General features: G+C 38.4%; 80 protein-coding genes, 1 tRNA gene and 1 pseudogene (1 of these 82 running past the window's edge). 58 read left to right on the top strand and 24 right to left on the bottom strand.

The features are described 5' to 3' along the window. The 3 genes from FIB07_03250 to FIB07_03240 all read left to right on the top strand — a co-directional run. Window positions 1-1,206: the 3' portion of a hypothetical protein gene (locus FIB07_03250; GenBank protein NJD51862.1), read on the top strand. Its footprint begins 465 nt before the window's first position; only the last 1,206 of its 1,671 coding nucleotides appear in the window; its start codon lies beyond the left edge, outside the window; its stop codon occupies window positions 1,204-1,206. A gap of 56 nt (window positions 1,207-1,262) precedes the next feature. After that, a complete protein-coding gene (locus FIB07_03245; GenBank protein NJD51861.1) occupies window positions 1,263-2,081 on the top strand; it encodes a glycoside hydrolase family 16 protein in 819 nt (272 codons plus the stop codon). Between the two features lie 192 nt (window positions 2,082-2,273). Continuing rightward, window positions 2,274-3,074 carry a class I SAM-dependent methyltransferase gene (locus FIB07_03240; GenBank protein NJD51860.1) on the top strand — a complete coding sequence of 267 codons (801 nt, stop codon included), beginning with the start codon at window positions 2,274-2,276 and terminating at the stop codon, window positions 3,072-3,074. 12 nt (window positions 3,075-3,086) lie between these two features. Here the strand turns inward: FIB07_03240 and FIB07_03235 are convergent, their stop codons facing one another. Both FIB07_03235 and FIB07_03230 read right to left on the bottom strand, forming a co-directional pair. Continuing rightward, window positions 3,087-4,391, bottom strand: coding sequence for a glycoside hydrolase family 16 protein (locus tag FIB07_03235; GenBank protein ID NJD51859.1), 1,305 nt, complete (start codon window positions 4,389-4,391; stop codon window positions 3,087-3,089). Window positions 4,392-4,656: 265 nt separating this feature from the next. Beyond that, a complete protein-coding gene (locus FIB07_03230; GenBank protein NJD51858.1) occupies window positions 4,657-5,949 on the bottom strand; it encodes a glycoside hydrolase family 16 protein in 1,293 nt (430 codons plus the stop codon). Between the two features lie 337 nt (window positions 5,950-6,286). Between FIB07_03230 and FIB07_03225 the strand changes: the two genes are divergently transcribed. Further along, window positions 6,287-7,000: a glycosyltransferase family 2 protein gene (locus FIB07_03225; protein ID NJD51857.1), complete on the top strand. Its 714-nt coding sequence runs from the start codon at window positions 6,287-6,289 to the stop codon at window positions 6,998-7,000. 100 nt (window positions 7,001-7,100) lie between these two features. On the opposite strand, the gene FIB07_03220 is transcribed toward FIB07_03225, so the two are convergent. Together FIB07_03220 and FIB07_03215 are read right to left on the bottom strand one after the other, a co-directional pair. Then, window positions 7,101-9,356 carry a hypothetical protein gene (locus FIB07_03220; GenBank protein ID NJD51856.1) on the bottom strand — a complete coding sequence of 752 codons (2,256 nt, stop codon included), beginning with the start codon at window positions 9,354-9,356 and terminating at the stop codon, window positions 7,101-7,103. A gap of 112 nt (window positions 9,357-9,468) precedes the next feature. Next, entirely contained in the window at window positions 9,469-10,329 is an 861-nt protein-coding gene (locus FIB07_03215) for a DUF1616 domain-containing protein (protein NJD51855.1), read from the bottom strand. 139 nt (window positions 10,330-10,468) lie between these two features. Between FIB07_03215 and FIB07_03210 the strand changes: the two genes are divergently transcribed. Further along, a complete protein-coding gene (locus FIB07_03210) occupies window positions 10,469-11,095 on the top strand; it encodes a hypothetical protein (GenBank protein ID NJD51854.1) in 627 nt (208 codons plus the stop codon). Window positions 11,096-11,482: 387 nt separating this feature from the next. Further along, entirely contained in the window at window positions 11,483-11,938 is a 456-nt protein-coding gene (locus FIB07_03205; protein ID NJD51853.1) for a hypothetical protein, read from the top strand. A gap of 324 nt (window positions 11,939-12,262) precedes the next feature. On the opposite strand, the gene FIB07_03200 is transcribed toward FIB07_03205, so the two are convergent. The 7 genes from FIB07_03200 to FIB07_03170 form a co-directional block, all read right to left on the bottom strand. After that, window positions 12,263-13,705, bottom strand: coding sequence for a DUF4352 domain-containing protein (locus FIB07_03200; protein ID NJD51852.1), 1,443 nt, complete (start codon window positions 13,703-13,705; stop codon window positions 12,263-12,265). A 14-nt stretch (window positions 13,706-13,719) separates the two neighbouring features. After that, the gene (locus FIB07_03195; GenBank protein ID NJD51851.1) at window positions 13,720-15,633 is read right to left on the bottom strand and encodes a hypothetical protein; all 1,914 of its coding nucleotides are present in this window, start codon (window positions 15,631-15,633) and stop codon (window positions 13,720-13,722) included. A 47-nt stretch (window positions 15,634-15,680) separates the two neighbouring features. Beyond that, window positions 15,681-16,841, bottom strand: coding sequence for a hypothetical protein (locus FIB07_03190; protein NJD51850.1), 1,161 nt, complete (start codon window positions 16,839-16,841; stop codon window positions 15,681-15,683). A 17-nt stretch (window positions 16,842-16,858) separates the two neighbouring features. Further along, window positions 16,859-18,580, bottom strand: coding sequence for a hypothetical protein (locus FIB07_03185; protein ID NJD51849.1), 1,722 nt, complete (start codon window positions 18,578-18,580; stop codon window positions 16,859-16,861). A gap of 86 nt (window positions 18,581-18,666) precedes the next feature. Then, a complete protein-coding gene (locus FIB07_03180) occupies window positions 18,667-18,975 on the bottom strand; it encodes a hypothetical protein (GenBank protein ID NJD51848.1) in 309 nt (102 codons plus the stop codon). 15 nt (window positions 18,976-18,990) lie between these two features. Next, window positions 18,991-19,554, bottom strand: coding sequence for a hypothetical protein (locus tag FIB07_03175; GenBank protein ID NJD51847.1), 564 nt, complete (start codon window positions 19,552-19,554; stop codon window positions 18,991-18,993). Between the two features lie 323 nt (window positions 19,555-19,877). Further along, window positions 19,878-19,952 (bottom strand) — tRNA-Glu (locus FIB07_03170). Between the two features lie 181 nt (window positions 19,953-20,133). Here FIB07_03170 and FIB07_03165 point away from each other — a divergent pair. The 4 genes from FIB07_03165 (at window position 20,134) to FIB07_03150 (ending at window position 22,144) form a co-directional block, all read left to right on the top strand. Continuing rightward, complete coding sequence (locus FIB07_03165; protein NJD51846.1) at window positions 20,134-20,550, top strand: DUF22 domain-containing protein; 417 nt, start codon at window positions 20,134-20,136, stop codon at window positions 20,548-20,550. Between the two features lie 6 nt (window positions 20,551-20,556). After that, window positions 20,557-21,057, top strand: coding sequence for a hypothetical protein (locus FIB07_03160; GenBank protein ID NJD51845.1), 501 nt, complete (start codon window positions 20,557-20,559; stop codon window positions 21,055-21,057). A gap of 149 nt (window positions 21,058-21,206) precedes the next feature. Then, window positions 21,207-21,635, top strand: coding sequence for a DUF22 domain-containing protein (locus tag FIB07_03155; GenBank protein NJD51844.1), 429 nt, complete (start codon window positions 21,207-21,209; stop codon window positions 21,633-21,635). A gap of 2 nt (window positions 21,636-21,637) precedes the next feature. Continuing rightward, complete coding sequence (locus tag FIB07_03150; GenBank protein ID NJD51843.1) at window positions 21,638-22,144, top strand: hypothetical protein; 507 nt, start codon at window positions 21,638-21,640, stop codon at window positions 22,142-22,144. On the opposite strand, the gene FIB07_03145 is transcribed toward FIB07_03150, so the two are convergent. After that, complete coding sequence (locus FIB07_03145; GenBank protein ID NJD51842.1) at window positions 22,141-23,157, bottom strand: flap endonuclease-1; 1,017 nt, start codon at window positions 23,155-23,157, stop codon at window positions 22,141-22,143. The two genes, FIB07_03150 and FIB07_03145, sit on opposite strands and share 4 nt — an antisense overlap. Window positions 23,158-23,173: 16 nt before the next feature. After that, on the bottom strand, window positions 23,174-23,452 hold the full coding sequence (locus tag FIB07_03140) for a hypothetical protein (protein NJD51841.1): 279 nt from the start codon (window positions 23,450-23,452) through the stop codon (window positions 23,174-23,176). A gap of 206 nt (window positions 23,453-23,658) precedes the next feature. On the opposite strand from FIB07_03140, the gene hyfB reads away from it, so the two are divergent. The 7 genes and pseudogenes from hyfB (at window position 23,659) to FIB07_03105 (ending at window position 31,631) form a co-directional block, all read left to right on the top strand. Then, on the top strand, window positions 23,659-25,722 hold the full coding sequence (hyfB, locus tag FIB07_03135; protein NJD51840.1) for a hydrogenase 4 subunit B: 2,064 nt from the start codon (window positions 23,659-23,661) through the stop codon (window positions 25,720-25,722). Then, window positions 25,723-26,667, top strand: a complete 945-nt coding sequence (locus tag FIB07_03130; GenBank protein NJD51839.1) for a formate hydrogenlyase — start codon at window positions 25,723-25,725, stop codon at window positions 26,665-26,667. 2 nt (window positions 26,668-26,669) lie between these two features. Next, window positions 26,670-27,329, top strand: coding sequence for a hydrogenase (locus FIB07_03125; protein ID NJD51838.1), 660 nt, complete (start codon window positions 26,670-26,672; stop codon window positions 27,327-27,329). A 4-nt stretch (window positions 27,330-27,333) separates the two neighbouring features. Then, window positions 27,334-28,788 carry a hydrogenase 4 subunit F gene (locus FIB07_03120; protein NJD51837.1) on the top strand — a complete coding sequence of 485 codons (1,455 nt, stop codon included), beginning with the start codon at window positions 27,334-27,336 and terminating at the stop codon, window positions 28,786-28,788. 4 nt (window positions 28,789-28,792) lie between these two features. Continuing rightward, entirely contained in the window at window positions 28,793-30,358 is a 1,566-nt protein-coding gene (locus tag FIB07_03115) for a hydrogenase large subunit (GenBank protein NJD51836.1), read from the top strand. 9 nt (window positions 30,359-30,367) lie between these two features. Then, window positions 30,368-31,194: pseudogene (gene nuoB, locus FIB07_03110) on the top strand (NADH-quinone oxidoreductase subunit NuoB). Next, a complete protein-coding gene (locus tag FIB07_03105) occupies window positions 31,194-31,631 on the top strand; it encodes a universal stress protein (protein NJD51835.1) in 438 nt (145 codons plus the stop codon). Before nuoB ends, FIB07_03105 begins: the two are co-directional and overlap by 1 nt. Window positions 31,632-31,861: 230 nt before the next feature. On the opposite strand, the gene purE is transcribed toward FIB07_03105, so the two are convergent. Both purE and FIB07_03095 read right to left on the bottom strand, forming a co-directional pair. Continuing rightward, window positions 31,862-32,248 (bottom strand): 5-(carboxyamino)imidazole ribonucleotide mutase, encoded by a 387-nt coding sequence (purE, locus tag FIB07_03100; protein ID NJD51834.1) that lies wholly within the window; start codon window positions 32,246-32,248, stop codon window positions 31,862-31,864. Window positions 32,249-32,264: 16 nt separating this feature from the next. Next, window positions 32,265-32,537, bottom strand: coding sequence for a hypothetical protein (locus tag FIB07_03095; protein ID NJD51833.1), 273 nt, complete (start codon window positions 32,535-32,537; stop codon window positions 32,265-32,267). 304 nt (window positions 32,538-32,841) lie between these two features. On the opposite strand from FIB07_03095, the gene FIB07_03090 reads away from it, so the two are divergent. From FIB07_03090 to FIB07_03080, 3 genes are all read left to right on the top strand, one after another. Beyond that, a complete protein-coding gene (locus FIB07_03090; GenBank protein NJD51832.1) occupies window positions 32,842-33,594 on the top strand; it encodes a fumarylacetoacetate hydrolase family protein in 753 nt (250 codons plus the stop codon). A 355-nt stretch (window positions 33,595-33,949) separates the two neighbouring features. After that, a complete protein-coding gene (locus FIB07_03085) occupies window positions 33,950-34,657 on the top strand; it encodes a glycosyltransferase family 2 protein (protein NJD51831.1) in 708 nt (235 codons plus the stop codon). Further along, window positions 34,648-36,819, top strand: a complete 2,172-nt coding sequence (locus tag FIB07_03080) for a hypothetical protein (protein ID NJD51830.1) — start codon at window positions 34,648-34,650, stop codon at window positions 36,817-36,819. Before FIB07_03085 ends, FIB07_03080 begins: the two co-directional genes overlap by 10 nt. 137 nt (window positions 36,820-36,956) lie before the next feature. On the opposite strand, the gene FIB07_03075 is transcribed toward FIB07_03080, so the two are convergent. The 4 genes from FIB07_03075 to FIB07_03060 all read right to left on the bottom strand — a co-directional run bounded on the left by FIB07_03075 (window position 36,957) and on the right by FIB07_03060 (window position 41,288). Beyond that, a complete protein-coding gene (locus tag FIB07_03075; protein NJD51829.1) occupies window positions 36,957-37,145 on the bottom strand; it encodes a hypothetical protein in 189 nt (62 codons plus the stop codon). Window positions 37,146-37,386: 241 nt separating this feature from the next. Beyond that, window positions 37,387-37,590: a hypothetical protein gene (locus FIB07_03070; GenBank protein ID NJD51828.1), complete on the bottom strand. Its 204-nt coding sequence runs from the start codon at window positions 37,588-37,590 to the stop codon at window positions 37,387-37,389. A 314-nt stretch (window positions 37,591-37,904) separates the two neighbouring features. Beyond that, window positions 37,905-38,543 carry a hypothetical protein gene (locus FIB07_03065; protein NJD51827.1) on the bottom strand — a complete coding sequence of 213 codons (639 nt, stop codon included), beginning with the start codon at window positions 38,541-38,543 and terminating at the stop codon, window positions 37,905-37,907. A gap of 1,509 nt (window positions 38,544-40,052) precedes the next feature. After that, window positions 40,053-41,288 carry a hypothetical protein gene (locus FIB07_03060; GenBank protein ID NJD51826.1) on the bottom strand — a complete coding sequence of 412 codons (1,236 nt, stop codon included), beginning with the start codon at window positions 41,286-41,288 and terminating at the stop codon, window positions 40,053-40,055. 496 nt (window positions 41,289-41,784) lie between these two features. On the opposite strand from FIB07_03060, the gene FIB07_03055 reads away from it, so the two are divergent. After that, on the top strand, window positions 41,785-42,066 hold the full coding sequence (locus FIB07_03055) for a hypothetical protein (protein ID NJD51825.1): 282 nt from the start codon (window positions 41,785-41,787) through the stop codon (window positions 42,064-42,066). Window positions 42,067-42,312: 246 nt separating this feature from the next. After that, the gene (locus FIB07_03050) at window positions 42,313-42,849 is read left to right on the top strand and encodes a recombinase family protein (protein NJD51824.1); all 537 of its coding nucleotides are present in this window, start codon (window positions 42,313-42,315) and stop codon (window positions 42,847-42,849) included. A gap of 153 nt (window positions 42,850-43,002) precedes the next feature. Here the strand turns inward: FIB07_03050 and FIB07_03045 are convergent, their stop codons facing one another. Continuing rightward, window positions 43,003-44,331, bottom strand: a complete 1,329-nt coding sequence (locus FIB07_03045; protein ID NJD51823.1) for a hypothetical protein — start codon at window positions 44,329-44,331, stop codon at window positions 43,003-43,005. Window positions 44,332-44,421: 90 nt separating this feature from the next. Here FIB07_03045 and leuS point away from each other — a divergent pair, with 90 nt between their 5' ends. Further along, window positions 44,422-47,292, top strand: coding sequence for a leucine--tRNA ligase (gene leuS / locus FIB07_03040; protein NJD51822.1), 2,871 nt, complete (start codon window positions 44,422-44,424; stop codon window positions 47,290-47,292). Between the two features lie 24 nt (window positions 47,293-47,316). Here the strand turns inward: leuS and FIB07_03035 are convergent, their stop codons facing one another. Both FIB07_03035 and FIB07_03030 read right to left on the bottom strand, forming a co-directional pair. Then, window positions 47,317-48,186: a prenyltransferase gene (locus FIB07_03035; protein NJD51821.1), complete on the bottom strand. Its 870-nt coding sequence runs from the start codon at window positions 48,184-48,186 to the stop codon at window positions 47,317-47,319. 103 nt (window positions 48,187-48,289) lie between these two features. Next, the gene (locus tag FIB07_03030) at window positions 48,290-49,084 is read right to left on the bottom strand and encodes a winged helix-turn-helix domain-containing protein (protein ID NJD51820.1); all 795 of its coding nucleotides are present in this window, start codon (window positions 49,082-49,084) and stop codon (window positions 48,290-48,292) included. Between the two features lie 318 nt (window positions 49,085-49,402). Here FIB07_03030 and FIB07_03025 point away from each other — a divergent pair, with 318 nt between their 5' ends. The 11 genes from FIB07_03025 (at window position 49,403) to FIB07_02975 (ending at window position 59,778) form a co-directional block, all read left to right on the top strand. Next, window positions 49,403-49,768, top strand: a complete 366-nt coding sequence (locus FIB07_03025) for a roadblock/LC7 domain-containing protein (GenBank protein ID NJD51819.1) — start codon at window positions 49,403-49,405, stop codon at window positions 49,766-49,768. 74 nt (window positions 49,769-49,842) lie between these two features. After that, window positions 49,843-51,285, top strand: a complete 1,443-nt coding sequence (locus FIB07_03020; GenBank protein ID NJD51818.1) for a hypothetical protein — start codon at window positions 49,843-49,845, stop codon at window positions 51,283-51,285. Window positions 51,286-51,291: 6 nt separating this feature from the next. Continuing rightward, the gene (locus FIB07_03015) at window positions 51,292-51,573 is read left to right on the top strand and encodes a hypothetical protein (GenBank protein ID NJD51817.1); all 282 of its coding nucleotides are present in this window, start codon (window positions 51,292-51,294) and stop codon (window positions 51,571-51,573) included. Next, window positions 51,570-51,872 (top strand): hypothetical protein, encoded by a 303-nt coding sequence (locus FIB07_03010; GenBank protein NJD51816.1) that lies wholly within the window; start codon window positions 51,570-51,572, stop codon window positions 51,870-51,872. Before FIB07_03015 ends, FIB07_03010 begins: the two co-directional genes overlap by 4 nt. Before the next feature lie 5 nt (window positions 51,873-51,877). Then, entirely contained in the window at window positions 51,878-52,789 is a 912-nt protein-coding gene (gene phnD, locus FIB07_03005) for a phosphate/phosphite/phosphonate ABC transporter substrate-binding protein (GenBank protein NJD51815.1), read from the top strand. Continuing rightward, window positions 52,786-55,437: a PAS domain S-box protein gene (locus tag FIB07_03000; GenBank protein NJD51814.1), complete on the top strand. Its 2,652-nt coding sequence runs from the start codon at window positions 52,786-52,788 to the stop codon at window positions 55,435-55,437. Before phnD ends, FIB07_03000 begins: the two co-directional genes overlap by 4 nt. Continuing rightward, window positions 55,437-55,847, top strand: coding sequence for a response regulator (locus FIB07_02995; GenBank protein NJD51813.1), 411 nt, complete (start codon window positions 55,437-55,439; stop codon window positions 55,845-55,847). Before FIB07_03000 ends, FIB07_02995 begins: the two co-directional genes overlap by 1 nt. 30 nt (window positions 55,848-55,877) lie before the next feature. Beyond that, a complete protein-coding gene (locus FIB07_02990) occupies window positions 55,878-56,477 on the top strand; it encodes a DUF2150 family protein (protein NJD51812.1) in 600 nt (199 codons plus the stop codon). 7 nt (window positions 56,478-56,484) lie between these two features. Further along, window positions 56,485-57,417 carry a class I SAM-dependent methyltransferase gene (locus tag FIB07_02985; GenBank protein NJD51811.1) on the top strand — a complete coding sequence of 311 codons (933 nt, stop codon included), beginning with the start codon at window positions 56,485-56,487 and terminating at the stop codon, window positions 57,415-57,417. A gap of 29 nt (window positions 57,418-57,446) precedes the next feature. Continuing rightward, window positions 57,447-58,208 carry a TRAM domain-containing protein gene (locus FIB07_02980; GenBank protein ID NJD51810.1) on the top strand — a complete coding sequence of 254 codons (762 nt, stop codon included), beginning with the start codon at window positions 57,447-57,449 and terminating at the stop codon, window positions 58,206-58,208. 19 nt (window positions 58,209-58,227) lie between these two features. Further along, a complete protein-coding gene (locus FIB07_02975) occupies window positions 58,228-59,778 on the top strand; it encodes a PQQ-like beta-propeller repeat protein (GenBank protein ID NJD51809.1) in 1,551 nt (516 codons plus the stop codon). Here FIB07_02975 and FIB07_02970 read toward each other — a convergent pair. Then, window positions 59,772-61,265 carry a TIGR03663 family protein gene (locus tag FIB07_02970; protein ID NJD51808.1) on the bottom strand — a complete coding sequence of 498 codons (1,494 nt, stop codon included), beginning with the start codon at window positions 61,263-61,265 and terminating at the stop codon, window positions 59,772-59,774. The genes FIB07_02975 and FIB07_02970 overlap by 7 nt on opposite strands. Window positions 61,266-61,331: 66 nt before the next feature. On the opposite strand from FIB07_02970, the gene FIB07_02965 reads away from it, so the two are divergent. The 14 genes from FIB07_02965 to FIB07_02900 all read left to right on the top strand — a co-directional run bounded on the left by FIB07_02965 (window position 61,332) and on the right by FIB07_02900 (window position 78,571). Further along, the gene (locus FIB07_02965; protein ID NJD51807.1) at window positions 61,332-63,593 is read left to right on the top strand and encodes an oligosaccharyl transferase, archaeosortase A system-associated; all 2,262 of its coding nucleotides are present in this window, start codon (window positions 61,332-61,334) and stop codon (window positions 63,591-63,593) included. Then, window positions 63,593-65,206, top strand: a complete 1,614-nt coding sequence (locus FIB07_02960; protein NJD51806.1) for a hypothetical protein — start codon at window positions 63,593-63,595, stop codon at window positions 65,204-65,206. Before FIB07_02965 ends, FIB07_02960 begins: the two co-directional genes overlap by 1 nt. Before the next feature lie 81 nt (window positions 65,207-65,287). Continuing rightward, window positions 65,288-65,920: a hypothetical protein gene (locus tag FIB07_02955; GenBank protein NJD51805.1), complete on the top strand. Its 633-nt coding sequence runs from the start codon at window positions 65,288-65,290 to the stop codon at window positions 65,918-65,920. A 3-nt stretch (window positions 65,921-65,923) separates the two neighbouring features. Continuing rightward, window positions 65,924-66,361, top strand: coding sequence for a hypothetical protein (locus FIB07_02950; protein NJD51804.1), 438 nt, complete (start codon window positions 65,924-65,926; stop codon window positions 66,359-66,361). Window positions 66,362-66,428: 67 nt separating this feature from the next. Then, window positions 66,429-67,082 carry a hypothetical protein gene (locus tag FIB07_02945; protein NJD51803.1) on the top strand — a complete coding sequence of 218 codons (654 nt, stop codon included), beginning with the start codon at window positions 66,429-66,431 and terminating at the stop codon, window positions 67,080-67,082. A gap of 47 nt (window positions 67,083-67,129) precedes the next feature. Then, on the top strand, window positions 67,130-67,855 hold the full coding sequence (locus FIB07_02940) for a signal peptidase I (GenBank protein ID NJD51802.1): 726 nt from the start codon (window positions 67,130-67,132) through the stop codon (window positions 67,853-67,855). A 22-nt stretch (window positions 67,856-67,877) separates the two neighbouring features. After that, window positions 67,878-68,969: a hypothetical protein gene (locus FIB07_02935; protein ID NJD51801.1), complete on the top strand. Its 1,092-nt coding sequence runs from the start codon at window positions 67,878-67,880 to the stop codon at window positions 68,967-68,969. Window positions 68,970-69,348: 379 nt separating this feature from the next. Then, the gene (locus FIB07_02930) at window positions 69,349-69,945 is read left to right on the top strand and encodes a hypothetical protein (protein NJD51800.1); all 597 of its coding nucleotides are present in this window, start codon (window positions 69,349-69,351) and stop codon (window positions 69,943-69,945) included. Between the two features lie 181 nt (window positions 69,946-70,126). Further along, on the top strand, window positions 70,127-71,416 hold the full coding sequence (locus FIB07_02925) for a hypothetical protein (protein ID NJD51799.1): 1,290 nt from the start codon (window positions 70,127-70,129) through the stop codon (window positions 71,414-71,416). 4 nt (window positions 71,417-71,420) lie between these two features. Next, entirely contained in the window at window positions 71,421-72,158 is a 738-nt protein-coding gene (locus FIB07_02920; GenBank protein NJD51798.1) for a septum site-determining protein MinD, read from the top strand. A gap of 2 nt (window positions 72,159-72,160) precedes the next feature. Further along, window positions 72,161-72,766, top strand: coding sequence for a hypothetical protein (locus FIB07_02915; protein ID NJD51797.1), 606 nt, complete (start codon window positions 72,161-72,163; stop codon window positions 72,764-72,766). Window positions 72,767-72,817: 51 nt separating this feature from the next. Then, a complete protein-coding gene (locus tag FIB07_02910) occupies window positions 72,818-74,584 on the top strand; it encodes a hypothetical protein (protein NJD51796.1) in 1,767 nt (588 codons plus the stop codon). 80 nt (window positions 74,585-74,664) lie between these two features. After that, on the top strand, window positions 74,665-76,929 hold the full coding sequence (locus FIB07_02905) for a hypothetical protein (GenBank protein NJD51795.1): 2,265 nt from the start codon (window positions 74,665-74,667) through the stop codon (window positions 76,927-76,929). 154 nt (window positions 76,930-77,083) lie between these two features. Next, entirely contained in the window at window positions 77,084-78,571 is a 1,488-nt protein-coding gene (locus tag FIB07_02900) for a radical SAM protein (GenBank protein ID NJD51794.1), read from the top strand. Here FIB07_02900 and FIB07_02895 read toward each other — a convergent pair. Further along, a complete protein-coding gene (locus tag FIB07_02895) occupies window positions 78,537-79,004 on the bottom strand; it encodes a thioredoxin family protein (protein NJD51793.1) in 468 nt (155 codons plus the stop codon). The genes FIB07_02900 and FIB07_02895 overlap by 35 nt on opposite strands. Window positions 79,005-79,141: 137 nt before the next feature. On the opposite strand from FIB07_02895, the gene FIB07_02890 reads away from it, so the two are divergent. The 10 genes from FIB07_02890 to FIB07_02845 all read left to right on the top strand — a co-directional run. Next, a complete protein-coding gene (locus FIB07_02890) occupies window positions 79,142-80,557 on the top strand; it encodes a cytochrome c biogenesis protein ResB (protein ID NJD51792.1) in 1,416 nt (471 codons plus the stop codon). Further along, window positions 80,544-81,395, top strand: a complete 852-nt coding sequence (gene ccsB / locus FIB07_02885; protein ID NJD51791.1) for a c-type cytochrome biogenesis protein CcsB — start codon at window positions 80,544-80,546, stop codon at window positions 81,393-81,395. The genes FIB07_02890 and ccsB overlap by 14 nt, the downstream gene beginning before the upstream one ends. 123 nt (window positions 81,396-81,518) lie before the next feature. Next, window positions 81,519-90,059 (top strand): CxxxxCH/CxxCH domain-containing protein, encoded by an 8,541-nt coding sequence (locus tag FIB07_02880; protein ID NJD51790.1) that lies wholly within the window; start codon window positions 81,519-81,521, stop codon window positions 90,057-90,059. 76 nt (window positions 90,060-90,135) lie between these two features. Then, window positions 90,136-90,501: a cytochrome c maturation protein CcmE gene (locus tag FIB07_02875; GenBank protein NJD51789.1), complete on the top strand. Its 366-nt coding sequence runs from the start codon at window positions 90,136-90,138 to the stop codon at window positions 90,499-90,501. Between the two features lie 4 nt (window positions 90,502-90,505). Further along, window positions 90,506-90,814 carry a hypothetical protein gene (locus FIB07_02870; GenBank protein NJD51788.1) on the top strand — a complete coding sequence of 103 codons (309 nt, stop codon included), beginning with the start codon at window positions 90,506-90,508 and terminating at the stop codon, window positions 90,812-90,814. A gap of 36 nt (window positions 90,815-90,850) precedes the next feature. Continuing rightward, the gene (locus FIB07_02865; GenBank protein NJD51787.1) at window positions 90,851-92,743 is read left to right on the top strand and encodes a hypothetical protein; all 1,893 of its coding nucleotides are present in this window, start codon (window positions 90,851-90,853) and stop codon (window positions 92,741-92,743) included. Window positions 92,744-92,923: 180 nt separating this feature from the next. Beyond that, window positions 92,924-101,662 carry a hypothetical protein gene (locus FIB07_02860; GenBank protein ID NJD51786.1) on the top strand — a complete coding sequence of 2,913 codons (8,739 nt, stop codon included), beginning with the start codon at window positions 92,924-92,926 and terminating at the stop codon, window positions 101,660-101,662. Window positions 101,663-101,768: 106 nt separating this feature from the next. Further along, window positions 101,769-103,760 (top strand): DNA helicase RecQ, encoded by a 1,992-nt coding sequence (recQ, locus tag FIB07_02855; protein ID NJD51785.1) that lies wholly within the window; start codon window positions 101,769-101,771, stop codon window positions 103,758-103,760. 68 nt (window positions 103,761-103,828) lie between these two features. Next, window positions 103,829-106,342: a hypothetical protein gene (locus tag FIB07_02850; protein ID NJD51784.1), complete on the top strand. Its 2,514-nt coding sequence runs from the start codon at window positions 103,829-103,831 to the stop codon at window positions 106,340-106,342. A 206-nt stretch (window positions 106,343-106,548) separates the two neighbouring features. Further along, window positions 106,549-115,343: hypothetical protein (locus FIB07_02845; protein ID NJD51783.1), on the top strand; the 8,795-nt coding region annotated here is incomplete at its 3' end.

The raw sequence follows: 115,343 nt of genomic DNA, 5'->3' as shown, positions 1-115,343 counted from the left end.
ATAGTTTCAGCATTCCTTATTCTAATTGGGGATATTGGTTTAATGTCTATTATAAAGTATATGCCATTATTCTGGATGATCGCCCTAATTTTTTTTACATTTGTTATGGGAAGAATCTTTCATTTCTCTCCTGATCAATCTTTTTTACTCTCTTTTATGATCCTTACTTCGTTTGTATTGTTTTTATATTACTATGGTCCACCGTCCATAGCCTACCTAATTTTTGTTATGATATTTATATTATTAAATGATTTTAGCATAAATCAGAAATATGATGAATATGTTCCGTTAACCCTATTCATTTCTGCTCTTATCATAACACATTTATTGACCTCGTTAGTCGTGATGGTGATGATATTTATTATGTATTTAAATGAAAGACGATTTAAAACCTTAATGCTTTTTTCGATAATATTTTTCTTTTCATATTATATTTTCATAGCACCATTCATGTTTAAAATTGCAGCAGACAATATTTCTAAAATCTTAATAGTGAATAAATCTATTGAATTCGTGGAGACTAATATGATATTCCAAATACCAAGACTCTTGAAATATACTTATCTTGCAATATACATTATTAGTGTAATTTTTGTTACATTGAATCTGTTATATAACAAAACTTTATTGAATAATAAAAAATCAATTCATTGTCTTATGTGGTTTACAGGCATAGGATTGTTTTTAATGCTCAATTATGGTTCTGAAATGGATGACAGATTATATATATATAGCATAATACCAGCTGCTACTTATATCATAGCTAATATTTCAAATCGCAGTAAAATCTTGATCACAATTATGGTGATTTTTTTATTTCTTCACATACCTGCTCATTATGGTTCGGAAAGTATGGATATGGTTTATACAACGGAATTATATGGTTCAAAATTTTTTGCATTGAGAATGGAACCCGGAAATGAATATCCTATAAGTATAAATTATGTTTTTGGACCTTTGTTGGATTATTACCATCCCTTGCCCTTTTACAAAAGGTGGAGTATAAGCCCGTATCGTTCAGGTATTTACAACCCAAGCAATGCCTCATTGGAGGATTCAACATATATTATACACTCCAAACAAACAAATAATTACCTTCTTAGCTTTTTTGGATATGATTCCATTAAATTGTGGTTAGAATCAAATAAGACACCCAAATTAATATATACAAATGGATATTATAATATATATAAAAATAATATTTAATATTTTGGATTGCTATCAATCTTTTTAAATGATAAATCCATTCTAAAAGACTTATAATGAAAACAGTATCTAACGTTAAAATAAATAGTATAAATTTAATAGTGGATAAATTTATATTGACAACATCTATAGTTATAATATTTTCACTTATATTATTTTTTAGTCCTATGTCAACACCTGATAAAACTCCTTTAGACTATACACTGGTCTGGAGTGATGAGTTTAACAGCAATTTTTTGAGTTCTGATTGGATGGTATATGAAGGTAACCAGAGCGGAGCTGCTTCTGATACATTATTCCACTCAAGTATGGTGAAAGTAAGTAATGGTCAACTGCATCTGGGTATAGCTATGAACCCATCCAGCGGAAGAAAATATATCGGTGGCGGTGTTGATAATATTAATTCCGTAGTCGATAAAATGGAACAGGGAAGATGGGAAATTAGAGCAAAAATGCCACCCGGATTTGGCACAGATGGATATTTCGGTCTTTACGGTTCGGCAGGAGAATGGCCACCAGAAATAGTTATAGCAGAGACTATCGGGAAAAGACCGACAAAATCATATCTGATTCAAGTGTATGAAAATGTATCCAATATTCCAATATATGATGTAACAGAGGTTATCCAATCAAATCCGGATTGGACTCAAGGATTTAATGTATATGCCTTTGAATGGGACGGCGATCAATTGAAATGGTATATCAATGGAAAACTAAAGAAAACATCGCAACAGCGTTATACCACAATAAAAATGAAATTCAGTGCTGGAGCATGGAGTGGAATATGCGGATCTGATTGGCCAGACTGTGCGAGTTCAAATGTACTTCCAGCATATATGGATATAGATTATGTACGCATTTATAGTAAGAATTAATGAAAGGATTTTGACTTTCAATATTATGTACACCATTGAAGGTGAACTCTCGAAGGGTATTTCATTCTTCTTTGGAGAGTGTTGTTTTATATTACTGACTTGACACTGGCATACGTTTATTATTTATAAAACAATTTAAACCATATGTGAAAAAGAAAAATAATAAATATTTATGTAAAATAGACGATTAATATGATATTACCCAAAAGAGAAAATTTATATAAAGAGGCACACAGAAAATTTTATAATTATGATTCTATAGAATATTTGTCTTCAAACAAAAAATCTATAGAATCAGTATATTACATTTCAAGGATAAATGAAATTATTAATATAGTCGAAAAATCAATTCCATTGAAAGGGACGGTTTTGGATATTGGATGTGCACAAGGCAATATACCATTAATTCTTGCTGAAAAAGGTTATAATGTTGTAGGTGTGGATTATATCTCTGATGGTTTAAGCTATGCATTTTTGAAATACGAACATGGAAATTGCAATTTTGTAGCTGGCAATGCTGAAAAATTGCCATTTAAGAATAACTTTAATTGTATAATTATTTCAGAATTCTTAGAACATGTTAACAAACCAGAGCTTTTTTTAAATTTATTTAATAATTTTTTGGAAGAAAATGGTATTTTAATTATCACAACTCCCAATGGCTCCTCTATTCTAAACATTAAAGTTCCAAATTATACTTCCTTTAAACTTAATAATGATTGCAAAAAGATAGGCCCTGAAAAAAAGGATCATGTGTTTAATTTTAACATGTTTGAAATAAAGAATTTATTAGTAGAGTCAAAATTTGAAATCATTGAGAATCGGTATATAAATTCATATATATTAAATCCTGTTACTTATTTTATATATAAAAATTTGCCTATAGGTGTTGTTTATAAATTAAATTCATATTTCTCTAATATTCCAATTTTTAAAAAATATTTATGTTCTACAATTTTATTTGCCGCTAAAAGAAAAATTAATATTGATTAATTAAGATATTTATTAATTTTTCCGATAAATGCGTACATAATCTATATCTAAATATGCTGGAAGTATACTTGAACTCGCACAATCTGGCCAAATAGACCCGCATATTCCACTCCATGCTCCAGCACTGAATTTCATAGGAATAGTAATGAATTTCTGTGTTGATGTCTTTTTAAGCTGACCGTTAATATACCATCTTAATTGATTGCCATCCCATTCAAAGGCATATACATTAAATCCTTGTGTCCAATCCGGATTTGATCGGATAACCTCTGTTGAATCGTATTCTATATCATTATATAAACTATATGTTTGAGCCAGAGATGATCGTGTCGGTGTTCTCCCAAAGGTTTCTGCTATAACTATTTCTGGTGGCCATTCTCCTGCCGAACCATAAAGACCGAAATATCCGTTTGTGCCAAATCCGGGTGGCATTTTTGCTTTAATTTCCCATCTTCCCTGTTTCAATTTACCGGCTATGGAATTAAGATTATCAACACCACCGCCGATATATTTTCTTCCGCTGGACGGGTTCATAGCTATACCCAGATGTAGTTGGCCATTACTTACTTTCACCATACTTGAGTGGAATAATGTATCAGAATTGGCTCCTCCCTGGTTATCTCCAAATACTCTCCAATCGGAACTCAACGAATTGCTGTTAAATTCATCGCTCCATAAAAGAGTGTAAGAACCTGAAGGTGTTGGTACAGGTGTTGGTATGGGGGTTACTGTTTTCAATCTCAAGTCTACATCATCAACCCAGAGTGTACCTGAACCATAAAGCCTGAACTCAATCCTCACAAATGCAGTATTCGAAGGTGCAGTAGCTTGAACTGTAAGCTGGGTCCAACCTGTCGTGCCCCTTACAGATCCAACTGACTCCATGCCACTTAAATAATTCATGGACGCGTCCCAGAAGTTAATAACAAGCCTTCCATACTGGACAACACTTACAGTCTTCATCCATGCAGATACAGAATATACATTACCAGCCCGTCCTGAGATCTTATTTGTTTTGCTCAACCATCGCGAAAATGATCCTGTGGGTTGGATGGATACGATTTTGACTGACCGACTTCCTGTGTGTGGGGTGGTTGCCCAGGTAAAAGCGGCATTTCCATGTGTAAAATACTCGATTGACGGATCGGTTTCAAAACCGGAGTTGGGTGCAAGATTAATATCTGCTGCCGATGATATTGGTATAGAAAGGAAAAATATTATTGAAATTATGTGAATTCTTCTTATATATCTCATTTTTTTTAGTTTAATTGATTTTCTGTTTATTTTGATCATGATGACTACGATCAAATAATTCATGAATGATTATAAATATAATAGAAAGTTTATACTTGTTTTTAAGGTTTATTGTGGGAATTGATAGTTTTTTATTGTATTAAAATCGATTTTTTTTGATATTAGAACAATTTCTATTATTTTTACAGATTATAAGAGATTTTTGACTTAGGATTTATCTTATAATGCAGCATATTCTATGAAATTAAAGATAAATTCTGAGAAATTCTATAGAGTGTGAATGTTGAGATTATTGAAATAAAAAAATTTTAAAATGATTAAGATTTCATTAATTTTTCCGATAAATGCGTACATAATCTATATCTAAATATGCTGGAAGTACATTTGAACTCGCACAATCTGGCCAATCAGATCCGCATATTCCACTCCATGCTCCAGCACTGAATTTCATGGGGATAGTAGTGAACTGCTGTATTGATGTCTTTTTAAGCTGACCGTTAATATACCATCTTAATTGATCGCCGTCCCATTCAAAGGCATATACATTAAATCCTTGAGTCCAATCCGGATTTGATTGGATAACCAGCGTTGAATTGTATTTTATAGCACTTGATAAACCATATAGTTGAACAAGAGTTGATCGTGTTGGTATTCTCCCTATAGTCTCTGCTATAACTATTTCTGGTGGCCATTCTCCTGCCGAACCGTAAAGACCGAAATATCCGTCAGTGCCAAATCCGGGTGGCATTTTTGCTCTAATTTCCCATCTTCCCTGTTTCAATTTACCGGCTATGGAATTAATATTATCAACACCGCCACCGATATATTTTCTTCCGCTGGACGGGTTCATAGCTATACCCAGATGCAGTTGACCATTACTTACGTTCACCATACTTGAGTGGAATAATGTATCAGAAGTAGCTCCTCCCTGGTTAGATCCAAATACTCTCCAATCGGAACTCAAGGAATTGTTGTTAAACTCATCACTCCATAAAAGAGTGTAAGAACCTGAAGGTGTTGGTACAGGTGTTGGTGTAGGGGTTACTGTTTTCAATCTCAAGTCCACATCATCAACCCAGAGTGTACCTGAACCATAAAGCCTGAATTCAATCCTCACAAACGCAGTATTCGAAGGTGCAGTAGCTTGAACTGTAAGCTGGGTCCAATCTGTCGTGCCCCTTACAGATCCAACTGACTCCCTGCTACCCAGATGGTTCATGGATGTATCCCAGAAGTTAATAACAAGCCTTCCATACTGGGCAACACTTACAGTCTTCATCCATGCAGATGCAGAATATATATTGCCAGCCCGCCCTGAGATCTTATTTGTTTTGCTCAACCATCGCGAAAATGATCCTGTGGGTTGGATGGATACGATTTTGACTGATCGATTTCCTGTGTGTGGGGTGGTTGCCCAGGTAAAAGCGGCATTTCCATGTGTAAAATACTCGATTGACGGATCGGTTTCAAAACCGGAGTTGGATGCAAGATTAATATCTGCTGCCGATGATATTGGTATAGAAAGGAAAAATATTATTGAAATTATGTCAATTCTTCCTATATCTCTCAATTTTTTTAGTTTCATTGATTTGTTGTTTTTTCTCATCATCATAATTACCATGATAATATATTTTTCTATCACCCATATATTTACCTTTGATTAAAATGATAATAATAATGATGAAAATTTGAATAGTAGGATACAAGCAATTGCATTTCCGACAATTCATGATCATGATACTCACCACAAGTTAAAACATTTGTTAGAAGAAGATATGCTTATATAAGTTAACGTAATTATAGGCTCAGGTACTATAATCTGCAATTTGGGAATTCCAATAAATAGGGTATAATGTAGGTAGGTGTGTATGAGAACGAGTTATAGTCTTATCAGAGTAACGTGTTGATATTTACCCCTAAAAAAAGATTCCTTTAACAAAATAGGAAGTAAGATCAGTATGTCATTAATTGATAAATATGGTATGGAAAAAAGGATTAGCATTGTTATTCCTACTTTAAATGAAGGTCCGAACGTAAAACATGTCTTTTCTAAAATTCCTGAATTCATTGATGAAATAGTTGTAGTTGACGGGAATTCGACGGATGGAACAAGAGAAGAGATAAAGAAATATAGAAAAGACGCAAAAATCATTCTTGAAAATAGACCCGGAAAAGGCCAAGCACTTAAAACCGGTTTTAAGAATGCATCCGGGGACATAGTTGTGATCATGGACGCGGATGGAAGTCATGACACAAAAGAACTGCCAATGCTACTTGAACCAGTACTGGATGGTTATGATGTCTCACATGGATCACGTTTGATTCAAGGTGGAGGTTCTGATGATTTCACACCTTTCAGAAGACTCGGAAATAAGATGTTTGTAAGCCTTGTTAACTATATGTATGGATCAGAGTATTCAGACCTTTGCTACGGGTACCGGGCATTCAAGAAAGATGCGATCGAAAAAATGACATGCACCTCGAAAGGTTTTGAGATAGAGACTGAACAGTCCATACGTGTTACAAAAACAGGACTTAAAGTCAAGGAAATACCCTCATTTGAAGCGCATAGAATGCATGGAAATTCAAATCTAAACACGTTGAGAGATGGATGGAAAATACTTGATGTAATTGTAAAGGAATTTATCAAAGATTTTGGAAAACGAAAATGAACTTAAAAATCAGAGATAAGAAAAAAAAAGCTATGCGAATACAATATCTTTCATATCAAGCTTCAACTTTTCTTTTACTTGAGAACAGCTTATTTCGTTCCTAATCACCGTAATTTGCACCGGCAAAAGTAAAAGGATATGAGTTAAAAGAATGTGTAAGCGTCACAGGCCCCATAGTTCTGCTTTCGTACATGGGCCGCTTCCACTTATTGATGATATCAAGATACAAAGGTTTCTGCTTGAATGAATATGCCAGTTCATAAAGTGCGGCATTATTTCCTGCATAGGCAGTTATTTGCTGATATGGCCATTTCGACGGGTCTGATGCATAGGGGGCATGGAAATCCAGGGCTTTCTCCAGGCCTCGCCCATCTTCGAGTCTATAATCATAAAGATCCACCCCGTAATGCCTGGCGATTTCTGCTGTCTGGATCATCGCGTTTATAGCATAAAGGGAATAGGTGAGGGAGTTTGTTCGTACTATCTCTTTATTCATCCTGCCATTTAAATCTATTTGACTGGAGATTATAGCCTTCCATTGGTCGAAAGCGTAAGTCATGCTTCCTGAATCTTCTGCTATTACTGAGGCAGAACTGATGAACACGAGTCGCCAGTTCTCAAAGTTATTCTCAGCTGACCAGTTTTTTGCATCCTCAAGTATTCTTGCGGTCCATGATTTGAATGCATCCTTATCTGCAGGAGTCCAGCCCTGATAATTCCATATAAGCTCGGCTCCATAGAACATACCTGGAAGTGTGATTGCAATCTCGATCTTGGATTGCCAATCTGTGAATCTGGGATTCATCCTTGTCGAAGGATCAATTGACCAGACCCTGATGAATTCCAGTGCTTTATCAGCATACTTTTCTTCTCCGGTAAACGCATATGCCAGCCCCAGGCTGCGCACATTTCTCCCCAGCTTTATTGCGGATTGATAGTCTGTCCTGTCGGAATCCGGATTAAAGACGCCATCTGTTGTATATGGCGGATCAGAAAAATAATCATGTTTATTTTCGTTTGGTGGAATTTTACCCCCATACGTGACACTTGGCGGTTGCTCTTTTAATACAGAATTGGCTTCTGAAATCATGACATCGTATGCAGTTTTCCAGGGTTCTTCATTTGCATCTACCCTGGCCTTGATGGCTTTGATCTCATCCGGGCTGAGGTACATATTGGGGTGGGTAAAATTTGAAGTCGCATTCGATTGTTTTCGTACAGGTGTGGGATCTGGAGTGATTACTGGTTCAGAAGCGACTGTTTTTAAAATCATCTCCGTGTCATCCACCCAGAGTGTGCCAGGACCATAGAGCCTGAATTCCACCCTTACAAAGGTAGTATTCGGAGGTGCAATAGCTCGAACTGCAAGCTGGGTCCAATCTGTTGTGCCACCTATATTTCCACCTGACTCATTACCACCTAAATAATTCAAGGATCCATCCCAGAAGTTAATAACAATCTTTCCATACTGGGTGACATCTGCAGTCTTCATCCATGCAGATGCAGAATATCCATTACCAGCCTGCCCGGAGATCGTATCCGTTTTTCCCAACCATCGTGAATATGATCCTGTGGGTTGGCTGGATACTATTTTGACTGATCGACTTCCTGTGTGCATGGCGTCGGTTGCCCAGATAAAATTGCTACCTCCGTATGTGGAGTAGGAGACTGTGGGATCTGTTTCAAATCCAGGATCGAGTGCAAGATTGGATGATGAATTTGGTGCAGGAGTCTGGATAGGGTTTTCTATTTTCAATCTCAAATCTGCATCATCCACCCAGAGTGTGCCAGGACCATAGAGCCTGAATTCCACCCTTACAAATGTGGTATTCGGAGGTGCAATAGCTCGAACTGTAAGCTGGGTCCAATCCGTTGTGCCACCTATATTTTCATCTGACTCGCTGCCACCTAAATAATTCAAGGATTCGTCCCAGAAATTAATAACGAGCTTTCCATACTGTGCGACACCAAGTGATTTCATCCAGACTGATCCGGAATAATCATTGCCGGCCCGGCCAGAGATTGTATCCGTTTTGCTCAGCCATCGGGCATATGATCCTGTGGGTTGGCCGGATACTATTTTGGCTGACTGATTTCCTGTGTGTGCTTCATCTGTAGCCCATGTAAAAGTGCCATCTCCACGGGTGAAATAGCCTAATCCTGGGTCGACTTCAAAACCGGAGTTTAGGATAATATTAATTGATTGATTGCTTACAGTCTGATTTACATCAGAATTAACTGCCGTAGATATTGCTATAGAAAATAAGAGTATAAATATAGTATTTAAAATTATAAATATCGTAGTATATAACTCCATCTTTTTCACTTTTATTGATTTTCTATCCGTTTTATTCATGATTATCACTATAATTTTTTTTATCAATGTAAATCCTAATACAAGAACATAAAGCAGTAGGATAGTTTTTATGGTTTTTAAAGGTTTATTGAGGTTTCTATTTCATTTTATATTATTTTGCATTCACCCACAAGTGCAGTTCACGATAAGGTGAAGTAAAATTGTCTTCCCTGAACAACCAGAACTCAAGCTTGAGGTTGCTTCCTGTTTTGTCCGGAACAAAAGTTACATTTTCTTCCCTTGTTTCATTATGAGCCAGCATGAAAGATGTATTTGTCAACACTTCTTTTTCAAGAGCTACCTGCAAGGTATAATTAATGGGGATATATTCATGATTGGACACACCAACAAGGATTGTTGAGGGGGAATTAATTTTAAGATCTGTCGTATAGTTCTGCGCTTTTCCTGATGGTTCAAGGATATAAAATTCAGTAAATCTTTCTCCTATCTTGGGAGTTGTGATCACAAAATAGATCATGCCTGCTGCAAAGACAACGGAAAATGCAAGAATTATTATTAAATTAACGTCTTTTTGGCTTTTATGGGTATTGATCTCATTGTAGATTATTTCATGTACCCGGTGGAATGGAACCGAGAACTGCTCTTCTAAAGGCAATTTTCCCCTCTTGTATGCTGCTATTATCGCCATAGATATGCTATATAAGGAAAGTGAGAAGAGAATTGGAATAAGACTTATCCCGAAGGTGAAATTGAGAATCAAGCCCATGAGAGGTATTACTGCTATACTGAGACCAAGGCTTAATGCGACTCTCTTAACTCCTTCAAGGTCATGCTTTTTTGGAAATAATGCAGCTGTCAACAAATAACCTGGGAAAAAAAGTACCATGGGAATCCCCAGTAACGCCCTTAAATTTGTGTCGAGAAATGTTGGGACAAGGACGGAAACAATAGTCAGTTGTGTCCATATCAATATTATCAAAAGGTCAAATGGATGTTTTTCGCGCACTTTCATTCAGAACGTGTCCTTTATTATTCGGATTGAGAATTTATACTTCTCAACATAATTACAAAGTAATAAACTCTTTGTTCATACTGATAAAATACAATATCAAAGCCAAACATTAAATATTTGATAATGGATTGAAATAATTATGGTAAAAGGTAAGCAGGGTATTGAACAGAAACAAAACGATGAAGTTGAACAAATAGAGATGAAAATCATCAGGTTATCAAGAATTGGTTCAAGTGGCAATGTCGCGCTCTTCGGGGAAAACAATAAGGAGATCATAGCACCTGTGCAGATCACTAAAAGTTTTGTTGACAGAAGGGAATTCCGTCCATGGGAACTTAATAACTTCCTTGAGGGTAAAATAAATTCAATAATTCCAATTCAACCTTTCATTGCTTATCCTGTAATAGATAAAACTACAGGTTTATGCTATTTAATAACATTTGAAAAAATCATTCCGACAACACCTGAGTTCATTGATGCACAGGTATATGGAAGACCTTATTCGATACCTTCCGTGATCAGGTTTGGCCTGGGAACGTATAAGATAAAGACAAAAAACAACCTGCCTATAGCTGTTAATCTTGGTAATTTCAGTAATAACAGCACAATGAGGCTTGAAGGACTAAATATTAATCGAAAATTCAGTCATACGGCAAAGCCGGTCCATAGTCTTATAAAAATCCTCAGGGATATCGTGGAACTCGATGCTCAAAATGATTTTAAGACACCTGAAGAACTTTTGAAGGCATTGAATAAAAGACTTTGATTATATCCATTTAACTGATAACTATAATGCAGAAAGGTGGCAAGAGGAACTTCGCCACCTTTGCTGATACACAACCTATCATTTACTTACTAATACTCAATATGTATATCCCAGAATATATAGATTTTTTAAAAATTTATGCTTAGCATAATTGTCATCATTATATACATTTATGTGATAACTACTACAAATCTTAAATTTTAAGAAACTGATTATCAGGAAATAAGATCGATTGAAAGCTATATATTCCCGAAGAACTTATTTAATAATAGGACTTGTACCATAGCTCAAAATCAAAAACGATAGACGGACATGTGAAGTGGTGATTGGAAAAATGGTATCTGATAAATTTCATGGATATACAATAATTTATCGAGGTGGATTTCGATGAAGTTATGGATGACTCTGTATGCGATGACATGGGTTGCGTTAATTGAGTTTCTTCTTGTGATGACTTTCAGGGGCTCTTTTGTTCTGGTATATCTGCATATCGTGTTAGGCATCGCCATCATCGGGCTTGCATTTTATAACTTTTCCGGTATTCGCAAATCCAGGGTTATGGGCAGGGTAAAGCGCATAGCTCAGACAAGTCTTAATCTCTCAGTGTGGGCTGGCATATTCGGAGCCGTACTCTTCTTTGACATTGGCAGGACCCTGACAATCCCGGTAATCAATACCTCAATTTATGGTCTCATCCTTTTCTTCCATATCATATGCGCCTTTGCGATCATTACCCAGGCTGCCGCAATAGCGATCGCATATGATATGTGGGAGGACAAAGAGTTTGTAAAGGAAACGGATCCAGGAATTGTGCCGCCTAATCCCATGCAGCAGAATGGTTAAAGAAATAAGGGTTGGCTTTTTTCCTTTTTATCGTTTCATCCTTACGATTTTATTTACTGCCAGAAGTATTGCTACTGACAAAATTATCTCAAATCCGGCTTTTATCTGCTGAACAGAATTAACCCATTCCCCATGACCTCCGAAAGTCCTGTCCCACTCCCGAAAGTTCTGTTCCAGTCTTCAGATGGTGCTGCTCCAGAGCTTCCTGCAAACAATAAGAGTGACATGGCTATTTTTCCAAAAGTAAACATGGCTGCAAATGCCGAATTTATATTCATGATTTCGTGTCTCTTATATCAACTTTCATCTGGAAAACACAACCTTTCAGCTTACCATAATAACAGGGTAATATCTTACCACGATAATGTTTAAATCTTTATCAAGTATGATGTCCTGGTCACTATAACTAAAACGGGTCCCCATAGGCCACCCAAAAATACCTTTGAATGAAATCTGTACTACAGATGCATTGGGAATATCCATCCTTGAAAAATTTAGCATCCAATCGGGTTTGAATGTATAGGTCTGGTCATTGAGAACTGCCATTCCTTTAATTCTGGATGTATTGATAATTATCTCACCAGTATCATCCATAACAAGAAGTTCGGGCATATTGAATCGTCCTGTAACAGGAGACATTGTTATATTCCTTTCAGGTACGACTCTTAATGCATAGATCATCTCTGTCATGGGTATATAATTATCGGGCGGTGTTTTTCGTATTCGCTCCACATCAGACCTTTGATAGGTTTCGAAAACACTTCTGTTCACCCAGTTCGCCCAGGTATCGCAATAGTCATCAAACATGGGTTCATAGGAACCTTTCGTCCCATCGCCAAAGTTACAATTACGGTATGGAGGTTCGCCCAATGCCGCAGAGTAATTAAAATATTCTGCTGCTTTGAGGGCCTCGATGCTTTTCTCAAAAGACGCAGAGGTTACGGGGGTTGTATTGTACTTCAATAAAAATGATTTATTATATAGGGAGTTAACATGAAAAGCCACACTCCCATCTAAACTTTGACCCGGGAAAAGTGTCGTATCCTGTAATTTATTTTCGTGTTGGAGGTCTCTTAAGACCTGTAAATAATATGGGTTGTCATAAGGTTCAAGGGTCGTTGTATTGAATGTCCTGTCCCCTTCATGCAGGTTCAGATCTTTCAGTTTAAAATCAATAGTTTTTGAACCATTATTTTTTATAGATAGATTATATGCTGCATAGTATCTCTCAGAAATATCATATTTATTCCTGTATATTTTGTCATATAAGTTATGCGTGCCATTTTCCTTTCGTACCCACAAATCGTAGTAACCTCTATCCCCGATTTTCAGGAGTGCGCTTTCATTATTGAGCATTATCTCGATCAAGTCATTATGCCTGGAAACATGGATAGTTTTATTCTCGTTGCCGGTTTTGCTGATTTGCGCATTTTCCACCCAGTCAATATGGAATTCGTTCTTGAGAAAACTCAGCAGTCGTTGACTTTCGTTTCCAGGCACATTTTCCCAGCTGAATAAATAAATGTCTTCATTGCCTGAATTATCATGCATGTACACGCTTGAGAAGGAAGTTATTTTAATTTCAGGTGTATTTTCTTCTTTTGATGAGTGAGTTAAGTTCTGGGATGAGACATTCACTGTTTTTGTCTGTATTAAGTCTGGTGCAGGGGTGAGGGCGATATTCTTTTTTCCGGTACATCCGCTGAACAGAACTGATAGTAATAGAAATATTATAACGGTTGTTATAATCCTGTTCCTTAGTACCATATCATTTCTCCTTTTTACATCATCTTCCGTCCTGCTATATATGCTGCCAGGATTATTGCAATTGAAATAATAACTTCAAATCCCGCTGCCCTCTTTGTCTGAGCCGCAACCGGAGATTTCCCAACCTGAGTGGTTACATTATGTGTCTCCAGCACCGAATTTTCAGTAACCTCCCCAGGAATCGCTTGCGAACTCGCCACATTGGTTGGATAAAACCTGAGTTCATCCGAATTCTCCACAAAGAAGCTGAGGTTCCCTAAAAGATTTATACTGCTTCCGGCTTCCAGGTCGATCGGCTCCCTGTTCTTTAATTCTATCCGATCTGGGTCCATGACAGTGACATTGAACACACCCAGCCTGTCACCATCTTTTATTTGAGTAACATTATCCGACACGAACACGGTGTTCCGCAGCTGTATCACATCGACCGTGGCGCCTGCAAATACGGCGTCAAGGTATGTGATAAGTTTGGATGTTCCGGTTTCTCCCGGCTGGAAATATCTATAAGCATTCCCACTTGACAACCATACATCATCAAGATCAACACCATTCCTGCTCAGTACCAGCCGTGCTTTTCTTGGATCAGACCTTGTATCAATGTACTTAACAGTCAGGGCGTATCCTTCGCCCAGTTCCCATGTGTCCATTCCAGGTTCCCATGCTACCGGCCGTCCGGATTTCAACTCATCGTCCCATTCAAACCATGACGGCTTCCCAACAAGTGCTTTTTTTTCATATATACTATCACCATGCGCTATCAATAATTCTGCAAACCCGTTGTTTCTTGCAGTATATTTTTTCCCGCCCAGGCTGAATATAACATATGATATGTTCGCCCTGTAACTTGTATATGTGAGACCATTTTCGGGAATCCTCCTGCCTGTCATGTTCGTTATTTCAAGCGATTCTGAATAATTGCCGGATTCAAAGTCATACCAGAACCCGGCATAATTCAGACCGTCCCATGCGGTAAGGTTGTTTGAGGCTGTACGCAAAGCTCCCCTGTGTTCACTCTTTTCCTGACCCCAATCACGATATAAATATAACCTGAGATCATTCGAATCTGCCACTTTTATTCTAATATTGTCCATTACTTCGATGATACTGCCTGGCTTTAGATCAACAGACACAGCCGTATTTCTCATTGTAATGCCTGTATCAGAAATATCTGTTACTTTCATCACTCCGAAAATATCGACTTTCTTATAATACTGAGTAAAACTTTCTGATGTCTGGAATATCCGTTTTATTGAAACAGAATTTTCTTCCCGGCCAGCTATAACAGAATCAACCTGGACTGCAATGATCTGCCCATCCTTTGTCTCGTAAGTATAATTTTCCTTGGCACCTAATGTCCTGGTATCAACTTCAGCTCCATCCATCTTGAGGGACAATAGTACTGAAGAGTCTGATATATTCACATCCCTGATCTCAATATCATGACCTAAAGATAGCATCATGCGGCTTCCATTTATGAAATTATTACTTGTGTTGTCATCGATCAAAATTTTACGGAGCCGGATCTGGTTTATTTTTATTTCGCCATGGCCTGTGATATTGCTCTTCCCCGCGGGATATTCTGCTAAATATTTTTCCCCTGTGAATTCGATAACAGCATATTTCCCAAACTCCCTGTATTTTGTATTTGTTTGCCCGGCTGCTTTATGATATACTATGCCGCCTATTGGTATAGACCTGTCTTTTATGTTATTAAGCTTTATAGTAAGAGATTCGTTGCCTGATTTGTTTTCAGGATCGTAATAGAATCCGTCGAAGTTATCAGGCGTCCATGTGAATGTCAGGTTTTCTCCGGGCTCCAATACAAATCGGGATTCGGGGGGGCTGACAGGTGCAGCTGCCTGGGCGGCGCATGCCAGAAACACTATTACAAATATCGGTACAAGCGCAAATCCTGATACTTTATTCATATTTCCTCATGTTCACCTATATTTCAGGATTTTTTTCATAATTAATTTTATTCCAATTGAATTATTATATGCTCAAATGCCCCTGATTCTCCAAACTCTGTACGATTCATCCACAGCCATACCACTGCATAATCTTTTGTGCGCAAATGCGAAGGCACATTCTCAAAAGTATAATTGCGATAATATATCCTGTCTGGTTCAATTTTGACATTTCTTACATTTTCAGGTTGTTTCCAGGCAGGATCATTCCAGGACGAATATTTTGTAATAATCCCGCTTCCCCATGGATATTCATCCTGCTTATACACCAGAAAGATATCGGGGCTCCCACTACAGTATTTTATCGTGACTCCTACATTTAAATTTAAACCTTTTCCGGGATCTTGCGGCAAAAATGTATAATTATTTATGGTTATTGTGCACTGCTCGTATGGTTCATGTCGCTCCACTGCTTCGCCAATGGGCGCTATGGTTGCGAAATTTGGTGGATGTCCTCCACTAATGCCCCCCGCAAACAAAATAAAAAGAATATTCAGTGATAGAATCACAATAAAAAACGAAATTACCTTTGTCCGAAAAATTGTTCTTATTTCTTTAAAAGAAGAAAGGTAAAGATATACGCCAGCACCAAATACTGCTCCAGCACCCAGGCCACCAAAATGAACAAAATAAGGAACAAAAGATTCTAAAGACTCAATAAGTGACAGAGGAACCGACAAGACATAAAATAAAATACTCAAAAATAAACGAGCCAGGAGAGGAGCCATGAAAGAGATGACAGTCCCAAAGAAAAAAGCGATCGCACCACAAAGGGGGAATATGATGATCGCTTTCTTATTCCATAATGCAATGCCAAGAAATGTTCCTATTATGGCTCCAGTTAATGAAATAATGAGTAAAGAATCAACTTCTGATCGAGATCCGAAATATGCCCACCATTTCAGGTCAGTCAAATCCCAGAATATGTAATCTTTAATTAAATAGCCCAATCCTCCTGATATACCAAGAATAATTTTCTTTTTAAAATCCAGTAGAGGTATTCCAAGCAAAATACATGCTATTGACACCCTCAAAAACAATGGTATTTCATAAGGTAAAATATCGATCAAACCGAAGCCTGCCATACCATATAAAATGCACATTTTAAATATCTTTGATTCACTTATACCTCCAACTTTATCACTTTTTTCAACATCTAAAAAATTCATTATTTTCTCCTGTTCAGCTAAGGCGGCGGAATCTCGCTTATACCTCCTGAAAATAGTTTGATCTTGGAGATCGTCTCGTAATATTTCAAATGAAGCTCAAATTTTTCGGTTTTATTGCTGATTACATATGGAGCGATCATTCCACAGATCGGTCCGGAGTCCAAGCTGCGCCCGAGCAGATTCTCCTTTGAGTCATAGGCTTCTGCGCTTAGAAATATATAGTAATCTTTATCATATTCATTTTTGAGAGTACCTCGAATAACAATTCCCGTATCCTCCGCTCTCGCCGGGTCCCCGGGACGCCCACAAATATCTTTTTCTTCCAGGGTCGTATAATTCAGGTAATAATCCAGAAGTTTAGTTTTATCATATTCAATAGGATTTATTTTTATTTTTGAAATATCGGGTGCAGTGGAAGGTTGAGAAGAGATCTCATGCCACTTTTCATTTGACACATCCACCACGTATATGTTACGGTCTAACCCATCTTTCCCTAATTCCCATGTCACAAAAGCTACCTTAGATCCATCTGGATTCCACCCCATTTGATCTATGCCTCCGGTGTTAACTTTTGTAAGCAGTTTTCTATCGTTTCCGTCTTCATTCATAATCCAGATCTCAATTTCCTGGGTTTCGTCTGCGTCCAAAAAAGCCTTTTTCCAGGAGCTATAAACAACCTTTGACCCATCGGGGCTCAACCATCCCTCTTCCGAGTTGTTCGAAAGATTTGTCAATTGTTTTTCATTACTTCCATCGAGATCCACCATCCAGATATCAAAACCCTTTTGATTGTCAGCGAGATAAGGCGACCACCAGTATTCAGGTTGCATTCGCAAATACATTATATTCTTACTATCGTCGCTCCATTTAGGCCATGCGTCAGCCCCAACAAATGAGGTCAATCTCCTGCTCTCTCCGTTTTCTGTATTTATAACAAAAATCTGCTGAGCCGCTCCTGCTTCCGAAAGTTCAACAGAAGGCAAGGCCACATACTTGCCATCGGGACTCCATACGACTGCCTCCTGAGCGGAGTATTGTACGATGCCATAACTCAAGTGACCAACGAATCTCAATTCATTATCTTTCAAATCCCATACCCATGCAGTTCTTTCATGCTCTTTTGCGATCAGCTTTTGTCCATTCCAGGTATCTTCCTGCACAACAGGTATAGAGGGTTCAGTCCCGGCTTTGTATCTTATCCATTTTCTTTCTTTTTCATTCCATACCCATGTATAGCCAGTTTCTTCCATTTTGGTGAAGAATAGCTTTGTCCTATCTGGATTCCATGAATGCATATCATACATTAGTCCCTGGGTACTTCCGTCGCCAACATACTTTTTCTCAAGAGTGATCTGGGCAATTTTCTTTTTATTTTTTCCATCTACGCCCATCGTATAGGCTACGAATCTATCTTCTTTTTCCGAAGAGTTGTTGGTTTCTATGTAAAATATATCCTTTCTGTCAGAAGAAAAAACAACATCACAGCAAACACCAGTTAAAAAAGTTGCGCTGTTACCTTCTGTATCTCCTTTCCATATCTCTTTTTTTTCATCCTGTTTTCCAGTCTCTCGTATGTAAAACACAAATTTTCCATCTTGGCTCCATAAAGGTGAATGTTCATCCAGAGAAGTTTTTGCTATCGCTTTAATTGAGGTCTCAGAATTAAGACATCCGCTAGGCAAAACCGACAATAATAGAAATATTAGGACTGTGGTTACAATTGTGTTCCTTGATTGCATCCTGTCCTCCTGATTACTTTCTCTTCCGCCCGGCTGTATACATTGCCAGAAGCATCCTTATTGCTGACGCTTACTTCGATCATAGGTCATCTCAATATCTTAATAACAATTAACCCTGTGAACGCTGTTAACAAACCAAAGAAGATGACCATTACAACAGGAGCGAGAGATGACTGTGGCATTATATTCATACCCATAAGAAGCTGAACAATGCTTTGTCCATCCCAAACAGGAATGGCAAATCCAATCACGAAAGCCCCTATTAAGCCAATTATCGATCCAATGATACTCATCTTTCTATTTCTAAAAATGAAATATAAAATCAAAGATGATATTACAATCGGCAACACTATTATAAATATCGGCACCAGCGCAAATCCTAATCCTTCATCCATATTTATCTCTCTTTTTCACGGCGTCATAAAACCGATCTTATAATACTTTTCGTTGATCTTGAAAAGAGGAGCACCCATTAGCTTTTTTTTATTTACAAAATCCGATGTTCGTTTCAATTCATCAAGACCAACTTTACAATACCAGTTATTTTCATTGATTTTTGTACATCCCTCGTCACTTAATGCTTTTTCAAGAGCAGGGTATTCTTTTAATTCACCTGCGGTCAACTCGGAATATTCTCCCTGAGGCGTGTCAAATTTTGTAATCGATATAGCCCCGGATTCATGCTCGTTTGCGCTCCACATAAACCAGGAAACGTAAATCAGGAAGAGAAATCCAAAAGAAATAGCAAGTGCCTTTAATGCAAAGGCAGCCGACCGCACCTTAAAGGCATACATGGCTATTGCAAATAGAATCGAACAGATAAACAAAGGAAATATCAGTTGCCACGTTCCTTCAATATTATTCGCTAATAGACTGCCAAAAATCAATCCAAGAGGTAAAGATAAGATCCCTATCAGAAAAAATACAATATAAGTCCACTGCCTTTCTTTTTGATTTGTTGAATCGTTAATCATTTTATCTACCTCTTTTAAACAAATCCTCCTTTAAGACATCCCTCCCGTTTTTCAGGTAAGTCCTCCGAGTGAACAAACCTCAATTCTTAATTTAGAACGTCATAGTACATAAATCTTACTATTAATCGTCAAGTTGGTAAATTTAAACATAGGTTTATGAATTTATAGACAAATTTATATGGATTGATACTCGAATACATGATACCCACCCAAAAAATAATTTAACAAACTGGTGTAAATAGATAGAAGTTAATTATGAGTCCGCATGCCCCAACATTATACTTTAATATGTTTTTTGCAGGAGGTATTGAATAAAATATTAATGCTCCGATGGGGATTTGAACCCCAGTCGTCAGAGTGAGAGTCTGACATGATTGGCCGTGCTACACTATCGGAGCAGGATTACCTCAAGGGAATTATGTGTTAATTAAAGTTTCGTTTGTAGTCAGGGAATTTTGAATATAATCGACATAATCGACATTTATCACAACATAATTAAATATCATGATTAATAAGTATAATGATTAAACATGATAAACTATAAGTACTTTGATATTCATACTAAAGAAAGGTGAAAGCATGAGTGAAGTAGTAAATGTGGTTTCCCGCGATAATGGGAAAGTATCAAGAAAAAAAGTAAGGGCATCGCCATATGAATTTACAATAGCTACCAGGGCAAAGTGGGAGATGGTAATAGCAGATGAGGATATCCCGATCGGGGCAGGTAAGCTTGAGCGTGTTAAGGTAAAAGAAATAACGGTGCAAAAGGATATGCTTGCGATACCCTGTGCTTTCAGCCATCATCCGCTTGTTTCGGTCGTTAAGGTGGCAACAAAAGAAGGGCCTACTCCGGTTGAAATGGATCGGACGATAAACGTAGCTTATGTTATAGGGCAGGAATCAGGGGAGATCAGAAAAGGAGACCTGTTGTCAGTCCTGAACCTTTATCCCATAATGTTCACACGGGAAGCAACCAGGCCTGTATGCGTCGGGTGATATTATATGGAGACCTGCAAGATATGCAAGGGAGATCAGGATTCAAAAAATTACAGGGGCTATAATATTTGTACTGAATGTGCAGACCTCATGGAAGACCTGATGGGCGAATATTTCCTGAGAACAATAAGTGAAAGTGGAGAAACAAAAAAAGGATATCTGAAATACCTGGAGAATGGAAAAGAATTCATAAGCAATTACCAGAAAATAAGACAGCACAGTAAAAGGCATATAAAGCATATGGAAGAACACGTGCAGGAGGAGATAAAAGGGGCAAAAGGAGGAAAGCAAAGATATCTTGAACGGCTCCTCCAGACCATCAACTGGCTTGAACGCTGCCCGGAGTTCTACAATTATTATTTCAAGGAATATTATGTATGTCCTGGTTGCGGTGCATCAATATTCGACCATTATGGTAAACAGGAGGTTGGAGACTGGCTCATGATCTCATGCGATAAATGCGATACGGTTATTAAGAAGTATTTTTCGCCAAAATTCGTGGAATAATCAACGCTTCTTTTTTCATTTCTTTTTTTGAGTTAGTTCAGTTCGCAAAGAACGCAAAGCGAAGCAGCAAAAATTTTTGGATTAAGGCTAAAATAAATTTATAATGATTAGTCGTGATAAAATATAAGTACTATTGCAGTAGTTATCTAATGGGGGTTCTAATGAACGAAATTGTAAATGTAGTAACTCATAACAACGGAAGAGTAGATCGAAAAAAAGTAAAGGCATCGCCATATGAATTTACCATAGCAACCAGGGCAAAGTGGGAAATGCTAATCGCAGATGAAGATCTTACAATAGGCGCGGGAAAACTTGAGAACGTAAAAGTAAAAGAAATAGTTGTACAGAAAGATATGCTTGCAATGCCATGCGCATTCAGCCATCATCCTGTTGTATCAGTTATAAAGGTTAAAACCAGGGATGGCCCATCACCCATTGAAACAGACCGCATTATAAATGGTGCTTTTGTCCTCGGGCAGGAATCTGGGGAAATCAAAAAAGGTGATCTTTTGTCGGTACTTAACCTATATCCCATAATGTTTACACGTGAAGCCACAATACCACAACAGGTGGGGTAATTATGGAAACATGCAGGATATGCAGAGGTGAACAGGATACCAGATATTTTAAAGATTTTAATATTTGTACTGAATGTGCTGATCTTATGGAAGACCTCATGAGTGAATATTTCAAGAGAACAATCAAATTTCTTGGATCAGATTCAAAAAGATGGTACAACGATTATGTTGAAACCGTACAACAATCCTTAAGTGATTATTTGAGAATACGAAAGAATAGTAAACATCACATAAGACATATGGAAGAACATGTTTCTGAGGAAATGAAGAAAGGCACCGAAGGAGCAAGAAGGAGATATCTCGAACGGCTGCTCCAGACTACGAAATGGCTAAGCGGCAACCCTGAATTCTATAGTTATTATTTCAAGGATTTTTCTACCTGCAAGGGATGCGGTTCATCCATGTTCGACCACTATGATAAACAGGATGAAGGAAACTGGTTCATGATAAAATGTGATAAGTGCGATACTATTATCAAGAAATATTTCTCGCCACAGTTCACGGCTTAAAACCACTTATCAAGGGTCTTTTGTCCCTCATCCGAGGCATCAAGCAAGCGTTCGACAGCTTTTGAAACACGGGCTTGTGAAAAATCATGGTCATCACATAGGAATTTCATGATGGCCTCAGGATCCGGTTTTTTCCACTTAATCTCATATTCGGATGTTACAGGAGGGTTAAGGAATAAATTTTTTATTTCAGTGAGGTTTTTGATCTCCGTTTTTAATTCAAGAAGCACAGCTTCAATCCCCGTATGTTTTTTTATCAATTTCAAAGCCTTCCTTGGGCCTATTCCTTTTATGCCATCATTATAATCTGTTCCCACGAGAAGCGCAATATCCACAAGTTGTTCCCTTGAAATACCCAGTGCGTCAAGTCCTTTTTCAAGTTCGATAAGCTCAGGTTTTACTTCCAGGAATATGCTCTTTCCAGCAAGCTTTCGTTTCCCCGTTACTGCAAGATTCCTTACGACAACAGGCGCACCGAACAAAAGTGCATCATAATCCTGGGAACCAACGGCATAAGCTTTGCCATCCCTTACAATTGATGAAGCCTGTGCTTCCCCTTCAGACGGCGCCTGGATGACAGGAATACCCATAGCCTTGAGCAGAAGTTTTGCATCTTCTATCATATTTCCCTGGATACGGGATGATGCCTGTGCATGTTTGAATGCTTCTTCATCTTCTCCCCTTGCTTTTGCCTCATCCCATTTTTCCTGTGCATTTGCCCTTATTTTTTTTCGTTCTTCAATTATTTTATTTTTAAATTCAGGGGGTGTACCATCAAAAACAAATACAGGCTTTATCCCCTCTTCGATGAGGTTTGTTGTCCTGTAAAGGAAACCTGAAAGATGGGATGTTATCTCCCCGTGTGAATCAATAAGCGGTGTACCATCGCGCTGGCGTATTATACTAAGGAACTGGTAAAGCGTATTGTAAGCATCTATGGCTATTACTTTTCCTTTCAGGTCGGAAAACTCAATTTCGTTTCGTTCGAAAATATCACCCAGGTCAACCCCTATGATAACACCTCAAAGTTTATCCCATTCTTACATCTATTACTGAATCGTTATCTGCTTCAATCCCTTTTACTGTCAGGAGATTGCCTTTGCGGTTTATTAATTCAGTTGACGTGACCTTGACCTGATGTTCATCCCGGGATTCCGTATTTTTATGGATAATAAGCACTTTTGTTCCTTTTTCGAATCGTTCCAGGAAATTCCCAAGAACATGTTCATAATCAGAATATATTAATATATCTGATAATCCGGGTCCGGTGTTCTTGATAATACCAATTGGTTCGATCTTCAGGTTCAAATGGATGACCTCTTAAAATATACCGTTATTTGCATGGCCTGCATATAGCTTTTTCGACAATATCATTCTTCCTGATTTTTCTTTGATCATGTTAATAGCCATTGATTTAACATTAATAATCGATATACATTATTCAATTTGCATGTCATTACCAGAAAATGTTATATACGAAAACGAAGGTGATAAGGGGTTCTGTTGAAATATAAATTAATGAAAAAAAGCTGGGATATAATATTTTAAAAATATATGATTATCTATTTCTTGGATTGGTTGCTTTTTATTTGATTGGGGCCGTTTCATCAGTTATATTGAATAAAAAGGACCGCATTTGTTCGTATTTTTCATTTTACAGCGCGGTTGCAGGAGCGCTTTTAGGGGTAATTTTTTCCATATCCGTAATTTTTGGCGAAACGTTTTACCTGGCACTTTCGCAGGATTCATACCTCAAATTCGCATTTTTTGTAGACAAACTCTCAGCCTTTTTTATTCTGGTAATATCGATATCAGTATTTGCAGTATCGATATTTTCAACAGGATATGTTAAAGAATATTCTGGAAAGAAGAACATCGGCCATCTTGGTTTCCTGTATAACATTTTTATTCTTTCAATGATATTTGTAGTTTCTGCAAATAATGCAATCATGTTCCTGATTGTGTGGGAATTAATGTCTGTAATATCTTTTTTCCTTGTAGTTTATGAACATGAAAAGCCGGAAACAAGAAAAGCAGGTTTCACCTATATCGTAATGACCCATATCGGAACCGGTTTCATTCTCCTGTCATTCATGATCTTTGCAGGAGCATCAGGCAGTTTCAGTTTTGAGACATTCAACTCCGCGGGCTCGACAATGACGCCGCTTTTTAAAGACCTTGCATTCGTGTTTGCTTTTATCGGTTTTGGAGCAAAAGCAGGCATCGTTCCCCTTCATATATGGCTTCCCTATGCCCATCCTGCCGCGCCAGGTAACGTCTCGGCACTCATGTCAGGTGTAATGATAAAAACCGCCATTTTCATGATGATACGAATATTTTTTGATTTTCTCGGAGCAAGCGGACCCTGGTGGGGATACGTTGTACTGGCAGCAGGCACAATATCTGCAATACTTGGCATATTGTATGCAGTTGTGGAACCGGATATGAAAAGGATGCTGGCATTTAGCAGTATTGAAAATATCGGGATCATCCTTATCGGTCTTGGAGCTTCAATGATATTTTTCGCAAGCGGAAAGCCTATAATATCAGCAATGGCAGCGATTGCGGCGCTGTATCACCTGCTGAACCATTCTGTTTTTAAAGGTTTGTTGTTTATGGGTGCAGGCTCCATATTATATTCAACCCATACAAAAAATATCGAAGAATTAGGGGGCATAATAAAGAAAATGCCGCTGAGTGCCATTCTTACCCTTATCGGTGTTTTATCAATTTCGGCAATGCCGCCATTCAGTGGTTTTGTGAGCGAATGGCTGACATTCCAATCCTTGCTCCTGAGTTTTAATTTAAATAACAATTTTGCTATTATCATGCTATCTATAAGTGCTGCATTCCTTGCTTTGACCGGAGCACTTGCTGCTTATTGTTTCCTCAAGTTTTTCGGTATGGTTTTCCTTGCTTTGCCCAGAAGTGAACATGCCAGGCATGCAAAAGAGGTAAATATTCCAATGCTTGTTGGAATGGGGCTATTTGCATTATTATCGATATTGCTTGGTATATTGCCGGTGTATGTAATTCCAGTGCTTGACAGGATCGCAGCATCTTTTATCGGGACAGGCGCATTCGGCCAATCCATTTCAGTTGATACTTTCTGGATAATATCTATCCCATCATCGCAGGGAATCTCAGTTTCAACGCCTGCTCTTCTTGCAATGTTATTAGTTCTCATGTTAATCCCCGCCATTATTTTATTGATCAATAGAAAGGCCCGGCCAATCTATGAGACCTGGGGATGCGGCCAGCCAGTTTCAACAGCGCGGAACGAATATTCTGCAAATGCTTTCTCAAAACCGGTTCAGATGTGGTTCAAGAGCTTATACCGTCCTGCAATAGAAACAGAAGCAACTTACTCATCCCCGTATCTAAAGGAATCATTCAGGTTCGAATCAAGAATAGAACAGGTATTTGAACAATATCTATATAATCCGGTAGTTGATTTTGTCATGGTCAGATCAAGAAAAGCAAAACTAATCCAGACAGGAAGCATTCATGCATATCTTGGTTATATTTTTGGAATATTAATTATCCTTTTCATGTTCGTAATAATGGGAGGAAGCTAAATGATCGCACAAATCATTATCCAGTTGTTTATCGTCATTGCTCTGGCCCCGCTGCTTAGCGGAATCATGAAAAAAGTAAAAGCATTCTTCCAGATAAGAAAAGGTCCGGGTATATTGCAGCCATATTATGATCTAATAAAACTCCTCCAAAAAGATTCCGTTGTTTCAACGAACGTATCCTGGATATTCCATGCCGCACCTATCATTTCTTTTGTGGCCGTACTTGCAGCAGGTCTTTTAATACCGATATACATTACACAACTTTCCCTTGGTTTTGCAGGAGACCTGATCGCAGTCATATACTTATTTGCACTGGCAAGGTTTTTTACAGCCCTTGCTTCGCTGGATGCAGGGAGTTCTTTCGGGGGGATGGGAGGAAGCCGTGAGATGTTCATAGCTTCTTTGGTAGAACCTGCACTGATGCTTTCTATTTTTGCAGTTGCGCTAAATGTTGGCTCGACGAACCTGGGTTTCATTTCACAGACCGTCTCAGGCCTGGGCTTTGATGCCATGTCACCTTACCAGATACTTGCTTTTGTTGCACTTTTTATAATAGCAATAGCCGAAACAGGGCGCATCCCGGTGGATAATCCGGCTACACATCTTGAACTTACAATGATCCACGAAGCAATGATACTTGAATATTCGGGAAAACAACTGGCAATAGTTGAGCTCGGAGCGATGATAAAGCAGTTGCTCGTTTTTTCATTGCTTGCAAACATATTTTTCCCCTGGGGCATAGTCACACAGAGTGCAGGCGCATTAACAATGGTTCTTGCAATGCTGGTTTTTGTTTTAAAGATAATAATTATCGGAGTAACGATGGCAATTGTTGAAACTTCAACAGCAAAATGGAGATTGTTCAGGTTGCCTGAATTAATGTCAATATCTCTTATGCTCTCATTCCTGGCCATTGTGGCAGTTATTATAGTAAAAGGAGGATAAAAATGGTAGAAGTTGTTTTTGGGTCTAAAATAATGCAATTATTAATAGCATTCATTCTTGTTTCGACTTTTATGATACTTGGTTCCACAAGGCTATATTCATGTGTCAGGGCTTTTGGAATCCAGTCATTCCTGCTTGCATGCGTTGCTGGCATTGTGGCATATTCCACGGGAAAATATGATATTTATGTTGTAGCTCTCCTGACCCTTATAATAAAATCAGCAGTAATACCCTATATTTTTATTTACATAATCAGGGAGATCAAAGTTAAAAGGGAGATAGAACTTTATGTTAATATATCGCCTTCACTTATTATCGGCGGCACCCTTGTTGTAATATCATATTATCTTATAAGATCTATAAGTATCATTTCAGAACTTTCAAGTTTAGCACTTTCAGCATCCATGTCGCTTGTGTCAATAGGGCTTTTCATCATGATAAGCCGGAAAAAAGCCCTGATGCAGATGCTTGGAATACTGATAATGGAAAATGGTCTTTTCCTTGGTGCAATTTCATTGACAAATGGCATGCCTCTTCTGGTTGAATTAGGGATATTCTTTGATGTCCTAATCGGCGTTCTCATTATGGGCATCCTGATATTCAGGATAAACAAAACATTTGAGAGTATAGATACGGATTTGCTCAAAAATTTGATAGGTTGATACCATGATAGAATATCTTCTTCTTGCTCCTGTATTAACAGGCATATTATGCTTTCTTACAAAATCAAAGAAACAGGTTGAGACTGTAAGTCTTACAGGTTCTATCGCTACCCTTATCCTTGGATTGATCCTGGTAAATAATGTATATCAGAACAATGTCATAATTTCGTGGACAAATGCTCTCTTTGCGGATGCATTCAGCGCTTTTATTGTCCTCATCGTTTCAATTGTAGGTTTTGTGGCTTCTGTTTATTCTATTGGTTATATGGGACATGAATTCAAACACGGGGTAATGGATTTAAGAAAATTGAAGATTTATTATATCCTGTTTCACATATTTATGTTCACCATGCTCCTTGTCGGTGTCACAAATAATCTTGGCCTCTGGATCGCCATTGAAATGACAACGCTTGTTTCAGCCCTTCTCATGATACTTCATACCAGGAAATCCTCGGTTGAAGCTGCCTGGAAATATATGATAATATGCACGGTAGGAATTACATTCGCCCTTTTCGGGACCATACTAACTTATTATGGGGCCGTAAAAATACTGGGAGAATCAGGTGATGCTCTTAACTGGACATCTCTTATCGCTGTGGCAGACCGGTTTGATCCGACTATAATGAAGCTTGCATTCATTTTTATTCTCATAGGGTATGGCACAAAAGCAGGTCTTGCTCCCATGCATACCTGGCTTCCGGATGCGCACAGCGAGGCCCCGACGCCTGTGAGCGCACTACTTTCAGGAGTTCTCCTGAATTGCGCCATGTACGGGATTATCAGATTCTATACGATAGCAACAAAGTCAACCGGGCCTGCTTTTACAAGCAATCTCCTCATCATATTCGGGCTTCTTTCCATTGGTATAGCTGTGCCATTCATAATTCTACAGGAAGATTACAAACGGATGCTTGCATATAGCAGCGTCGAGCATATGGGAATAATAGCCCTCGGGATAGGATTCGGAGGGTTCCTAGGGATTTTTGGTGCGATACTTCATATGTTCAATCATGCCATGACAAAATCACTGATGTTCTTCGGCGCAGGAAACGTGCTTCTAAAGCATGAAACAAAAGAGATAGACAGGGTGAGCGGGATAATGAAATCCATGCCTGCAACCGGAACAATGCTGCTAATAGGAGGGCTCGCGATCACAGGGTCGCCGCCTTTTGGTATATTTATCAGTGAATTTACGATACTTTCAGCAGGTTTCTTTCAGGGAAATATCATTTCTTCGGTTTTATTCCTGCTTTTTATAATTATGATATTCGCAGGTTTTTTCTATAACCTGAGTAAAATGATCTTCGGAACTCCACGATCCGGAATCGTGCCCGGGGAAGTGAGCAGGTGGACTATCGGGGCAATGATGATAGTTGCAGTATTCGTAATTGTGCTGGGAGTCTATATCCCCTCATTTTTTTATGATATGATTATGAAAGTCGTGGCTGTTATAAGGTGATTTTATGAATGACAATATAGAATCCATCAAAAAAGAATTTAATACCAGTATTCTTGAAGTTTCCACATCATATAATGAGACATATCTCACTGTAAAAAAAGAATTGATTGTAAAAATATGTGACTATATTTATCACCGTCTGGATCTGCCAATTATTTGTATTTTTGCCACGGACGAACGCAAAATTGATGGCTCTTTTAAAATTCATTATGTTTTCTCAGAAGCCAGAGATGATGCATTTATAATTTTAAGAATAAGTATCGATGAAAAAAATCCGAAATATCTGTCCATCACTAACAAAATCGCATCTGCAAACTGGTACGAACGGGAAATACAGGACATGTTCGGCCTGGTACCACAGGGGCATCCTGATCCGAGGAGGCTTGTAAATTTTGAGGACTGGCCTTCCGGAGTGCATCCTCTCAGGAAGGATTTTGATATCAGGACAAAACCGCCCAAGGTAGATGGTGAATATATCTATCGTCGTGTGGAGGGTGAAGGCGTGTATGAGATACCTGTTGGTCCTGTACATGCGGGTGTGATCGAACCAGGGCATTTCAGGTTCAGCGTGGCAGGTGAGCCCATAATCAATCTTGAAATCAGGCATTTCTATACCCACAAAGGAGTTGAGAAACTTTTTGAGGACATCTCGATCGACAAAGCAGTTTTTCTTGCTGAAAGGATTTCCGGCGATAACTCTATCGCCCATTCAGTGGCATTCTGCCAGGCAATGGAAAAAATAGCCGGGCTAAACATACCGTCCCGCGCAAACCATATCAGGACAATCCTTCTTGAGCTTGAGCGGATATACAATCACATTTCTGATATTGCAGGGATCGCGACAGATGTGGCTTTTTCATTCGGCGCAGCTCATGCCAACAAACTCAAGGAAGACGTATTGCAATTAAACGAACGTGTCACAGGAAGCAGATTGCTCCGTGGCATGAACACAATAGGTGGCGTGCGGCGTGATATTGGTGGCAGTAAGGATGAAATCCTCCTTAGCCTTTCGATTATTCAAAGGGATTTCAGGAAACTGATGGAACACCTGGGTTCAACACCATCCCTGATGGACAGGATCGAAACAACAGGGCGCATCTACAATGATATAGCCAGGGGATTGCATATAGTAGGGCCGGTTGGACGGGCTTCCGGAATTGACAGCGATATACGGCGCGATCATCCATATGCGGCCTACAGGGAATTCAATTTCAAAGTAATTGTTTCAAAAGCAGGTGATGTGCATGCAAGGACAATTGTACGGGCAGATGAAGTGTGCGAATCCGTGGGACTGATAGAACAGGCGCTCTGGTCACTTCCTGAAGGTGACCTGAGAGTAAAGGTTGATGAAATCCCGGATGGTCATGCACTCGGGATTTGCGAAGCACCAAGAGGAGAAACAGTTTACTGGATACGGACATCAGGAAACAAGATCGAAAGATGTAAAGTCCGTGACCCGTCCTTTTGCAACTGGCTTTCCATAGAGTATGCAGTGCTTGATAATATAGTACCCGACTTCCCGATCATAAACAAAAGCTTGAGTTTATCTTATTCAGGCAATGACATGTAGGTGAAAAAAATGCTTGAAATACTCAGGAAAACCATTAAAGCCGGCTGTCAAACGACGAAATATCCTGCTGTACCCGATATTGCGCCCCGGGGATTTCGCGGAAAACCTGAAATCTCAGATAAATGCACGTTTTGCGGGGATTGTGTTAAAGTATGTCCTCCAGGTGTTATATGGTTCACGGAAAAAAACGGTGAAAAGACTCTTTCATTATCATATTGCGGCTGCATATTCTGTGGAAGATGCGAGGAAACATGCAAATATGGCGCAATCAAACTCACGCAGGAATATGAACTCGCTTCAAAGACAAAAGAAGACCTTGTTACCAGTATCAGTTCCAGTACCCGGAGTAAGTTATGACGGTTGAAGATGAAATTGAGATAATGGGACAGCGCCTGAATGATAAAATCAGGAATATATTCGGGCGATCGCTGCATATCCGGGAAGTTGATGCAGGCTCATGCAATGCATGCGAGGTTGAGGTGAATGCGCTTTCAAATCCGATATATGATATCGAGAGATTTGGTCTTCATATTGTGGCTTCACCGCGCCATGCTGATATGCTTCTTGTTACTGGTCCTGTTACGCGGAACATGGAACTTGCGCTTCTTAAAACCTATAATGCAACGCCATCGCCAAAACTTGTCGCTGCAATGGGTTCGTGCGCCTGCAACGGCGGTATTTTTGGCGATACTTACGCAAGCTGTGGCGGAGTTGATAAAGTCATCCCTGTGGATGTTTATATCCCAGGATGTCCTCCAAGACCGCAGGCCGTTATATTCGGACTTATGGTAGCGCTTGATAAGCTTGAGCAGAAAATAAAAAAGAATGAGGTTTGATGATGACGAGATATGAGATACTTCTTGCGACCGACGGCAGTGATTATGGACGAAAAGCAGAGATCGCAGCTATGAAGATCACAAAATCATATAATATCAAAATGGCAGCAATTTATGTGGCTGTTGCAAAAAAGGATTCCGAAAGAGAGGAACTTGTATCACATGGTGAGGAAGTACTGGGCAGGGTCGTAGATATGGGGGCGGATATGGGCATAGATGTACAAAAAATACTTGTTGGGGTCAGCATGCAGCGGATCCCGAAGATGGGAGCCCGTGCAGAGATCATCGCACATGCGATACTTGAAGCTGCTGAAAAATATAAAGTTCATACGATCGTCATGGGCGGTGAGGGCGAGACCGAAATAAACCCGGAGCTTGGAAGCGTGGCGCAGGCAGTGGTGAGGAAAGCTAAATGTACGGTGCTGGTGGCAAGATAAAAAGCAAAATAATAAATGGATTCTAAAAATGGATACAAGCCCGGGCAGGACCTTTTCCATAGTTAGTCCGCACACAGCTTCACCCATGTTTGGATTTCTATATCATTGACGACTTACGGCGCTCCCGTGGTCGGATATGATTACCCGGTTTGCTCTCCAAATTAATTATTGTATTTATCATTACTTATTTCCTTCGGTAATCCGGTTTATTAACTGGTCTGTATCCAATCTCAATTCTTCCCCAGTATCCTCAATGCCAGGTAAGCCGCATTCTCACCATTATCTATTCCCACGCAGGCAACAGGTACCCCTTTTGGCATCTGGGCAATTGATAAAAGCGCATCAAGCCCGCCAAGTTTTGAACTTACCGGAACGCCTATTACAGGTTTCTTTGTACGTGAGGCGACTACTCCGGGAAGAGCCGCAGATAATCCTGCAATTGCAATGAATACTTTCGCATCACTTTTTTGTATGTATTCCTCAAGTTCTGCCGGATTCCTGTGAGCTGAAAGAACCCGGGTATCATAATCTATCCCTGCATTATCCAGTACTTTTATCGTTTTTTCGGCAATCTGCCTGTCTGATTCCGACCCTATCAAAATAGCAATAGTAACCATAGCCTGTAATGGTTGATTAATCCTTAAAATCCTTTTGAAAATCGTCATTACTGGCTTTAACGTGTCTTGTAAACATTGAGAGCCACATTGCATACTTTCCATAAACCATAATTGCGCTGTTCGGGTAAGCAGCGTCATTTAAATAAGAAGAATCTTGTTCCAGTTCGGCAGTATCCTGGATATTCAACATCATCATACCATTTTTCTCAAAACCAAGTGAAATGTTGATATTTTTTATTTCATTTGTCTGTATCTGGATAGATGTGATATATTTTGGAACTTCTTTCATATTATTCTTCCTTAGCACATTTTAAATAAAAATAAACAGCTTTTGAAATCGCTTCTTTTACTGAGGATTCGCCTGTTTTTGCTTTCAGTGCAATCACATCCTCCTGCGGAAGTACTGATTGAACGTGAACATATTTCATTTTTAATTCCTCCAGAATGATATTAAATATATTATGATCATAATTATGATACTGATGATGTATAAAGCTTTCTATGGTAATTCAGATTAGTAATTGGCATCAAAAACTTAATAAGTAAAGCAAGGTATACAGCAGTAAAATTGAGATGGCAGAGGGTATTATTGAATGATTGGACGATTTAGGTATGACAATGAAGTGCTGGAAGGGGTTGTCAGGGGAGAGCGTGTTATAGTTGAAAGAGGGCTTTATTGTGATACTTTTGTTCTATCGGAATTGGAGATATTGCCGCCAACAATCCCGAGCAAAATAATCTGCGTGGGATTAAACTACACGGACCATGCACGGGAACTGAATATGGATATACCGAAAAAACCTTTGATCTTCCTTAAACCTCCGTCTTCAGTAATCGGACATCTTGGGAAAATCGTCTATCCTGGCATAGCAGAACGGGTTGACTACGAAGCTGAACTTGCTGTTGTTGTAGGCAAGCGCTGTAAAAATGTTCCATCCAGGGATGCGAGCAGTGTGATCATGGGATATACATGCTTTAATGATGTAACTGCCAGGGATATCCAGAAGGAAGATGGACAATGGACACGGGCAAAAAGTTTTGACACTTTTGCACCTTATGGCCCTTTTATAATAGATCCAGGATTGGATGCCAGTGACCTCTATATCAGGACAAGGGTTAATGGTAAAGTACGACAGAATTCAAGAACTTCCAATCTCATTTTTGGTGTGCCTGAATTAATAGAGTTCATTTCCGGCATCATGACTCTGGAGGCCGGGGATATCATAGCGACTGGCACGCCGCCTGGTGTTGGTGAATTATCGGCCGGGGATGAGGTTGAAATTGAAATAGAGGGCATCGGGATGTTGAAAAATAGCGTTGTTAGTGAAAGAGATCAAATAAAATAGTAAAATACTGGACATTGGAAAATAAAATTTGTCAATTGTATCCTCTCGTTTTATTAAGAATGAAATCAATAAAGCATTAAATGGCGAAAAGGTGAATAATAATGTCGGATGTATATGATAATGTATGGGAAACCCGAAAGCGTAAGCCTCCTGCAAGAGAAGAGAAAAAACTCCAGGAGGTAAAACCACCGTCCACAGACCGGGACAGGTTAAATGATACAATTGAGAGAAGGAAAAAGAATGTGTACGGGATGAAATAAGGTTAACTCATATTGATCCGGTTTAATTTCGTCATATATAAACTAAATTCATTTTTTAATGTGACCTTTTTCTATTTAAATAGGGAGGTGTTCATATATTAGAGGTTTCAATTGTCCTTCCTGCCTATAATGAAGCGAAACGAATTGAAGGAACTGTTGAGCGAACAGCGCAAGCCCTCCGTGAAATCGCATCATCGTTTGAAATAATAATAGCTGAGGATGGCAGCATTGATGGCACTGATAAAATATGTGAATCCCTTGAAAGAAAATATAATTTCGTGATACATCTGCATTCGGAAAAACGCCAGGGAAGAGGACGAGCCCTGAACCGGGCATTTAAAGCATCAAAAGGAGAAATCCTGGGATACATAGATGTCGACCTTGCAACTGATATGAATCATCTAAAAGAGTTGATCCAATCTATCCGTGATGGATATGATTTTTCCACAGGTTCACGGATGCTTCCGGAAAGCAGTGTCAAGCGGCCTTTCAAAAGAGGATTTGCAAGCAAAGGTTTCAATTACCTGACGCGCCTGATGCTTGGTTCGAAGCTCTATGATCACCAGTGCGGTTTCAAATCCTTCAGGCGCGAAGCACTGTTTGCGTTAATGGATGAAATCAAAGATACACACTGGTTCTGGGATACTGAATTGTTTGTGAAAGCACAGCGCGCCGGATACAGGGTAAAGGAATTTCCGGTGGTCTGGAAGCATGGCGGCACAACCAAGGTCAACCTCGTAAAAGATGTCTTCGGAATGGGATCCCAGATATTCAGGATATGGTATGAATTCTTATGGGATTGAACCCGTTTGATATTGCAATCTGGTGGATTGTTTTAGAGATCATAGGTTTTATAACCCTTCCGATTTCGTATTATTTGTGCAGGAATATAAAAGATTCCGGTTATTGCATTTCGAAGCCCCTGGGATTATTGCTCGTTACATATATTAGCTGGATCATTTCTATTGTTATCGGTTATTCTTATAATTCCATACTGCTTTCATTGGTTGTTATAGCAGTATTTTCGTTTTTGATATATATAAAAAAAGGATTTGTCCATTTTGAAAAAAAATATATTCTTAAATTTGAGATAATATTTTTACTTACTTTTTTGATATTTGCATTGGTACGCGCTTACAGTCCCGACATTTACTGGACCGGTGGTGAGAAATTCATGGACATGACATTCATTAACAGCATGCTTCGAACCACTGGTTTTCCTCCTCCTGACCCGTGGATGTCAGGCACTGTGACATATTATTATTATTTTGGCTATCTTGTAGTTTCTAATTTAATAAATATTACAGGAATATTACCATCAATAGCCTTTAATCTTGCTACGGCTTCTTTTTTTGCTTTATCTTTCACGACAGCTTTCGGTATCGGATTCAATATTACTGAACGAATAAAGTATGGGTTTCTCACTGCATTTTTCGTTACAGTCGCAGGAAATCTTGTAGGTTTTTTCCAGCTGGCGGATATTTCCATGAAAGAAAATGCGCTCAACAACATGATGTCTTTTAATTACTGGACAAGTTCGCGCGTTATCCCCGATACTATTAATGAATTTCCATATTTCAGCTTCCTCCAGGGTGATTTACATCCACACATGATATCAATTACCTTCCAGCTTCTGGTAATTCTTCTTCTGCTGAATATAATGAAATCCGATTCTATTGATTGGCGTTCAATCCTGGTTGTGGGTTTGTCCATAGGTTTTTTGTATCCGCTGAATACATGGGATTATCCTGTGTATCTGTTTTTGGCGGTTATGGTAATCGGTTGCAACCAGATATTTAATTATCAAATTTCAAAAAATCATCAAACAAAAACGAAATTTTACCTAATCTCATTTGCATCAATAGCATCACTGGTCGCTGTAAGTTATCTATTATATCTACCGTACCATCTTTCATATAAAATAGACAAGACTATTTCATTAGTTCCTTCCGGAAGAACATCTTTGATTTTTTATATAGCTATTTATGGATTATTCCTGTTCCTTATTTACATTTTTGTTCTGAGGAACATCCGGAATTATAATAAAAATATATTCAAATTATCACTAATCTTATTGGGAATAGCCGCATCAATAACGTTATTTGAGTTCAGGCAATTTATTTTTAATATTGAGACAAACCCGAAAACCAATGAATTCGAACTTTTGATCCTACTGATACCTCTTCTTGTTCTATCTATATTTTCTATTTTAAAAGAGAGGGATAAAAATAATGTTTTTATTTTGATATTAATCCTTACCGGCGTATTCATATCCCTTTTTTGTGAATTTTTTTATATCCAGGACGCGCTGGGAAGCGGAAATATGATTTTTATTCGCCTGAATACAGTTTTTAAAATGTATCTCCAGAACTGGGTCATCTGGGGCATTTGCGCTGGTTATATCGTATTCTGTCTGCGTGATTATTTTAATTCAAAAAAAGCATGGGGAATTGCAGCCATCGCCCTCATCCTGCTGGTTTCCATATATCCTGTTTTTGCTACTATCGGAAAATCCGGAAGTTTCAACGGTGTTCCTGAGCTTGATGGCATGACGTATGTGAAAAAAGAACATCCGCAGGACTACCAGGCCATATTATGGTTCAGGAATATAACCGGACAGCCCGTTATCCTGCAGGCGCCTGGTGAATTATATGAATGGAATACTGCCATAACAACCTTTACGGGACTTCCAACAGTAATAGGATGGGCAGGGCATGAACTTAACTGGAGATTCCCGAAAAGGAGCGAAATAGATACGCGCTGGTCAGATGTAGATAAAATGTACAGATCAGGCGATATTACGGAAGTATATCAGCTTTTGAGGAAATATAACGTTTCGTATGTTTATTTTGGTGAGGCTGAAGTAAAACGATTCAGGAATCCGGGACTTTTTGAGAGACATCCTGAAGTGTTTGATAAAGTATTTGAATACGGGGATGTGCGGGTTTTCAAGTTAAACCGTTAAAGCTTTTTACTAATAAGGAAATATACAAATTGTTTTATTACTATTTCTTATTTTTCGTCGCTTATATCGCATCGTAGCGACTTATTTTTTATTAAATTCTTAAAATAGGTCTAAAATCCAAAGGATTTGAAAATATATTAATACATTTCTTCTTCTACGTAATTTGGTTTGTAATCTAAATCGATAAGCTCTGATTGAATACCGATAATACGATATAATTCATATCTTATTGCTTGCGCTTGACTATTAGTTATTTTAAATTCTTTATCTTCAATTTTTAAATTTATTTGTCGATTATTATCTAAATATATTTTAAATTTTTCCATTTTTTCTCCCTTTTCAAGTATAAATTTGATGCTGAGGATAGTAGTTTTCCCCAGAATTCCACCACGCAACAAGCTGTTTTTTATATTCTTCTGGGTTTACTTCTACAGTTTCATTGATACCATCATCGATTTCATACATTTTTTTCTCCCTCAAATTTTTTATCCCCGATTTTATAATTAAGTTTTATATTTTTTGTTTCAATAAATCTTACGCTCCTAATAAAATCATTAAATTTAATGTTTACCATACACGATTTCCCCAAGTTATTTTTTGTCTTTGTTTTTTTGCTCTTTCAATAGCTTCTTTTTGAAGTCGTATTTGTTCATTTCTCAGGTGTTCCGCTCTTGCTTCACGAAAGAATTTATTTATTTTTTCTTGCTTTCGTTCCGCTATCTTCCGCTTTCGCAAAAGTTCTAAGATTTGTTCCTTTGTATATGTTTCCATTTTTTCACACCCAAGGATAGTCTTTTTCATCAACTGAAGACATTATTTTTGAGAAATCCCACTTTTTTAATTTTCTTCTTTTCGGTCTTTCAAGTTCTGCTATGCGATATTCCAAAGTTCTAATATATGCTTCATTAGAATTTGGTTGTATTTTTCCGTGATAATTGTAGCCCATTAAAATATCCCCAGAAATTTCTTTCTTTTTGGTTTTTCTTTCATTAATTGCTGTTCCTGTTTCTTTTTTGCTATGTATAACTCTAAAGCGATTTCATCGTTTGATTTTTCGATATCAAGCAAATTAAAACCAAATGTTTTCATAGTCCGAATGGATTAGTATTATTTAAAAAATTCTTCTTTTTACGCTTACCCACAAATGGATTACCCATATCCATATCAAACGGAGAAGCCAAATCAAACGGACTTGCACCCGTGATAAAACCTTTATCAGCATATATCGGATGGTCTAATTGATTTATTACACGTCTTGGTTTTTGAGCCTGATATTTTAATTTTGCTAATGCTAATTCGTGCTTTCTTTGCGCTCTTAATTCTTTTGTGGTTTGATTGATTTTTTTTCCAGCGTGAAATTTTCGAATTTCACGTAATTGTTTTTGTGCTTCAGCTTGTGCTTTTACTCGTTTGTATTCTTCTTTTATTTCTGCTATTGTTGGTTTGCGGAAATCTTCCCGGATATCCTCTTTAATAAATTTTCCAGCCGCTCGTAACCCTTCTTTTGAAAAAGCCGCTTTTACATTCGAAACCCCAGATTGAAGTTTTTGTTTTAGTGTCGATTTTGTTTGTATTTTTATTGGTCTTTCTTGAAATGCTCCTTTTTTTTGCTCATATTCAATAGTATGCAACGCTTCCGAAGGTTTTAAACCTTCAGAAATCAACTTATCGTATCTCATCTTTTTCATTTTTTTTAAATTTTCTTCTGTTAAATTTCTATCCATTTTAGAACTCCCCAGTGATTACTGTATTACATAATTTTTTATGTTTTCTTTCCGTTTCTATTTCCATCTCTCCCCTTGTTGAAGGATGTTCCTTTTCAAGATGTCTTTTCAGTCTTTGCAATTTTTCCTTTTTTCCCTTTTATTTCAAGTTCTGCTGGCATTTTTTTCACTCCTTAATTTCCCCTTTTTTGAATGTCCGGTATAAATTTTCTATCATTGTATCCATTATTTCAGTGCTAAAACTTTCTATATATTTTAGTTTTCTAACGCTGCTTTTTTTTACAAGTATTCGAATTTCTGTTTTTGTTTCCGGTTCAAATTTTTCTGTTAACATATCCATTCTCCCAATAAATCGTTTAAAATCCTTGATTGTGATTTACGACTTTTAAAAGCTCCTAATCTAAGTTTATCGTCGTTATCTTCTTCAATATATATTGTTTTTCTAATTTTTTTAATATTTGATTTCATTTTTTCCCACTGACTTAAAAGACATTATGACGTGGAGTTAATTTATCATGCGCTAAAAAATAACGTCATAACGTCAAGATGTATATATGTAATTAAAACTATATAAGTTTTATTATAAATAGTAAGTAGAAAAATAAGTAATAGAAAGATTTATATATATCCGGTATTTATAATAACTATTATCTTCGTATTCATACGAACAAATTTAAAGCGATTTAAGCGATAATATTGATAGATTGATACATTCTATCCTAACCGGAGAGATAATTAAAGGGATATTCCTAATCTTAACACCGGATGAGAAATTTAGAGGGAAATGATGGGAATGTATCAAAGGATTGAAATTTTTACACCATAAAAGATATATAATTTTACAAATATTTCAATTGAAAGAAGGAGACTTGATTAATTATGACTAAAATAATAATTGATATAGATGATAAAAAACCTATTTGTTCGACTTGTAAAGGAAAGAAAAAAATAGACCAAAATGCTCCTTTCGGTAAAACAATGGGACATATTTGGATAAAATGCCCTGATTGTGTGGGAACAGGTTATCAAAAGAAGAATAGACATTAAAAATTAACATATATGAATATAAAAATATGTTTTATATTATTGTTATCAATAGCAGTTGTATTATCAGGTTGTGTATCACAAGACCCCGAAGAATTTAATAAACATATTCAAGATGAAAAAACCAAATGGTTTCAAAATATGACTGTTTTAGGTGCTATACAAATAATTTTAGATTATATACAATATTATATACAACTGTTTTTAAGTTATATTCCATCTTCGAATTCATAAGATTTACAAAAAAAATCTAACTGTGTAAAGTGTGAACCTCCTTATAAATATATATTAATTATAAAAATATTTATATAATTTAAAAACCTTTATACTTAAATTCACACTTTACACAGTTAGAATTATAAATGACATAGCATAGAATGTTTTGTAAATCTTGCAAATTATTTTTGTAAATGTTACAAATCTTAATTTTTGTAAATGTTGTAAAAAAGATAAAATTTGTAAATCTTACAAATATTCTGGATATTCAGAACCATCATTATGTTGACAAGTTCTACATACTACTTCTTCACAAATTTCTGGATGGAAATTTTGAATAGATTTACCACATCTTGAACATTTTGTTTGTATTGGTTCATTGCTTTGATTAGTATCATATTGTGACATCATAGAATTTGACCACATTAATTTAGTTTGATTTGCAGGATAATCTTTAAATCCATTTTTTAGAACTTCTTTATACCCTTCCAATGCAAAATTTAAAATTCCCGATAGTTCCCCAGAATAGAATTTATTATCTTTTGTTCCGCCAATGATTTTTATGTTCAAATCTTCATCTATAACACGATTAAATGGATTATTAAATTGTAGCATTCCTAATCTTGACCAAAATGCTTCATCTTCCAATACACATCCATCTATCAAAGGACATTTGTTAAGACTAAATGTTAATTTTGCATAATTTTTGAAACTAAACGGCTCCTTAAAAGCGTAACGTGTAGATATATAATCATTCCCCGTAAGAACCTTAAACTTACCAATATCTTTTAACATTTGCATCGACATATCAGAATAAGTATTTCCCAGCTTTCCATATAAATTTGATATAGCGTGTGTTCCCGCCTGGTTAAATTCGCATAATTCAAAGTGTGAGAAATTTGAAATACCAAATAAATTTTCTAATATTGTTATAATTAATGATTTCCCCGAATTCTTCACACCTAATAACATCATAGCGAATTTAAATCTATTATCGTGCACAAAGTGATATCCAAACCATTTTTGTAATAATTTAATATTCCCTTTGGAAATTACCTCACTAATGAATTTATTAAAATATGGACTTTCAGCTTTTGGATTATAGTCTATTGGTATTTGCTCCAAAAAATTATAATCTGAGGATTTGTCTATTAATTCCATTGTATTGATGTTAAGCACACCATTTTTTAAATTTACTAATCCTTCAGGGACAATAAAATCATTACGTGAAATATAAGTTCTACCCTCAACATTAAGCTTTAATTCTACAAATTTATTTTTAGTATTAATTAATTCGTTATTTGCACAAATTGTTTTTAGGGTCTTATTGCCGTCTTTATATGTTCCCGTCTTATCATCATATACTAATAATGTTTCGTCATCATCCAACGTTATAAACTTATAATTTTGTAATAATAAATCTACAAATTCTTTTATTTCTTGATTGTTATATGTAACCATCGTTGTATTTTCCCACTTTAACATAAATAGATTAATATTTTAATGTTTAAAAGCAAATATAGAATATTATTCATCCTATATAAAGTAAATTGTTTATTTTTACAAAAAACCAATAACAGTAAGTACGTTCTTAAAATATCACATTTAAAAACTACTTATGTACGTGAAAATACACATAAAATATAATGGGAAAGTGTAGGACTAACCCACAACATAGAAAAGCGTCCTACGGGTATTTTTATAATATGTGATTAATGCTATATAAATGTATTTGTTTTATTTAATACGAACAAAACATATTAATTTTTTGTAAAAGTTGTAAAAAATCAGAGTAGGAATGAGGGAAAAAATATAACCTCATTCCCTTATGGCAACTTGTGAAAGAGTTTTGAAAGAGTTGATAAAATAGATAACTCTTCCACAACACATATATCATATTTTTAAATATATAAATATATTTGTTTAAACTACTTAGCATAAATTAATTACGATATAAACCAATATAGTATAGGAGAAAAAAATGTCAGATACAACAACTGTAAGAATAGACAAAGGTAATCTTGAACGATTGAGAGAAAACTATCCAGATAAAAGTTTCAACGATATTATAGATATAATTGTGACTGAAGAAAGTTTCATGTCTCGGCAATTAACAAACAATATACAAAATCAAAATGTAGCCTTGTTTATCGGGACTATGAAAAAGAAATTTCCAGGTATTTCACACCAAGAAATTATAAAAAAATGTTTGAATTGTTTGGAAATTTCACCCATTCCCATTAAAGAATATGACTACCTGTGACTACATATTCAAAAAGTAGTCGGTAGTCAAAAATATCGATATGCTGAGACTGAATGACTACATACTACATCAAAAAGTCCTTATCCCTCTTTCAGTATTAAATTTATTTCTGGTAGATTTCGGATTTTTTCTTTTTTTGGGAAAAACATAGGGGAATTTTGCTAAATATTGATTTTAAAAAAATATATTTTAATATGCAGAAATTAAAGGAGAAATAAAAAATATGAATGATATAAAAATAATAATATGGTCTTATATAACGTCTATGGGGTTCGTTTAATGCCTTCAGTTGCTATCTATTGCCGTATCTCAACTGATACGCAAGAACTTAATAATCAATTGAATCAATTAAGACCATTCTGCATAAAGTCGGGCTGGGAGATATACAAAGAATATACAGATATCATAAGCGGAAAGGAAATTTCCCGCCCTGCATATGACCAACTTTTCAAGGATGCGCACCAAAAGAAATTTGATATTATCCTTTTCTGGGACTTATCGAGGTTCTCAAGGTCTGGGACTCTCTACACGCTCCAACGATTGCACGAGTTAGATTTATTGGGGATAGGTTGGAAATCATACCAAGAACCTTATCTTGACTCTGTGGGTCAATTCAAGGACGTTATCATTTCCATATTTGCAACTGTTGCAAAAATAGAAAGGGAAAAAATATCAGAGCGCACAAAAGCGGGATTAGTTGGAAAGAAGAATGTAGGAAAAAGGGGAAAAGACAAAAAACCCAGAAAATGGAGAAAAGATAAAGGGATAAAAAGGGGAGTATGATTTCTTTATATACTATCCTTTTTATAATTGATAATTAATAACGGTCGTTTTTAGCCTTGCAGCATCCCAAGGTAAAAACCGAATTCCTGCATATATCGCAGATTTTCGGTTTTTCCTGATATGCCTTGCCACATCTGGAGCATATGAATTTTTTCATAAGTCTATAAGGGGGTTCTTATTAACTTTTATTGGTTTTTTATTTTCATCATATCCAATTATTTCTTCTCCGGGGTCATAATTTGATATCTCTTCATTGGTCATTTTCTTTTCAGGCTTCGTAAGTTTTTTAATAGGGGGTTTTGGTGTGTTCGGGTCAAAAGGGGATTTATCGGGATTTTGAATATATTTCATAATATTCTGCATTTGTTTTTGCATCTCTGCAATAATATTTTTATTGTTTTCTTCTACTGCTTCTTTTTCCTGTTTAAGTTGTTGAATTTCTGTCATTAATTCTGATTTCAATAGTTCTTTTTCTAATCCATCTTTATTTTTAAGTTCATCATATTTTTTTTGTAATGTCTCTGCATCAGTAAATATTGTCAGCTTATCCTGATTCTTGATGTATTGTTCTATCATCTTTTCTTTATTTCCAAGGAAATAATTACTTTCAACACCAGGTAGTTTGTGCCCTAACAGATATTCTATAAATGTGCTATCCATTGAACCGGATAATTGAGATTTGAAATAATGTCGGCATCTGTGAGGTTGAAAATATGCCCTTTCCCATCCTAACTTTGAGGCTAATCTTTTAAAGATAGTTCCAATGTATGTATCATTTAATGGCTTATCCTTCGTCTTTTGTGTAAATACAAATTCATTATCACCAATTATAGGTTTATATTCACGTATTGCGGTCAATGCTTCCTGACCAATAAAAAACATATATCTCCTATTAGTCTTTCCTCTAGTCATATTGACTACTGCAACACCATTAACAATATTTTTTAAGTGTCTTCCTTGTAGTTGTTGTATTTCTGCTTGCGCTTGTCCACTGCTAAAGAATGTCAATATCAATGCTTTTGTCAATTTATCATCGACACCACAGGCCAAAACTGCTTTTCTAATATCCTCTATCGTCAATACAGGTAAATCAAGATATTTCTCTGATGCTTTAGCAGGTATTTTAATATCGTTTAATCCTTCAACAGGAATTTTATTAAGTTTATAAAAATGTCTTATCGCATTGATATAACCTAATTTCGCCCAATTTGATAGATTTTTACCATCAGCACGTTTGATTATATCATTTTTTAAGGCTTGGTTGAACTCCTCAAATGATTTTATATGTCTGAGCTTCCAAGGTGCGACACGATTTTCGTAATCTTCGTATGCTTCATTTACTAATTCTGTACAGGATTTCTTTGTAAAAGCACAATAGGCAATAACACCATATCTGTATCTTGATGCTGTGCGCTCATTCAAACTGTCTATCCACTTTTCATAAAGTTTATCTTTAATGCTGTCTTTAAGACCGTAATTCATGTTAAGTCACCTTAACCTTAACATGGATGTGTTTAGTAATAAAACAATTGGTAATAAGACTAATAAGTTGTGCAAAGTGAAGAATTAATAATGAAAGAATGGTATAACCCGCATGAAATAGATGAAAAATGGCAGCGCAAATGGAGCGAAGCCAGGATATTCGAGCCTGAGCCTGATGATCGTGAAAAGTTTTTCATTACGATCCCGTACCCTTATTTGAACGGCAATCTTCATGCAGGGCATACAAGGACTTTTACGATCGGCGATGTAATTGCGCGGTATAAACGCATGGTTGGGTACAATGTCCTTTTCCCGATGGGTTTTCATGCAACAGGAACTCCAATCGTAGGTCTTGCTGAACAGATAGCAAAAAAAGATCCTGAGACCATACGTGTATATAATCAGCTCCATCAAATCCCGCTTGAGATTCTTGATACTATCCGGACGCCTGAGCAAATTGTTGAGTTCTTCAGTAAAGAAGACGAAGCTGCTATGAGAATAATAGGATTTTCAATTGACTGGCGAAGAAAATTCACAACGACTGACCCCCATTATAAGAAAATGATAACCTGGCAGTTCAACCTGCTTCGCAGCAAGAACAGGGTTGTAAAAGGGGCGCACCCTGTCAGATGGTGCCCGCATGATGAAAATCCGGTTGAGGACCATGATATCTTAAAAGGTGAAGATGCCACGATCATTGATTATACCCTGATTAAATTCAAACTGGAGGGTGACATCCTCCCATGCGCCACACTTCGCCCTGAGACCATATTCGGGGTAACGAACCTGTGGATCAATCCGAAAATCCTCCATGTTAAGGCCAGAGTAAATGGTGAGACATGGATAGTAAGTAAAGAAGCCTATGATAAACTCAAATTCACAGATAAAAAAGTGGAACTGGTCAGAGAGATCAATGGCGAAGAACTGATAGGTAAGAAAGTCACAAATCCCATTACAGGTTCCATTGTTTTGATACTGCCTGCATCTTTTGTAAGCCCGGAGAATGGCAGCGGTATCGTAATGAGCGTTCCGGCACACGCCCCATACGATTACCTTGCACTTCGCGATCTTGCGGGGTCTGATCTCTCAAAATATGGAATTACAGAAGATGTCTCCTCAATCCCGCTCATCCCGCTTATAAAAGTGCCGGAATATGGGAAATATCCTGCGGTGGATGCAGTTTCTGAATTAAAAGTAAAAGACCAGAATGACCCTAAAGCAGAAGAAGCCACAAAACTCGTTTACAGGCGGGAATTCCATTCAGGCATCCTTACCGCGACAACAGGGAAATATGCAGGAATGGCAGTCTCAAAAATTAAAGATGTCCTTACACATGACTTTATTGAACAGGGAATAGCGGATATATTCTATGAGTTCAGCGAACAGCCGGTAATATGCAGGTGCGGCACCACCTGTGTTATAAAAATGGTAAAGGACCAGTGGTTCCTGAATTATTCGGATCCTGCATGGAAAGAACAGGTTTATCAATGCCTCGGAAATATGCAAATAATACCGCCTGAATTAAGAGTGGAATTTGAAAATAAGATAGACTGGCTGAAAGATAAGGCATGTGCGCGGCGAAAAGGGCTTGGGACAAGGGTTCCATGGGATCCGGAATGGGTAATAGAATCTCTTGGAGATTCAACCATTTATATGGGATATTATATTGTTGCAAAATATCTTGATAAATTTGAACCCGGACAATTAAAAGAAGAGTTTTTCAATTATTGCTTCCTTGGTGAAGGAACAGCACAAAACGTAACCTCAACTACAGGGATCGATGAAAACACAATCAATAGTATAAGGCAGGATTTCCTTTACTGGTACCCTGTTGACCTTCGCTCTTCCGGGAAAGACCTTATCCCGAACCATCTGTTGTTTTTCCTGTTCCATCATGTGGCTATTTTCCCAAAAATCCACTGGCCGCGTGCTATTGCCATCAATGGTTTTGTCTCACTAGAGGGGCAAAAGATGAGTAAATCCAAAGGGCCTATCCTTACATTAAAATCCGCTGTAAAGGAATACGGCGCTGATATCACACGTCTTTATATCCTGAGTACGGCCGAGCATGTCCAGGATGCGGATTGGAGATCTGCTGATATTGAATCCACGCGAAAGCAATTTGAAAGGTTCTATAAAATGGCATTTGATTGCCAGCCCTCTGACCAGAATCAGGATACCAGGAACCGCGGATTGAAGTTCATAGATAAATGGATGCTCAGTAAATTACAATACAGGATAAAAGAAACCGCTGATGCCCTGAATAGAATGGAGACCAGAAGAGCGGTACAGAATGCATTTTATCATATGATGAATGACATGAAATGGTATGAACGGCGTGGAGGTATTGCGGTAAAAGCAGATGTAATAGATGTCTGGATCAGGTTAATGGCGCCATTTACACCTCATATTTGTGAAGAAATCCATGAACGGTCAGGAAAGGATTTTATATCACTGGAAAAGTTCCCTGAAGCAGATATTTCATTAATTGACAGGGGAGCAGAACTTGCAGAAGAAATAACAGGTAATACCCTGAAAGATATTGAAGAAATAATCAGGCTCATCAGGATTAAACCAAAAAGAGTAATTCTTTATACAGCAGCTTCCTGGAAGAAAAAAGTCCTTGTAAAAGCTATTATGATGAAAAAAGATAATATCCTTGATATGAAAACTCTCATGAATACGCTCATGAGCGATCCTTTAATGAGACCATTTGCAAAAGAAATCCCGAAATTTGCTCAAAAGATAATCACTGATGTCCAGGGGATGGAAAAAGAAATGATGGACTCCCTGACCGAAGTGGATTTTGATGAAACAAAAGCTCTTTATGAAGCTGTGGATTTCTTAAACTGCGAGATAGGGTGCAATATCGAGATATATAGCGCTGATGCGCCGGAATATGATCCGCAGGGGAAAAGCAAACATGCAGTTCCGATGAGACCCGCGATATTCATTGAATAGGTGAATGGAAAGCAAAAATTCTGTTTAGGGATATATACTATATACCGCCAAAGCAAAGATGGCAATTATAATGAATTCACCATCGATAAGCAAATCCATAATTTTTCCTTTATTTATACTATCTCTAGAAAAATGCAGAATATACCAGTATCCATATAAAATAAGGCCGATTAAAATAGGGAAATATCTATGGAAAAGCCCTTTATAATAGGTAAAAATAAGCCATGGTATTAGAGTTGAGTTAAGAATTAATAAAAGTCTTTTTGTATTATCTTTCCCTAAGAAAATTGGTATCGTTCTTATATTGCTTTCTCTGTCACCTTGAATATCGCGAATATCGAACATGACGCTATTTATAAAGCTTTTAAGAAAAAATAAATAAAAGATTAGAATAACCGATGTAATTTCTTTTTCAGAAAGGTAAATTACGGGAAAAAAGGTTGTACCTACAGACCATGACAAAGCTATGGATATATTTTTTACGCCTGTTATATCCTTTAAACGGGGCATATCACTATTCAATTTCACGCTGTATAGCATTCCAAGAAATAAAGGTAACAGAATAACAGGGAGTATCATAATATTCTCCAAAAATCCCAGAATCAGGGAGAGAATGAATGACATCGCAACAGAAAATTTGAAAGAAACACCAATCTTTTTTATTGTATGTGCTCTTTTAGGGTTATTTATTTCGTCTTCATTTAGGTCTGTTAATTTATTTAGTCCATAAGTGCTAAATATGGTTAAGAAAGTTATCAAAATAACATTTAAATAGAATATATTTAATAATAATAATTGAGACAATATAATTTTGAATGATCCATTTATAGCTAAGAATAATGATGTTGAAATTAAGAACGAAATAAATTTTTCTAATATTGTACAAAATTTCATGAATGATGAATTTTATAATTAGACAATTCCTCCTTGTCTATCCTCCTTCATTTGGATCAGAATTATATTGAAAACCTATCCGGAATTAACTACTGCAATTGATTTAGATTCTTACCTCATATTTCATTGCTTTGTTACAATAGTAATTGAATAGTTCAATCCCCCATTGAATTGCGAGATTATCGGTAGAAATTAAATCAAAAGCAGTGTCATATATTCCATTTTTATTAAATAAGCCCATAGAAAAAAATGAATCAGTGACTGTAAAAGCCAATTTTAAATTTTCTTTAGTTATTAAAAATTCGAGTTTGTAGTTAATAATCGCGTTATCGAGATTCATTCTTCCGGTAATTTCAGCGATTTTATTAAAAACCTCATCATTCAATATTAGACTTGTGTCTATATTATTAAGTACAAGTTGTTTGAAAATATCAGGATAATCCGGGCTATATATAGAGGAGATGCCTTTGATCCATTTTGCTTTTTTTACATAGTTTATGTAAGAACTATGCGTTTTAATTATATCCAGAGGATTTATCTGAATTAAATTCGAATTTTTCAACCATCCAACCTTCTCCATTAAATGCTCAGGAATTCCACTTATATCATGCTCAAGCCAGAACCTTTCATGTTTTTTCATCACCTCAGCAGCATTACCAAAGTCCACGAGCTTCAGGGTAATGATCTTTCCGACATTTGTGAGTGCATAATTTTTATTTTTCTGTTGAAAAGTCAGGTTATTTTTTTCAAGATCTTTTAATGCATGCAGGGCTGTGGTAGAACTTATATTCAGCTCCTTCCGCAGATCACCCAGCGATTTATCATTCTTAATCATGCTGATAAGGATGTTTCTTCGCAGGTCAGAGCAGGCTGTTAGATGGAGAATCTCCCTATTCATATTTTTATCACCGTACTTCGTTTTTTTCAGCTAAATCAACACACCTATAGTCTATACTGTAATTAACAATTGAAATATTGCTTGGTTGAGGCAATATAATTAATATAATACACGCATAAATAGATTGTCAAATTATGTTTTTATTTTATATCAACATTGCTTAAACTAAGCAAAATTGTCTGAATAACAACAATCTTCTTATACATCTAAATCATAAACAGTAATATACCGATTCGGTAGGTACATAATGATAATGTAATGATTATGATCGGTATGATTTAAATGCAATCATTAAAATTAAAGTAATTTTAACATAATATGACAATAACAGAAATGCTCGAAAAAGTCCTGAAAGATATCAATAATATCGGGGGTGTTGAAGAATCGGCTGTGGCAAGCAGAGATGGTTTGCTGATCTGTTCAACAATAAGTAAAAAGCAACATGCTGAGACTTTTGTGGCTATGTCAGCTACCATGATAGGAGCGGCGGAAACAGCAACGATAGAACTTGGAAAAGGTATTCCTGAAAGAATAATTGTTGAAACCAAGATGGGAAGAGTAATTGGAACTGGTGCTGGAGGAAAAGCATTGCTATTAGTTATGACAAAACCAGATGCGGGTCTTGGATTGGTTTTAATTGAAATGGCAAAAGCATCCGAACAGATAAAAAATATTATAGGATAATTTTTCTTTTGTATGATAAAATATAAAAGATATAGAAAACTTGTTATAGTCTCAAATCATAAAATGAGCATGTCATGAAGCAGGTTATAACAGGAGTAAAAGGTCTTGACAAAGTGCTTAATGGAGGCTTCCTCAGACCTTCAATTATATTGATAGCAGGTACTGCCGGGACTGGAAAAACAACATTTGTAATGCAATCAATTTTTAACTCTGCAAAAAATGAGGAAATCTGTATGTACATAACTGCAATTTCCGAGCCAATTGCAATGATCAATAACTTCATGTCACAATTCTCGTTCTATAATATTTCGCTTCTTGGAAAAGGTAATATTAAGTATGTGCCTATAGGTGTCGATATCATTCATAAGGGCTCTGAGGCAATCATTAAGGAAATGGAACAAAATATTGAAATAATTAAGCCTGACAGGATCGTCATTGACCCTGTGAACGTGTTTGCTTATGGACTTGACAGCGAATCACAGCGACAGTTCTACTATGATTTTTTTACCAGCATGAAAGGATGGAATTCTCTTGTCCTATTAACAGGGGAATTTACAGGGGAAGAGCTTATTAAGAGTACACTGAGTTACATGGTCGATGGTATAATCCAGATCAGCAATGAGCCATTTTATGAGAAAAACATCAGATACCTGAATGTTCTCAAAATGAGAGGGCAGGAAATTCAGGGAGGTAAACATTCGTGCAAGATCAATAAAGATGGATTTGTAGTATTCTCCAGAATACACCCAATAGCCAGGAAATCTGTATTCAATGAACGGATATCAACAGGTATAAAGGGACTGGATAAAATGACTGGTGGGGGCTTCGTACGTGGTTCTTCAATATTAATTTCAGGATCAAGCGGGACAGGGAAGACAATACTTGGAATACAATTCATCATGGATGGTCTCTTAAAAAATGAACCTGGTATAATAGTTTCTTTTGAAGAGGACCTGGAACAAATCCGCGAAAATTCTAAAATGTTCAATTGGAACCTGGAGGAATATGAAAATAAAAACCTCCTGAAAATGATCTCTCCTCTTGAATATGATGCATATGAACTGGCTCTTAAGATCGAAGAGACGATTGACATTATAAAAGCTAAACGTTTATTGCTGGATGGGACAGGAAGACTACAGAGGATGTTACCCCAATATGCACAACTACCTGAATATATGGGGACGGTCAGTAACATTTTAAAGAATAAGAATATAACCGCAGTCTATACAAATGAGACTTCAAACCTGACAGGAGCTACGCAGATCACAGGGATGGGTATCTCCCCATTTCTGGATACAGTTATACTGCTTCGGTACGTGGAGATAAAAAGCGAGATGCGAAAAGCTATATCAGTACTTAAGATGAAGGGAAGCGACCATGATAAGGAAATAAGGGAGATCGTTATCACTAAAAATGGAGCTGAAATCAAGCTGCCTTTTAGTGAATACTCCGGTTTATTATCAGGCAATCCTACAAAGACGCCGTCCCAGGCTTTTTTGGAAGCGTTTAAGAAATAATATATTATGGATTTTAATTTAATTCTGAAACTGTTTAATATGTATTCGTGGGCGGTAGCGAGCCTGATCATGATTTTTACGGCTGCGATAGCTAAATTGTATCAAAAGAATTTCAGGATCAACACATATTATTATTTATATTTTATACCTGTAATTATATTTTTTATTATTCTTTTACAAATATTTCCCATTTTCAGCATCGAAGCGGAATTTATTGAATTTATTGGCTCAGTGGTTTCCTTTCTGGCAAGTTATTTCCTGTACAGGAAAATGATAGGTGTAAAATGAAAATAGATATTCAATTATTTGATACTGTATCTTTTCTCTTATATTCTATAATACTTTATTTTTTAAGTGTGATCAGCAGGCGGCTGGGTGAAGTCATGGGAATTGGAAAATATTATTATCTTTATTACCTGGGGATGATTTTTACATTGGCAGGCTCCATTATCATGTCAATATATTTTGAGAATATGCCTGATTCTAAATTATTTGGATATGTTCTTTTTTCAATCGGGCTGACGTTTGGCCTGATCGCATCGATCAAATACTGGGGCTGGTTAATCATAGAGTTATTTAGAGGATAATTATAATGAAATATGCGTCTTTAATAATAGTAATTTTTATTTTATTAATATCCGGTTGTGTTGATAAAAAGGATAAAATTGACCTGAGTGTAACACAGGAAACTAATACATCATTTAGTGAGCCAGTAGTCAGGGTCGCAATTGCTTCGGTTGTTTCTCCGAAAGAATCTTATGAATATTATGGAGAAATGATTCAATATCTTTCGCAAAAACTCGGTGGGGAAGTAAAAATAATCCAGAAAAGAAGTTATCAGGAAATAAATGATATGGTCAAAAATAAAGAAATCGACTTTGCTTTTGTCTGTGGGGGGGCATATATTGACGGGAACTCGGAATTCGGGATGAAGATCCTTGTTGCGCCGGAAGTTTATGGAAATACCACATATAATTCATATATAATTGTCCACAACAATAGCAATTATACCAATTTTACCGGCTTAAGAGGCAAGAAATTTGCTTTTACGGACCCACTATCAAATTCGGGAAAACTTTATCCGGCATACAGGCTTTATCTAATTAATGAAACGCCGGGCTCTTTCTTTGGAATTGACGGGCAGGGAAGAGATAATTGGTTTTATACATACGGCCATGATAATTCCATAATTGCAGTAGCTGAGCAACTGGCAGAAGGAGCAGCTGTGGACAGCCTGGTTTATGAGTATATGAAAGAAACAAGCCCTGAAATAATAGCTAAAACGAGAATTATTGAAATATCACCATCTTTTGGTATTCCCCCGGTCGTAGTTTCAAAGGATATAGATCCTTTTCTGGAGGAAAAACTCAGAAATATCTTTTTGAATATGGATAAGGATGAAAAGGGAAAGAGAATACTTTCATTGATCAAGATCAACAGGTTCGTATATATTGATGATAAGGCTTATGATTCAATCAGGGAAATGAGGAAACAAATAAAATGAGTAGTCTGCGCGGCCGGATTATAATATCCATGCTGGCAATTATATTTTTAATCTTTTCAGGTTCATATTTTGTGATCCAGGATATACAAACAGGAATAATCGAGGGAGAGTTCAGGAATGAAGGATTTTTATTGGCAAATAATCTTGCCTCAGAAACCACAAATAATTTTCTAAGAAATGATCTGGTTGAAATCAAAAAATCATTCGAGAATGCAAAGAACAGCTATCCTGAGATCGAATATATATTTGTGACGGATTCGCAGGGAATTGTGATTGTTCATACTTTTGAGGACGGTTTTCCCAAAGCGCTACTCGATTTTGCCAGGCCTGAAAATGTCAGAAAAGAAGAGATATTAGAAACTGAAAATGGAACTATTCATGAATTTGATGCGCCACTTTTTAAAAATGTAGGATATATACATATAGGGTTATCAGAAAACAAGGTAAGAGCACAAATCCGTGATGCATCACGAAAAATCCTGTTTTTGGCTATTTGCGCCGTGCTGCTTGGTGGAATATTTGTCTATTTCATAGGAAAACGATTGACAGAGCCTATCATAAGACTTAATGAAGGGGCAAAAAGAATAAATAAAGGTATTCTTGACCAGAAGATAGAAGTAGGTTCCGATGATGAAATGGGGGAACTTGCACGGACATTTAACGATATGTCTTCTACCCTTGATCAAAAAATCAAGGAACTCACAACCTCAAAAGAAAAAACTGAAAATGCAGAAAAATATCTGGAAACATTGTTCGATAGTATTGAAGATGGAATTATTGTCATAAACATTAACCATGAGATCATTAAAATGAATAGCTCTTTCTTGAAGATGACAGGAATGAATGAAAAAGATGTTTTAGGAAAAACATGCCATGAATTGATTTTCGAAACATTACCATCCCAAAATAGAGATTGCCCGGTCAATAAATTATTGCAGACAGGACAGCCGATACGATTTGTACACCAAAGCAAATTCGACTCCGGTACAAAAATCCTTGATATAAATTCATCCCTGTTCATCGATATAAAGGGAAATCCAAATATTATAATGGTAATAAGAGATGTAACACAGCATAGAAATCTTGAAAATGAACTATTGCTTCGAAATCGTGAGCTTACGGTGCTAAATGAAATTTCAAAGAATATTAACGAAGCATTTGATATTGATCGGATAGTATCAAAATCACTTGAAAATATCCTGAAATTAACAAATATGGAATGTGGAGATGCCTATCTGATTGACGACAAGACCGGGAAATATAACCTGGTAACTCATCGGGGTGAAAAATGCAGTGATACTTTTGAACCCGGTGTAGTAAATGAAGTATTGATCTTTGAAGGCAGGGAAAATATTGTACCCGCAAAGAATAATGATTCTTTTGCAGTTATTCCACTTAAATCAAAAGATAAAGTTTTTGGGATAATTAAGATCAGCAGCAAAAAAAATCATATTTTTTCAGGGAGGGACAAAGAACTTTTTCGGGCTATTGGAAACCAGATAGGTGTAGCTATTGAGAACATCAGTTTCTATGATAATATAAAATATCTCAAAGAATTTAACGATGAAATACTGAACAATGTAAACCTGGCATTACATGTTATTGATAGGGATATGAGGATACTTGCTGTAAACGATGAATTAATTAAGCTTGGCAGGGGCAGGATAAAGAAAGAAGACATTTTATATAAAAATATTTACTATGTATTTCCATTCCTCAAGGAAAAAAATGTGGATCTGGAATATGATCATGTCATTAAAACCGGAGAAATTTTTCAAAGTGAGGAAAAAATACAATATTATGATGAAACAATATATACAAGTACCAGCAAAATCCCCATCAAGGACAAAAATGGAGTTGTGGAAAAGATTATAACTGTTATAAAGGACGTATCTGAAAAGAGAAAACTTGAAGAAGAACTTAAAGACTCTTATGAAGAACTCAAATTAACATATTCAAAACTCCAGGAAATGTATAAGATCAAAGATAATTTTCTTTCAAGTATATCTCACGAACTTAGAACCCCACTCACATCTGTTATGGGATACACTGAATTAATGCTGGAAGAGAATTTGACGCAAAACCAGATTCATAAAATTGAGATCATATTCCGGAATTCAAAACGATTATACAGGTTGATAAGGTCGCTTCTTGATACCCAGATAATCGACTCAAGCGATCTCCAGCTCACCAGAGAAAAGATAGTGATCAATGAACTTATCATAGCTGTGGTCGAAGATATGAAGAACATTGCAGTTAGTAAGAATATACCCATAACCATTGATATTCCTGATCTCTTGATCATTGAGGGAGATAACGAAAGATTAATAGAGGTATTTTCAAATATTGTGGAAAATGCAATTAAATTTACGATTACAGGTGAGATAGTTATAAAAGGGGAGTTGGATACCGAAAATATCCATCTTGTGATCAGCGACACCGGGATTGGTATCCCTGAAGATAAGCTGAATAAAATATTTGACCGGTTCTATCAGGTGGATTCATCAGACAAAAGAAAATACGGCGGTACCGGATTGGGTTTATGGATATCGAAGAAAATTATAGACGCGCATAATGGCCGAATATGGGCGGAAAGTAAAAATAGAGGAAGTACCTTTCATATTTTATTACCAAAATGGGTGAAATAATGAGTACAGATAATTCAACAAAAAAAGTTCTTATAGTGGATGATGAACCAGATACGCTGGAACTTGTTAAGCTGGTACTTGAAAGCGGGGGTTTTGAAGCTGTTCTTGCAAATAACGGAAAGGAAGCCCTGGCCCAAATAGCTACCTTACGTCCCGATCTTGTTCTTCTGGACATCATGATGCCGGATATGGACGGATGGGATGTGTTCAGGAAAATGAAAGAAAGAGACCCGGGCATTCCCATCGCTATTTTAACAGCAAAAGCGCAGAATATCGATAAATTGCTGGGTTTACATGTTTTAAAGGCTGACGATTATATAACTAAACCATTCGGGAAAAATGAATTGATCAGCAAAGTGAGGAAATTAACAGGATTAACAGATAAAAAGCAAATAACGACCATAAATTAAAATATTATTCAAAACAATGGAGAGAATATCATGCAAGTACAAAAAATTGTAATTCCCTTTTATACACAGGAAAGATGGCAGAACTGGATAATACAGGTCAAAGAAAGCGGTTTTAAGATCGATGATGAGCAAAAAGGAGCGATTTTTGTTAATATGGAAGATGATGTTGTCCTTGCATGCCTTAAAATTATTGCAAAATTTGAAAAGAACTTAATCACAAAAGAAGATGCACTGGGACAGATCACATCGATCAAGGAAATAGTTCTTAAGCAAGTTGAGCCCATTTCCGAGGACATTGATATGATGATCGAATCCATGCAATTATCGCTAATGGGCGTTTTTGCTTCATGTGAATGCTACATAGAGAAAGCATTTGAAAAAACAAAATCTCTCAAGCCTTTAATCAAAAAAGCAATAGAAGCCGAGAAAGAAGAGAATATGGGTGCAGTGCTTGGGAATATTGCGGAGATCGGCGCAAACATCCTCGCGGGCGGAAAAATAAAAGATAAGGACCTTGAGGATATTCCTGACGGACTTGTGGCTGAATGGCTTGATGGGGTAGACTCACTCAGGGCAGCTATGATAGGGGATACAAGCTATCGTGATGATGAGCCCGATGAAGGCAATTGAAATTTAGATGCTAATCCACAAAATCTTAGGTCTTCCTGAAGATGAGAATGTCTGTTTTGTTGAAGAAAGCTTTGCTTCTTTAAAAAACAATACGCTTACATTACAGTATCTGGAAAATATCAGTAAAGACCCGGACGCTCCGGTATCAGGGATAAAAGATGAAGATGATAATATTATCGGCCTGGTTCTTATTAATCCTGAATCCGAAGAATCAGAATCGTTCCATGCAATTTTTACAAACATAATTTCTTCAAGACCAATTCCAACTAATAGCAGCAGGATTTTTTCCGGAATTGTCAGAAATATGAAGCTGCAAAATTCGTATAAAACGACGATCCGGGAATTTAGCGAAGCTGTAAATGAATATTTTTCCATCGAACTTGTTAACAGGCATTTATGTGAAAATTGCCACGTAAACAAAGAACCCTATAATATGGTTTATATTGAAAGCAGGAATGCCAGGTTAAAAGGAATCCTTGATAGATATAGACTCAAGGGCAATATACTGGAAATATGCTGCGGGAACGGGATGTCCACTCTGCCGCTCCATAATATGGGATATGATCCTCTATCTGTCGATTATGATAAATGCCAGATATGCCAGGGACTTGAACATAATGTGCTTGACCCGAAGAGGACAATAGTTATTGATGCCACCAGGCTTTGCGAATTCTTCAATATAAATTCTTTTGATACAATAGTTGGCTTTATGCTCGGGACGATATATCCATTCAATAAAAGTGTGTGGGAAAAGATGATGACTGAATCAGTGTCGATTCTCAAACCGGCAGGAATGATACTGCTAACAGTAAATAAGAAAGAAGAGATAGAGATATTGATAAACGCACTTGAAATAAATGGGATCAGCGGGGAATTAATTGATAATACCGATGGCAAAGGCATTTATGACCAGTGGGTATATGTAGGAACTAAAGAATAAAATATTAATAGTAATAAAGGATCAATGAAATGCCGCGAGACAGAAGGGATTTTTTCTATAGAAAAGCAAAGGATGAAGGTTATCGTTCCCGCGCTGCTTTTAAACTCAAGCAGATCAATGAAAAATTTAAGATAATAAAAAAAGGAAATACTGTTGTTGATCTTGGCGCGGCGCCAGGGGGATGGCTCCAGGTCGCAAAAGAACTCTCCGGCGGAATAGTTGTAGGTGTGGATATTCTGGATATCGAGGAGATAGAAGGTGTGGATGTAATAAAAGGTGATATCCGACTTGATAAAACCATTGGAAATATAAGGAAAAAGATCGAGTCGGATAAAGCTGATGTCGTAATTTGCGATGCTGCGCCTAACCTTTCAGGAAGCTGGAGTTATGACCATGCCCGCTCTATTGACCTTTCAACTTCAGCTCTAGAGTGCGCAAGAAAGATACTGAAGAACGGAGGGAATTTTGCGGTTAAAGTATTCCAGGGAGACATGTTCCCGGACTTCCTTAATAAGGTTCGCCTGTATTTTGGAAAGGTACAGGCTTTTTCCCCTGAAGCGTCCCGGCAGCAGAGCGCTGAAATATATGTTATCGGGAAGGAATTACTGACTGACGCGGTCAAAATGAACGGGGAATATGCCGTCACGATAGAGGACACTGGCGCAAGCGGGGACGGGATCGCAAAGATCAATGATTTCGTTGTGTTCGTAAAAGATGCAAAAAAGGGAGAGAAACTTAATATCCGGATCAGGTTCATAAAACCCAATTTTGCGTTCGGGGATAGAATTTAACCGAAGTCATAAGAGTTATATGCTTGAGTATCTAATTGTAAATAAGCTATTAAGAGCGAAATCAGGCGGGAAAAAGAAAGTGGATATTTTGACCTTATACACACATCTTCATAAATTACTAATCATGAGCCTTATTTTCATCTTCTTGCCTTTATCAGTATCAGCGAACTGGCAGAATTATGGTGGTGATCTTGGGCATAGCGGTTATTCAGATAGTTCGCCAGTTCCGCTGGAATTAAGGTGGGAATACCGTATAGGGACTTCAGAAATATCTGCACCCATAATTGATGCAGGAATACTTTTTGTGGGTTCTGATGATAATAATCTGTATGCTATAGACGCTGTTAAAGGTGAGCTAAAATGGCAGTTCCCCACTCTTGGGAAAGTCTATACACCGGCAGCAAAAAACGGGGTGGTTTTTGCAGCTTCTTTTGATAATAATATTTATGCTTTAGATTATGATGGAAACCAGAAATGGATATCAAATGCCGGATTTAGTACGGCCTCGCCACCAATCGTTTATAATAATATTCTCTATGGGGGGTTTGATAAATATATTTATGCAATATTTATTAACAATGGCAGTATAGACTGGAGATATGCAACTGATGGAAAAGTAGAATCCTCCCCGGCTATCTCACAGGGCCTTGTTTATGCTGGTTCACATGATGATAATTTATATGCTCTTGATGCAAGAAATAAAAATCTCAGATGGAAATATACTACCGGCGGGAGTATCACATCATCCCCGGCTGTGATCAATGGGATTGTATTTGTAGGAGCAAATGATAACAACGTTTATGCTATTGACTCTAATAGCGGAGAATTGAAATGGCGAGAAAAAACGAATGATATAGTAAGATCAACTCCTGCAGTTTTTCAAAATTCGATTTATATAGGCTCTAATGATAATACATTATATGCAATGAATATTGATAATGGGGATATCCTCTGGAAATTTGTAACGGGTGGATGGATCGACTCTCAGCCGATAGTGACAAAAGATATTGTTTATTCAGGATCGAAGGACGGAACAATTTACGCTATTGACAGGGAAAAAGGAACTAAAATCAGTAGTTATGATGCAGGTAGCGGAATAATATCCCTGGCAATATCGGATAATTTGTTATATGCTACATCAGATGATGGTTATGTCCGTGCTTTTGGATTAGAAGTCCCTGAATCTTCAATAGTTCCTAATGTTGCTCCGGATTTGATCCTTCCTGAAATTAAAATAAATCCTATTCCTATAAACACTACTTCTGAAATACTGACTGTATCAGGCACAGCAACGGATTCAAGTGGTATTATAATGGTAACTGTCAATGGTATAGAAGCCGGGGCTGAGAACTGGAAAGCAACCTTGACCCTTGATAATGGCACAAATATTATATCAATAAAGGCAGTAGATAAAGCAGGAAATATTAAATCCGAGGTCCGTACGGTTAAATATATTCCACCTGTAGACCGGGAAACATCACCTGTCGGAACACCGGGATTTTCACTTTATCTTGGTGTAATATCCGTACTGATAATTTTAATTTTGAATAAAAATAAAAAAAATCAATAATATATATACACGCCGGATTTTTCAAAGCGCTTACTATTATTGTATCCAAATTTTCCCATGTTTGTTATGTTTGTTGAAGAAATAATCACTCCTTTTGTTTTATAAGGGTGAACAAAGTCCTTTGCATTATCTGAGTATTTTGCATTAAATAAATAATTTAATTCAATGGCGTAACCTTTATCAGCCTGTAATAAATTATACTCCCTTAAATACCATGGAAGGGGCCATTGTATGGTATAAAAATTCCCAAGAAGTGATACTAAATATATATCATTTTGTTCACCTTTATTTATTTTAATAAATTGATTAATCTCTTCATATTCATTGTTAGAGTTAATTAAAAGAGGATTATTAATTAATACCAATACAATAAGCAGTATAATTATTATTGATGTAAAATTCATTCTGTTTTTATTGAAAAATCTCTCTATTATTTCACCAAGAAAAAACCCGGAAACAATTATAAAAGGCAATATAATATTCAGTATAAGATCAGGAGTTTTATATTTAATCATAGAAAAAATTAATAATGATAATATAGCCCAGAAAGAACAAAAAAGAATAAAATAACTTTTATCTTTTAATAATATATAATATATGGAGCCAATTAAACCCGTAATGAAAATAATAAATTCAAATTTCAATAGGTTTATTAAATAAAAATAATACGGTTGAAATAGAATTTCTTTTAGATTACCACTTGGATAATAAATTTGGTAAACCCAATTATATATCGCCTTAAAAAATCCATCTGATAAATTATTATAAAATAAATAATTGATAGAAATAAAGATTAATATAATGTAAATTATGATAAAGCTAATTTTATTATTTTTGCCAGTTTGCGTATTTAATTCTTCATAGATCCTATAAAAAACATTTTTATTCAATATAAGGAAATAGACTATGATAAACATAAAAATATATGTTGTAGGCTTTATGGCCATAGTTATTGCTAAACAAGCAGAACCTGAATAAAGATATAATGTTGAATGATGCTCAAAGAATAATATCATGCATACTATAAAGGCAAGAATGAAAAACGCCAGGAAAATATCGTGTCTTAATTGTCTTGAAAATGTTATGAAAGAATAAGAAAATGCGATCATGCCTGATATTAATAAAAATTTAACATCTCCAAAATATCGGCGTAATGGAAAGAGTAATAAAACCATCCCTCCCCCAAATAAAGCCGGGAATAATCTAGCCGATAATATATTATCTCCCAGAACTTGAAAGATCCCAGCAGTCATATAATATAGAAAAGGTCCATGAGTAGTAGGATTATATACATAAATATTATATTTAAATAATAAAAATGATGTAAAAGCATGAATACTTTCATCAAAGTCAAGAGGATTTTCTGCAGGTTTAAATAGCCTCAGTAAAAAACCCGCGATAGCTATAAAAATAAAAACAATCAGTGTTTTATCCAATTTTCCTGGAAATTTAAATATCATAAAGGCATGTATGCAGGAATTTGACATTCAATAAAAACCTATCGAAAAAATCAAAAAATTACTTTTGTAAAGCTTAAATAGTTATATTATTGTATGAGTTTATACGCAAAAATGACAATTTGGAATAAAATCAGGCCGGAATCTAAGACTTTCATTTTCTTATTTCTAATACTTTTAATAGGTTTTAAAGTAAGGCTTTTTACTTTTTCGCAGGTTTTTGAGCCAGGCAGGGTAGTGTTTCTTGAGGCAGATCCATATTACCACATGTGGCGGGTATTTTCATATATAGAGACTTTCCCCGGGACGTTCTTTTTCGATCCGTTCCTTAATTTTCCATACGGTGCTGCCGTAGGGTGGCCACCTCTTTCAGATCAAAGCATCGCCCTGGTCTCTTTAATTGCCGGTTCTGGCAATCCGGGTACGTATCTTGTTGAAATAATAGGTGCATTTACCCCCGTATTTACAGGAATTATTTCTATAATTTCAGTATATTATATTGCAAAAGAAATTTTTAATGAACGTGCAGGTCTATATAGTTCCCTTTTACTTGCAGTGATGCCGGCGCATGCCCAGATATCGTTCGTGGGATTTGTTGACCATCATATTCTTGAGGTGCTTATTTCGGTTATAGCTTATTTGTTTTTTATGAGATCTTTAAAAAACGATTCCTACAGGTTCTCTATCTTATCCGGGATTATGATCGGATTATCGTTTCTTACATGGATCGGAGCTCCGATATTTATCGGGATAATATTATCTTATGTAATCATTCAGTTTATCATTGATAAAAAATCTAATGTTGATTCTAATTATCTTCTAAAAACCGGGATTATTTCATTTTCCATCGCTTTTTTTACGATTCTGCTTTTTTATCTCTGGATACCATGGCAGAAAAATCTGCAAGCAGGTGTGCTGTCATATTTCCAGTTAATGTATGTATTTTTTGGTGCGATAATAGTTGTTTTTTTAGGAATAATTTCCAGGTTCATGAAAGGCCAGAAATGGATTTTCTACCCATTAATATTAATTGTTATTTTTGCTTCTTTCTTTTTCATGATGGTAATTAGCTTGCCATCTTTTTACGAAAATTTATTGAACAGTATAGGATATTTGCTAAGGGATGCGTCTGCCATAAAACAGGTAATTGAGGCGCAACCTTTATTTTATACATATGATGGGATTTTTTTAGGATGGCGATTTTTCAGTAATCCTGTGTGGTATCAATTCTCTTTTAGTTTTTATTTTGCGATCATAGGATTTTTCTTATTAATTTATTATAGTCGAAGAGGGGCCGATAAAGGAACATTATTTCTCATAATATGGACTTTATTAGTCGTGTCACTTGCTCTATCCCAGAGGCGTTTTACTTATATGCTTGCAGTAAATGTGGCGATATTATCGGGATTCTTATTGGATAAGGTCGCATTATATAGTTGTAATACTGGTAAATTCAAAACTTTTCACCTGAAATCGGATTATATTGCTTTGTTCATTCTCACGATTCTTGTTATTCCAAATTCCGTGATGGCGTATAATATGGCACAATCTCCGCCCAAAATCTCGGATGACTGGTATGATTCATTGGTGTGGTTAAGAGATAACACCCCTGATCCTGGAAGAATCCCCCAGTATGGTGTTATGGCATGGTGGGATTATGGCAACTGGATATTGTATATTTCAAAACGTCCGGTTGTAGCCAATAATTTCCAGATCGGCGGTGATGAAGCTGCCAGGTTTTTCACAGAGGATAATGAAATACTTGCAAATGAGATAATGGATAAAAGAAAAGCAAGATATGTTGTTATGGATATGCAAATGGGGTTAAATAAGTTCAGTCAGGGTGATCAAGTAGTTATAAAAGGGACATTTTTTGGTATTGCAAATTTAGCAAACAAAGATATCGGGATGTATTTTGATAAAAATAATTTTCCCAATAATAATTATTTCCAAACAATGTATTCAAAAATGCATGTGTTCGATGGCGCAGGACTTAAAAACTACAGAATGATATATGAATCAAAGGAAATGCATTATGACATATTTGACAACGTAAGCAGGGACATTAAAATATTTGAATATGTAATGGGTGCAAGGATAATTGGAAATGCTACATCGAATGAATCTGTAATGCTTTCAGGCACGATAATTACAAACCAGAAAAGAAGATTTGAGTATACACAAAAAAATAATACAGATGAAAACGGATATTTTGAATTTATAGTTCCATATTCAAAAGAAAGTCCTTACAGGACAAAGTTATTAGAAGGCTTTACATTAAAATATGATAATATTACCCGTTCTATTAATGTTTCAGAAAAAGATATCCTTAATGGTAATACAATATCGGTGAACTGATGAAAAATCTATATAAAATTTTAATAATTCCAATTATTATTTTTCTATTTATTATCCCGGCATTAGCTGATGATATTGAATGGGTGGACCCCCAGGAAAAGACATTAAGGTTGATGGAATTTGTGATCAGGGATGGTTTTTATATTGAAGCTTCGGATTTTTATGATAACAGCTCCCTTATTTCCGTATATGATAAAGACCACAATATAATATCAAAAAATCTAACACGGATCAATGATTGGATGAATATAAACGACCAGATGAATATCACGATCGTAAATCTTCAGGAAAAAAGGGGGAATATCGGAGCGAGCCTCGGACTCAATGTTGTTGTTGATCAATCGGTCAGGATTGAGACCAGGGTTGCAGGGCGGCCAATACCCAGGGTATCAATCGCTCCCAATGAAGAAAGGATCAAAAATAAAATGGTAGTCAGGCGGTCATTTGTCCCGGGTTCTGAGATCTCCTTTAATTTTTCAGTAAGGAATGACGGCAAAGCCGTATTAAAGGATACGATACTCAGGATCAATTCAAGTTTGCCTTTGCTTGTTGATGATAAATTGTATTATGAATTGCTCGATATAACTGCCGGAAATGAATCAGACGCTAATACAGTTCGTTTCAGGGCTCCATATGTTGAAGAAAAAAAAAATTTTACGATATTTGCACAGGCCAGTGGAAATGACAGGTTCGGTAAGACTTATAAGGTTGTTGATTCTATTAATATTGAAGTAAAGCCGCAGACCGAAAAAAGAATTGATATTAGAAAATCCGTAACTGAAAAGATTTATATGGGAGATGTTGCCGTTGTTTCTGTATTTATAAAGAATAATGAGAGTCGGAAAATTGAAAACCTGACCCTTGAGGAAGCTATTCCCGGTGGTCTTATACCAGTAAATCCAAATATGTCCTGGAATTTCTCATTAGGTCCCCTTGAGGAAAAATCGATATCTTATATGGTAAAACCCCAAAAACCCGGTACTTATTTTTTCCAGCCTGGCAGTTCCAGGATCGAATACCAGGATGGTCTGGAATATAATAAAAATCTTGACAAACTTATAGTGAACGGCCCTTATGTAGTATTATCAAAGTACTCAAATATTGAAAATCCTGCAAAAGGAGATAATGTGACTGTTACGATAGAGGCCAAAAACCAGGGAAATGTAGCAGCTATAGTAAAAATTATGGATAGTGTTCCGGTTAATTACTCATTAAAATCCGGGAACATATCTTTTTCAAATATATTAAAAACTGTTGTTCTTCGGGCAGGTAACGCTACTTCATTCTCATACACATTAAATATTAATGATACAGGCATTTTCATTCTTCCCCCCGCAAAAGCGACCGTTCTGGACCAGTTCCTTTACCAGGATGAGCGGTATATACAAAAGATCAATTCAGGAAATATCAGCTTTAATGTAAAAGAATCCATAATTGCGCAGCAGCAGCCTGTTAAAATTACCAGGACTCCTGTACCGATGATCACTCCTGAAAAGATAAGTACTTCTGTTCCAACCGGAACAGCGGCTCCAACGCCCAAATCTACCCCGGGATTTCAGGAATATGTTGTTATTATACTCTTCATAGTAATATTAAGATTATTCAGGTCATAGATGATTAAAAATTATAAAACTTCAAGAAAAAAAATAGTGCCAATAAATAAAAATATAATTTTTATTATTTGTACTATGGTTATGTTACCTTTTCTGTTCGCAGGTCCTGCCAGTGCTTATGAGAGGCCTGAATTTAAAGATGGGGTAGGAGCACGCTGGCATGATGCCAAAATATGTTTACCATGCCACTATATGCTTGCAGGGACAGAAAAGGCAAGTGCGATTTCCAGTTCTTGTGAAAATTGCCATTCCAATCAGGTAAAAGGTTATGCTAAGGGTGATGATAGGAAAATTGATATGACGAAAATAGCAAATCTTCACAAGGATATAGTTTGCATACGATGTCATGTTGGGTTAAAATCCCAAAAAAATGTAACTGCGGGGGATTTCCACAGGGTAATGAGCAAAACTGCATGTCTGAGTTGCCACACATATGAAAACGGTACTTATAAGAAGCCATTGAAAACCAGATGTTCGGATTGTCATAATGTGAATCCGCATGTCGTACATGGCAAAAGAATTGAAAAAATGTGTGTGGCATGCCATGGTGAATATATAGAAGTATATGTTAATAGTCTTGGGGCAGAAGATAAAGCAAAGCTTCCTTCATTATCAAATATATCCATGCCAAACATATCAAATAAGCCCGAATATCCATCTATCGGAGAATTTATTATTAAGTTATTAGGACAGTTTACGCAAATATTGAGGTAAATCATGAAAACGAAAATAATTTTGTTATTCCTTCTTGGAATAGTAGCTTCAGGATGTATAGAAAATCCTTTAAAACAGGTACCCGTATTGAAGGTGAATATTTCATTCGTGGAAAAAGGGGATTATGTGGTCCCGGAAAATCTTACCTTTACTCAGGGAATGGTCGATTATGCTGCAAGACCCAGAAATACTATTGCACAGGCATTCCCGGCCATATCCGGCAGGACACTGGTAGTAAGGAATGGTACAAAAGCGAGCATGAACGCAACCGGTCCCTGGGAGGTGTTACCATATAAAGGAAATGGCACATATACATTCAACATAGGTTTTGACGAAGAATATTACCCGCAAGTCAATGACTCTGTGCATATATCTATAATTGTCGTAGATGAAAAAGGACGACGGATAGGGTATGTTGTGGAGGATATGATATGGGGTTAATCGAAATGTATATAAACTAATATGACTTTATACTAATTATACCCAAATTAAACCCAAATTGGGTAAAATGAAATGGGTAGGAAAGGATGTGAAAAATATGACAAATAAATTAGTAATATTGGGAATAGCAATTCTGGCTATTGGCTTGGTTGCCCTGCCAGAAACACTTGCTTTATTCGCAGGCCAGCATAACTGGTATGATGTAGATAAAACAAATACAACAGATATGGGTGTACCTTGCGCTAAATGCCACGCAGATGTCCAGCAACAGATGGATGCTATGGGTGGAAATGGAGCACATGCAGATGGCCAAACAACATGCGTTGAATGCCACATTACGTCTCAAACTGAGCTTGGAGCGATTGTTTCCGGAAATAGCAGTGGAAACATCCATGCAGCAGCTGCACCGGCATGTATGGACTGCCATGGTGTCAGTGGTAACATATTCGCCGCACCTATGGCAACTTCGATCTACAATGGATCTAAAGAAGCACATAAGGACTTTGTTAACTCGGCAAATGCTACACAGGGTGACCTGATGGAAGGATCCAATGAAGCATGCATCGGCTGCCATACACATGTTGCAGTAACAATAACATGGAACAAGCCTACCAGATTATCCTTCATAGCAGACAGCAATGAAACCGGTGTCTGGACTGTCAGCAACTTCCAGTCAAGTGGTGTAAACACAACTGTTACAAATTCAACTGCAGAATATTAATATCTGTACAAATAAAAGGAAAATTTTTTCCTTTTCTTTTTTTTTTTATGTTTTTACCGCTACTGAGTATTTTGGTCATTGCATCTCTTTTTATATCTTTGATCATTTTGAGGAAGTCAATACTTAACAATGACTTTTTTAATCCTGTAAAACGCTATTCTTTATCATACCATAGAAAATCCAGCATAAATAATTACATAAGGGATATTTCCAAACAACCTCAGGATTCCCAGAAGATGATACTCAAAGAAGTAATGATCTTTTCTATTTTTTCATTAATTATGTTAATTATTGCATCAAAAAGTATATTCTTTACAGCAGTAGTATCCGGAAGTATGGTACCTACGTTTGAAAGAAACGACCTGATCCTGATGCAAAATATAGGTAAATCATATAACATCGGGGATATCGTAATGTTCATTGACCCTTATACAAGCCGGCCCGTAACTCACAGGATAGCTAAGATTGGCGATGACGGCATGATAAGAACAGCAGGGGATTTCTCAGGCCTGATGGACGGATGGAAGATCACGAAAGAAAATATTCTTGCAAAAGCTATTACTATTAATGGAAAGCCTATTGTTATCAAAAGATACGGGAGATTTTTCATAGTTGATGCCAAGGACCAGCAGTTAGCTCTTTTTGGAAATGATTACAGGAGTTATTTCCTGTTTTTCCAGGTGATCAAAATTTACGGTTATGTTATTATAGTTCTTTGTATAATATTATATATTACTCTTTCATTCAAGAAAAAGCCATGGCAAAATAGATAAAGTTTACAATGAATGTAGATACATGGAAATAAGGCATCAATTACTTATCGGGGCATTAATTGTCGCTGCGATATTTTTATTACCTTCAGTTTATTCCCTGTTTTCAGGAGAGCATAATATATATCCTTCAGGAATATCCCGATGTTTAAAATGCCATCCTGACATCAGGCAGGACCTGGATTCATCAATACATCATACATATTTTTCATGTGAAAATTGCCATTATTTAAATGAATCATTAAATCAGCTGCATAGCAGTGATGTCCCCGGATGTCTTGATTGCCATGGTATGCCTTTGCGTATTGTGACGGATTCAAATAATAATACATTTATGACCCCTTTAGCACAAGTATTCGGAGAAAACATAACAAATGCAGAATCCCATAATCCTTTTATCAGCGGCGCAGTTTCAAATTCTTTGATGAAAGGTGAGAATGAAGCTTGCATATTCTGCCATTCAGATTATTATAAAAATGTTAATTTTACAAGACCGGAATTTATTGAATGGGACGTATTAAATTCATCAGGTACATGGACAATAAGCAATCTTGTAATAGGACAAATGAAGATAATTAATGGAATAAACACAACCGGGAATCCTGGTGGGAAACTGCATAACATTAATCTGGTTACAACCTATACGGATTGTATATCCTGTCATGAAGATATTAAACAGGCAGCTCTGGCAGGTGGTCATTCTAATGAACAATGGAGAAAAAATCATAATTTATCCGCTTATTCAGACCTTAATTCCTATTGTAAATCATGCCATAAACCATTAACTCAGAATAATGCTGGAACATCGCCCTATCCTGCAAACCCATTCAATTTGCCAGTCCACAATTCAATGACTATATCATGCATGGATTGCCACGGCAGGTCAGGAAATCTTTTTGTGGATATCAATGGGGCGACAAGAACACCCCCCTATAACAGCAGCAGTATGGGGAATATCGAGAATTCCATCACTTTGCAGCCTGCTTTTATTCAGGGTTATTTCTGTATGGCCTGTAAAAATACGGGAAATCCTGTTCCGAATAATTCATTACACTTTAAATACTATACTGAACCACAGGTAACAATATATGTCAATGGAACGCAACAATATCCGTGACACTATGAAGAATCCGCTATTGAATACTACCGAAGATATATCATCGGCTCCTGTCCAGCATTTATCTTTATTTGAAAAAATAGGCTTAGCTTGCGCTTTTATTATTTCGGTAGTGATCCTTTTGATTACATTTTTTTCACTTTATATTGACCTTTTTAATAAATCAAACTATATTTATGCTTTAATTGATATATTAATAATTCTTATATGTTCTGGTGCAATATATTTTAGCATCAATATTTTTAAAAGAAAAATCATTGCTGATATTTTGATAGATACGGCTTTTCAGGATGGTGTTTATGCAAGATTGCGTCCTCTAATGGAGAACATTGCACAATCTCATGTTGATACAAATATTATTCTCGGGCGCCTTGAGAATATGGATTTAAAAGTCCAGAATATCTTAAAACAAGGGTACACAAGAGAGGTAAAATCACGTGAATTCATGGAAGAGCCCATTGCTGTTGGTACTTCTATAAAATTTGCTATTAAAACAATGTTTTTATTATCAGTGACAATGGCTGCATTTATATTTTTTATTAACTTCCAGATCATCGGTTTAACAAATTACGGCATTCTTTTGATCTTTATTATGTGGTGGGTATTTATTACAAAAGAATATAATTTATGGAAAGACTCTATGGCATGGGGTATGGTTTTTTTCCCTATACTTGTAGTACCTGTTTCAATAACATTACTCTTAAACCTGTTAAATTATAATGTACTGCTTGCCATAATATATCTCTCTGTTGGAATATATACATTGACTTATTACCTATGGGCTATATATATGACAACCGGAAGCCTTCCATTTATAGGAATAAAGAAGCAGGAACCAACGACAAGTGAATTTTTCGCTACACAGGATAAAGGGATGTTACAGGAAATGGTGGGTATTGCATTTTCCCAACTTAAAAAAAGATTAAAAGAGGATGTTGAAAAAGAGGAAACAAATTTAGCCTGGAAAAATAAGTGAAAAGTGTTATTATCTTTCCAAATAACTAAATATATATATTCCTTTAGCAGTATCTATTATTCATGAAAATGGAATTCTTTATTTTATGCCAGAATTGTGATAGTATCAACAAATATATATTACTAAATTGAAAATAGCATTTTATCAAAATCTTTATAACTAAAGTTGAAGAACTTTACACATGAATTATAAGCTAGCCATCATAATAATAATTTTCATATTAATGTCTTCTCCCTCGATGGCAATGGACAATGCATATGCAAGGATAGTTTATAATGTAAGAGGATTGCAGGATTATGATTTGCACTGGAATGACAGGTTTCCTCCAGGAAGTATCATGAAAATATATGTGGAATCAAATGGGATTAATCATAGGCGCCATGTAGCTGTTGATTATGTTTTTCTAATTAAAGATGCAAATGACAATATTGTAGATACTTCATCTTTGAGTAGTAAATATGATGATTACAGGGAAAATGATTTTGTCGTATACTCAAAGAGTATCCCACAAAGCTGGGAAGACGGAGTATATACAGTACAAATCCATGTTTTTGATCTGCTTAATGATTCCCTGATGAATGATTATTATTTTAACCTTACAGAATCGTATTTGAATGGCTCAGGAATACCGGATATACCTGAAATTAATCGAAGCGATATATTAGGTGATCAAAATCAACTTATAAACATAAGTAAAACATTTTATGTGGATAGGTACGCAAACAAATATCCGGTAGATAGATTCAGAGTTGAAAATATAATCCTTGACAGGTACAGCGTTGCACCAAAAGAACAAATTCAAATCAGTTTCAATGTTCTGAATACCTTTTATGATAAAGGTTCAACCCCGGTTTTGATATTATTGGATGGCAAAGAAATAGGTAATACTACGATAGAACTTGAAGGTTACAAATCCCGTAATGTTACTACCATAGTCTCATCCGATATCGTAGGAGACCATTTGATAGAGATAATTCCTATAGGACCTAATGCAATGGGATTAAATAATTCTGCATTCTTCAGCATAGTTCCAGAGAAAATAGTTGAAAAACCCACTTCATTTAATATTAAGGATTTACAGATAGATAAATTAAGTGTTATTCAGGGTGAGACCGTAACTATTTCTGTGACCGTTGAAAATGTCGGTAAAGAAGGTTCTCAACCTGTGGAACTGTTAATTAATGATAAACTTGAAGAACAAAAAGAAGTTTTCCTGAATTTTACCGAGACTCAAGATGTAAAATTTAATGTAACGAAACCTGAACCGGGCGCTTACAGGGTTTCAATAACAAATACATCTCTAAGCAAGATATTTTTTGTAGAATCCCCTGAACAGGTTACGAATGCAACAAATATTTCAATAATATCTATAGAAGAAAAAAAACCAGAGCTTAAATACATAATTGGTCTTTCAATACTTATAATATCCATAGTAGCATTAAGATTGTATTTAAAATGGAAGTTAAAGTGAGAAAATGGCTCCAAAAATCATTGCTCTAGCATCAGGGAAAGGCGGTGTTGGAAAAACAACCGTTGCACTAAATATCGGGTTTGCATTAGCATCTTTGAACAAAAAAGTTTTAGTTGTGGATACTGATATATCCCTCCCAAACCTGGATCTATATACCGGTCTTGAAAAGCCTATGATAACTCTTCTTGAAGTGCTTAATGGTTCATCAGATGTCAGGAATGCAATATATCAAATCCAGATGGGACTAAATATTTTACCATGCGGCTCTTCACTTCAGGCCCTGAAAGATGTGAATATGGACAAATTAGGTGAAATTATATCTGAGCTTAAGAATTCGGATTATGATTTTATAATTCTTGATGTTCCTGCAGGTCTTTCGAAGTTCAGCATATTGCCTGTTACTTATTCAGATGAGGTAATATTAGTTGTTAACCCGGAACCTGCTTCTATATCGGATGCGCAAAAAGTCAAAGGTGTTGCAGGTCTTGCCGGCCTGAATATAACAGGAATTATTGTAAATAAATATAAAAAGAGTATATATAATGACCTTGGAGTAAAGCTGGGATTACCCGTAATAGGTGTTATACCGGAAGATGATTCTATCATTAAATCCAGGGATACAAAAAAACCTCTTATCCTGCTGAAACCAAAATCACCATCTGCAAAGGCCTTGATGAAAATAGCAAAAAAGATCGGTGGGATTCCTGAGAAAAAAAGTATTTTTGCCAGGTTGTTAAGATAAACATGGAAAAATCGAAAGATAAAGATGTTTTAAATTTTTTTATGGATGATAGCCCATGGCTAACACCAAAAGATGTAAAACAAAAAACTCCAAAGAAACAACCTGAAGAAAATATAATAAAATCACAAAAAGCAGAAACCAGGCAGGATGAAGAAAAAACCATACAAAAAGAAGGTCCGGTTGTCCAGGTCCGGAGAATCAGGGAAAATAACTATCAGGACAATACGGAAAATGAAGATATAGTTTTTGGAGAAGTGGACTATGCCATTCTGAAATCTGTAACTTATGGCTTTAAGACCATTAAAGAAATATCAAATGCACTCCAAATCAGGAGTCCGGTAGTCGAGAAACATATATATAAACTTATTAAGGATGGTTTTATAAAATATTTTCAATTCTGTGTAATTACATCTAAAGGTAAAAATGTGATCGAAGAATTTGAAACTGGCAACCCGGAAGAGGTCTGGAGACCAATCATTGAATTTATTGAAATAGTTATTGAAAATAGAAAGGAACGAAATATAAAGATCCAAAAATCAATTGATTTGATACTTGTCGTTTCAGTAATAATATTAATTATTTTGATTATTTATTTCGGGGTTTTATAAAGAACTTTCAAATTTTTGTATATATTTGAATTATTAGCAGGCAGGCAGAAAATGAATATTATTAAAAAGATATTGAATTACTTCGATTCCAATCCAATTCCATTATTTGTATTTACCAGTTCATTTTTCATTCTTCTCACCTTTGCAGGAACCCGGTTATTTTTATCTGACGAGGGGGTGATATTAGATCAGTTTTATAATTTAATAAACGGTTCTTTAGCTATTAAAATTGCCAAGATAAACACAGAAAAAGGAATTTTTATAGTAGTTGGTAATAACCTTTATGGATTATTCAGTTATTCTTTACTTATTTTATCTTTACCTGTATATTATATATTAAAAATAATCGATAATTATTATGGTGCACATCTTTTAATATTGCAGTTATGGGCATTAAGCGGTGGGATGATCGCTTATTTTATTATGAAGTATAAGAAATCAGGTAATGCTTTAAAAATCGGTGTTTTATCGTCTGGAATTTTATTTTTATCCAATTGGTTTTTCTTTGAACCCATTTATTTTCCAAAATGGGGTGAACTGATTTCTATAGAATTTACTAATATTATAATTACTTCGCTTATTGCATTGATCATTTATAAATTATTTAACATTTTTTTTGGAAATAAAATTGCATTATTCGCCTCTTTTTTTGTGATCCTTGCTACCCCGATTTCATTTTATGCCATTACACTTAAACACCATAGTTTAACTTTATTTTTTACGTTATTATCCATTTATTATTTTTATCAACATTATGAAACAAAACAAAATAAATATATATTTATTTCTTATGTTTTAGCAGGATTATGTATCTGGACACGAATTTTAGACGGTACTGTACTTCTAATATCGCTTATAGTAATGCATTTTATTACCGTTAAAAAAATAAATATTAAATATGTATTATCTGTTTTATCAATCATTTTGATATCGTTAATACCCTATTTGATCTTTAATTATTTGATTCTCGGAACCCCGTTTTCAATTTTAGAAAATACTCCGCTGACAGATGAAGGAATAACACTGGAAACGTCAAAGGATTTCATTTTACTTGATAACAATGGGAATAATAAGCAAAGTGAACTTCTGGACAAACTCGGATATAAATGGAATTCAATAAATGAATCTTTTATAGGAATTATTTTTTCTGTTTTATTTATTAAATTGAATAATACATTCGGTGTTTTTTTGGTTAGTCCATTTTTAATAATTGCGCTTGCATTTATTGTTTATATGGGTAAGTCCAGGATCAAACTAAATATATTGGATAAATTTTTCTTTGTATATATTGCAATACTTCTGGGCGCATATAGTTTATTATATATATTATTAAATATAAATTTATTCGGTTCTATAATAACAGATACCCCTGCGGTACTTGAATACAGGTATCTTCTTATGATATATATTATATTACTTTATTTTATATTGAGAATAGATAGAATAAAGGAACTGATCGAGGTTGAATTCAAAACAATAGCCATAGTATATGGAGTATTAATATTATTGGGTAGTATCTATTTTATAGAACAATTCCCTGTACGATTCATGTATTTATATTATTATGTTTCACAATTAACAGCGGTATTTTTGTTAATTGTTGTATCATTAAATATTTTAATAAAAAATGAACGATTTTTTGTAATTACGAAGAAATTAACTATGTTTTTTATATCTTTATCAATAGCTGAAGCGTCTTTTTTGATGCTTTTTTATTACTGGGTCGTAAGCATGACATATATATCGCCTTCACAGAATTTTGCTATATTGCCGATATTGGGGAATATTTTAAAATGGATGTATCAAATATTTTTATGATATAAATTAATAAACACGTTTGGAAAGGTTTATAATATATGCTGCCATTGTTCGATCAGGATAAATTGGGATAGTTGATTATGAGGACATTCTTGCAGTTAAGCCGTTTATGGGAAAAAAAATTAAAAAATCGTGGGAATAAAATTGTAGGTCCATTTTTATTTACTGTATTGGCAATAATATTTTTAGCTGCGATAATATCCATAACCAATGCCCCGGAAACAGGTTACTCACCCACAAGTGAAAGGTGTATATCGTGTCATAATGATACTACCTTCCCGAATGATACAAATGGTGATGGTGTACTGGCTCCATATAAAAGGCCGCATAACAATACCGTGATGTGCGAATCCTGTCACCTTACAAATCCTCATACTCTTGGTTTCATACAAACTAATGGTTTATATGGAAGCAAATCCACTGCTACCTCATGCCCCGGATGTCACCAGGGTAATATCTCTAATATGAATTTTACTTCAGCTCCTAAAATCCCTGTTAATTTCACACATAGTAATAAACCGTCAAACGGAACACGATGGGGAAACTACTGGAACAATACAGAACCCAGGACTGCATGCAAATTCTGTCATGATAATACACTTCATAATACTACTCCAATAGGCAGAATACTTAATTGGACATCGGATAAGCAATATGCCTCTTGTTCAGGTTGTCATTATAAAGGAGATTCAAATTGGAGTTTTATGAAATCTACTTTTGAATCAGCCGGACTGAATGTCCCGCCAGAAATAACAAATGGAACAAGCTGGAATGGGAATTCCGTTGATTACTTTAATCATACATTGGAAAGTTATGACAATGAGTTCTGTAAATATTGCCATGGTGAATTAGCAGGGAGAAATGCAAGCTTTAAAGACTTCGTGCATAACGTAGCCGAAGCTGAAGGAAGCGAATGTATGGGATGTCATAGAAATCCACAGATTGGGAAAGATGATATTACTTACCCGGCGATAGAATTAGAATCTTTTGGCAAACATTCCAATACGAATACTTCAAGTGGGAATAATGATCTTACAAACGATGATTGCATTACCTGTCATTATGATTTCAACTTTTCAGAGATGATGCTGGGCGGGTTTACAACAAAAACCAAAATATGCACGGATTGCCACACAGAAGGCAATTTCTCTGCTCTGATTATCAAGAACCACAAACCGCCAAAAGTTGATATAAGCGCAGGTGGAAATATAACAACTACCGCATATTGCTCAACCTGTCATAACAACAGCATCAATAAATATGCTTATTCGGTAAATGCAAGTGTTGGTCATTATGGGACAAATGAATCACTTGTAAATACAGTAAACCAGACATCAAAGCCTAGATTCGGTTTCATGTCGCAGGGCGATGCTCAAAATTATAACAAAGATTGTAATAATTGCCACAATCCATCAAATTCAAGCTATGGTAATGCTACACTTATAACAACAGGCCATATTGGCAAAGCAACATGCAATGGGTGCCATGTGGATGGCAGTGCATCGGACCTGCACAATGAAAGCCTGGGCATCCCGGTCACCTTTAATTGCCGCTCGTGTCATACGACATATGCGGACAAATATGGGGCAGCTAACTTGTCAGAGACTAACATGGCCGATTATTCAACATGTGGTGGCAGCAATTGCCATCTTGGAATTAGTAATACTAGTAGTCTGGATACTCTGGAAAAACATAATGTTGACAGGACATTTTCTGGTACAGGAGGTTCTACCGATACAGTCTATTTAAATAACAATGTTTCACTAACTGTTACAAAAGGAACTCCTGTTGAAGTTACAGCAAGGGTTAAAGATGCACTTGGTGCCGCTTCACGTGTTGGTGGGGCTGAATACTATATCGATGTTGATCCCGGCCAGGGAAAAGGAATACCCATGGACGCGTTAGATGGTCTTTATAATGCAGTCAAAGGAAACTGGGAGAGCATTAATGCAACGCTCGATACAAGCAGTCTCTCAGACGGTAACCATACTATATTTGTCAGGGGCATGGATATCGGGAAACAGTGGAGTGCCACAAAGAACGCAACCCTCATTGTCCAGTCAAATGGATTGATCAGCGGTGCAGTAACAAACAATAGTTCGGCAATCGCCGGTGCCTTGATTACAGTTTCTGGCGGGAGCACATTCACATATACCGATATTAACGGTAATTATGCTCTGGCAATACAGTCAGGTACTTATAATGTGACTGCAAGCAAACAACCGGAGTTCTATGATAACACAAGTAATGGAGTTGTTGTTTATCCTGGCAATACGACGATCCAGAACTTAAATCTCATATTGAAACTCAAAGGAATAATAAGTGGGATTGTTACAAGTATATAGGGAGAAGTCCTGGGAGCTTGAAGAAAGAGAAATATTATTTTTTCTAATTTTTCAACAAAGATATTTTATAGTTTGAACTTAATTTGATATACAACAATATCTATTATTGGATAGTATACTTGCAAATTATAATTAGAAGCAATCAGAGGCTTAAATGAAAAAAAAAGTTCTTTTAATTACACCCCCTTACCACTGTGGAGTACTTGAATCAGCCGGCTCATGGATGCCGCTGGGCATGGTATATGTTGCAGGAAGCCTTCAGGATTCAGGTCATGAGGTCAGGATATATGATGCAATGACAAAATTCCATACTTTTGATGATATCAAAAAATACATAATTGAATATTCACCGGATGCCGTGGGGACAGCTGCGTACACATCAAGCCTGTATGATGCTATCTCGATACTGAAGATTGCAAAAGAAGTGAATCCTTCTATAATAACAATGCTGGGCGGTATACACTCTAATTTCTGCTGGGAGGATATCCTCCAAAAGGATGGGGATATCATAGATTTCATAGTGCGCGGGGAGGGTGAGATAACAACAACTGAACTTCTTAATAATGTTTTTGCAGGAAAGGAGTTGGATGTACCGGGAATAGCGTATTCCCGGAATGGAAAGATATTTGCCACAAAAGATAGGCCGCTGATTAAAGATCTTGATACTCTCCCAATGGCATGGAACCTGGTTGAATGGAAGGATTATTCGTTCAAGACCAAAAAAAACTCAACTCTTGCAGTTGTGAGTTCCTCAAGGGGCTGTACACAAAAATGCACCTTCTGTTCCCAGAGGCTTTTCTGGAAAAAGAAATGGAGAGGACGCAGTCCTGAAAATTTCGTAGCTGAACTGGAATACCTGAATGCTACTTATGGCGTGGACGTTGCGATGATAGCAGATGAAACTCCCACGTTTGACAGAAAGCGCTGGGAGAAAATCCTTGATCTTCTTATTGAGAAGAACCTTGATATTGAAATCCTTATGGAAACAAGAGTTGATGATATTCTCAGGGATAAGGATATAATGGATAAATATGTCAAAGCAGGTATCCTCCATATTTACGTAGGAGCAGAATCAGCAAGCCAGAACACTCTGGATATATATAAAAAGAACCTCAGGATCGAGGAATCCAAACAGGCGATCGACCTGATCAATAATGCAGGGATCATATCTGAAACATCATTTGTATTGGGGATGCCGGATGAAACTCCGTCTTCGATCGCTGAGGCGATAAAACTTGCAAAATATTATAATCCTGATCTTGCTTTTTTCCTGGCTATCGCTCCCTGGCCTTATTCAGATATTTATCCTGAACTTGCACCATATATTGAGGAATTTGATTATTCTAAATATAACCTTATTGAGCCCATCGTCAAGCCCGTTAATATGACAAGAGAAGAGCTAAATAAACATCTGCTTAATGCATTCAGGGAATTTTATACGGATAAGTTATCTGCGATCGAAAAGATGAGTGAATTCAAGAAAAATTATATGATCGATGTAACAAGATTGCTTATAAATGATTCTTACCTGGCAAACCAGATGAAAGGTGAAATGCCTCCAGAAGCAAAAAAGTTCATGGAGAAGTATATTAAAAAACCAGAGATGGTTATCGATCCTCCAATTGTTCTAGTATCTTATTAAGTTTAACCATAAACTCATCTTTTGGAATATATCCGGGTACCCTTGAAATCTCTTTTCCATCTTTATCAAAAAAAATCATATACGGGGTAGATCGGACATTCAAGTTCTGAGCAACATTTTTTTGCTTAAAAGTATCTATGGAGATAAGCACAAACTCTTTATTCAGTAATTCGACTATAGTATTATCGGACAATGATTCTTTTTCAAATACAATACACCAGTAGCATGTTTCCGATCTGAAATAAAGAAAAATAGGTTTGCTCTGGTTTTTCGCTTCTTTAATACCTGGCTCTATGGAAGTATGAAACGATACATTTCCAAGCTTAATATAATCTCCTTCCTCTTTTGAAAATGAACCTTGCAGATAAAAAGCAATAAGAAAAAGAAAAATGCCCAGTGCAATAATTGTAGTTATTTTTTTTATCGGTGTCATTTCAATTCGCTACTTTTTATGTTTACATCGTCTGCAAAGTTATTTATAGTTAACTTGTTTTATATGGATTAATTAAATGCCCCTTATATTCCATTTCAACAAACAAGATCCTAAGAATACCAAGGGATGATTTAGCAATGGATTCTAATGTTGCAAAACAAATCACTGCTTTTTTTAAATCCCGAAGGCTTGCCATTGCTCTTATTGTTCTTATAATATTCTTATCAATCCTGGGTACGCATATACCCCAGAAATCGCAGCTCAAGACTGAAGTATATAATTCTTGGGAGAAAAATCATACTACAGAGGCCAAAATTTTTAACCAGCTCGGATTTACCCACCTTTTTTCTTCGTCAATATTCATAAGCATGGCTGCTCTTCTTTTCATGAATACGCTTTTTTGCACAAAGGTTATGTTTAATAACTCAGTAAGACGATTTAAGGTAAATCCGCAGTTTCAAAAACTAACATTTATCAGGAGTCTTGAAAATAACAGGACAATTAAGACCGTGAAAGACCAAAAGGATGCTGCTTTGATAATCAATTCCGTCTTGTCATCAAAAGGTTATAATGTTTCAAATCATGAGAATTTTATATACGCAGAAAGAAACAGGATTGGAGTATTCGGAACTCCATTACTCCATATATGCATACTTTTTATAATTTTGGCAGTAGTCTATGGCAGCACAGGACGGATGGAAGGAGATATGCGATTGATAGAAGGACAGACGCTTTCAGAAGACCATGAAAATTATATGTTCATAAATGAAGGGCCTTTTTTTTATGAAAATCATAAAAAATTCAATATTTCTCTTGAAAAATTCTATCCGGATTATACGGATGATACAGGTACCCCGCGAGGAGCAGCCGGAAAACTTGACATATATGAGAATGACCAGCAGGTGAAGACCGATATTGTTTATTTAAATCATATGATGAGCTACGGGGGCTACACATTCCTCGGGAACGTTTATGGATTGGCGCCATTATTGCTGCTGGTGAACTCTGATGGAACCGTCTATTCAGGGTCATATATAACCGCAACAGACCAGGATGATAGCCAGAGATATGTTTCATATTTTGAACTGGGAGATACAGGACTCGAAGCCGGGATAATGGTATATATGACAGCCCCTTTAACATCCGAAGTCACAGCATCAGACTATGTCGGGCAAACACCTATTCTTTTTATTAAAATATTTGACAGAGGAAAAGAGATTTATGATGGAACGATGAGGTTAAATGAAACTTTAACAATAGGTGATAAAACGCTTGGCTTTTATGATATAAAATACTGGAGCAATTTTTATGTTGTAAAGGATAATAGCGTTTTTCTGGTCATTATCGGATTCGGGCTTATTACACTGAGTCTTTTCATTTCCTTTTTCATAGTTCCAAAAAGAATTTGGGTAGAGATTGTTGAACTTGGAAAAAGCAATGAAAAAGAAATACATATAGGTGGAAAGTCGGATAAGTTCAGGTCATTATATGAAGAAGAGTTTTCAGAAATTGCTAATAATTTAGGAATGAGGTTATCAAATGGCACAGATTGATTGGATATTGTATCTTACAGCTACGACGTTTTATGCATTAAGTTCGATAATATATATCATCTGTTTTGTTTTTAAAAAAGAAGAAAAGATTAAAATCGGCATAAATACTGCAATTGCAGGTTTGTTACTTCACAGTGTTTCTATTGCTCTTCGATGGATCGAAACCGGCCATGGGCCTTATATAAGCATGTATGAAGTCCTTTCAAAGTATGCATGGTTCACTATCCTCATTTTCTTGCTGGTCCAGTACAAATATGAAAAAATAAGGATAACAGGTTTTATCGTGATGCCTGCATCCTTATTAATGATGGCTGTAGGTTCAACATTCTCAAGGGATATCCAGACAGTCTCGGCTTCGCTTCGCAGCTACTGGCTGATAGCACATGTTGGCTTTGCCAGCCTTGCTTTTGGCTCTTTCCTTATTGCAGTAGGCATCGCAATCATATATCTCCTGAAGGAGAAACGTTCAAGGAATGTTGAAACTATTTCACCTGAGGTCGCTTCATTTTATGATAAACTCCCTGATATTAAAGTAATGGATGATCTGATGTACCGGTTCGTTGCTTCAGGCTTTCTTTTTCTTACAATAATGATAGGAGCGGGCGCAGTATGGGCTAACCAGACATGGGGGAGATACTGGGGCTGGGACCCTACAGAGACATGGTCTCTAATCGTATGGTTCACATATGGACTATGCCTGCATCTGAGGATGAATGTTGGCTGGTCAGGGAAGAAGATCGCCTGGTTCATTATATTTAGTATCTTTGTGATGGCTTTTTCTATTTTTGGTATAGGATATGTTTACAGCGGGCTTCATACAACATACCTGGCCACATGAAAAAAGCGAGATGTCGAAAATAGTATTTTCCCATCCTAAATGATCATCATAAGGAAGAGAAAATATATATGATATGCTAGCTTAATTAAATGTTATCTTTATTATTTGAGAGGATAGGCAAAAATGAGAGAAAAAGCAGACATTGAAAAAAAGTGTAGTTTTAACCTTATAAAAATTTTAATTTTCGGAATATTGACATTGCTTCTTTTGAGTAATTTGGCGAGCGCAGCAACCGTCAGATATTATATGAACACTGTTAATGGCGTTGACATAGGTGTTGATGGTCCAACCAATGTTGTATCAGGAACATATGTTACCATCCCGCCAATAATCACAGCATCTATGGATACAACCGGGTTAGATTCAGGAAATGCAAGAACAGGCAGTACTAACTCCCATCCAACGGGATTATATACACATTCAAGATGGTATTTTACTTCAGATTATTCACAACCAACCCAGATAAGTGCAAATCCAGCCGGAAGTGCTTATTTAAGAGGTGCCTCAACAAGTAATACTGCAATTGTGAGGCTTTATGATTATAATCCCGTTTCAGGTACAAAAACGTTAATAGGGTCAAGCCAAACAATAACTCTTACAGGAGGTACAACAACGACAGCTTATTCTTATACTATATCAAGTTCTGCCTACACTGTACCTCAGAATCATAGATTAATGCTGCAATATGATTTCAACCAGCCGGGAAGCACGGATATCGCAAGGGTTTATGCAAGTTCAACGAGTGCTTATATCGATATAGTAGAAACTGCCCAGGCTGTAGCAACATACACCATTTCAGGTTATATCACCAATAAATCCAACGGTTCTGCCCTGAACGGCGCAACAGTCCAGACAAACACCAGCCAATCCACAACCACAAATGCTCAGGGCTATTATATCTTCACAAATTTATCCAACGGATCATATCTTATAAATGCCAGCCTGACCGGTTATGCTACTAATTCTACAACAAGAACCATCAGCGGCGCTAACCTGACAAATGTCAATATCTCTCTATCTCCTGTCCCGACCTACCTTTTATCCGGTTATGTTACCAATTCATCAAATGGCGCTGCGATATCTGGTGCTATTGTTACAACCAATACGAGCTTGAACATTTCAACAGATGGAGCAGGTTACTATTATTTTACAGTTAATAACGGCACATATATAATTACAGCATCAAAAACTGGATATAATCCGAACTCTATCACAAAAACTGTGAACGGAGCAAATCAACCGAATTCGAATATTTCGATAACTTATATGCAACCATCATCCGCTGGAAAAATCCTTGTTTCAGCCAACAGGTACGTGGTGCTTGATGATCCAAAGACAGGTTCTTTTTCAGGAACAGGATTTAAGAACCCAACCAATAATTGGGCTACAGATACCATTACAGGTGTAGAGACTACAATAACGATGTGGGCAATGTTGCTTGATAGCAATGGTAAGCCTCTTGCAAATAAAAATGTTAATTTTACACTTAAAAACCCGGTAGGAACCAACGACTATACTTTCACGAAAGCTACCGATAGCAAAGGTCTTGTAAATGTAACACGCGACCTTAATAACAAGAATTATTACGGAAAATGGCAGATAGTGGCGGATTTTGAAGGACTGAATCAGAGCACATCTTTCATTTACAACTGGTGGGGATGCGGCGGAGGAGCTGGCTGCACAGGACATAGCAGTCAAAGCTGGGCAACAGGAGCAGCAATCAATTCTCCCTATACGACAGGGCATGATGGGGTTGTTGGCGCCAGAAGTACTCACTATAATACAGCCAATGATTGTATGTATTGCCATCTTTCATACAATGGCCAGGGATCAACACCCAGTATGAATACCTCTGATAGGCATAGCAGTATTAGCTGTACCAATAGCAGCTGTCATGGGACAATTACCCAGCATCAAACCAATATGGTAATAGGCTCATGCAGTAATTGCCATAATAGAACAGCAATCACAAAAAAATCAACATTAAATGGAATTCTCTCTAATTATTCCACGACATCGACTTATCATGACCAGAATGCCAGCATTCCATGCATTATCTGTCATGGTCCGATGCATAATATTACAAAACCCGATCCAACTGTGGGTATGTTGAATAATGTAACAGAGGATAGTCAATGTACGACCTGTCATGCAAATTATGAACAGCATAAAGGAAGTGTTAACTGCACACTCTGCCACAGCCAGGATGTGCATGTAATTCAAGTATTATCACAGAGTGCCGGATATGTTAACAAGGGAAGTACCTACCAGGGTAATTGTACCAACTGTCACCAGAACGCCTCATTCTTCAATACTCTTAAATTAAATCCTAAAGCAGGCCCATATTCAGGACCAAATCCGCCGCAAGTACAGATCCCATTAAACCATAGCAATGATTCGTCAGCAGGCCAGAAGTGGAATAATTACTGGACGAGTGGAACAGGCGGAAGCGCACAATTAACTGCCTGCAATTACTGCCATGGTTCTACACAGCATGATTTGAGCGCTCTGGGGAGACCAGCCCAATTTGATGGTAACAATGTTGTTGGCTCAACAATATCAAATACTACCTACTGGTGTTCTTCATGTCACTGGCAGGGATATACCAGCGGTGCAAATACCTACAATGATATGGTGAATATTTTTAACGCCCTGAGGGTACCGCCTGAGATTACTGGCCATGCCACATACGGCGCAAACCAGAGCAAACCCGGTTACTTTAATCACAGCAGTATTGCCAAGGATGATGCGTCATGCCAGGGGTGCCACGGAAGCCTCACATCGAGCACAAATATCACAGGTCTTCTTCATAATGTCGCTCAGGGATTATCAGGAGGACCGGATTGTAAATCCTGTCATGATATCGGCGGCTCAGCACCAAAAGAAGTTGATATAAATGTTCTTAAGAACAGCACACATAGGAACCTGAACCAGGCGTTGACCGATGTGAACAAAGCATGTTATGCATGCCATGGTGACGGAACAGCTCCGGCCAGCGGTCATCCAGAAAATTACAGGAATCCGAAGCTATGTGCTGATTGTCATACCGGTGCAGGAAATTACAGCGCTCCGCTTGTAGCAGAACATAACCAGGTCGGTCAGGACGTAATAACCAATGCAACATGCAATACCTGTCATGACAATAGCGGGATGTTCCTGCCAAATGCAGGAACTAACGGAATGACAACTGCTTTTGTACATTATATTAAGGATGTAACAAACATTTCAACAAGCCCATACCAGCACTTTGGTCCAATCAATACCTCCAACTGTATCGAGTGCCATAACAATGCTACATATTCAAACAATGCAAGCTGGGGTTCCCCGGTGAATATCAGTACAAGCATAAAAAGAAATCATACCGAAACCCTGACAAGCCAGTGTGATGTATGCCACAAAGATAGCAATGTTTCGAGCCTTGCAATCGTGGATTTCCATAATGCAAGTGTACAGGGAGGTTCAGGTAGCTGTACATCCTGCCACTCCCAGCCACCAAGCGGTACGGTCCGGTACAACATGACCGGTGCCCATGACCTGCATAAATCAGCAGGATACGGCAGCATCCCGGAAACAAGCTGTGATTACTGCCATTCAACCGGGGGTAAGAACGAAGCAGGTCATCCTAATACAAATGACAATGCAACAGTAGTCACAAATGCCTCAGCCTCAATAGGGACTTATAACATGAACCCGGCATCAGGCAATGACGATACCTGTAGTGGCGTCTCATGCCACAGCAACGGCTTAAGCAGCGGTGCAAAAGTCGGCATAGCCACCTGGAACACGGCAACAGCAGGAGCATGCAACGAATGCCACTCAACAGTCCCAAGCGGTCTGCCACCAACAGGTAACCATACCAGACATTATACAACAGAAGGCTATAGCTGTGCAGAATGCCATGGAACGAATGCAGATGCAGGTAACCAGACAGGCCATAAGACCAATGCAGTGATCGATATCAACTTCACGAACGTCACAGGCAGCATCAATGCTAGCAAGACATGCTCAGTCTACTGCCACAGCCCTAACCCGAACGATGTCAAGCCCAAACCCACCTGGAACACTTCAAGCGTATCATGTGGTGACTGCCACAGCATCCCGCCGACAATCACAAGAAACAATGTAAATCATACAACAGATACCAACTGTAACGGCTGCCACGGTGCAAACGCAACACTCGGTACACAGACAGGACATATCAACGGAGTAATCGATACCCCGACAATGAGCTGTATCTCCTGCCATGCCCAGCCTCCAAGCGGCACAACACGGTATAATATGACCGGTGCCCATGACCTTCATAAATCCAAAGGTTACGGTACTCTTGAAAACACAAGCTGCCAGTATTGCCACAATAACGCTGGCGGCTACGAACCCGGTCACCCCCAGAATGATGGTGCAGCCGATGTCGCAGCCAATGCCTCAGCCACCATGACCTACTTCCAGAACCTTGCCTCAGGTAACGACGATACCTGTAGTGGCGTCTCATGCCACAGCAACGGCTTAAGCAGCGGTGCAAAAGTCGGAACAGCCACATGGAACACAGCAACAGCAGGAACATGCACAGAATGTCACTCAACAGTCCCAAGCGGTCTGCCGCCAACTGGTAATCATACCAGACATTATACAACAGAAGGCTATAGCTGTGCAGAATGCCATGGAACGAATGCAGATGCAGGTAACCAGACAGGCCATAAGACCAATGCAGTGATCGATATCAACTTCACGAACGTTACCGGTAGCATCAATGCCAGCAAGACATGCAGTGTGTACTGCCACAGCCCTAACCCGAACGATATCAAGCCCAAACCCACCTGGAACACATCAAGTGTAACATGTGGTGACTGCCACAGCATTCCGCCGACAGCTTTCACAACAAGGAACAACAAGACTCATACCTCGGACATAAACTGTAACGGCTGCCATGGTGCAAATGCATCAGCAGGCACACAGATCGGTCATCTCAATGGTGTAATTGATACTCCGACAATGAACTGCCTGTCCTGTCATTCTCAACCGCCAAGTGGAACCGAGAGATACAACATGACCGGTGCCCATGACCTTCATAAATCCAAAGGTTACGGTACTCTTGAAAACACAAGCTGTCAATACTGCCATAACAATGCAGGTGGTTACGAACCCGGTCACCCCCAGAATGATGGTGCAGCAGATGTTGCAGCCAATGCCTCAGCCACCATGACCTACTTCCAGAACCTTGCCTCAGGTAACGACGATACCTGTAGTGGCGTCTCATGCCACAGCAACGGCTTAAGCAGCGGTGCAAAAGTCGGAACAGCCACATGGAACACAGCAACAGCAGGAACATGCACAGAATGTCACTCAACAGTCCCAAGCGGTCTGCCGCCAACTGGTAATCATACCAGACATTATACAACAGAAGGCTATAGCTGTGCAGAATGCCATGGAACGAATGCAGATGCAGGTAACCAGACAGGCCATAAGACCAATGCAGTGATCGATATTAACTTCACAAATGTTACCGGTAGCATCAATGCGAGCAAGACATGCAGTGTGTACTGCCACAGCCCTAACCCGAACGATGTCAAGCCCAAACCTACCTGGAACACATCAAGTGTAACATGTGGTGACTGCCACAGCATTCCGCCAACAGCTTTCACAACAAGGAACAACAAGACTCATACCTCGGACACAAACTGTAACGGTTGCCATGGTGCAAATGCTTCAACAGGTACACAGATTGGCCATCTCAATGGTGTAATTGATACCCCGACAATGAGCTGTGTCTCCTGTCATTCCCAGCCACCAAGCGGTACAGTCCGTTATAATATGACCGGTGCCCATGACCTGCATAAATCCAAAGGTTACGGCACTCTTGAAAACACAAGCTGCCAGTATTGCCACAATAACGCTGGCGGCTACGAACCCGGTCACCCCCAGAATGATGGTGCAGCAGATGTTGCAGTCAACGCCTCAGCCACCATGACCTACTTCCAGAACCTTGCCTCAGGTAACGACGATACCTGTAGTGGCGTCTCATGCCACAGCAACGGCTTAAGCAGCGGTGCAAAAGTCGGAACAGCCACATGGAACACAGCAACAGCAGGAGCATGTACAGAATGTCACTCAACAGTCCCAAGCGGTCTGCCGCCAACTGGTAACCATACCAGACACTATACAACAGAAGGCTATAGCTGTGCAGAATGTCATGGAACGAATGCAGATGCAGGTAACCAGACTGGTCATAAGACAAACGGTGCGATTGACATCAACTTCACAAACGTCACCGGCAGCATCAATGCCAGCAATACCTGCAGCGTGTATTGCCACAGCCCCAACCCGAACGATATCAAGCCCAAACCCACCTGGAACACATCAAGTGTATCATGTGGTGACTGCCACAGTATCCCGCCAACAATCACAAGAAACAATGTAAATCATACAACAGATACGAACTGTAACGGCTGCCACGGTGCAAATGCAACACTCGGTACCCAGACAGGGCATATCAACGGAGTAATCGATACCCCGACAATGAGCTGTGTCTCCTGTCATTCCCAGCCACCGAGCGGCACAACACGGTACAACATGACCGGTGCTCATGACCTTCACAAATCCAAAGGTTACGGTACTCTTGAAAACACAAGCTGCCAGTATTGTCATAACAATGCAGGCGGCTATGAACTCGGTCACCCCCAGAATGATGGTGCAGCAGATGTCGCAGTCAATGCCTCAGCCACCATGACCTACTTCCAGAACCTTGCCTCAGGCAATGACGATACCTGTAGTGGCGTCTCATGCCATAGCAACGGCTTAAGCAGCGGTGCAAAAGTCGGGACAGCCACATGGAACACAGCATCTGCCGGAGCATGCACAGAATGCCATTCAACAGTCCCAAGCGGTCTGCCACCAACAGGAAACCATACCAGACACTATACCACAGAAGGCTATAGCTGTGCAGAATGCCATGGAACGAATGCAGATGCAGGTAACCAGACAGGGCACAGGACAAACGGTGCAATTGACATCAACTTTACGAATGTTACCGGCAGCATCAATGCCAGCAAGACATGCAGTGTGTACTGCCACAGCCCCAACCCGAACGATATCAAGCCCAAACCCACCTGGAACACATCAAGTGTAACATGCGGTGACTGCCACAGCATCCCGCCGACATTGACAAGAACTGGTAGCTCTCATCCTGCTGCAACGCTTGCTGAGTGTGAAGGTTGCCACGGTACTGGAGCATCAACAGGAAACCAGACAGGCCACCTCAATGGAATAGTCAATGCAAATACAGATAGCTGTATAACTTGCCACGGTCTTAACGGATCATCAAATGTAAAGATAGATCCGGCATCCTTTGGTATGCATATAAATGTCAACAGTACAGATGGAAATAATAACCTGACAAACAGCGATTGCGCGACATGCCATTACAATACCACTGATATGGGTTCAAATTATACTGTCCAGGCCGGTGTAAATGTCCGTGTATGCAATGACTGCCACGTGAACCAGGATGTTACCTCACCAGCAGTCAGCGAACACTATCCCGGTGCTAATATTAATGTAACCACAATGAATTGTGAGAACTGCCACAGCAACAGTTTGAATATCCCGGATCAGAATTCAACAGTTAATACAGCAATGGGAAATGTTACACATTACGGTACAACAACGAACCTTGTAACACCAAGCGCAGGAACTTACAATACCGCGTGCAATAACTGCCACAACAGCGCTGTGAATAAGACCAGCTATGGTGTGGTGAATAAGCAGGTAACCATACCTCATACGGGCACAGGTACATGTGACAAGTGCCATGTAGATGGCAGCGCATCTGACCTGCATAATAGTTCGCTTGCTATGCCGGTAACTGTATCATGTAAATCATGCCACACGACATATGCATCAAAATATAATGCACCAAACCTTACAGATACGGCTATGGGCGGTTCCGGTTATACAACATGTAACGGCGGAAGTTGCCATGGCACGGATATTTCCAGCAGCCTGGATACCCTGGCAAGGCATAATGTTGACAGGACATATCCGGGTACAGGAGGTTCTACCAATACAGTCTATCTGAATAACAATGTTTCACTTAGCGTCACAAAAGGAACTCCTGTTGAAATAACATCCATGATCAACGATGCAAATGGTGCTGCTTCACGTGTTGGTGGAGCTGAGTATTATATCGATACAGATCCTGGCCAGGGCAAAGGAATTCCTATGACGGCAGCGGACGGCCTTTATGATGCAAGGCAAGGAAGCTGGGAGAGTGTAATAGCAACACTTGATACAGGCAGCCTCCCGGACGGGAATCACACAATATATGTCCGCGGCGTGGATATCGGTAAACAGTGGAGCACTCCAAAGAATGCTCAGCTTGTTGTCCAGTCCCTTGGATATATCAACGTGACAGTAACAAGCGTAGACGGGCCTGTAGTAAATGCAGATGTATGGATAGATAGCGCAGATATCAAGAAAACGGATATTAACGGCAACTATTCATTTGCAGTCCCAACCGGAACCTACAATGTTACAGTTAGCAAACAGCCCACGCATAACGACAATACAAGCACGGGTGTGGTTGTTACTCAGGGAGACACAACTCTGTTACCGGTATATCTCCAGAAGAAACCAACAGGAATAATTAGCGGCACAGTTACGAATGTATAATATCATATTGTGAATAAGTCAAGATTAATATTCTTGACTTATTCACAATATAATATCGAGCTCAAGACAATAATTTATGAAAATAGATTCACGAGTAATAATTGGTTCAGTAGTAATCATTTTCATACTTGTGTTAAGTTATAGCACCTTCTCAAATTATATTGAAAAATATAAAACGATCGACGAAGCTCTTCTGGAAAAGGAAAATAAAATGATGTGGGTAAATGGTTCGATCCAGAAAGGTTCATTTGCCCCATTGAATACAGGCGAATATACTTTTGTACTTACCGACGGCGTATCAACAATGAACGTAAGTTTTATTGGTGAATTACCACTATCATTTGGAATGGATTCTAAAATCGTGATACTTGGAACTATGAATGATTCTACCTTCCATGCCACAAAAATTATCACGAAATGCCCGACAAAATATGAAGGATGAACCGATGTTCAATCTTTCAGCAATTCATGATGTCAATACTGGTATAATCCTTACAACCCTGACAATTGCTTATATTAAGAGCCGGAAATATGGACATTTATCAGGGCATCTGTCGTTTGGCATGTTCATACTGTCTATACTACCGACACCTCTGCATGGCACAGGGATCTGGGGAATAGCTACATTGTTAACTACCTATATTTTTCTTTATAAGGCATGGGATAATAAAGAAATTGCAGCTCTCCTTGGAACTGCAATTCTCTTGATGATGGTCAATATTTTTTTAGGACTCAAACTTAGAGGAATATTTTAATATAGAGAAAACAATTAGCTTTTCAGAGATTGTAAAATGGAAATAGGAACAATATTACTATATTTTAGCATACTTTTTGGAATTATATCCATTTTTTCACTTATCTTTGCGGAATTAAAGGATTCTGGAAAGAAAACAGCATTCGAGCAATTAATACCGCATTCAAAAAAACCCATCCGCGCTACAGCCATATTAATTTCAGCGGCGATGGCGCTTCTTTTATATTACCTCATAATCTCTGATTTTTCAGTTCATTATGTGTGGCAATACACGAGCAAAGACCTGCCTTTTATATATAAGATTTCAGCCTTATGGACAGGAGAAGCCGGTTCAATTATGTTTCTGGCATGGACAATAATACTGATGGCTTTTATTGTCTCGGAGAGTCATGGGCAGGAAACAAAGTTCTTTCGCAGGATACAAATAATTATCCTTCTAATAGGGATAATGTTTATTTTCATTACCGCTTTCCTTTCGCCTTTCATCAGTGTATTTGATACAGGGTCTGTTGAAATCCCGGAAGATGGCGCAGGATTAAATCCTCTTCTAATTAATAAATGGATGATATTCCATCCTCCAGGGATCTTTTTGCCATACGGGATCATGGTTGTGATCTTTGCTTCTGCGATACTTCATCTTTTAGATAGAAAAGGGGAGTGGGAAGAGTTTTCAAGACCATATGGCAGGGCTGCATGGATAATCCTGGGCGCTGGCATGGTAACAGGAGTGATGTGGTCATATGAAGTATGGGAGAGTTACTGGATATGGGACCCTGCTTTTATTTCGATCCTCATGACATGGCTTTTGTTGACTGCATATTTACATTCAACAAGCCTGTACAGGAGGAACCGGGCGAAGTGGTTGACTCCGACCCTGGCTGTGAATGGTTTTATTTCTGCCATGTATTCAACATACATAATTCGAAGCGGAACTCTTAATTCAGCCCACTCATTTAGTGAAGGTTCTGATATTTTTTCACTGTTATTGTTGGTCATTCTGCTGGCTATCGTGTCAGAAGGGCTGGTAACCTATCGGTATTTTTTATTGGAGAAAGATGAAGAAAACGGGAAATCAACGTTACTTTCAAACAAAAATATTTTTTATGTAACGATAATTCTTCTTATGGGGCTTGCTTTCATACTATTCTGGGGACTTACAGCAACTTTGATCCTTAAAAATTTCGGCGCATCTATTTCAGTTGGTCTGTATGGAACATGGTCATATCCACTGACAATAGCATTTATCGCAGTTCTTGGAATATGCATGTTAGAAATTCTTGGGAAATGGTGGAAAAATGGGATTATTTTCGGTGGAGTCTTAATTCTTGCGATCGTTCTGATCAAACCTGCTGAAAATATATATACGGATTTTTCCGGAGCAGTTCTTGTATTTGCCGGAATTGGAACTATGTATAGGATAATAAAGAGTCTCAATATCAGTGGAATAAGGAAAAAGCTGTTTTCATGCGCTCCCCATATATCCCATCTTGGAGTTGTTTTACTGCTTATAGGAATACTGATGTCCACATATGCGTCTTCAGATACCTTGTTATTCATGAAATTCAATGAAAAGAAATCTATTGGCGGATACGAGATAGAATTAACAAACCTTGCTTTTCCCATAGAACATGAACATGTATCCGCTACCATGACAAAAATAGGTAATTATAATATTTATAAAGATGGTTTTCTAATCGATTCAGGTGAGGCCAGATTCAGGGAGATCAAGGGGGAATTAATTACTGAGCCTTTTATTTATCGAGGATTACTTGCTGACGTTAATATAAGGTATCAGGGTATTGGAACACAGACACCTCTTTTTCTTTCAGTGGCAAATGTCAGAGTAATTCCGGGCATGTCGATCCTGTGGGCAGGCTGTATTCTTGTTGTTATCGGACTTATTCCTCTTCTTTTTTTTAGGAAAGAATAGTAAATTGAATGAGGCATTGGATTTAATTAATTATTAATAGTGATCAATTCACCGGATGATAAAAGAAAGGTATATATTATGACAAGACATAAAATTACTTATCTTGATACTGGCGTTATAATAACGCATTTATGATAGGATAGGATACCCGGATAGGAGGGTACAGAGGATAGGATAGATATGAGAATAGGCGATTTACGTAATATAGTATCCAATATCGATAAAAAGATAAAATTGGAAGTTGGGATTGGAAAAATATCTGTACTGTTAATGATTATTTTTACAAGCATATTAATCTTAATAGCACCTGCTGCTGCAGCGGGTGAAAAACTTGTTGTATTTACAGATAAATCGATATATTTTGACTATCCAAGATATGTTGCCGATAATACATTATGGCCTGATAATGACGGAGTAGATATAAACCCTAAGGTCTATGCAGTAGTTCTGGACAGTAATGGAAAAATAATCAAATCAGGTTTATCATTCAGTGCATCTGCGAAAGATATACAAAAACTGAATCACACGGGAAGTACAGCGATTCATCATTCCAGTATCGTTACCACTAATGGTAATTATGTTAATAACGCAACATTAGGCTCCTGGTCTGACCCGAATGGAGATGGTATCTATGAGATAGCTTGGAATTATGGAAGCATGCCCACGACGATAAAAGATGATCATTTGATCATCCGGATAAACGTAACGGAAAGCACGCGTTCGCTTAGCGGCAATTACAATATTACTTTTACTCGATTTTCATGTGGACATGGTGATAAATCGGTTACTTTTGATGCCAATCTTCATACTCAGAATTCAGCCCATCAAGGGGCTCCCTGCACTGAATGTCATTATGGAATAGAACATACATTGGATAATTCGTCTCATGGACCCGGGACGAACCTTTCGAATGATGCAAACTTATACAATCCAACTATCTCTTCTAATACCTTTAATTATATGAACGGACTTGAAGCTGGAACCGAAGGAGCACTCTCCACATATGGCAGGGCTGATATATGTGTGGCATGTCATGATACATACTTAGGGACCGGAAGTGGAACCCTGGATATGTTAACTTCGTCTTCCAGGCCATCATGTTCCTGGAGCGCAGGTCCTGATGGGGTGAACTGTCATGCTACCACAAATATCAAAGGTACGTCATTAACCGGAATTGACCTATTCTGGAAACAGAATGGTGCTGCAAATTCAAAATCACATAATCATTCTACTACCGTACCAGCAAATGTATCATGTGAGCTATGTCATGATAACCATGGAAGATGGAAACTGCCTCAACCAAATCCAGGTACCTATTCCAATATTAATGAACAATGCTGGTTATGTCACGGTTCTAATGGCCCTCAATCTTATGCTCCTCATAGCAGTTCAACTTCAAATTGTGAATCGTGCCATAACGATGATTCAGGAAAACTCAATGTTCATCTTGTCCCACAAGGGAAATCCGGTGACAGGGACTGTGGCCGCTGCCATGATATAGGCGGTCAGGCAGGTTATGATATTGATATTACAAATATGGGTAATGGCGCTCATGCAAATCTGAACAATAGATCGCAATTTACGGGTAGTAATGCCACATATCAAAAATGCTGGGCATGTCACGGTACTTTGAATGCTAACGGATATGCCAACGAGAGCGACCAGCCAGCTGGCTCACATAATGATACAATTTACAAGAACCCAAGAAAATGTCCGGACTGCCATAATAATCTCCAGTCCAGCTCTAATTTCAGTGCCCCGCAGGTGGTCGAACACAGGATCGGCGCGCCTGACGTCCCAACAACAGGTACACAATGCTCGTTATGCCACAATAACAGCCTTACTGCGATAACTGAGACTGATGGTTTTGGAATTACGAATCCTCAGAACGCTACAGCATCACATTATCTTAAGGATGCCAACGCAAACCTGATGACAACTACAACCCACAGCAACGATTGTACCTGGTGTCATATAACAAATACCAACAATGCATCATGGGGTACCCCGGTCAATCCGAATACTAACTTCAGTAGTTTGCATAATGGCAAAGTGAACTCTGACTGCAAAACTTGTCATGGTAATTTTAATTCTACAACAGTCAAACTTCATGATGCGGATATTACAGGAGGAAGCGCAGGTGGACAGGACTGCGTTTCATGCCACGAGGGGACAACCGGAAATAAAGTTAATGTAGGAAATATGAACCAGTCAGATAGCATCCACCTGACGCTGAATAGTGGAGGCACATCCAATGGTAGAGTTGAGAATAAGATGTGCTATGCATGTCATACCAATAACAGCTACATAACAGGCGGAGTGGTTAATAATGGCAGTATTCCTGCCAGCAACCATCCAACAGGATACAATACACCAAAGAACTGCACTCTCTGTCATCTGAATACCAACGCGGGTATAAACTTTAGCGCCCGCCAGGTTCCAGAGCATAGGTCAGACGGAAGTGAATTACAGACAAAGGCTTACACCAATTTGAATGACTCGTGCATCGCATGCCACATTAATAATGAGATGCTAGGATCTTTCTCAGATGACAGTGGCACAAGTTACAGCAATGTTTCTCACTATGGAAAGAGCAGGAACAATACAGGACTTGTCTCAAACAATGTAGTGAACTGCAAATACTGCCATTATAACTCAAGCTCAACATTTGAATTTGAATATATGGCAAATAAGACCATATCCAATCACAGTACCAATTACCCTGTTACTACACCAACCTGTGATCTGTGTCACAGTCAGGGAAGGATGCATGACGGCAATCTCACTATTCCAGCGTTAAATGATGCTTTATGTACAGGATGTCATACAACAAGACAGGAACATAATAATAATGTATCATGTATCACATGTCACGTAAATTCCAGCGCATCCAGGGATAAAGCACATCCGATCAAATATATCGGTTCTTCCGGAGGATACGATATATCCAATGCATCTGCGGCTGGTTGTCAGAGCTGCCATCAGGGCACAGGAGTGTCAGGATTCTCCAATGCTACGAAGGTAAATTCACCAATCAGTCACAGCAATGATAATGCAGGCCAGAAGTGGGGTAACTACTGGGGCAGTGGTGTAGGTTCATCGAATAATACTGCCGTATCCCAGGAAGTCGACACTACAGGAACCACCACTGGAATTTCAGGAGCTCAGTTTGAAAATGATATTTTCGAGAACATGACAGAGGCTAATGCTGGTGGTGCATCTCTTGATACTAACACTTCGGTTACGAGCAATACACAAACTACGGGCACTATCAGCATCTTTTCAAATATGCAGAGCTGGTCAGATGGCGGCGCCTTTGCCACGATGACAGAAGGCGGAAGTGGAGGAGGTGGCAGTGGAACAATGGCCAGGTATTCCAATGCAGGCAGTGCAACAAATGCATATAACGCGCCGAACAATGTTTATTCTTCTACAGGTAATGGGGCTCTTAATGTGTACAATTCAACGAACCCGTCAGGTGGAGCAATAACTAAAGTTGAAGCTATTTTTGAAGTATATACTCAAATGGGTACAGATCCATTAGAGGTATGGACGCTTGATTGGGGTCTCGGAAATACCGCAACTGCGACGGCACCTGCATCATGGACGAATTTAAAAGCTGCAAGTCATGACCAGGTTACAGAACAACAATTTGTATACAATATCACTTCAAGTATCTCATCATGGACAGATGTATATAATATCTGGTTACAGGCTACCATGGATAAAGGATCTAACGGTGGGGGCAGTACCATTTATGTAGATGCCATGTGGGTGAATGTAACAACTTCAGGAGGAACAACCACATATAGTATGAATATTACCACAGATACCGCATCTGTCCCTGCAGCGGATTATCAGTACCTTGAAATAAGATACAATGTGACCTCGCATGATAATTACAGTGTGTCAGTGTTCGATGGCTCTATCTGGAACCAGAAAGGAACACTCTCTTCCTCGACTATGACAGTGTTCAACACGTCGCTCACAGCAAGTGAGTGGAACGGTGGCAATCCAAGAGTAAGATATACAGATGTCAATCCTGCGGGCACCTCGCAGGGCAGCTTATACATTGACTACCAGCGCATACACAGCATGACCGCCGGAGGCACCAACTATCTCCTTGATGTCAAGCAGAATGTCACAGGGATTCCGGCAGAAAATAATTATTATCTTACTATCAAAGGCAAGACTGATGGAGGGGAATCCTATAACGTCCAGGTGGACGATTCAGGATCATGGATCACGAAATCCACTATCAGCGGAACGACCTCCCAGTGGTATAATACATCATTGTCACCGACACAGATCGCAGGAGGTAAGGTGCAGATACGCTATGTGGATACCACAATATCTTCTGATGCAACTCAAAATACTCTGAGTGTCGATTATGCAGGCGTGCGTTCAGAGACAGTTTCAGTAGGGCTCACATCATGCGATTACTGCCATGGTGACACAAGACATAATGCAACTGCACTTGGTAAACCTGACCGGTTCAAAGGCACGAATAATGTCGAAACGACTGATCTTACACAATCCACCTGGTGTCTTGGCTGCCATGTGAATGGATCTGCGAATTATAACACTATGAAAGGCAATCTATCACCGATACCACCTCAGATCAAATCTGGATACGCATATTATCCAGAAGGGGCTACTGACCATTCAGGTTTCACTTTGAACAATGATAACGATTGCGCTACCTGCCATAAGGGAAATACCACAAGCATCACAGCCTACATGCACAACTTGAGTACAGGTACTGGCTGTACAGGCTGTCATACTCAACCGCCAAGTGGAACTGAGAGATACAACATGACCGGTGCCCATGACCTGCATGCAGATGCTGGCTATGGTAATGTATCAGAAACAGGATGCGATTTCTGTCACTCAACCCAGGGGAGATTCGAGAACCTTCATCCCAATGGAAGTGACAATGCAAGCGTAGTTCCAAATGCATCAGCATCAATAGCAATATCAGATTACCAGATGAATCCCGCTTCAGGTAATGACGATACCTGCGCTGGCGTCTCATGCCACAGCAACGGCTTAAGCAGCGGTGCAAAAGTCGGCACAGCCACCTGGAACACGGCAACTGCCGGGGCATGCACAGAATGCCATTCAACAGTCCCAAGCGGTCTTCCGCCAACTGGTAACCATACCAGACACTATACAACAGAAGGCTATAGCTGTGCAGAATGCCATGGCCTAAATGCAGATGCAGGTAACCAGACAGGACACAAGACAAACGCTGCAATTGATATTAACTTCACCAACGTCACAGGCACAATAAACGAAACAAAGACATGCAGCGTATACTGCCACAGCCCGAACCCAACATACGATCCTAAATCCGTCCCTACCTGGAACACATCAAGTGTCTCATGCGGTGACTGCCACAGCACCCCGCCAACCACCACCAGGAATAACAGGGCACACCCGTCAAGCAACGGCAGTGACTGCGAGAATTGCCATGGAACAGGAGCTACAACAGGTACACAGACCGGTCACCTCAATGGTGCAATCGATACGGAAGGTATGACCTGTGCTACCTGCCATGCATCATATAATACCGCAGTACTTTCCACACAACACAACCAGAGCAAAAATCCAGCCGCTCCCGAATGTACCACATGCCACACAGGCTACCTGCCAGTAAGCGGGCATACCACTGGCAATAAGGGCTACATAGTAAACGAAAGCAACACATGCAGGAATTGCCATGTAGATGGTTCCAACGGGTTCAAAGAAAACCACACCAGTTCCTCTGATTGTACCCAGTGCCATTTTGCGAACACCACCCGGAAATTCACCGGTTTCAATGAATCTCTCTATACCCATGACCATAATCTGACAGTTGAGCACAGCTACTATCAATACAACCAGTCAGGAGCAGGAATGCCTCTTGCCAGCAATAATGGCACAGGTATCGGAATGTTCCCGCAATACACCTGTTCCTTAACCTGCCATGCAGTCAGGAATCCTGAAAAAGTCGATAAAGCCTCCAGCACATGGCTCAATAGCTCACATGCCAACTCAAGATTCGGGACATCAGACAGTAAGAATAACTGTGCTAAATGTAAATCACCCCTGAATTACAACGATACCCTGAATGTGACAAATCCTGTAATAGCAGAACAGGATTGGGCTGGAATCCAGTGCAGAGTATGCCATAACCTCCATAATAGGTCGTATAGCGGCATCTCAGGATACCCTGTTGCTTTCTATAATGCGACTGCAAGCTCTTATGTGAATTATTCGGTCTATGACCCGATATCAAATAATACACAGTTATGCGAAAAATGCCACGAGCCTGGCAGCAGTCATGACAGCAAGTTCGCAGGACCGCACAAGACAACATCCTCTTTCACCTGTACTGACTGTCACATGAATGCCAACTTCAGCAGAGGGGTACATGACTTCCAGGTAAAGAACACTACATCAGGCGTAACAGGTTGCGAGGTTTGTCATAATCCTGCAAACCATACTTTCCAGTTCACTTCAAAACATACCGATAAAGTTGAATGCGTAGGATGCCATGACCAGACATTTACAACCGTGAACGCCACAGGTTATGCAGTATCCGGTGACAATTATTACGGTCTTTATAAAGAAACACCAGGCAGTAAATGGACAACAGCCAAGAAAATGAACACTTCGGCTGGCGTCTGGCCGTTACATAACCTTAGCCGTTCGGTTAATTGCGATAAATGCCACGGTGCCCAATCAGTTTACAACGGAACAATTGCTCAGGCCTCAGGTGCATTCTGCGAAGGCTGCCATTCCCAGCCACCCAGCGGCTCAGTCAGATACAACATGACCGGTGCCCATGACCTGCATAAATCAGCAGGATACGGCAGCATCCCGGAAACAAGCTGCGATTACTGCCATTCAACCGGAGGCAGGAACAACCTTGATCATACAATTACAAACGACAATGCATCAGTTGTAACAAATGGTTCAGCAACAATAGCAACATATACCATGAATCCGGCTTCAGGCAACGACGACACATGCGCTGGCGTCTCATGCCACAGCAACGGCTTAAGCAGCGGTGCAAAAGTCGGCACAGCCACCTGGAACACAGCAACTGCCGGGGCATGCACAGAATGCCATTCAACAGTCCCAAGCGGTCTTCCGCCAACTGGTAACCATACCAGACACTATACCACAGAAGGATACAGTTGTGCAGAATGCCACGGAACGAATGCAGATGCAGGTAACCAGACAGGGCACAGGACAAACGGTGCAATTGACATCAACTTCACGAACGTTACCGGCAGCATCAATGCAAGCAAGACATGCTCAGTCTATTGCCACAGCCCGAACCCAACATACGATCCGAAATCCGCCCCTACCTGGAACACATCAAGTGTAACATGCGGTGACTGCCACAGCACCCCGCCAATCACTACCAGGAATAACAGGGCACACCCGTCAAGCAACGGCAGTGACTGCGAGAATTGCCATGGAACAGGAGCCACAACAGGCACACAAGCAGGTCACCTGAATGGTGTAATCGATGCTACCAGTGGCGATAACTGCATAGCTTGCCATGATACCAACAGTGGATATCAAAACAAAGTTGATGTTTCATCCCTTGGCATGCATGGAAATATCAACAACACCGATGGTGGAATTACGAATGCTGATTGCAAGACATGCCATTACAATACCACTGATATGGGTTCAAATTATACGGTTCAGCCAGGAGTAAATGTCCGTGTATGCAATGACTGCCACGTGAACCAGGATGTTACCTCACCAGCAGTCAGCGAACACTATCCCGGTGCTAATATTAATGTAACCACAATGAATTGTGAGAACTGCCACAGCAACAGTTTGAATATCCCGGATCAGAATTCAACAGTTAATACAGCAATGGGAAATGTTACACATTACGGTACAACAACGAACCTTGTAACACCAAGCGCAGGAACTTACAATACCGCGTGCAATAACTGCCACAACAGCGCTGTGAATAAGACCAGCTATGGTGTGGTGAATAAGCAGGTAACCATACCTCATACGGGCACAGGTACATGTGACAAGTGCCATGTAGATGGCAGCGCATCTGACCTGCATAATAGTTCGCTTGCTATGCCGGTAACTGTATCATGTAAATCATGCCACACGACATATGCATCAAAATATAATGCACCAAACCTTACAGATACGGCTATGGGCGGTTCCGGTTATACAACATGTAACGGCGGAAGTTGCCATGGCACGGATATTTCCAGCAGCCTGGATACCCTGGCAAGGCATAATGTTGACAGGACATATCCGGGTACAGGAGGTTCTACCAATACAGTCTATCTGAATAACAATGTTTCACTTAGCGTCACAAAAGGAACTCCTGTTGAAATAACATCCATGATCAACGATGCAAATGGTGCTGCTTCACGTGTTGGTGGAGCTGAGTATTATATCGATACAGATCCTGGCCAGGGCAAAGGAATTCCTATGACGGCAGCGGACGGCCTTTATGATGCAAGGCAAGGAAGCTGGGAGAATGTAATAGCAACACTTGATACAGGCAGCCTCCCGGACGGAAATCATACAATATATGTCCGCGGCGTGGATATCGGTAAACAGTGGAGCGCTCCGAAGAATGCTCAGCTTGTTGTCCAGTCCCTGGGATATATCAATGTGACTGTAACAAGCGTAGACGGGCCTGTAGTAAATGCAGACGTCTGGATAGATAGCGCAGATATCAAGAAAACGGATATTAACGGTAACTATTCATTTGCAGTACCAGCCGGAACATACAATGTTACAGTTAGCAAACAGCCCACACACAACGACAATACAAGCACGGGTGTGGTTGTTGTTACCCAGGGCAATACAACTTCAGTACCGGTATATCTCCAGAAGAAACCAACAGGAACAATCAGCGGCACAGTTACGAATGTATAATAAAGAACGATAGCGAAATTAAATATAAAGGAGCGAAATTCTCATTTCACTCCTTTGATTTTTTTTATAGAAACCATTATTGTTGTTGAAATTGTGAATGGCTTTTATGCAGGTTTGCATAACGTGCGAAGCATCCGGTAAATGCGGGTTAAAAGACGAAAGGCTTTTTGACCTGTGCCCGAAATTGAAAAACTTTGAAGATCAGAAAAAAATCGATATACCTTCTAATGGAACGGATCCTGTCATCGATTATAACATACTCAGGAGGTATTTCGGATACCCTGACTTCCGCCAGCTTCAAAAGGATATAATCCTTGATGTACTGAAAGGAAATGACGTACTTGTACTGATGCCCACAGGCGGGGGGAAGTCGCTATGCTACCAGTATCCTTCACTGCTTTTTAAAGGATTGACGATAGTTATCTCACCTCTTATTTCTCTGATGAAGAACCAGGTGGACAGCATGAGAATGAATGGCATCCCTGCTGAATTCATAAATAGTTCGCAGAGCTATCAGGATATAATAAAAATAAAATCCGCACTTTTACAAAACAATATCAGGTTATTATATATTGCCCCGGAAAGATTCACAATACCATCATTTCTTTCCTTCCTGAAGGGGCTTAATATAAGCCTGTTCGCTATTGATGAAGCCCATTGTATATCCGAATGGGGGCATGATTTCAGGCCTGAATACAGGCAGTTAAAGCAAATAAGGCAATATTTTCCGGATGTTCCCATAATAGCGCTAACTGCCACTGCCACCCCTAAAGTCAGGGATGATATCATCACCCAGCTTGCCCTTTCCGATTGTAAAAAATATCTTGCCAGTTTTAACAGGGAAAATTTGATCTATTATGTAAAACCCAAGCAGGATGCATTCAGGCATATCGTGGAAATCCTGCGAACAAAGCGGGGAGAATCAGGCATAATATACTGCTACAGCAGGAAAAATGTGGAAACTATTACAGAGGGCCTGAAAAATGCAGGATTCCGGGTGCTTCCATATCATGCAGGCTTATCTTCGAAAATAAGATCGCAGAACCAGGAAAAGTTCATAAAAGACGACGTTGATGTACTTATAGCCACAGTCGCCTTCGGGATGGGTATTGATAAACCCAATATCCGATTTGTGATACATCATGACCTTCCCAAGAATCTTGAAGCATACTACCAGGAGACCGGACGTGCAGGTAGGGATGGATTGAAGAGCGAATGCGTGCTTTTTTATAGTTATGGCGACAGGCAAAAAATCGAGTATTTTCTAAAACAGATATCCAATGAAAAGGAAAGACAAATTGCACAGAATAAACTTAACGATATAATAAATTTCTCTGAAACAAATCTATGCAGAAGAAAACTATTGCTGGGTTATTTTGGAGAGGATTTCAAAGAAAATAACTGCAAGGGCTGTGATAACTGTCTTATGCCGAAGGAGGAAATTGAAGCAACAAATGAAATAATGACCATACTTTCCTGCATCGATGAAATGGATGAGAGATTCGGCATAAATTATGTTATAGATGTGCTTATCGGGGGAAAGGGTAGCCGCCTACTGCAAAACGGACACTCTTCATTAGGATCGTACGGGTCGGGAAAAAACCTGCCAAAGAAAATGTGGCATGGGTTTATAAGAGAGCTTATCCAGCGCGGATATTTAAAAGTTGAAGGAGAATATCCAGTCCTTAAATTGAACCAGAAAAGCCGGGATATTTTATCGCTGTCAAGGAGCGGGGTTAAAAATGAAAAAATATACCTTGTAAAACCCCCGGCCATTGAAAAGCAAGGATTAATCGGGAACCATCATAAAATTCAGGAGGATACGCCGGATGCTGGTTTATTCGAGAAGCTCCGGATATTGAGGAAAACCCTGGCAGACGCCCAGAACCAGCCCCCTTATATGATCTTTAACGATGCAAGCCTGAAACAGATGGCATCGCGCCGGCCATGCAGCCCGGAGGATTTCAGGAAGATTACCGGGGTAGGAGATAAGAAGCTTGAAAGCTACGGAGGCATTTTTATAAGTGAGATTCGCAGGTTTTGCGAAAAACAGGATTGTAAAGGCCGCGATAATAAAACAAAGCTAATATATACATAAACAGCTTAAATCAAATGTCTGGAATTTGTGGATAGATAATTTAATTGAATATTATATAAATTACGGATATGGATAGGAAAATGGGAAACGATGCAGCTTATATGACTCTGAAAATCATTGCTCTAATCACATTTTATTTAGTCCTGATAATAGCCGTATCAACAGTTCCAATGTCTGCAACTAATTCTGCACCATCAAATGAAATTATTCCGGTTGTGATCGTTTTTAAGGAACAGCCAGCTCATGATATCAGCATCAAGACAAAAAATGAATATAAAAAGCAATTTGAAGATATCACAATGCCTGCAAAAAAAATTTACAGCAGGATAAAGCCGCACCTCATAAGTAAAAAAGGCAATAATGTTCAGGAACTCATCACTCTTGAACAATCTCTCCTGGCTGAGGATGAAAAAATATTACTTAACGAAACAGGGCATAAACTGGAATCAAAAACAAGGGACATGAGAAAAGAGATCCTCAATAAAACGACATTTCCTGTAGATAGGATCCAGGCGCCTATAATAGATAAGATCAAATTAAAAGGAGGCCGTATAAAATACAGCAGCAAGATATTTAATGCAATATCTGCCGACATACCGATTTCTTATATCAATGAGCTTTCCAGGGAGCAGTCGATCCATAAAATTTCCCGGGATTATTTAATAAATGCCAGTCTTGACATAAGTACACCTGCAATGGGAACGAATACCTTGTGGGAGAATGGTTATACAGGGGGTGTCCAGGATGCAGCAATTGTTGATACCGGTATCGATGGGACTCATCCGGCATTGAATGTGGATTATGCGTCTGTTTTCCATGAAGCCGGAAAATTAGATCCTTTATATCATGATAATCAATCTAAAACTGATGATCTGCAGGGGCATGGGACACATGTTGCCGGGATTGTGGCAAGCAATGATTCCACGTATAAAGGAGCTGCGTATGGTATTGATAAATTGATTAATGCAAAAGCGGGATGGCTGGACATTTATGGAAGAGGTTTAATGTATTTAAGCGATAGTATGGCTGCTATTGACTGGGCAATTTTTGGTAATCCTGATGATGCCGATGTTATCAGTTTGAGCTTTGGGGGTGGTGTATCTGATGGGGATAGCGAATGGGAGCATTTCTTTGATGCAATAGTGTATGACCTTGATATTCCTGCTGTCATTGCTGCAGGAAACTCCGGTCCAGGAGGTAGTACAGTGGGATATCCGGCGGGTGCATTTAATGTAATAGCAGTGGGGAATGTAAATGATATGAATACAGTATCACGCACAGATGACGTTCTTGCATCATCAAGCAGCAGAGGTCCTACGCTGGATGGAAGGATCAAGCCTGATATTTCAGCGCCTGGAACCGGCATAATGTCTGCAAATAATAAATGGGAAACCCAGGATGATTTCATATCATTGTCCGGTACAAGTATGGCAACCCCTCATATAACAGGGAGCATTCTTTTGATATTGGATTACAAAAACTTCAGGTGGAGACCTGAAGCGATAAAGGCCCTGATTCTTAACACAGCAGAGGATAAAGGAAATGCAGGGCCTGATTATGACTATGGTTTCGGGTATGTTGATCTTACAAATGCGTATATACACAGGGATGATGTAATCACAGATTCAATAAATGATGCGCCTGATGGACACGTGGAGAAGTATTATAGAGGGAATATTTCTACAGGAGAAAAAGCCACACTGGTCTGGAACAGGCATATTAATTATTCAGGTCCTGATTATCCCACAAACGTCTCAACTATATCCAACCTTGACCTTTACCTTTATAATGAAACAAGTGGTGCAGCGGCGGCATCATCAGTTTCAGATTTGAATAATGTGGAACAGGTTACATCAAATGCAAATTATAGTTCTGCTATATTGAAAGTCGAACCCGATGGAACCTTTCCGGAAGGTGTAATAATTGAAGATTATGCGCTTTCTACAGAATCCGGATTTGAGCAGACGAATCCTCCTAATTTGACTCTTAATATAACAATCCCGGATATTGTTGACAGTGGATGGGATTTCGAATTGAATGTAACTGTAAATAATACTGGTGATATGTCGGCCCATAACGTTAATGTGACTTTAATACTCATTCCGGGTTTTACAGTTTCAGGCCCGGACACTTTACCGCTTGGGACTATCGACCCGGGAAATTCAGCGTCTGCAAATTGGACCGTCAGGGCGCTCAATACCACAGTTACGACTTCATATGACCTGGAAGCAGCAGTCAATTCATCCTCATATGGTGAATACTTCTTAAAAAATGGGACGAATTCAATAACAGTATTATCAATGCCGCCTCGTGTAGAAGGTTTTGTATATCATGGTGGCACAGGGATTGCAGGAGCAACAGTGACTGCCAATACAAGTGAATCAACAACAGCAAATGAATCCGGGTTCTATTCCCTGCAATTGTTAAGTGGGGATTATATGCTTACGGCATTAAGTGAACCCGGATATTATCCAAATAATTCTGTTAACTTAACAGTTATGTCAGGTGTGAATGTTGTGCAGGATATTGAACTTATAAAAAAGCCGACGGGAAACGTAACAGGAAGTGTGACAAATACTTAGGATTTAATTAGATACAGCAAGTTTTAATAGGTCATAGATCTAAAAATATAACTCTATATTAAAAAAATGTATTCGTATTAATACGAATAAAAAATAGGACGATAGGATAAGGGGAATAACTCCTCTAACCAAAATGGATAGGACATGACAGCAAAAAATGTACCTGGGAATTCTATCAACTATTAAAAACAATATAAAAACCAAAAATGTTGGATGGGATAGGTATGATGAAAAACAGGGAAATCGTTATTTTGCAGGGCAAAAATGCTTTTATCATTGATAGGAATGAAACAAAATATAAGAAATGTGTCTGTTCTATATTAATATTATTAATAAGTTTATTATCTATAGCTGGTCCATCATTTGCTGCCCCGGCAACACCGAATGACAATTGGAAGCTTGTTTTCGATCCAGCCATAGACCAACCCAATAATTATTCTTCCAGTTTTACACCCAGAGTCTTGTTATATAACCAGGGTGGAAATCCTGTGTCGGGAGCAACAGTTACATATACTTATTTTGATGTCAATGGCAACACACAGATCGCAACTGGCACAGCAACAGGAAGCGGCAACTCATATTCAGGTGCTGCGATAAACATGATAAATTATGCTGGCAAATATATCAATGTTTTATTCTCTGTTTCTGCAGGTTCAAATACGCTCCAGGAACAGCATGTGTTTTTTGCAGGAGAATCAAATGCAGCGCATGGTGCCATCTGGAAAATTGAAGTTTTTAATACATCAATTGGCCCCTCCTGGAATGGAAATTCAAACCAAAAAATATATATGAAATTATATTCTGATGCAGGAATACCATTCAGGAACAACTTTGATATCCCCACAATAGCAATCTGGGATTCCCTCCATACAGTTGTCCAGGCTGCAACAGCCATGACGTATGAAGAGGATGGCGTATATTCATATAACATTTCAGGGTATGCCAACAGGGAATATTATTTTGAAATTTATAACCAGTGGTCTGGTGCCCCTACGGGAAGCACTAAAGGTTCAAAAAAATATACAAAAAGTTATGCAGGTTTCTATCTGGAAGCAAACAATTCCCAGGGCGATGAGTCAGCACCCGAAATTGTCTCTGTAGAACGAAAACCCTACTTCCCTGTGGACGATGACTTCGTAAATATTACAGTACATGCTGTGGATAATGTGAATCTTGCTGCACGCACTCTTTATTTCACAGTAAATAACCAGACAGTCCAAACCAAATCGATGAACGCCCTGACAGGAATTGAGTACAGGGCAACCCTGGATCCTTACCTTTTAGAAGACAATATCAGGTATAACGTAACAATAAGCGATGGAACAAATATTGCATCATCAGCCGAGTACATGTATAATGTGCAGGACAACAGGGGTACACCAAACATGTCCCATTCTTTCCTTAACCATCCTGTTTACTGGTTTGGCAAATCACGACAGGCGAGCTTTGTGGATAATGGCGGGGATACGAATTACGATGGCGTATATACCACAACGGAAAAAGATAATGTAGCTTATCTTGCGGTCAATAAAGATTATGAATTCTTTAAGGATATGACCCGGATCAAAGTCCAGACTATAATCATGGATCAGACTGGAAAGCCTGTCCAGCATCTTACCAATGTAAAAGCATGGTTATCAAATAATACTACCCAGACAGCAGGTACCCATAACAGGGAAAAATCAATGACAGAAGTACCTGGTGAGAGCGGCGTTTATTCAGTAACATGGGAAGGCTCAGCTAATGTATCCGGTAGCAATCTTGTCTGGAATGATGATGCTAAAGCCATCTGGGGAAGATATACAAGCGGAGAAATATACAGCGTTTATATTGATGTTAACAATGATGGCCAGCCTGAAGAGAATTTAACGTGGCTTGCATATAATTTCGGAGACACATTCTGGGGTTCTGCTGAAGCTGGTAAGACCTGGGATAGTCACTCTGATATAGAAACCCCGGGTATGACATGCGGGAGAACAAGCTGTCATGATATGGTCGGGGGCCTCACAACACGAACACTCGGGGATCCTGCTTGCCCTGATTGCCATGGTGTCTATAAGAATGCAAATGGCGGTACATTCCCGGTAAATTCAGGAACTACAGCCCAGAAAGATGCAATGATCTATGGGAACAGCACAAGTCATCCAAGGAGAAATAATACCAATGCCACTTATTGCGGTGATGAAACCTGCCACAATGTCGCATGGGGTTCGTCATCTGCCCCTCTGCCTGCAGTGGATATTCCGGGTTATCCTGCAGGAACAAGATTAAACGGCACATTCCGTGCTGAATATCCAAACCCCATGCAGTGCGCTGAACACCATAATTACAAGGGAGGAAAAATACCTGTTGAGGAAGGCCATAACAGGATGGTGGCATGTAAATATTGCCATGGAGGAAGTCACGATAATAATAAACTCCTTTCTTATGAAGTATCGATAAATGGAACTAATAAATCAAATGTCGATAGGGGCACGCCCGGTTACGTGGGTGCAGGAGGAGTCAATGGCAGTGGTAACTATGCAGGGAACTGCTATACTGGCTGCCATAGAGTCCAGGTTGAACATTCACTTACCGGGAAACCAGGAGGGGCGGCGGAAAATAAATTTGTCCCATGCGATGAATGCCATAAAGATTACAATAACGCACCTATGCACCAGGAAAGCCTTTTCCCGTATGATAACCGGAGTACATGCGGGGCATGTCATCAGGACAAGGGTACAATTTACGCATACAATACAACAAATGGGCTGATACTGAACCCGCCGAGAATACCGAACCCGCAGACCCATGCCCAGCAGACAGGATTCAGGTGGAATAATACCGGTTTGAGACCATACTGGGTAGAGAATGAAAATTCATGCAGGTATTGTCACGGCAGATCCTATAATGAAGCATACGGCCTGGGCAGAATTAGGAGTTTCATGGGAAATAATCAAATCAACGGCACTATTAATTCCACAAGCTACTGGTGCAGTGCATGCCATGTAAATACCAGCACACAAAATTATACGAACATGGTGAATGTTTTCAATTATTCTTTTGGAGTGGTGCCCCCTGAGATTACTGGATCTACGTGGAAGTCTAACAGGAGCGGTTACGATGACCACAACAATACAAGTAAAATAAATAAGTCGGATTCAAGCACTTACAGTGACGAAAAATGTTACTTCTGCCATGGGGGGAATATACTACAATCAGCAGGTCTTGATATCTTGCTTCATAACGTTTCTCAGGGCCAGGATGGCGGTCCTGATTGCATAGGCTGCCATAATAGCGCGATTGGCGGAGGTAAACAGGTAAACTTTACGGCCATGAACGGCACGGAAGCCGTTCACAAGGACCTGAACAGCAATGCGTCTAATGGCGGTTTATCAGATGAGAATAAAAAATGCTGGGCATGTCACGGCGATGGTTCGCAACCATCGGGTCATCCGGCAAGATACAAAACACCATCCAATTGTGCTGACTGCCATATCAATTCATCAATTCCGTTCGCAGCGCTGCAAGTCTCACAACACTACTGGAACGGAACAAGTATCGCCTCTGCAGCGACAACGAGCTGTTACGACTGCCACAACAAGAGCGAAATGATGCTTGGTGCAAACCTTGATCCTGACGGGGCAGGAAGCGTATACGGAGGAGCAAACGGGGGAAGCGGCAGTTCGAGCCATTACGGAAAGAAAAGAGCGGATTATAAAAATATGCAAGATACAAATAATTATTGTTACAGCTGCCACAACAATGTTTCAGCCGTATTCCCGTTCATCGATAATAACAATAAGACGATAAATAATCATTCAGTAAACTACCCATCAACCAATCCAGATTGTGCAGACTGTCACTTTACAGGAAGGTTACACGATTCCACACTTACTAATCCGACATTTAGCCTCTCAAACTCAACACTTTGTGAAGGTTGCCACGGCCTGACCGGCTCAGCAGTAATAAAAAATAAAGAAAAACATAACGGTTCAGTAGAATGTAGCCAGTGCCACCTCAACTCAACAAGGAGTATTCATCCTGTCAGATATCTCAACCAGGACAGAATTTCCTGGGATACATCAAATACCAGTGCTGTCAACTGTACAAACTGTCATCAATCAGGATTCGAAAATGCTCCGATCATCCCTTATCCGTCAAAGCATTCAAACAACCTTTCAAATGGCAGTCTCTGGAACAATACCACTTACTGGACTTCAGAAGCAAGTTCATGTAGTTATTGCCACGATAATACCAGCCATAACTCCACAGCTCTTGGAGCAATTAACATTCTTCTTACAGATATTAATAATACAAGGAAAGGGCAAATTTCCACAACGACCTGGTGTGCTGACTGCCATTACAATGATGCCTCAAATTCCAATTATAAGGGAAATCTATGGAACCCGATCCCACCGCTTATAACTGAAAATAATACGAATAAAGATTATTGGATAAACCACAGCAGCTACCTTAATTCAGGCTACAGGGATAACGTTTGTGAAACATGTCACGCAATTAACGGCAGTTCATCATTAGATTCAATGAATTATTCACACAGTCTTGATGAAGGAGTAGCAGGCGGTCCGGATTGTATAAGCTGCCATAATACCGAACTGGGTGGAGGCAAACAGGTAAATTTTATTGCAATGAACGATAGCAATTCCATTCACAAGAACCTGAACAGCAATGCATCTAACGGCGGTTTATCAGATGAGAACAAGAAATGCTGGGCATGTCATGGCGATGGTACCAAACCCACGAGCGGCCATCCAGACAATTACAAGACCCCATACAATTGCGACCAGTGCCATGTACCCGGGGTGGGCCAGAACCTGAACTTTACTCCAACCGACACATTACTAAATGTCACTGCACATTACTGGAACAGTACCAATATCGGCACTGCAGCAATAACAACCTGCTATGACTGCCACAATACCAGTGAAATGATGCTTGGTGCAAACCTTGATCCTGACGGGGCAGGAAGCGTATATGGAGGAATAAATGGAGGAAGCAACAGCGTAAGTCATTATGGCAAGAAAAGAGCGGATTATAAAAATATGCAAGATACAAATAATTATTGTTACAGCTGCCACAACAATGTTTCAGCCGTATTCCCGTTCATAGATAATAACAACAAGACGATAGCCAATCACTCGGTCAACTATCCATCAACCAGTCCAGATTGTGCAGACTGTCACTTTACGGGAAGGTTACACGATTCCACACTCACTAACCCGACATTTAGCCTCTCAAACTCAACACTTTGTGAAGGTTGCCATGGCCTGTCCGGCTCAGCAGCAATAAAAAATAAAGAAAAACATAACTCAACTATGGAATGCAGCCAGTGCCACCTGAACTCGACCAGGAACATACATCCTGTCCAGTATCTTAAGCAGGACAGGATTTCATGGGAAACATCAAAGACAAACGCAGTAAACTGCACGGACTGCCACCAGTCTGGATTCTCAAATGCCCCGATCATTCCTGATCCGTTAAAGCATTCAAACAACCTTTCAAACGGCAGTCTCTGGAATAATACCCCGTACTGGACATCAGGAACGGATTCGTGCTATTACTGCCATAATGATACAAAACACGGTTCCAATGCTCTTGGCAAAATAAGCATTCTGTTAAGCGATCTTAATAATACCAGGAAAGGGCAACTCACGATTACCTCATGGTGTGCAGATTGCCATTACAATGATGCATTAAATACTAATTATAAAGGGGATTACTGGAACCCGATCCCGCCGCTAATAACTGAAAATAATACCGGTAAGGATTATTGGATAAACCACAGTGGCTATATTGGTTCGGGATATAAAGACGATGTTTGTGGAAATTGCCATGCGATAAATGGCAGTTCATCATTAGATTCTAATAATTATTCACATAGTCTCAACGAAGGAACAGTAGGTGGTCCTGACTGTATTAGCTGTCACAGCGTTGCTATTGGCGGCGGTAAACAAGTAAACTTTACTGCAATGAACAATTCAGGATCCATTCATAAGAACCTGAACAGCAATGCATCTAATGGCGGCTTATCAGATGAGAACAAAAAATGCTGGGCATGCCATGGTAATGGAAGCAAGCCCCTGGTGGGACATCCTTCAAATTTCAAGTCACCATACAAATGTGAAAATTGCCATATACCTGGCCCAAGCCAGAACCTGAATTTTACACCTGCTAGCACAATACTCAATATCAGCCAGCACTTCTGGAACGGAACAAGCATCAATACAACAGCGATAACAACCTGTTATGACTGCCACAATACCAGTGAAATGATGCTTGGCACAAACCTTGATCCTGACGGTGCAGGAAGCATTTATGGTGGAGCAAACGGGGGAAGCGGCAGCACAAGCCACTACGGCAAAAAGAGACCGGATTACCAGTCAATCCAGGATACCAATGACTACTGTACCAGATGCCACAACAATGCTTCCACTATTTTCCCATTTACAGACAATAACAACAAGACGATAGCCAATCACTCGGTCAACTATCCGTCAACCAACCCCAATTGTTCAGACTGTCACTTAACAGGAAGGTTACATGATTCCACACTCACTAATCCGACATTTAGCCTCTCAAACTCAACACTTTGTGAAGGTTGCCATGGCCTGTCCGGCTCAGCAGCAATAAAAGATAAAGAAAAACATAACTCAACTATGGAATGCAGCCAGTGCCACCTGAACTCGACCAGGAACATACATCCTGTCCAGTATCTTAAGCAGGACAGGATTTCATGGGAAACATCAAAGACAAACGCAGTAAACTGCACGGACTGCCACCAGTCTGGATTCTCAAATGCCCCGATCATTCCTGATCCGTTAAAGCATTCAAACAACCTTTCAAATGGCAGTCTCTGGAATAGTACCCCCTACTGGACATCAGGAACGGATTCATGCTATTACTGCCATAATGATACAAAACACAATTCCAGTGCTCTTGGCAGAATAAGCCTTCTCCTCACGGATCCGAACAATACCCGCAAAGGTGACCTTACGACAACCACATGGTGCGCTGACTGCCATTACAGTGATGCATCAAATTCCAATTATAAAGGGGATTATTGGAACCCGATCCCACCGCTAATAACCGAAAATAATACCGGTAAGGATTACTGGATAAACCACTCAGGATACCTGAGTTCAGGGTACAAAGACAAGTCATGTGAAAACTGTCATGCCATTATTGGAAATTCATCAAAAGATTCAAATAATTACTCGCACAGTCTCGGTGCTGGCACAGGAGGAGGTCCGGACTGTACCTTCTGCCATGAAATTGGAGGTCTGGCCCCGAAAACTGTCAATATAACAGACTTTAGAATGAGTATTCATAAGAACTTAAATGGTGCAGATACTGATGTTAACAGGTCATGCTATGCATGTCATGGCGATGGGAATGCCCCTGAAAGCGGTCATCCTGTTGAATACAAGACACCAAAGAAATGTGCAGATTGCCATTCACAGGGTAACTATTCAGCCCGGATAATCCAGAACCATATACCTCCAAAACTTCCAAACGATCCGGGCAGGATCATCTCAACAAATGCATATTGCACTGACTGTCATAACAACAGCATCAATAACTTCGCATATACACGCAATGGAAGCGTGAGCCATTACGTAACAAACACTTCAATATTAAAACCAACAGTTAACCGGACCAATTTGCCCGTGTTCGGATTCTTTACCGCATCAGATGCCTCGGATCACAATAAAGAGTGCAATAATTGTCATAAGAATTATCCATTCAATCAGACATACGGGAACGCTACACAGATAGAATATGGCCATACATCAACAGCAGCATGCGACCAGTGCCATGTTACAATGAATGCCTCTGGCCTGCATGATGGTTCGCTTATTGTGCCGCAGACGTTTAATTGCCTTGATTGCCACTCAACAAACGCATCAAAATACAATGCACCCAATATTTCAGGAACCACAATGGCAGCATATCCGGCCACAAGCTGTGAAAGTAGCGGCTGCCATGGCCAGGGTGTAACAAATGGTCTTCTTGATACCCTGAATAAACATAATATCGACAGGAATTTTTCAGGCACACCAGGAACTGCAGGCACGGTTTATCTAAATGGCCAGACAGCAATTACTGTTACCAGTGGAGCCCAGGTCACAGTAGCATCAACAATAAATGACATTTCAGGAGGAAGTTATTATGCAAGCCGTGCTGGCGGTGCAGAGTATTACATAGATTCAGATCCAGGAATAGGAAAAGGCATTGCCCTGAATGCAACAGACGGTTATTATGACGCAGTAAACGGTGCATGGGAAAACGTGACCGGGACGATCGATACAACCGATCTGTCAGTTGGGACGCATACAATTCATGTGCGTGGAATGGATATCGGGAAGCAGTGGAGTGCATCTTCAAATGCGATACTGACCATTAAGTCAGGCATATCCTATATCCCATCTGTACCTGTTTCTCTTACAAATGCACAGGGGAACTTCTGGATTAACCATACATGGCAGGCTGGAACCGGGAATATTACTGACAGCTTCAACATAAGTGTGAACGGTTCATGGGTAAATGGTACAAGTATCAATTATTCCAATAATTCTGTCCAACCTCACGGATGGAGCAATATCAGTGTGTGGGCATATAACAATTCAGGCAACGGAAGTTTGAGCCTGACAGCCGCATCAGACAATATCCCGATCGCCAATAATAATCCTGTCATAGCCTGGATCGGAAACAGAACAGTTGCAGAGGGCAGCCTATTGACATTTACAGTATCTGCAACCGATATAGATTCGGATATCCTGGTTAATGCTACCAGTGCGACAAAAGGAATATTCGATCCGGCAACAGGCCAGTTCACATGGACACCCGGTTACACAGACCAGGGGATTTATATCTGGAACTTTAACTCAAGCGACAATTTCGGTGGAACAACAGACCAGACAATAACGGTGACAGTAATTAATATACCATTATCAATAACATCTTCAATACCCGTAACCGACCCCACAAGTACGGAAAG

Origin of the sequence: Candidatus Methanoperedens sp., assembly GCA_012026795.1 — an archaeon.
GTDB lineage: Archaea > Halobacteriota > Methanosarcinia > Methanosarcinales > Methanoperedenaceae > Methanoperedens.
The sequence above is the reverse complement of the archived record's forward strand: the minus strand, read 5'-3'. Positions and strand labels throughout refer to the sequence as shown.

What these genes read in the sequence shown, in the direction of transcription:
- FIB07_02880 (NJD51790.1), top strand. Translation starts at nt 81,519, where the DNA reads ATGAGAGAAAAAGCAGACATTGAAAAAAAGTGTAGTTTTAACCTTATA.
- leuS (NJD51822.1), top strand. Translation starts at nt 44,422, where the DNA reads ATGAAAGAATGGTATAACCCGCATGAAATAGATGAAAAATGGCAGCGC.
- FIB07_03195 (NJD51851.1), bottom strand. Translation starts at nt 15,633, where the DNA reads ATGAATAAAGTATCAGGATTTGCGCTTGTACCGATATTTGTAATAGTG.
- FIB07_03190 (NJD51850.1), bottom strand. Translation starts at nt 16,841, where the DNA reads ATGAATTTTTTAGATGTTGAAAAAAGTGATAAAGTTGGAGGTATAAGT.
- FIB07_02875 (NJD51789.1), top strand. Translation starts at nt 90,136, where the DNA reads ATGAAAATAGATTCACGAGTAATAATTGGTTCAGTAGTAATCATTTTC.
- FIB07_03065 (NJD51827.1), bottom strand. Translation starts at nt 38,543, where the DNA reads ATGGATAGAAATTTAACAGAAGAAAATTTAAAAAAAATGAAAAAGATG.
- FIB07_03080 (NJD51830.1), top strand. Translation starts at nt 34,648, where the DNA reads ATGGGATTGAACCCGTTTGATATTGCAATCTGGTGGATTGTTTTAGAG.
- FIB07_03030 (NJD51820.1), bottom strand. Translation starts at nt 49,084, where the DNA reads ATGAATAGGGAGATTCTCCATCTAACAGCCTGCTCTGACCTGCGAAGA.
- FIB07_03160 (NJD51845.1), top strand. Translation starts at nt 20,557, where the DNA reads ATGGAGACCTGCAAGATATGCAAGGGAGATCAGGATTCAAAAAATTAC.
- FIB07_03175 (NJD51847.1), bottom strand. Translation starts at nt 19,554, where the DNA reads ATGATTAACGATTCAACAAATCAAAAAGAAAGGCAGTGGACTTATATT.
- FIB07_03245 (NJD51861.1), top strand. Translation starts at nt 1,263, where the DNA reads ATGAAAACAGTATCTAACGTTAAAATAAATAGTATAAATTTAATAGTG.
- FIB07_02870 (NJD51788.1), top strand. Translation starts at nt 90,506, where the DNA reads ATGTTCAATCTTTCAGCAATTCATGATGTCAATACTGGTATAATCCTT.
- FIB07_03070 (NJD51828.1), bottom strand. Translation starts at nt 37,590, where the DNA reads ATGGAAACATATACAAAGGAACAAATCTTAGAACTTTTGCGAAAGCGG.
- FIB07_02895 (NJD51793.1), bottom strand. Translation starts at nt 79,004, where the DNA reads ATGACACCGATAAAAAAAATAACTACAATTATTGCACTGGGCATTTTT.
- FIB07_02985 (NJD51811.1), top strand. Translation starts at nt 56,485, where the DNA reads ATGCTAATCCACAAAATCTTAGGTCTTCCTGAAGATGAGAATGTCTGT.
- FIB07_02980 (NJD51810.1), top strand. Translation starts at nt 57,447, where the DNA reads ATGCCGCGAGACAGAAGGGATTTTTTCTATAGAAAAGCAAAGGATGAA.
- FIB07_02905 (NJD51795.1), top strand. Translation starts at nt 74,665, where the DNA reads ATGAGGACATTCTTGCAGTTAAGCCGTTTATGGGAAAAAAAATTAAAA.
- FIB07_03020 (NJD51818.1), top strand. Translation starts at nt 49,843, where the DNA reads ATGAAGCAGGTTATAACAGGAGTAAAAGGTCTTGACAAAGTGCTTAAT.
- FIB07_02960 (NJD51806.1), top strand. Translation starts at nt 63,593, where the DNA reads ATGAAAAATCTATATAAAATTTTAATAATTCCAATTATTATTTTTCTA.
- FIB07_03035 (NJD51821.1), bottom strand. Translation starts at nt 48,186, where the DNA reads ATGAAATTTTGTACAATATTAGAAAAATTTATTTCGTTCTTAATTTCA.
- FIB07_03235 (NJD51859.1), bottom strand. Translation starts at nt 4,391, where the DNA reads ATGAATTATTTGATCGTAGTCATCATGATCAAAATAAACAGAAAATCA.
- FIB07_03115 (NJD51836.1), top strand. Translation starts at nt 28,793, where the DNA reads ATGAATGACAATATAGAATCCATCAAAAAAGAATTTAATACCAGTATT.
- FIB07_02860 (NJD51786.1), top strand. Translation starts at nt 92,924, where the DNA reads ATGAGAATAGGCGATTTACGTAATATAGTATCCAATATCGATAAAAAG.
- FIB07_02995 (NJD51813.1), top strand. Translation starts at nt 55,437, where the DNA reads ATGAGTACAGATAATTCAACAAAAAAAGTTCTTATAGTGGATGATGAA.
- FIB07_02940 (NJD51802.1), top strand. Translation starts at nt 67,130, where the DNA reads ATGTTTTTACCGCTACTGAGTATTTTGGTCATTGCATCTCTTTTTATA.
- FIB07_02865 (NJD51787.1), top strand. Translation starts at nt 90,851, where the DNA reads ATGGAAATAGGAACAATATTACTATATTTTAGCATACTTTTTGGAATT.
- FIB07_02930 (NJD51800.1), top strand. Translation starts at nt 69,349, where the DNA reads ATGGATTTAAAAGTCCAGAATATCTTAAAACAAGGGTACACAAGAGAG.
- FIB07_03185 (NJD51849.1), bottom strand. Translation starts at nt 18,580, where the DNA reads ATGCAATCAAGGAACACAATTGTAACCACAGTCCTAATATTTCTATTA.
- FIB07_02915 (NJD51797.1), top strand. Translation starts at nt 72,161, where the DNA reads ATGGAAAAATCGAAAGATAAAGATGTTTTAAATTTTTTTATGGATGAT.
- FIB07_02945 (NJD51803.1), top strand. Translation starts at nt 66,429, where the DNA reads ATGAAATGGGTAGGAAAGGATGTGAAAAATATGACAAATAAATTAGTA.
- FIB07_03105 (NJD51835.1), top strand. Translation starts at nt 31,194, where the DNA reads ATGATGACGAGATATGAGATACTTCTTGCGACCGACGGCAGTGATTAT.
- FIB07_02910 (NJD51796.1), top strand. Translation starts at nt 72,818, where the DNA reads ATGAATATTATTAAAAAGATATTGAATTACTTCGATTCCAATCCAATT.
- FIB07_03210 (NJD51854.1), top strand. Translation starts at nt 10,469, where the DNA reads ATGGTAAAAGGTAAGCAGGGTATTGAACAGAAACAAAACGATGAAGTT.
- purE (NJD51834.1), bottom strand. Translation starts at nt 32,248, where the DNA reads ATGGTTACTATTGCTATTTTGATAGGGTCGGAATCAGACAGGCAGATT.
- FIB07_03200 (NJD51852.1), bottom strand. Translation starts at nt 13,705, where the DNA reads ATGGTACTAAGGAACAGGATTATAACAACCGTTATAATATTTCTATTA.
- FIB07_03180 (NJD51848.1), bottom strand. Translation starts at nt 18,975, where the DNA reads ATGGATGAAGGATTAGGATTTGCGCTGGTGCCGATATTTATAATAGTG.
- FIB07_02850 (NJD51784.1), top strand. Translation starts at nt 103,829, where the DNA reads ATGGATAGGAAAATGGGAAACGATGCAGCTTATATGACTCTGAAAATC.
- FIB07_03055 (NJD51825.1), top strand. Translation starts at nt 41,785, where the DNA reads ATGTCAGATACAACAACTGTAAGAATAGACAAAGGTAATCTTGAACGA.
- FIB07_02955 (NJD51805.1), top strand. Translation starts at nt 65,288, where the DNA reads ATGTTACCTTTTCTGTTCGCAGGTCCTGCCAGTGCTTATGAGAGGCCT.
- ccsB (NJD51791.1), top strand. Translation starts at nt 80,544, where the DNA reads ATGGCACAGATTGATTGGATATTGTATCTTACAGCTACGACGTTTTAT.
- FIB07_02900 (NJD51794.1), top strand. Translation starts at nt 77,084, where the DNA reads ATGAAAAAAAAAGTTCTTTTAATTACACCCCCTTACCACTGTGGAGTA.
- FIB07_03225 (NJD51857.1), top strand. Translation starts at nt 6,287, where the DNA reads ATGTCATTAATTGATAAATATGGTATGGAAAAAAGGATTAGCATTGTT.
- FIB07_02890 (NJD51792.1), top strand. Translation starts at nt 79,142, where the DNA reads ATGGATTCTAATGTTGCAAAACAAATCACTGCTTTTTTTAAATCCCGA.
- FIB07_03230 (NJD51858.1), bottom strand. Translation starts at nt 5,949, where the DNA reads ATGGTAATTATGATGATGAGAAAAAACAACAAATCAATGAAACTAAAA.
- FIB07_02925 (NJD51799.1), top strand. Translation starts at nt 70,127, where the DNA reads ATGAATTATAAGCTAGCCATCATAATAATAATTTTCATATTAATGTCT.
- FIB07_03060 (NJD51826.1), bottom strand. Translation starts at nt 41,288, where the DNA reads ATGTTAAAGTGGGAAAATACAACGATGGTTACATATAACAATCAAGAA.
- FIB07_03120 (NJD51837.1), top strand. Translation starts at nt 27,334, where the DNA reads ATGATAGAATATCTTCTTCTTGCTCCTGTATTAACAGGCATATTATGC.
- FIB07_02970 (NJD51808.1), bottom strand. Translation starts at nt 61,265, where the DNA reads ATGTCAAATTCCTGCATACATGCCTTTATGATATTTAAATTTCCAGGA.
- FIB07_03025 (NJD51819.1), top strand. Translation starts at nt 49,403, where the DNA reads ATGACAATAACAGAAATGCTCGAAAAAGTCCTGAAAGATATCAATAAT.
- FIB07_03205 (NJD51853.1), top strand. Translation starts at nt 11,483, where the DNA reads ATGAAGTTATGGATGACTCTGTATGCGATGACATGGGTTGCGTTAATT.
- FIB07_03090 (NJD51832.1), top strand. Translation starts at nt 32,842, where the DNA reads ATGATTGGACGATTTAGGTATGACAATGAAGTGCTGGAAGGGGTTGTC.
- FIB07_02920 (NJD51798.1), top strand. Translation starts at nt 71,421, where the DNA reads ATGGCTCCAAAAATCATTGCTCTAGCATCAGGGAAAGGCGGTGTTGGA.
- FIB07_03125 (NJD51838.1), top strand. Translation starts at nt 26,670, where the DNA reads ATGGTAGAAGTTGTTTTTGGGTCTAAAATAATGCAATTATTAATAGCA.
- FIB07_02950 (NJD51804.1), top strand. Translation starts at nt 65,924, where the DNA reads ATGAAAACGAAAATAATTTTGTTATTCCTTCTTGGAATAGTAGCTTCA.
- recQ (NJD51785.1), top strand. Translation starts at nt 101,769, where the DNA reads ATGCAGGTTTGCATAACGTGCGAAGCATCCGGTAAATGCGGGTTAAAA.
- FIB07_03010 (NJD51816.1), top strand. Translation starts at nt 51,570, where the DNA reads ATGAAAATAGATATTCAATTATTTGATACTGTATCTTTTCTCTTATAT.
- FIB07_03075 (NJD51829.1), bottom strand. Translation starts at nt 37,145, where the DNA reads ATGGAAAAATTTAAAATATATTTAGATAATAATCGACAAATAAATTTA.
- FIB07_02935 (NJD51801.1), top strand. Translation starts at nt 67,878, where the DNA reads ATGGAAATAAGGCATCAATTACTTATCGGGGCATTAATTGTCGCTGCG.
- FIB07_02975 (NJD51809.1), top strand. Translation starts at nt 58,228, where the DNA reads ATGCTTGAGTATCTAATTGTAAATAAGCTATTAAGAGCGAAATCAGGC.
- FIB07_03050 (NJD51824.1), top strand. Translation starts at nt 42,313, where the DNA reads ATGGTCTTATATAACGTCTATGGGGTTCGTTTAATGCCTTCAGTTGCT.
- FIB07_03045 (NJD51823.1), bottom strand. Translation starts at nt 44,331, where the DNA reads ATGAATTACGGTCTTAAAGACAGCATTAAAGATAAACTTTATGAAAAG.
- FIB07_03015 (NJD51817.1), top strand. Translation starts at nt 51,292, where the DNA reads ATGGATTTTAATTTAATTCTGAAACTGTTTAATATGTATTCGTGGGCG.
- phnD (NJD51815.1), top strand. Translation starts at nt 51,878, where the DNA reads ATGAAATATGCGTCTTTAATAATAGTAATTTTTATTTTATTAATATCC.
- FIB07_03155 (NJD51844.1), top strand. Translation starts at nt 21,207, where the DNA reads ATGGGGGTTCTAATGAACGAAATTGTAAATGTAGTAACTCATAACAAC.
- FIB07_03215 (NJD51855.1), bottom strand. Translation starts at nt 10,329, where the DNA reads ATGAAAGTGCGCGAAAAACATCCATTTGACCTTTTGATAATATTGATA.
- FIB07_03150 (NJD51843.1), top strand. Translation starts at nt 21,638, where the DNA reads ATGGAAACATGCAGGATATGCAGAGGTGAACAGGATACCAGATATTTT.
- FIB07_03095 (NJD51833.1), bottom strand. Translation starts at nt 32,537, where the DNA reads ATGAAAGAAGTTCCAAAATATATCACATCTATCCAGATACAGACAAAT.
- FIB07_03130 (NJD51839.1), top strand. Translation starts at nt 25,723, where the DNA reads ATGATCGCACAAATCATTATCCAGTTGTTTATCGTCATTGCTCTGGCC.
- FIB07_03220 (NJD51856.1), bottom strand. Translation starts at nt 9,356, where the DNA reads ATGAATAAAACGGATAGAAAATCAATAAAAGTGAAAAAGATGGAGTTA.
- FIB07_02965 (NJD51807.1), top strand. Translation starts at nt 61,332, where the DNA reads ATGAGTTTATACGCAAAAATGACAATTTGGAATAAAATCAGGCCGGAA.
- FIB07_02990 (NJD51812.1), top strand. Translation starts at nt 55,878, where the DNA reads ATGCAAGTACAAAAAATTGTAATTCCCTTTTATACACAGGAAAGATGG.
- FIB07_03240 (NJD51860.1), top strand. Translation starts at nt 2,274, where the DNA reads ATGATATTACCCAAAAGAGAAAATTTATATAAAGAGGCACACAGAAAA.
- FIB07_03000 (NJD51814.1), top strand. Translation starts at nt 52,786, where the DNA reads ATGAGTAGTCTGCGCGGCCGGATTATAATATCCATGCTGGCAATTATA.
- FIB07_03165 (NJD51846.1), top strand. Translation starts at nt 20,134, where the DNA reads ATGAGTGAAGTAGTAAATGTGGTTTCCCGCGATAATGGGAAAGTATCA.